This is a genomic window from Streptomyces xantholiticus (assembly GCF_014651015.1).
GTDB classification, from domain to species: Bacteria; Actinomycetota; Actinomycetes; order Streptomycetales; family Streptomycetaceae; genus Streptomyces; species Streptomyces xantholiticus.
In genome coordinates this window covers 115,107-200,376 of the sequence record NZ_BMWB01000012.1, presented here as the reverse complement: position 1 = coordinate 200,376, position 85,270 = coordinate 115,107, and the positions used below count along the sequence as shown (strand labels likewise).

Below are 85,270 nucleotides of genomic sequence, written 5' to 3'. Positions count from 1 at the left end.
CCCACTACTCGAACATCGCCAGCTCGGGCTTCCGTGAGCTCCAGGAAGGCCAGAAGGTGAACTTCGACGTCGTCCAGGGCCAGAAGGGCCCGCAGGCGGAGAACATCACCCCCGCCTGAGCCTCAGCCACCTCGGTGTGACGCCCGCCCCGGTCTGCCCGGGGCGGGCGTCGGCGTCTGGCCATTCGAGGGAAGCGGCGGATGACACCAGCTCAGCGCCATACTGGTGAAGCGCGACGCAGAAATGATCCTTCATCAGCTTCTTGCGGCAAACGCGCCCGCTCCGCCTGGAACTGAGCCACACTTGCCCCGTGCCGCAGAGAACAAGGGGGAGGCTGCAGTGACGTCCGTGGTCGAGGTTGAACAGCGGGTGGGGTCCCTGCCCATCCAGATCGAGGTTTCGGAGATTCCCTCGGAGGACGACCCCGCAGACATCTACTCCGGCAAGACCCGTGGGGCTCGCGATCAGGTCGTCCGGCTGGCCCGGCCGCTGTTCTCGGAAGCCCTCGACCTGATCAGCTCGTGCGCGGAAGAGGTCCACGGACGGTTCTCGACCATGGATGGGGGCAAGCAGCCCCAGGAACTCGAGATGCAGTTCGCCGTGAAACTGGACGCCGCGGTGGGTGCCAAGATTGTCACGGCGACCGCCGGCGCGCAGCTCCAGGTCGTTCTGCGGTGGAAACCCGCCGAAGCCGGATCGAGCGGACAACCGTCCACGGAATGACGTCCCGACACGAGGGCTTGGAGTTCCCTGTCCTGCCCTTCAGCCGTCTTGTGGGGCAGGGCGAACTCAAGAGGGTCCTGGAAATCGCCTATGTGATGCCGTCGATCGGCGGAGTCCTGGCCAGCGGTGAGCGGGGCACGGCCAAGTCGACCACCGTCCGGTCATTCGCGCAGATGATGTACGGCACGCTGCCGGTGACGCTGCCGATCAATGCCACTGATGACCGCATCCTGGGCGGCTGGCAGATCGACGCCCTGCTCCGTGGCGAGCCCAAAGAGATGAAAGGGTTGTTGGAAGAGGCGGACCAGGGCGTGCTCTATGTCGACGAGGTCAACCTCCTCGACGACCACGTGGTCAACATCATCCTGGACGTGGTGTCCACCGGTCTGCTTGTGGTGCAACGCGACGGCCTGGACCATGCGGGGACCCCCGTGTCGTTCACCCTCGTCGGCACCATGAACCCCGAAGAGGGCGGACTGCGGCCGCAATTGCTCGACCGGTTCGGCCTGATGGTGCCGGTGGAGACCGAGCTGGACACCGCTGTGCGGCGGGACATCCTGTTGACCGTCCTGCGGTTCGAGGAGGAGCGCAGGAGGGCGGAGTCCTCGTGGCTGCGCGAAGGCGCAGCCGAGGACCGTGAGCACCGCTCCCGTATCGACGCCGCTCGCAGTGCGGCCCATGACGTGCTCCTCAGCCCCAGGATGGCGGAGTTGTGCGCCCAGATCGCCATCGACTTCGAGGTGTCCGGGCACCGGGGGGAGATCGTGATGGCCCAGGCGGCGCGCGCCGTCGCCGCTCTCGACGGGCGCTTCGAGGTCAACGCGCGGGACGTGAGGGCCGCAGCGCCGTACGCCGTCATGCACCGGCGTCCCGAGGCCGCTTACGGCGATGCCATCGGGTGGGAGCTCAAGGATGACGAACTGCTGGACCAGATCGTGAACGAGGTGGCGGCGGGCGAGCGGACGTATGGACGTCCGTGAGCGCGTGGCCACAGCGCTCGCGTGTGCGGCGGTCGACCGCGGGTTGTCAGGTGTGCTGCTGTTCGACCTCGACCCGGCGCTGGCCGCTCCGCTCGGCGCCTGGCTTGCGGCCCTTCTGCCCGACTCGGCCGGGTCCACCGTGCTGTCGGCGGAGGCACTGGACGACGATCTGTGGGTGACAGTGCGTCCGGCCGCAGGCGCAGTCGGAGGCTTCCGGCCGGCACCCGGGCCGCTGTACGCAGCCGGACGCGCACCGGCGGTCCTGGTGGCACCCGACCTCTCCCGGTTGGGGCTTGCGCCCTCGAGGGCGGCGATCACCACCTTGACAGCGGACGTGGCCCATCTGGAACGCGACGGGCAGCAGGCCGTCTGGGCCCCGGCCGACCGGTGGGTGGCCGGGTGCCCCAAGCACCTGGTCTCCCGGGTATCGCGGCACCTCCTCGACCGCTTCGCTCTACGGATCGACGGAGCCGCTCTCGTGCCCACGCCCGGACAGTCCGACATCCTCGGAGACGTTCCTGTGCCCTGGCGGCAGGCTGTCCACTCGGTTCATGCAGGTGGTCCCCTTCCGCCGCTGTCGGCTGCTGCCGCCGACTGCGTCGTGACCGTGCTTCCGTCGGCCGCGGCGGGCACGCGACGGGATCTCTCCCTGGCACGTACGGCCCGGGCGCTCGCCCTGCTCGCCGGAGAAGGGGCAACGTCTCCACATCACGTCGACCGGGCCGCTTCGCTGCTGGGCCTGCGGTCCCCGTCCCGGCCCCGGCAACCGGTATCTCCCGGCGTACCGACGCCGGATTCCATCTCCGCCCCGGGCGGTGAAGCGGCACACGGCGCCTCCTGGCCGACCGCCCGCGTACCCCATCAGGTCCAGGCCGGCGACGGCGCCGCAGAACTGCCCGCGCACGACGTTCCGCAGGTACCCGAAGGCCCGTATCCGGAGGACTCGCTGGCCGACGAGCGTGAGGCCTCGCCCCTGCGTCCACCCGCCTTTCGGCCGCGAGACAAGACGCTCCGGGGCCATCCCGTCGGCACGGCGACAACTACGACGACACGCGACCTGTCGCTGACCGCCACGGCGCAAGAGGCAGCGAAGTACCAGACGCTCCGCTGCCCCGGCCACCATGCAGACGGAAGCCATCCGCTGCACCTGACGGCAGCCGACCTGCGGGTCCACCGACGAGCCACGGAGTCGTCCGGGCTCCTGGTACTCGTGCTGGACCACACCAGCCGGCGGGAGCTCGACTGGTACCCGGCGCTCTCGCCGTATCTGAGCTGGGCCTACACCTCACGGGCGCGAGTAGCCGTGGTGGAGGTGGGAGCGCTGGACGCCCCGAGCGAGCTCGCGGCGTCCGTTTTCCTCAGCCGCAGCCTTCTCGACCGGCGGGTCGTGCAGGCGCTCAACCGGCCCGCGGGGCGCGCGACTCCGCTTGCCCACGGCCTCCAGCTCGCCGGTCTGCTGCTGCGGCACGAGACGCAGCACGGAGGGGCGGTCGTCGACGAGGCCGTGCTGCTCGTCTTCACCGACGGACGGGCCAACGTGCCGCTGGAAGCGAGCAGGTCGCTGAACACACCGGCAGGGGTGGGCGACCGCGGGGTCCGGGACGCCATCGAGCAGGCGGAGCGCATCGCCCGGCTGAAGCGTGTTCGCAGTGTGGTCCTCCACCCGGGCCCCAGGGCGTACGCCCATCTCCTCACGGAGCTGGCCGAGTCGCTCGACGGGGAACTCCTGCGAGCGGATCGGGCGGCCACCGATGCCGGCTGACGACGCCCGGGCCCAGGCCCGCCGGCACAGCACCGTCCTGAAGGGGCACGGTCGAAGGGGCGTCCTGCCCAGGCGCCCCCCACGCCAACGGCGCGCCTCGGATCCCACCGAGTCCACCGGTCCCAGTCTTGAGGACGGCCTTGGGGAAGCCCGTGTCTTCGATGCGATGACCGTGGACCTCGACCGCGGCCTGCCCGAGGGCATGGCCATCCTCGTCGTCCTGCCTGTGCGTTCCCCGGGAGGCGAATGGGGCTTCCGGATGCGCGGGCACTGCTGCTGCGGGGCACAGCAGGACTTCCCCGCCTACGATCGTCCCGACATCGCGCTCGCGAAGCTCGTGGCCAAGGGTGGCAAGGCGCCCAGCGAGGTGCTGGCGACGATGCGCTCGTGGTCGAGCAGAAGGCGGGAGCTCACACGCTGGCTGGACGACCGCCGCTGCGCACATGGTGATTCCCTGGAACTGGTGATCTGGGACGAGACGGGCTACGGCATTCCATGGGAGCTCTTCTGGCTCTCCCCACAGCCGGGGTCGGGCCGTCGGGCCGGCTGGCTGGGTGGAGTCGTCACCGTCACCCGCTGGCTTTCCATCTGCACGGACTGGCCCGTCGTACGGGACTACTGGTCCGCCCACGAGTGCGCAGGGCCGGTCGCTTCCTACGTCGCCGACGACATGAGGCACGACGACAGGCTGCTCGAGCAGTTCTCCCTGGAGCCCTTGGCGGGAATCCCCGCCCTCCCGAAGGCCCTCGCGAGCGGCGGTCCCCTCGGCATGGTGTACCTCGCGTGCCACGGCACGTTCGGCTCGGACCTGAGTACATGTGAACTCGACAAGGTGAAACTGCTGCTGCTGCATCCGGAGCGGTTCGACCGCCTGATGACGGCGGCTACTTTCGTCTTTCTCAACGCCTGCCACTCCGGCCGGCTCATCGCCGAGCGGGGCGTGTTCGCAGACCCCGGCCAGAGCGGGTTCTCGGAGGTCTTCCTCCGGTCCGGCGCCGCCGGAGTGCTGGCCACGAGCGGGGAGATCGGCGACGAGGAAGCCCATCAAATGGCCGACCAGTTGCTGGCGGTACTGCGGGACCGTCCCACCACCCCGGTGGCTGTCGCCCTGCGAGAACTGCGTGCGGAGATCGCCCAAGTGACCCCCATGGACCTGCTGGGCATCGAGGGCCTCGAGGAGCAGAAGCAACTCCTGCCGCTGCTCTACCGCTTCATGTACGTCTACTACGGCAGCCCTCGCACCGTCGTCGCTCTCACCCCACGCGGAGGCCCCTGATGGGCACAGCGCGCGTGCAGCCACTCGTCACCTGGCCGCGTACCGTCATAGGCGGCAGACCGTTCGTGGTGTCCGTGGACCTGGCTCTTGTCGACGGCGGGCAGGAGGAATGGCCGTTCGAGGGTGAGGAAGCTGAGTTCACCTGCATCGTCGACGGCGCTTTTCACTTCCGCGTGGAGGCGGTCCACGACGCCAGCGTGGTCCTCCACCGCTTCGGCGGTTCCTACGGGCCGGCGACGTTCATGGTCGTGCCGCACCGGACGACCGGCCGCCATGCGCTGCGGCTGACCTCCCTCACATCGCGCGGCATCGTCATGGGCTCCGTGGAACTGCCCGTCGAGATCCGCGAAGCCGCCGGCGTGGACGACAGCACGAACCCCGATGTGGAGATGGTGGGACTTGCGGCGCGGTCACCCGTCGCACCGCCACTGCCCAGAAAGGAGGCACTGTGCATCTTGATGGGCAGGTACACGCCTGGTGAACTCCCCGACCTTCCTGACACGTACGAAGCGGGAGAGCGAGTCGTGGACGGACTGGTCCGGCTGGGCTACGACTGCAAGGTCCTGAGAGATCCCGGCAATGCCGACCTCCGCTTCGAGGCCGTCCGGTTCTTCCAGGAGACACACCCACAGACCGCGGCCCACGTGGTCTACTTCAGCGGTCACGGGGTGGTCGATCCCGCCACACGGGAGCTGCTGCTGCCCGGTAGTGACGGCAGTATGCAGGCTTTGGCCGACGCCAATCGCTTCCGGGACTGGCAGGTCTGCGCCGACGACTCACCAGGGGGACACCCCACGCTGTTCCTGCTGGACACGTGCTACTCGGGCAACGCCGTCGACCTCCAGGCCCTCGACGCACCCGACTTCGCCCGCAACCACGGGACGCACGGCCGCTACGTAGTGGCCTCCTCCGCACCCGACGAGCCGTCCTACAGCAACGTGTTCAGCCGCAGCCTGGCCGACGTCCTTGAAGAAATCGCCGAGGGGCGACTCGTCGCCGACAGCGTCGGGACATCGATTTCCCTGTACACGGTGAGCGAGCGTATCCAGCAGAGGATGCTTGAGCGAGAACCGCTTCCACAGACCCAGAGGGTGACGACCCAAGCGGTTCCGGAGCCCGCGCCGCCCTTCTTTCCCGTCCTGCCGGCGTCGGGAGGCGCCGACGGCGCGATTGAGGAGCCAAGTGCTGGGGGGGGCAGGCTACGCGTTCTCGGCCTGCACGGCTTCGGCAACGCCGCCATGTCCGCCTCAGCGATCAAGGCCGTCTGGCTGCCCGCGATCCAGGGCGGCCTGGTCCGGGCAGGGGCTCGTCGGGCCGTGCCCTCGATCGACCTCACCATGGCCTACTATGCTCACCTGCTCATGCGTCGGGTCGCACAGGGGCCGCCTCCTCCCGATGACATGGACGACCCGGGTGGAGCGGAAGAAGAACGCGTGCTCCGAGACTGGTTGGCCGCGTCCGGAGCCCCCCAGCCTCGTCGCGGGCTCAAGCCCAACACCGCTGTACGCCAGGCAGTGAACTGGCTGGCCCGGTCGCAGGGCATGGCGTCCCGTCCGCTTGCGGCCTTCTTGACCAAGTCCATTCGCGAAGTGAGAACGTACTTCGACGAGGACAACCACGCCAAGGTCTCCGCCTTCGTTCACGAGCGGATCATCGAGGACCGTCCTGACGTGGTCCTCGCCCATTCACTGGGAGCGGTCGCCGCCTACGAGGCGCTCTGGCGGGAACCGTATGCAAAGGTCGAGACATTGGTGACCTTCGGATCGGCCCTCGGCCTCGTGGCCGACCGCCTGGCGCCTCATGCCGGCAATCCGGGGCGCCCACCAGGGGTGAAGCGTTGGATCGACGTCGCCGACGCGTCGGACTTCGTCACTCTCCCCGGGCTACAGAGGCGCTTCGCGAACGTGGAGTCCCTCCGGATCGAAACCGGTGGGTTCGCCGCCCACGCGGCCAGGTCCTACCTCTCCTCACCTGCGGTGGCCGGGATCCTCGTGGATGCGCTGGCGCGCCGTTCTCACCGATGACCCTTGGGGACAGCCTCGCGACGCCACTCCGCAGCGTCGCGGACGGCGCCCCAGTGGGCGGTCCATCAGCACGCCGGACGCGGGGAGACCGGCAGGCCTGGTCCGTGCCTGTCGACGCGTGAGCACTACAAAAGGGCCAAATCTCCAGACCTCCGACCTGTCCGACGAAGTGACGGGCTCAGTAGGGGCTCTGGCTGCCCCTCTGACGGCCACGGGGACTTCCCGGGGCAGTGCGCACCGGTCAGACACCGTCGCCCCACTGATGATGGCCCGCTCGCGCATGCCCCGCACGGCACGCCTGTGATCGTCCCGGTGCCCCGGCCGTCGCAGCCCGGTGCATGGATCTGCCGGACGCCGCAAGCGTGCCGGGAGGCAAGGTGCAGCGCCGTGATCTCCTGGGCGAGCGCCTCGGTCAGCAGCCCTCCGGGCGACACGGGCCTCCCCGCCCAGGTCTCCAGCCCGTCCAGGCCCAAGCGGTTGAAGCGGTGCGACCAGCGGCAGGCGGGGCCGGAGCGGGAGGATTCGGTACTCCGGCAGGGCAGGCGGCCTTCGGGCGGATGCGCCGCGAATGCCGTCGCCGATGTCACGCCGGTGGTGCTGCTGTGGGACGCATCGCCGGTCATAGAGGCGACGAGGCCCCCGCCGTCCGATCACGGCAGGGTGGCCTCGCGCCGGCGCTCCGGCCTTTCTCAGTGCCACCTATCGGGCCGTGCCAAAGTCCTGCGTCCAATAGTTGTCCGGCTGCGCGAGGCCGACTCCGATCTCCTTGAACTCGCAGTTGAGGATGTTGCGCTTGTGGCCGGGGCTGGACATCCAGCCCGCCATGACGCTCTCGGGCGTCGCGTAACCGTAGGCGACGTTCTCGCCGTAGGTGCTCCAGCTGTAACCGGCACGGGTGATCCGGTCACCCGGGTCCGAGCCGTCGGAGCCGGTGTGGGACATGTTCTGGTGGGCTGCCATGTCCTTGCTGTGGTCCTGTGCGGCCTTCGTCAGCTTCGCGTTCAGTGTCACGGGCGAGCATCCGGCCTTGCTGCGCTCACTGTTGACGAGTGCCACGACGCGTGCGACATCGCCGGACGCCGGTGCCGCGGTGGACGGAGCAGTGGACGGCGCTGCAGGCTTGGGTGCGGCCGGCTTCGGCGCGGGCTTGGGCGCGGCAGGCTTGGGCGCGGCAGGCTTGGGCGCTGCGGGCTTGGATGCTGCCGGCTTGGATGCTGCCGGCTTGGGTGTGGCCGCCTCCCGGTCCCACTTGTCCCGGTCCCACTGCTGGTCCCACTTGCCCCCGCCCCACCGCTGGTCCGACTCGTCCCCGTGCCACTGCCGGTCGGAATGTGCACTGTTCCACTGGCTGTGAGACCGGCCGTCCTGGATCCCCTGCGGGTCGATACATGCCATGGCGACAGACGGCACGCCCACGACCGTCATGGCGACGGCAGCGATGGTTATCTTCCGGTAGTGCGTCGTTCTGCGGTGCTTGCTCATTTGCCCTCACTCATTATCGCGGAGCGCCACCGAGAGCGGTCAGCCCGGCCCGTTCTGTGTGTGACCTGCGGAGGCGCCTTTGCGGGCAGCCATTGTTAGGACCGCCGCGGGCGGAGGGCAACGAGCGACGTCTACTACCTTTGATAGTAGGCACAGTGCGTCCTTGCCAAGGGAGTACGGACGTGCTGGCGCACATCCGGAACCTCCCGATTCTTTTGACGTCCCGTCAAAAGACTCTGGATTTTCTACAGGCGGGTGGATACACGGAGAGGACCGAACGCTGCCGCGCATCGTGGGGGGTATGCCCCTATCGAAGTGGACAAATGCCTCTATATCACCAAGGCGGGCATCTACTATCGACCCCCCTGGCACCTGAAACGGCTGTGGCGGATGTCACGGAACCATCGGTTCCGCTTCATTTCTCGCAGTCGGCGCTCAGCCGCAGCACGCCGTTCGCTCGGTGATCCAGAAGTAGTTTCCGAATTTGCCCTCAGTCGTTGAGTGGACATGATTGCCCAACGTGATGAACGGGGTGAGAGTGTGAGGAACGAAACGGAACGCGGCACCGGTGTGACACGGCTCAGGAGGCGATGGGCGGCGTCGGCCGGCGCAACGGTTCTGGCTTTGATGGCGACCACCGGACCCGCCGGCGCGGCGACACAAGCCGGTGAGCAGGCCCTGGCCAAACCGTGCGGGTACTCCGAGTCCGGAGGCTTCGCCTGGTACAACCACTGCACCACAGACGGATCGCGCATCCAGATTCGGCTCGACGCTGTCGGAGGTTTCGACACGAACAGGTGCGTCGACCCCGGGGAGACCCGCCTGGGCTGGGCCTTCGAGTACCGCAACGCCTGGTACACCGGCAGGCTGTGCGGTTCCTAGAGTCGGGTGATCCTGGTCAGCAACTGATGGTTGCCGTTCTCGCCCTGCCGGGCCCGCCTTGGTGTGTTGCTTGACGCGCAACTCTGGTCGTTTCGGCATCCGAGGCCCGCGCTCACCTGTGCCCGGTTCGAACAGAGGGTGCCGGGCCGCCGCGAGGGCCCGGACCAGCTGATCCGTTGCTCGACCTGTGTGGTGCTGTATGCAGCCAGTCGGGCGGGGCTACGGTTACATCGTGACGACTTTGATCATCGGTGGTAGCGGCTTCCTGGGCGCTGAGCTGATCCGGCAGGCAGCAGCGGCCGGGCAACCGACGGCCGCGACATACGCGACCAGCCCCGGCAACACCGCCCGAGTCGCGTGGCACCACCTCGACTTACGAGACCCTGGGCGGGTGGACGCGGTCATGGCCGAGGTCGGACCCCATCTCGTCGTCAACGCATCCAGCGGCGAAGCCGACTGGGCGGTCACGGCCCAAGGCCCCGTGCGACTGGCTGTTGCGGCGGCGAAGTGCGGCAGCCGTCTTGTCCACGTCTCCAGCGACGCAGTCTTCTCCGGTTCGCGTGACCACTACGACGAGTCCTGCTTCCCCGACCCCGTCACCCCGTACGGAGCGGCGAAAGCCGCAGCGGAGACCGGGGTCCTGCTCGTGCATCCGCAATCCGTCGTCGCTCGTACCTCGCTGATCATCGGCGGCGGACGGTCCGTTCACGAGCGGACCGTGCACGAGCTCGCCGCCGGCACGCGCGAAGGTGCCCTGTTCACCGACGACATCCGCTGCCCGGTGCACGTCACCGACCTGGCCGCAGCCATCTTGGAACTGGCGGCACACGACACCCATGGCAGCCACCATCTCGCAGGAGCAGACGCCCTCAGCTGCCACGAACTCGGCACCCTCATCGCCAGACGCGACGGCCTCGACGCCTCCCGACTGCCCACGGGCCTGCGCGCCGACAGCACGCTTCCCGGCGCCATCGACGTCCGCCTCGACAGCCGCGCGACCCAGCGGAAACTGCGCACCACGCTTCGCGGCGCCCGGCGGTTCCTCACTGCAACAGCGTGACCCTCGGCCTTGACGATTCGGAGACAGGCTGCGCGAGACGCCGCGCCGACGCCGGCCACAGAAGCTGTCAGACCCGGGTCATGGCTCTGGCTCACCTTCCGCGCAGCGGTTTCGGTTCAACAACAGCTGGCTCTGGTCTCTGGACGGCTCTGCGTGTTGGATGACAACAGTGGATGCGCTTCGTACGGGAGAAGTATCGAGGGTGTTGATCGTTTTCAGATGTCGGTCGTGCGGTGCTCCTTTGTCGAATCCGCTAACGCAATGTGATTGGAAGCCGCTGCCGCGAGTGAGGGGCAGGGAGCACTACACGTACGGCCCGTCGACAGTGCGGGTGGGTTCCTTCTCCGCTGACCCGGATCCATACGGTCCTGCTGGTTCGGCTGCCACCTGGGTGATCAACCCGCTGGACGGCGTGCTGCTGCGGCCCCATGTGGACTCGTCGAGGCTCTACGGGTGTTGCAGATTGGACGGGCTCAACGGGTCGAACTTGCTGTGCGCCCGATGCAACAGCGAGGTTGGCATCGAGATCTCCGATTGCTGGACCGAGTACGACATCCGACTGTTGCGCTCAGCGGTGTCTAAGAACCCTCACCGTCGACCGAGGAGTGTCGACGTCAGCACGCCGGCAGGACACGTTTCCGCAGGAGTCGAAAGCCTGCGCGGCCGAACATCCGGCGCTTGAGCATCACCGGAGCAGAAGGGCCGGGATGTGGCGATCCGGTCGATGGGCAGCAGCGTCCCGTCCAGGATCACGAACTGCCCGCACCAGCACGTCGCCGGCGGACGTGCGGTAGTAGAGCACGGACCGTCCCGCACGGCGGCGGCCGACCAGCCCGGCGTCGAGGAGCACTTTGAGGTGGCGGCCCACCGATCCGAGACCCTGGCCTGTCGTCGCCACCAGGTAGGTGCGTGGTGCTCATCGGGCTGTCCAGGAGCACCAGCACGCCCGCCCGCCCGGCACCGAGCAGCCTGGCCAGCGCCTCCGGAGCGGCGGCCCGCTCCGGCTCCGCCAGTGTGCCCGAGCACGGGTACACCACGGCGTTCCGGTGCACCGCGCCGTGGGAGTCCGGCCGGTCCATGAAGATCCATCCCCTGCGCGGCGTGACCGGCACGAACAGCAGCTGCGATCCCATCAGTTGCCGGGGCGGGAAGGCACGGGTGTTGGTCTGCAGCCGGTTGCCGCCCAGCCACCGCATCTCCGGATGCATGTCGTCCAGAGCGGCGGCCCAGCCCGCCCGGCTCAACTGGCCTGTGCGCGCGATCACATCGGCTTCCATGACGCGCCGCCGCCGCAGCCAGTCGGGCGCCACAGTCTCCCGCCACACCCACTCCAGCAGGTCGGCCATGCGCTCCGGCAGATCGGGGCGCAGCAACGAGGCCGACAGCGGTCCGCGATGGGCGATCTCGAGGTCGGCGCGAGCGGTGTCGGCCGGCGTCTCGCGGATCCGCGCCAACTCGTCGTAGAACTCCGCACCGCCCTGTGCCTCACCCTCGTGGAACGGCACCGGCGTCAGGAAGTCGGCGATCCACCGGTGCCTGCCCAGTGCGACGGGCACCAGCTGGGCGGTGACCGGATCGGCGGCCAGCCGCTCCCGGTAGGCCGGCCCGTGACTGTCCAGCCAGCGGCGCTCGGCCGGATGGGCGGGCGAGTCCTTCTCCAGGACCATCAGGCTCGCTGTCGTCTCGCAGAGTGGCGACACGACGAACCGGCTGCTCGCGAGCGTATCCGCGTTGACTTCCCACCAGCCCAATGGTTTCGCCTCCCCGCGAAACATTAGCTCGACGCCCGAACGCCTGACGACACTCCGCACATGCGCACCTACCAAGAGCTCTTCAGAGCCACGGAGTTCACCCCGCTGCTCGCCGCCTTTGCCGCACACGTGGCTGCCCAGACGGTGAGCAGAATGGCCGTGGGGACGCTCCTCTACGACGCGACCGGCTCGCCGCTCCTCGCCGCCGTCGGCATGTTCGGCCCGTTGCTGGCCCAGATGATCGGCGCGAGTGTCCTGCTGTCGGCGGCGGACCGCCTGCCGCCGCGCGCCGCGACCGTCGGCCTGACACTCTTCTTCGCCGCGGCCACCACCGCCCTGGCCCTGCCCGGCCTGTCCGTGGGGGCGATCTTCGCGATCCTGACGGTGCAGGGCATGCTCGGCTCGGTCGGCGGCGGAGTGCGCTACGGACTGCTCACGGAGATCCTGCCCGCGGAGGGCTACCTGCTCGGCCGTTCGGTGCTCAACATGTGCGCGGGAAGTCTGCAGATCTGCGGTTACGCCGTCGGCGGCGTACTCGTCAACGTCCTGGCGCCGCGCGGGGCCCTGCTCACCGGCGCCTCCCTTTACGTCGTCGCCGCGGCCGTCGCCCTCATCGGCCTCTCGAGACGGCCGCCACGCGCCGAAGGCCGTCCGTCCGCGAGCGAGACCTGGCGGACCAACGCGCGCCTGTGGGCCGCGAAACCCCGGCGCCGCGTCTACCTCGCCCTGTGGGTGCCCAACGGACTCGTCGTCGGTTGCGAGTCCCTCTACGTCTCCTACGCACCACGCCATGCGGGGCTCCTGTTCGCCGCCGCCGCGCTGGGCATGCTGGCGGGAGACACCCTGACCGGCCGCTTCCTGCCCGGGCACTGGCGCGACAGATTCGGTGCGCCGCCACTACTGCTGTTGCTCGCCGCCCCGTACCTGATATTCGTCCTGCACCCTGCGCTGCCCGTGGCACTCGCAGCCGTGACCGTGGGGTCGATCGGCTTCTCCGCCAACCTGCTGCTCCAGGAACGCCTGATGTCCCTGACCCCGAGCGAGCTGAGGGGTCACGCCTTCGGACTGCACCACTCAGGGATGTTCACCATGCAGGGCGTAGCCGCGGCGGCCGCAGGCGGCATCGCGCAGCTCAGCTCACCCGCTACCGCCATGACCGTGATGGCCGCCGCCTCTGCCGCGGTCACCCTCGCCCTCACACCCGGTCTGCGACGTCTGGAACCGTGGGCCGGAGGCATGCCGGCCGGAGCTGACGCCGCCCGTGGACGCACCGACAAAGGCAAGGGCCTCAGGCCGACGCACAGGGCATGAGGCCCCCGGCCGCGCGGTAAGACCGTCCTACCTTGGGCAGCAGCCGAGGCTGACAAGCTTGCCTTGAGAGGCCGTGGGTACTCGCGGAACCGGCAGCAAGGCGACGAACCCCGAGGGGTAATGTCATGACCACACCCCGCACCTCTTTGGCCAGGTCACCCGTTCAGCAGGCCGCGATGCTCGTCGGCGTGGTGTTCCTTCTCGTCGGCGTTCTCGGCTTCGTCCCGGGGATCACCACCAACTACGACACGATGGAATTCGCCGAGCATCACTCGCAGGCCGAGCTGCTGGGCCTGTTCCAGGTATCGATCCTGCACAATCTCGTGCACCTGCTGTTCGGTATCGCCGGCATCGCCATGGCCGGGGCCGCCTCAACCGCCCGCACCTACCTCGTCGGCGGCGGGGTCGTCTACCTGGCCCTGTGGCTGTACGGCCTGTTCATCGACCATGACAGCGCCGCCAACTTCGTCCCCCTCAACAACGCCGACAACTGGCTCCACTTCGTCCTCGGCATCGGCATGATCGCCCTCGGCTTCCTGCTGACCCGCCGAACGAAGCCGACCCCACGCCGCTGACCCGTCCATTGCTTGCCTTGTCCTGCGGAAGACATCGCCTCAGGCATCTCGTGACCTCTGGCATTCATGAGCGGTCGTGGCCGTGGCGGGGTACTTCGTTCGGCCGGTATGGACGCGCGCCTCGACGCCGGAAGCGGCGGCTCACCACACGGGCAAAGGAGGCCCCGATGTCTCCCTCCATCACACAGCAGAGCGTCGAGGAGCTCGGCGGCGAGGCCAGCGTCCTCGTCCGGCAGCGGCGTGACCACGCCGAGCTCGACCGCCTCATGAACCTCTATACGGCGGGCAGCCAAGCGGTAGAAGGGCGGCAGCAAACGCTGGAGGACATCATCCAGCTCACCTTCAGCCACGCCTTCGCCGAGGAGACCGTGCTGTGGCCCACGCTGCGGCGGCTCGCGCAGGACGGCGAGGAACTGACCTCGCGAGTCGAACAGGAGCACCAGGAAATCAACAACCTGGTCGCCGCAATCGAACGCACCGCCCCCGCCGACCCCCGCCATGACGAGCTCGTCGAGCAGGCCTTCTCCCTCATACGGCAGGACATTCGCGAGGAGGAGGAACTGCTCCTGCCACGACTGCAGGAGGCAGTGGACCACGACCGCGCCCGCCTGCGTCATCTGGGTACGACGTGGGAAACGGTCCGACGCACCGCCCCCACACACCCCCACCCCGCCGTTGCCCGCCGACCGCCCGGCAACGCCGTGGCGGGAGTCCCGCTGAGCGCATTCGACCGGGCTCGCGACATGTTCCGGGCCGGCGCCAGAGACCCGGGCACCCGCACGATCGTGATGGGGAGCGCGGCACTCATCACCGCTTGGTTGGCCAGGCGAACACGGGCGAATCACTGACCTGCGGCGGCCGTCAAGCGGCGGCAGTCACGATCATCGAAACGCCGATGCTGTGCGGGTGCACGACCGGCGGCACGCAACCAGGTCACCACGGCTACGCCATCCACATGCACCTCCGACGGGGCGAGCGTCTCCTGCCCGGGCCCGCTCGACTCCGAGCGGCAGTTGCGGCTGCTCGGAGCATTGCAGCTGCTACGGAAGAGTGCAGGTCCGGGTCCCGGCGCCGGTGCGCCTTGTCGGTGTGCCACCCACGCCAACGAGCCCGACAGCCGAGGCCTCCTGGTCGCGCGAGCGGCCCACGCCGTACGGGCCGGGCCCCTGTACGCGACTCCCCCGCCCGGCACTGGCTTCGCCACTGCCGATCTGCGCACCGGCGCCGTCCCGATCTACTACGGCGGCCATCTTGTCGAGATCGGACTCGCCACCGTGCCGGCCACCCAGTGGTACACCAGCACGGGACGGGGCCTGTGCCTCCGCCGTCGCGCCACAGTCGCCGGGTGCTGAATGGCCGATGTCGTCACGAACGCCTCTCGCCGGCGCTAGGGTTCACGCATCGCACGGGGTATGTGGCGGAGGGGGACTCGATGCCCGAATTACTCAGGGTGCCACTGGAGAGTGGCGGTTCTGTGCTGGTCGAGGTCGATGACGGCCCGCAGGCGGTGGTCAGGGTGGCCAGGTCCGGTGGGATGGTGGCTGAGGCGTCGGAGACGTTGGAGCGGGGTCTGGAGAGTGTCCGGGAGGCAGCGCACGCGGTGCTCGGCAAGGTGGCGGACATGCCGCGGCAGCCGGACAGGATCACTCTGGAGCTCGGGCTGAAGCTGTCGGCGGAGGCGGGCGTCTTTCTCGCCAAGACCGCTGGTGAGGGGTCGCTCACCCTCACCATGGAGTGGGACAAGCAGCGGCCGGAGGCCGTGCCGGTGACCCAGGTCGTTGCCGCGCGCAACGGCGCCGTGACGGGCTGAGGGCGCGGCGGGCGTAGCGGTGCCCGGACCTGTGCCCAACCCCGGTATCGTGCGCCTGTGGTCGCGCGGCGCGTGGGCCTCACCGCAGGGCGCGGGCTTTCTGGCCGGCCCGAGGACCGTGCTTACCTGCGCCCATGTCGTGTCGGCCGTCGCCGGGGAGCGGGAGCGGAGCCCGCTCGCGACGGGGCTCACCGTCGATCTGGACTTTCCGCTCGCCGGGCGGGCGGCACGCCTGCAGACCGCCCGGCTCGTCGCGCACGTACCTGTCGCGGAGGACGGCTCGGGCGACATCGCCGTCCTCGCGCTCGACGAGGACCCGCCGGCTGGGGCCGAGCCCGTGCGGCTGCTGGACGTGGAGACAGTGCGCGGCCACCCGTTCCGGGCCTTCGGCTTCCCGGCCGGCGACGACGAGGGTGTCTGGTCGCTGGGCACGATCGTGGACGACCGCGGCCGGGGCTGGCTGCAGTTCGAGAGCACTGGCGCCTGCGGGATCCGGCAGGGCTTCAGTGGCACGCCGCTGTGGGACGAGCGGTTCAAGGGCGTGGTGGGCATGGTCGTCGCCACCGACGGGCGGTTTCTCCAGCGGGCGGCTTACGCCATCACCGCCGACGTACTGTTGGAGGTTCACCCCGAACTGCGTCGCCATGCCGCGCTGCCGTCGCCGTTCCGTGGACTGAAATCGTTCCGGGAGCAGGACGCCGTCCACTACTTCGGGCGGTCCGAGCAGATCAAGTCGCTGACCGAGGCGGTCACCAGGTCGTCGGTCGTCCCGGTCATCGGGGTGTCCGGGGTCGGCAAATCGTCGCTCGTCCACGCCGGTCTCGTCCCCGAGTTGCGCAGGCGCGGGGACTACAGCATCGCCTCGCTGGTCCCGGAGCCCGCCCTGGGGGCGGAGTTCATGCTCGCTTCCGCCCTGCTGCCGTTGCTCAACGCGACGGGCGACGTGACGGAGCCGCTCGACTGGCTCGAACGGCTCGAACGGCTCGCCGGACGGCTGCGGGAGGGAGCAGCCGCGCCGGTCGTCAGGGAGCTGCTCACTCGCTCCGGAACGACTCAGCTCCTTCTGATCGTCGATCAGTTCGAGGTGCTGTTCCGCTGTTCGCCGGACGCAGCCGACGCCTTGGTCGAGCGGCTCGTCGGCATGACCGGGTGGCGCACCGCGGACGGCGGGCCGCTGGTGCGGCTGGTCTTCGCTCTGCGGCTGGACTTCCTGAAGGCCATGCGGCGCTTCCCGGTTCTGGAGCGCGTGTGCGAGGCGTCGCCGGTGCTCGTCGACCGGCTTGCCGGGGACCAGCTCCGTGACGTCGTGCTGTCCCCGGTGGCGTCGTTCCACGGGGCCGTACGGTTCGAGGACCGGCTCGCCGAGCGACTGCTGTCGGACGCGGGACGCAGCCCCGGCGCGCTGCCCCTGCTCGAGTTCACTCTCACCCTGCTGTGGGAGCGGCAGCGCCAGGGCGTCCTCGGTCACGCCGCCTACGAGGAGATCGGCCGCGTCGCGGGAGCCCTCGCGACGCACGCGGAGCGGATCGTCGAGGAGCGGCTGGGCGACGTGCGGGCGGAGGTACGACGGCTGTTCGTCCAGCTCGTCCGCCCGGGCGATGGAGGCCTCGACAATCCGGTCGACACCGGGCGCACCGCGCGCCGCCCGGAACTGGACCCCGCCTGCTGGAAGACCGCCCAGCTACTGGCCATCCAGCGTCTGGTGCACCTCGACCGCGCGTCCGACGGCGTGGAGACGGTCTCGCTCGCCCACGAGGCGCTGTTGGAGCACTGGCCCGCACTGCGCTCCTGGGTCGACGCCGACCGGGACTTCCGGAGCTGGCAGGAGCATCTGCGTGAGCGGATCGCGCGCTGGAAGCAAAGCGCCCGCGACCGCGCCCTGCTGATGCGCGGCTCCGAACTGAAACAGGCGCAGCAGTGGCTGCGCGACCGGCCGGACGACATCCCCGAGTGCGAACGCGCCTACCTGCAGGCGAGCCTGGACTGGCGCAGGCGCCGGCGATCTCGCAAGGCCGTCGTGGCGACAGCGGTGGTGGCCGCGATGGGCACCTTGGCCGGAGTCGGTCTGTACTCGGTGCGCGGCAGCAAGGCGGCCGAGTTCTCGGCCGGCCTCGTGCAGCAGGCTCAGCGTGAGGCGGGCTCCCATCGGGAGAAGGCCGCGCTGCTGTCCGTCGCCGCCTGGCGCACCGCGCCCACCCAACAGGCACGCGACAACCTGTTCGCCCGCTATCTGGCCGAGGCCCCGTACGACGCCGTCCTGCCCGCAGGCGGGGCGGTCGCGGAGACGGCGCTGGACGACTCGGGTCGGATCGTCGCGGTACGGACCGACGCTGGTCGGCTGTCGGTATGGCGTGTCGGGGCGCCCGGCGGACCCTCGCTGATCGTCCGCATGGACGGCGTCTCGGCCGTCGCGGTCAGTCCCGACGGCACCCGCCTCGCCCTGGGCGGCGACGGCAATCGCGTCAGGGTCTGGGACCTGCGCAGGGGCAGGACCCTGCTGACCCTGCAAGCAGCGACGAGCACCGCCAGCACCGATCAGGCGGTGGATGAGCTGCGCTTCGACCGCACGGGACGCCGTCTGTTGGCGCACCCTCCGCGGGACGACACGGCCCAGGTCTGGGACCTCGACCGGCCCTCGGCCCGGCCCGTGGCCCTGGAGCCGATCGCCGAGCGCACGTCCAATGGTTTCGTCTTCGATGTGGATGGCACGCACGTTGTGGCCTCTGACCCGCTGGGTCACCGGGCATGGGATGCACGTACCGGCCGCCTGACGGCTGACGTCAGCCTGCTGGAGCCCGACCTCGTCCCAGGTCCCCGCCCCGTGACCGCGGAGTGCGCCAACGACAAGTGGCGGCTGTCCGACGTTTCCGCCGGCAGATCCGACCCCCACCTCTTCCAGGGCCTCCCGTGCAGCTCGAAAAGCGACGTGGTCGGCGAGTTGGTCGGCGTCTCGGACCACATCGTGTTGGCACGCGAGAACGGCGCGGTGACCGTGCACGACGCCGCCACCGGGCAGCGGCTGTCCGTGCTGGCTGAGGACGGCACCAAGGGCCGCTACACCCGCTACTCCCTGGCCGTCGCGAGCCGCCGCATCGCCTTCGACCGCGGAACGGAGGTACTGGTCACAACCGCCCCGGCGCCCGGCTCGCTCGCGACCGCCGAGATGTTCGTCTGGGGCGGGGCCGACACCGGCCGGCTCGACGAGGAGGCTGCGCATTTTTCGCCCTCCGGCCGGTATCTGGTCACGATCGGCGTCGGCGGCGCGGTCGCAGTGTGGGACCCGACGACCGGGCGGCGGATCGCAGCCATCGGTGCGAGCGGGTACCAGGCGTCCGCGAGACTGGCCTTCGACGCCGAGGAGAAGACTCTGGCCGTGCATGAGGCCGGGCAGTCAGTGACGCTCTACAGCCTGCCCTCACTCCAGGTGCGGCGGCGGATGCACGTCGATGCGCCCCTCGGATCGCGCCCCTGGGACGCGAAGGTGTCCGGCCTGGGATTCACCCGGAGGGGCCGCCTGGTCGCCCTTGTGGGAGGCGGCGTCTCGCAGTGGGACGTCAAGACCGGCCGCGAGGTGGGCGGGGCGCTGCTGTTCCGGGAGGACTCGGCGGTCGACCGGCGCCGGTACGCGACCACTCTGGCGGCCGACCCGGGATCCGAGCGGATCGCCGTGACGACACCGGATCTGCGCGGCGTGGAGGTCTGGGATCTGCGCGACCGGCGGCGGGCCACCGTACTCGTGCCCGGCTTCCGCGCACCGCTCGCCGATCAGGACGCCGTGCGATTCAGCAGGGACGGGCGGCGTCTGCTGCTGGTCGGCAAGGACGGGAGCGCGGAGGTGTGGGATGCCGGGAGCGGACGCCGTGAGACCGCCGTCCCCGCGGACGCCGCCCGCACCACGGCCTTTCTCTCCACTTCCGACGAGACCGTCAGCGTACGGCCGGGAATGGTCGAGAGATGGGGCCCCGGCGGCCTCTCAGCCCAAACCCGCATGCCGGCGCCCGCTCATGTACGGGCCGTCGTGCCGTCCCCCGACGGCGAGCGCCTGCTCCTCAGCGTGCCGCTGAACACCGCCCGGGGGACGAAGCCGGGCCTCCTCCAGGAAACGGGGGCGGTCTTCCAGCTCAGACAGGCGTCCGCCAGTGACTGGGCCGCTGAGCTGTGCTTACGCGTCACACGCGACATCTCGCAGGAGGATCTGGTGACTGTGCAGTACGGAATGCCGGAGCGGGTCCTGCTGGGGGTGAGGGCATGCGGCGACCAGTAGCGCCCCCGGCCGTCGCGGCAGTGCTCTGTCTGCTGCTGGTGACGGCGTGCGGGTCGTCGGACAAGTCCCGGCCGGCGACGAGCCCGTCCGTCTCCTTGTGGAGCACACCGGGCCCCTCGGCAGTGAAGCCATCCGGAGACGTGAGGGAGCCCTTCGACGTGGGCCGGGCGGTGCTCCGCATCAAGCGCCTGGGGTTCACGGCCGACACCGAGCCCGGCACCTTGAAGAAGCTCCGTGGACCCCTTCGCGCGATCCACGCTCACTGCACCGGCAGCGTCGATGGCCGCTGCGTTTCCGTGTTCTTCTTCCACGGCAACGAGTACGCGGGCTACGACGCGCCCCCGTACCACGCATCGACGATCAAGAGTCAGGACGGGGAAACGGTCACCCTCTCCTATCCCGTGTACTTGCCGACCGATCCGCAGTGCTGCCACTCCGGTGGCGAGCGCGAGTACCGGGCGCGCTGGGAAGGCGGCGAGGTGGTCTTCTCGCCTCCGCTGCCGGAAAATCCGACTTCCTCCGGCCAGTGATCTCAGCCACGCGTCCCGACTGCGGCTGGTCGATTCGATGCCGGACCCTCAACCGCAGGGGCCCGCGGGTGGTGGGCACCGTGACCGAGCGGCTGCGCACACTGCTCGCCGCCCGGAGTTGCGCCCCGTCGAGTTCCCGGTATACGGGACGGTGCTGCGTGCCCCCGGCCTGACCGGAATCGCGTCCGGTCAGGCACTTCCGCCGTACGGCTGATCGCGCCGGCCGAACGGATGCGGGTGCGGCCTGAGTTCCAGCCGGGGATGTCTACGGCCCCCGCCCGGCGGGCGGCCGGGGGCACGGAGGGGGCGGCGTACCCCGCCGCGGTGTCGGAGTACGCCGCCCTCGAGCGGGAGGAACTGCGGGAGGCGGCCCGCGCGGTCGTCCCGGCTACTTCGGATCGCGGTTGAAAACCGCCTTCGACCAGTAGTGGCCGAGCGCGGAGAGAGCCAGGCACCAGGCGATCGCGATCCACCCGTTGTTGCCGATCTCGCTGCCGAGCAGTAGCCCACGCAGGGTCTCGATGGCCGGGGTGAACGGCTGGTACGCGGCGACCGGCTGGAACCAGCCCGGCATCGCGTCGACCGGGACGAAGGCGCTCGAGATGAGCGGCAGGACGATCAGCGGCAGCGCGTTGTTGCTGGCCGCCTCGGCGTTCGGGCTGACCATGCCCATCCCGACGGCGATCCAGGTGAGCGCCAGGGCGACGAGCGCGAGCAGCCCGAACGCCGCCAGCCACTCCAGGGCCGTGGCATCCGTGGACCGGAAGCCGATGGCCACGGCGACGGCGCCGACCAGGACCACGCTCATGACCGAGTGCAGCACGCTGCCGATGACGTGCCCGATCAGCACGGACCCGCGATGGATCGCCATCGTGCGGAAGCGGGCGATGATGCCCTCGGTCATGTCGTTGGAGACGGACACCGCGGTCCCGACGACGGTGCCGCCGATGGTCATCAGCACGATGCCCGGCACGACGTAGGCGATGTACTCGGAGCGGTCGGCGGCGCCGCCGCCGATGCCCGCGCTCATCACGTCGCCGAAGACGTAGACGAAGAGCAGCAGCAGGACGATCGGCGTGAGCAGGAGGTTGAGGGTGAGGGACGGGTAGCGCCGCGCGTGCAGCAGGTTGCGGCGCAGCATCGTGGACGAGTCACGCACGGCGAGGGGGAGGGAGTTCATCGGAGAGCCTCCTTGCGCTGGTCGGTGCCGCCGGTCAGGGCGAAGAACACGTCGTCGAGGTCGGGCGTGTGCACGGTCAGCTCGTCAGCCTCGATGCCGGCGGAGTCCAGCCAGTCGAGGATGGAGCGGAGCTCGCGCTGGGTGCCGTCGCTGGGGATCTGCAGCGTGAGGGAGTCGTCGTCCCGGGTGACCTCGCGCAGCGCGAGGGCGGCGCTCTGATGGGCGGACGGGTCGGAGAAGCGGAGTTGGACATGACCGCCGGGGATCAGCCGCTTCAGCTCCTCTGCAGTGCCCTCGGCTGCGATCTTGCCGTCGTCGAGCACGGCGATACGGTCGGCGAGCTGGTCGGCCTCCTCCAGGTACTGGGTGGTGAGGAAGACCGTCACCCCGTCGGTGACCAGCTCGCGGATGATCTGCCACATGTTGTGGCGGCTGCGCGGGTCGAGGCCGGTGGTGGGCTCGTCGAGGAAGATGATCCGCGGGTTGCCGACCAGGGTCATGGCGATGTCGAGGCGGCGCTTCATGCCGCCGGAGTAGGTGGAGGCTGGCTTCTTCGCGGCCTCGGTGAGGTCGAAGCGCTCCAGCAGTTCGGCGGCGGTGCGGCGGCCCTCGCGCTTGGACAGGTGGTGCAGGTCCGCCATGAGGAGCATGTTCTCCTCGCCGGTGATCAGGCCGTCGACGGCGGAGAACTGCCCGGTGACGCCGATCGCGGTGCGCACCCTGTCGGGTGACGTGGCGACGTCGTGGCCCGCGACCTGGGCCTGCCCGCCGTCGGCAGCGATGAGCGTGGACAGGATCTGCACGGTGGTGGTCTTGCCGGCGCCGTTGGGCCCGAGCAGTGCGAACACGGACCCGGCCGGGATGCGCAGATCGATGCCGTTGAGCACGGTCTTGTCGCCGTACGACTTGCGCAGACCGATGGTCGAGACGGCGGCGGGCGACTGCGGACCGCCGCCCCGTATGGATGTGGACATGACAGATGAAGGCATGGAGCCCTCCCGTTCGAAGGCCGGAGTGACTGGGAAGTGGGCGAGTTGGCGGTGCCGGTGCTCAGGCCCGGGCGCGGCGCACGTCGATGTTGCCGTAGCGGGTCCGGGCGCGGACCTCGACGGTGTCCTCGGCCTTCTCCGGGGTCTCGGAGGCAGTGAGCGTGTTGCTCACCTGCCCGCGGCCGGAGCTGACGTCGAGCCAGGCAGCGGTGCCCTCGCGGATGCCGATCTCGATGGCGCCGTAGGAGGTCTCCAACTGGACGGTGCCACGGGCGACTTCGGCGACCCGCAGGGTGCCGTGCGCGGTGGTGGCGGCGACCGAGCCCTCGGCGCGCGCGATGTCGATGTCGCCGTTGGCGCCGCTCACCCGCAGGTCGCCCGTCGCGGCGCCGACGGTCGTGGTGCCGTGCGAGTTCTTCAGGACGGCGGCACCGTCGACGATGCCGACGCGCAGGCTGCCGGAGCTGGTGGTGATCTCGGCCACGCCCTCGATCCGGTCGACCGTGATCGAGCCGTGGGAGGCGGTCAGCCGGAGGGGCCCTGTCGTGTCGAGGCGGACGTCACCGGACGAGGTCTTCACCCGGACCTCACCGAGCCGGCCCTCGCCGAGCACCTGGGCCCAGGCACCGGTCATGTCGACGCGCGAGCCCGTGGGCAGTTCGACCGTCACGTCGACGGTGCCGGCGCGCCCGACGAGATAGCGTTGCTTGGGCGTCCTGACAGTCAGCACGCCGCTCGCGTACGTAACCTCGGTCTGCTCGGCCGACCGCACGTCCTGGTCCCGCTTCGGGTCGCGGGGCCGAACCTCGACGACCGTGTCGAGGCGGTCGCCCGCGGTGAACCGGATGGAACCGGCGTACACGTGGGCGGTGGCCGAAATCGGTTCGGGAGTGTCGAAAGAAGGCATGGCTGTACCGTCCTCATGAGTCCTTGGGTCGTCCCCACTGGTGGGACGTGGTGTGGGTGGAGTGGGGCGGGCGCGGCGCGGCTAGCGCACCCAGCCGGTGAAGCTCTGTCCGATGGTGCGGGTCCTCTCCGTCGTACGCGGCGTGCCACCGCTGTCGACCGCGGCCGACACGGCCCGGACCAGCCACGCATTGACCGACAGTCCCTCCCGGCTCGCGGCCTCCTCGGCCCGCGCCTTGAGGTGGGCCGGCAGACGCAGGTTGACGCGGGCGGTGCCGCCCTCGTCGCCCTCGGCGGGCGCCTGCGCCCTCAGCGGTTCGACGGGCGCGGCCGGCTCCGCGGGGACGCCGTCGGCGGGCGGCAGCGTCACCACGAAGTCGGGGTCGAGCCCGCGCAGCCGTACGTCGACCGAGCCGGGGGCGAGCTCGCGGGTGATCTCGTCCATCGCGGCGGAGAGCACGTTGAGCATGGTCAGACGGGTCGCCGACTCCAGCGGAGCGGTGAGCCGCTCGGCCAGCTCGCGGGCATCTTCCCCGCCGGCTTCGGCGGCCACCGCGAGTTCGCGGCGGAGGGTGTCGACATAGGGGGTGAGGTCCATGACGTCATAATGGCACCACCCTGGCACCTCCTGCAAGCCCTTTGGCGCCGCGCGCGGCGTTGACTCCGAAGTGAGTGCCCTGACCTGCGGAAACACAAGGAGGCCGAGCTGAGCCAGGGTGGCACCATGCATGCTCATGCGCCCTTTGGATCGGTAAATGGCACCGAGTGGCACAGGATGGCGCCACGCGGCGCCATGTGATGACGCACAGGGCCCCGCCTCGCGATCTGCCGCTGGCCCGAGCCCCGAGGCGGCACGATCGGGCCCGCCCCGCCTGGCCAGGGCATGTGGGACGACGTGGTCAGACGCGGCCCACCCGCCGCCTCCACCCTTCGGCTGGAACGACTCGGATTCACCTCCATGACCACTACGGTCGTCCGCGACGTCATGAACCTGGCCCAGGTCGGGCCGTCACCGTGGACCGGCCGGGCGGCCGTCGTCACATGGCGGCGCCACGACGGCTTCCCCTCCCCCGTCGGCGCCACCACCGAAAGCCGGCATTCGCCCCCGCGGCCGCCACCCCCTCGCCCTGTCCGCCACCCGGCTCACCGGTTATGTCCTCACTGCACTCGCGAACAACGAACCGCCCGAATCACCTTGCCCTCGATGGCCTCTCCTGAGACCACCGCCGGGACAAGCTCGCCCGGCCCCGCGCCAGTTGGAAGCCGGGCAGGTTCCTGCTCGCGCGGGGGCAGAGAACGCTCACACTCAGCGCGTGAAAATCCGCCCACCGCGAGCCAGGTTCTTGCAGGTCAAGGAAACCCGTCGGAGGCCCACACGAAGTCGCAGGGCGGGAGTGATGCCCGGCGATCCGGCGTTGGGCGCCTCTGCGTCAACCACGCACGAGCCCGCTGGAACCGGGAAAGGGCGCCTGAGCATGGGGATGCATGCCAGGCGCCCTTCGCAACGACTGGGCTCGCCCTATTGACCGTCTGCCGTGGTCACCGGAGCGGGATCAGAAGATTCCCTGGCCGGGGACCAGAATCCCTTGTGGGTCGTAGGTGTGCTTCGCCGAAGCCAGTCGCGGCCAGGTCGAGCCGAAGTGGGTGCGCCAGTCCGCCCGGGTGAAGGGGATGCTGCCGACCGGATACTGAGTGCCGTCTGCCGCCGCGGTGGCCTCGTAGGCCGAGCGATTGGCCGCGAGGAGGCGGTCGATGGTGGAGGTGTCGTCCGGCGGGGTGGCACGCAGCACGGAGAAGAGGTACGCCACGGCATCGCTGGGGGTCCGCAGGAGGGGCGTGGTGAGGCGCTCGCGCAGGATCGGGTAGACGAGGACGACGCCGGAGCCCAGGTCGTCCGGGGTGAGAGCGTCCAGTACCTCGCGTGTGACGGTGGCCGTGGCCCCTCCGGGGAGCAGCAGGTTGAGCCAGGGGTGGGCGTGCGACCAGAGACCGGCCTCCTTCAGGGCTGCGACGCCGGGGGCGATCCGGTCGAGGAAGTCGTAGTAGGGGCGGTCGAACTGCTGGACGCCGGACGGGTTGTGGCGCAGGCCGCGGAGCAGGACCGTGTCGTTGGGGGCGGGGCCGACCGGCGGGCCGTAGGACACGGCCTCCAGCGTATGGACGCGGAAGGCTCCGTCGGCGTCCGCCGAGACCTGGCCCTCCACGTAGTCGAAGCGGCCCTCCTCAACAAGGGTGCGCTGGTCGTCGAGGAAGGTCTCCAGGTCGTCGTAGGGCAGCAGGTAGTGGCGTACGGTCTCGGGTGCCCGCACCAGGCGGAGGGTGGCGCCTACGATGACCGCGCACTGGCCGAGGCCGGCCAGGACGGCATGGAAGAGATCCGGGTGCCGGGTAGGAGAGCAACGCACGAACTCGCCTGCGCCCGTGACGACTTGGAGTTCGGTGACGTTGTCGACCTGAGCGCCGTGACGATGGGTCTGGCCGCCCAGACCACCCACGCACAGGGTGCCGCCGACGGAGAGTTCGAGGTAGTCGGTGAAGACGGGCGGGGTGAGGCCGTGGGCGATCGTGGCCTTGGCCACCTCGCTCCATCTGGCGCCGGCCCCGACGGCGACGGTGGTGGCATCGGGCCCCAGGGGGCCGATGTCGGCGAGGGTCGCCGTCTCGATGACCAGCCCGCCTTGGACCTGCGCCTGGCCGAACGTGGCGTGTCCCTGGCCGCGCGGTGCAACCGACAGGCGGTGCTTGTTGCAGAACCGCACCATGGCGACGACGTCGCGGACCGAGCCCGGGCGCAGCACGGCGACGGGACGGCGGTGCACAATGTGGCCGTAGTCGTCGGAGGCGGCCGCAAGTGACGCCTCGTCCGTGACGATCGTCCCGTCCAGCGCGGGTATCCCTGCAAGGTCAGGGCCGGACTCGGATCCGGTCGCGGCCCAGCTTTGGGCAGCGGGATCGAAGCCGATCACCGCCGCGCCGGTCGCCGTGAGGCCGCGCAGAACAGCACGTCGTGACGGTGTGTGGGGCATGTGCACTACGACCTCGACCTCCATAGGCAATGATCAATCGCAGGTCATCCTAGGAGAGTTGAGCCCGACTTCGGAGGTGTTCGGCTCCAGCGGCGAGAGGGGCTTGCCGCGGGGCCGGTCAATGCCACACCTGTCGTCAGGGCGCGGACCGGCATCCGATGATGCCGAACCGGTGCTGGAGCGCCGGTGCTCCTCGGACAGGCGGGAATCGGCCGAGGCCCGGGAGCAAGGGGGAGACGACGCCGGCCGGTCCGGTAAGGCCTTCTTCCCCCTCCCTGCTCCGGGGTCCGTTTCTTCGGGCGCTCGTCGGTGGGGCGTGGCTTCTGCAGTGGTGTCGGGGTCGCGGGCCCGGACGTACCCCGGCGTCGGGGGCCGGTCGCGAGCTCGGGCCGCCGGTGCCTCGGCCGCGTGCGTAGGCGCGGATCGGTACGGCGTCCACGGCGTCCCCGCAGGCAGGGGCGCCGCCCGGCCCGGGGCTGGGCCAGGAGCCTGAAATCCGCGGCTTTGTAGAACCGCAAAGCCTCGGGCGACCGAGCACCGCGAAACGGGATGAATACGATCAACGCGACAGCTGGAGTGGCTCACACCCACCGGGACCCGGGTCCGGAAGTCGAGGCCCGGGGCCCTACGGAGCGGCCGCCGCGACCCACTTCGCCCCGGTGACATGCAAGGAGCACGTATGACGACGGCAACCCAGTCGGACCCGACCCCCGCCCAGGTCACCATGACCCTCGCCGCGATCGCCGCCACGGCGGCAACTCCGCGCCCGTCGGGTGAAACCCTGCAGGAGCAGGCCCTGCGCGCCATGCGCGGCGTGACCGCCCAACTGAACGACTCCACGCTCGCCACGCGCGGCACGTGGCAGCTGATGTGGCTGGCGCTCAGCCCGGACAACGCGAACCTCGCGTATGTCGCCTGGAACTCCGACGGCTCGAACCAGTTCGCCGTGGCCGTCCGCGGCACGATCGACAATCCGACCGACCTGATGGAGGACCTCGACGTCGGCACCGTGGTGCCGTTCACCGCCGGCGGATCGCGGGACGCCGCCGTCTCGGCCGGCGCCATGGCCGCGTTCACTCAGGTCGCCACCGCGCGCAGCATCACAGCGATGCCCGTTGAGCAGGTACCGAAGGGCCGGCCGGGCTCACCGGACGTCGTCATCCCGTCCGGCGCGACCCTCACACAAGCACTCGCTGCCCTCCTCGCGTCCGTACCGTCCAAGCCCCAGCCGACGGTCTACGTGACCGGCCACAGCCTCGGCGGCTGCATCGCCACCATGCTGGCCACGTACCTCCAGGCCCAGACCTGGGCAGCGAACAAGCCGCAGTTCGCACTCGTCACCTTCGCAGCCCCAACCGCCGGCCTGAAGAACTTCGCCGATTACGTCGACTCCCGGCCGTGGGGTCTGAACGAGCGCCACGTCAACGCCTACGACCTGGTTCCGCGGGCCTGGTCCGATCTGACCACGCCCAAGGGCTGGTACCCGGCCCCGGGCCCGTCGGCCACCGAAGAGGTGAAGCTCCTGCTGACGGCGATCGACCAGCTCCGGAAGGACCACGTCTACGTCCAGCCCAGCGCCAAGAACCCCAGCACGGTGAACGCGGACTACTCGGTGTACGACAAGGAACTCGTCAACAAGACCACCAGCGACTTCCTGGGCCAGGTCGCGTTCCAGCACGCCAACTCCACGTACCTGACCCTGCTGGGCGCACCCGTCGTCCCTGCCGGGCCGGTGGTGACCGCGGTGCAACCCACCGCCGGGCAGCGCGGTACGCCGGTCACCGTCACCGGCAGCGGATTCGACGCCGACAGCGTCCTCGACTTCGGCCCGATCCCGTGCGCCGACTTCACCGTCGACCCGTCCGGCAGGCAGATCACCGCGGTCGCGCCCGACGGGACGGGCATCGTCGGGGTGCGTGTCACCACCATGCTCGGCACGTCGCCCGCCGTTCCGCTGGGGCAGTTCGCCTACGACAACGGACCCGCGCCCGTGGTGGTCAGCGAGGTCGCCCCGCGCAGCGGGAAGGCCGGCACTCAGGTCACCATCACCGGCTCGGGCTTCGCCCCGGGCGCGGCCGTGCGGTTCAAGGACACCACCGCGGCTTCGGTCGCCGTCGTGTCCCCTACGGTGATCACGGCGACGGTGCCGTCCCGGCTGCTGGCCGACCCCAAGACGGTGGACGTCACCGTGACGGTCGGCGTGGCCACGTCGCCCACCGGTTCGGCCGACGAATTCACGTACGCGGGTTGAGCCCGCGGCGTGCCGGACCCGCCGGTTGAGGCAATTGGGCACGGCGGCCCAACTACCTTTCCGGCTGGCCATCTGCACAACTGCGTCGCCGAGAGCGGACCGGGACGATGCCGAACACCTCGCACAGGACGAAGGGCACTCCATGGGCCCCGGTCTCTCCTGGGCCGAGCCGACCGCCGCAGCTGACAATGGACTGCCCGGAGACAGCACGACCGATCCCCACGCCCGACTGCTGTTCCTGCTCCCCGCGTTCGGCGACGACGCGGTACCTGAGGACGCCGTCGACCGCCTGACGGCGTCGATGCGCGCCCGCACCCGTGCGTGGCGGGAGCAGGCGTCCGTTCCACCGGCACAGGCGTAGGCGGCGGGCTGGTTGCCTCTGTAAACGGCATCCGGTTCGTCGTCCCCGTGCGAGCGTGTACGCCCGGCCGAACCCGCAGGCGCCGGGGCGGCGCCCGGCCCACACCTTGGTCGTGCGGACCTCCACCCACGCGCGGCCGGGCACCCGCTGCGCTGAGGTCGGCTCTGTTACTTCAGGGCAGCAAGGCCCTTCTGCAAATCGTCGAGGTTCATGACCGGCTCGAATGTGACCTCCGCGCCCATCTCCTGGAAGAACGGGTCGGCGATGGCAGGCAACTGCGAGCTGTCCTGCATGTCGAATACGAGAATCACTGAGCGCCCACCCTCAGGGGTGAAGTAGGCGGCCTCCGGCTTCAACCGCTCGATGGTCGACTTCAGCGAGTCGGGCATCGCTCCGCCCTTCGTCACTTGATTCGACATCTGGGTGTCCATGCGAGCCTTCATCATCATCCGCATCGCACGCTCTCCTCGCGCACCGCGACCTGCGCGGTTTCGTCCGCGCTCGCTGGGATCCGGTGCATCCCGCTCAGCTTCACGCTCGTTGGTCTTGTCAGCAACATCTCCTACGCCCTACGTGACGTCAAAGGCGGGGCAGGTTGGCGGCGAGACGTACGACGAGGGCCCCAAGGCCGGCGTCGCAAGCAGACATTGCCACTTCCCGCGATGCGCATCGCTCCGCTGAGGTGGCAGCGAATGCGGCAGGCTGCTGCTCGTGATCGTTCAGGAGACAGTTGAGGGACGGACGGCCCGTGTTCACCGCCCGCACCGGGATCGAGCCGCGGAACCCACCGCTCCTTCACCCGGGTCGCGAATCATGCGGGCGTCCGCGTCATCCGACCGCACTACGCACGGCACGGCTTCGCCACTCTGCTCACTGCGGCCCCTGTCGCTCACCGGGTAGTGAGGTACGTTGCTGGGCAGGTCAGATCGCCGTCGCGATGAACGTGCACCTCGTCCAGGACATGCGGGGCGAGGCTGTCTGGTTTCGGTGCTGCCGCGGCCGGTGGCGGAGTACCACATGGTGGGCCTCATGCGTCTAGGGACGCCCCTGACAGGCGGACCAAACCTCCCGCAGAAGTGTCCGGTAGTCCTCGCCGTAGGTGGCCACTGCTGCGTACACCGCATCGAGGGCCGCCTGGAGCGGGTCGGCTTCGGCGGCACCCAGCAGCGCGGGGACTGCCATGTGCGGCTGAGACATCCGCAGGGACGGGTCCGGCGCGCCGATCGTGACCGCCAACGTGTACGGCGTCGCTCCGTCGGGCTGCTGCGTCGGCGGTCCGGGCGGGCTCGGCAACTTCAACTCGGCGGCCGCGGGGCCCACGATTTGTGGCGTCTGCTCGTGCTTGGGCATCGGCGTGTGCGCGCCGTCGCCGGAGGGCGGTTGAAAGGGAGGGCGCCCGGGCGGGATGGGCCGGCCGACGGTCCTGTCGGGGACGCGTGGGTCGGATTCCAAGGCCTGCCACACGCGGGCCGGGTCGTCGAAGGGCGGCGGCAGCGGGCTCCCCTTGGCCAGGGCGGTGAGACCGGCGGCGATCCAGTCGAGCCCTGCCAGACCGGCTGCCTCGCATGCGTGGCGCGCCGCCAGCAGGGCCACCGTACGCTGGGGGGCGGGGCCGACGGCGTCGATGGCGTGGACGAGGGCCGGATCGAAGGGGAGCAGGCCTCGCACGTTGCCACCGACGTCGCGCAGGGCCTGGCTCGGCAGTTGCCCGCCCCAGTCCCATCGTTCGTAGGCGAGCCGGCGTTCTCTTTCTGCTTGTTCCTGCGCGAGGCGGGTGCGTTCGGCGTTGGCGCGTTCGGCGGGTGTGGGAGGGGGTGGCTGCCGGCGGGCGTAGTCGTGCCAGTAGGCGGCGCTCGCCGAGGTCTGCTTCAGGACGCGATCCGGCGCGGGCCGAGCCGGCCAGAACTGCAGGAGGTACCAGTCCAGTTGGGGATCGTTGTCCAGTCGGGTGTCCTGCCGGCATGCCTCGTCCATGCCCTTGGCGCAGTAGCGCACCCGGTAGTCGGTCTCCTCCAGATCCAGCTCCCAAGAGGCCTCGCCTGCCCATTGCACAAGCGCGCTGCTGCCCGACACGGGACGGAAGGACACCTCCACGACCTCCTCCCACACCGCATCCAATGGCGGGGCCTGGTCATGCACTTCGATGGTGAAGCCGACGCTGCCCGTGTGCAGCCCTGTCGAAAGCCACAGCGCGCCGGATCTCGCCGCCCCGCACAGCCCGGCGCTCTGTCCGGCGAACGCCTCCGCGAGGCCCGGGCCGAAGCTGTCCGGGTCGCTCTCGACGTAGATCTGGCCGTAGTGAACATGAACGTCGCCCTCGACCGGCCTACGCACCATTTACCCCCATCGCATCCTGGAACGGGCCATGCCGGGCAGCCTACAGAGCCGCACCGACAGTGCCGCCGGCCAAGTGTCCGGAGAAGGACCGCTCACGGCAGACCGCTACCTGGGCGTTCTCGATCCGCCCGGCCGTGCCGTCCCCTGGCGCTGGACCCCAACGGTGTGGCGCCCTTCTTCACGTCGCCGGTCTCATCGACGACGAGCACCGATACGTCGTCGTGGACGCGCTCGACGACGTATTCGCCTCCGTCGTCGCGGACGGCATCGGCATCCCGGACGGCCCGGCACAGCAGATGCTGCATGCAATGCGTGGCCGGAGTCCCCGGGTCCACTCCGCGCTCACCAGCAGCTCCTGCGGGGCAGGTCCGAGAGCAGGCCCAGTACCAAACGCCCGGCCGGCCGGCGGGGTTCGACCCGGGCGATCGGCCCGCGAACCGGTCCATGGCCGCCTCGAACCCCTCTCGCCGATGGGCGGGATTCATGCGGAGACCTGCGGCCACCGTGTCAACGTCATTCCAGACAACTCACGATGATCAACGGTCGCCCCACTCGCCTGCCCACCGGCATCGGCGAGCACGATCACGGTCCACGGGCGTTGGTGAGCAACTACGCCAGGCAGTCGGCGAATTCGGTGGGCCAGTCCAGGCGTGCTCCGCTGCGGGCGATACGGAACCCATGGCGGCGGCCCCGGGGCGCAGCCTGCACCGCATGGAACTGGGCCCACCGCCGGACGCGTGCTGCCTCGGCGAGTACGTCCAGGACGCGATCCACCGCCTTGCCGAGGTCGTCCGCTTCGAGAACTGTCAGCGCAAGGGACTTGAGCAGCGTGCCGCCGTCGTAGGCAGGATCTCCTGCATACCCCTTCGGGTCGACAGCCGGCCACGGCTCGCGGCCGGCCCTCAGAATGTTCCGGACGTGGAGGTCACCGTGGACGAGGGTGTCCGGCTGGAGGCGACCTCGTGGCCCGAGTCTGAGATTCCCTGCCTGTTCTGGTGAGAATGAACCCCATGGACCATCTGCAGCACCTGGACCGCGCCCTCGATGAGCTGGACCCACCCCGCTGGACGCCTCCCGCCCCTGACGCGACCCACTTGGTACGCAAAGTGCATGAGTTGCGGCGTGTGCGCCTGGGCGAACTCGGTCCGGCGGATCTGCGCACCCTCATTTCACAGCAGGTGGCACTGCCCTACGTCCTTCCCCTCGCAGTGCGCTTGCTGCTCGAGGAGCCGCTGCTTGACGCCTACTTCTACGAGGGCGACCTGCTGCTCGCTGCCGTCAATGCCCCTGCTTCAGCCTGGGCCCTGCTGCCAGACCCGGGCGCGCGGCTGCGCGCCGTGATCACGACATTGCCGGAGGCAGCGGTCGCCGACCTGCCCCGCGGCGCCGCCGAGGAGCTTGCCCGCTTCGTCGCGCGACCCGAATCGCTTCGCTGACCTGATGAAGGCGTGGGTGAAGGGATCCGCAAGCGCCCCCACGATCCGAACCGGAGATTCGGTGGCAGTAACCGGCGACTTTGTCGAGAATCTCGTCGGCGGTCTTGGTCCGGACGAAGGGCCGTGGTTGTTCGTTGGAGTCGGCAGGCGCCCGGCGGGTCGAGGTGGAGAAATCCGGCGCCGTCCGAGGCCGCGCACAGAACGACACCAACTTCTACGGCGCCGTCCAGGTGACCAAGGCGGTCCTGCCCGCCCTGCGCGAGCAGGGATCGGGGCATGTCTTCCAGGTGTCCTCGCTCGGCGACCGGACCGGCGTCTTGCCGTCCCCGTCGCCGCGACCAGCAACCCCGCGCCGGGGTGGGTCTGAGATCGCAGACCGGTTGCTCGCAGAGTGCCGGCCGTGGGCAGGCCACCGGAAGCCTCCCGCCGGACGGCCGGCGCTGCGGCTGAAGGCCGCGGTTGCGATCTTTCCCGGGCCGTCTTCCACTGGAGTGCACGGCAGCTCCCATGGGCCATCCGAATCCCGGCCCGGCCAGGACCACCGGTTGCGTCCGCGGAGGAGTCATGCAGGAGGCGCAGAGCAAGCACCTGCGCAGGCACGCCTGGTGGTGGTTTCTGGCGTCCGGCGCTGTAGTGATCATCGTCTACGTCCTCGTCACCGCGCCCGTGCGTCACCTGTTCTCCCCGGTGCTGGCGGCCTGCGCCACGGTCGTGATCCTGGTCGGCGTCCGCTGGCACCGGCCGCGCCCGAGCCGGTCCTGGTATCTGTTCGCTGCCGGCATGGGGCTGTTCACGGTGGCGGACTCCGCCTTCGGTGCCTTTCAGGTCGCGGGCACACCGGTGCCGTTCCCCACACCGGCCGACGTGCTGTATCTGGCGGCCTATCCGTGCTTCGCCGCCGGGCTGATCAGCCTGATGGCGGCATGGGGCAGCGGCGTGCGGTGGGGGGCGGTGCTGGATGCGGGGATCATCACCTTGGGGATGTCCACCCTGGCATGGGCGTTCATCGTCATGCCCTATCTGCGCAGCCAGCTGTCGGCGCTGCCTCTGGCGGTCTCGTTGGCCTATCCGCTGGCTGATCTTCTGCTGCTGGGCATGGCCGCCAAGCTGGTGTTCGTCTCGGGAGTCCGTCTGCCGGCCTTCGGCCTGTTCACTGTGTGGGTGGGCGCCACACTGATCGCCGATGCCCTGTACTACTCCACACTCGCCACGACCGGCGCCCCGATCGCCGCCGACGTCTCATACGCCCTGTGGATGGCCTCCTATGTGTTCCTCGGTGCGGGCGCGCTGCACCCGTCCATGGCCGGTATGGCCCGGCTGGTGCCGCACGGTCAGGAGAGGCTGTCACCCGGCCGCATGACCGTCCTCACCCTGCCCGCCCTCCTTGGTCCCGCCTTGCTGATCGCCGACGTCGGCGGCTTGCGCGGGCAGCCCATGGACGCCGTGGCCATCGCGAGCATCGTGGCCGCTCTGACCGTGCTGCTGGTGGTGCGCATCATGCTCCTGGCACGGTTCGCCGAAGCCCAGGCCGACCGAGCCAGAGCCCGCGCCCGCACGGCCGAGGACGCCTTGCGCCAGCAGACCTCGCTGCGGCAGCAGCTCACCCACCAGGCCTTCCATGACCCACTGACCGGCCTGCCCAACCGGGCACTGCTCTTCGAGCAGTTGGAACACGCCCTCCGCCGCCCCGCGGCGGCCCGGACGACCGTCCTGCTGCTGATCGACCTCGACCGCTTCAAAGACATCAACGACAGCCTCGGCCATCCGGTCGGCGACGAGCTGCTCATCACCGTCGGCCACCGGCTCCTGGGCGCGGCGCGCCGCAACGACACCGTCGCCCGCATGGGCGGGGACGAGTTCGCCGTCCTCGCCGAAGACCTCAAGGAGACCCCCGCCGAGACCTACGCTCTGCGCTTCCTGGACCGCTTCAAGGAGCCCTTCGCCCTCTCCGGCCATCGCAGCGTCTTCATCACCGCCAGCATCGGTGTCGTCGCGATCACCGGGCCGACCACGTTCCACGACGCCCTCCGCGACGCCGACATCGCCCTGTACGCGGCCAAAGAACGCGGCCGCAACCGCGCGGAACTCTTCGAGCCCGCCATGAGCCTGGCACAACAGAGTCACGCCGGAATCGCCCAGGACCTTCGCCGGGCCCTGCCCCGCAACGAACTCACCGTCCACTACCAGCCCGTCATCCACCTGCCCACCGGACGGGTCACCGGCGTTGAGGCCCTGCTGCGCTGGGAGCGGGGCGGCCGATCCCCCACCCCGCCCGAGGTGTTCGTGCCCGTCGCAGAGGAGACAGGCCTGATTCGCCCCATCGGCGCCTGGGTATTGCGCGAAGCCTGCCGCCACGGCCGGCACTGGCACGACACCGTCCCCAAAGCCGGGGCCGTGAGCGTGGCCGTCAACGTCTCCGGCCGGCAGCTCAAGGACCACAGTTTCCCCGACACCGTACGGCAGGTCCTGCACGAGACCGGCTTCCCGCCTGACTCCCTGGTTCTGGAGATCACCGAGAGCACCCTCGTCACCGACGCCGAGACGACCTCCGCCCACATTCGCGCGCTGCGCGACCTCGGTGTGCGCATCTCCATCGACGACTTCGGCACCGGGTACTCCTCCCTGGCCTACCTGCGCGACCTCCCGGCCGACATCGTCAAGATCGACCAGAGCTTCGTCCTGCAAGGCGGCAGCGATGCCAACACCAGCCTCGTCCAGGCAATCCTGCGCATCGCACACGCTCTCGACCTGGACGTGGTCGCAGAAGGCATCGAAACCACCCACCAAGCACAGCGGCTGCACTCACTCGGCTGCCCCCATGGCCAGGGCTTCTACTACGCCCCACCCATGGCGCCCCAAGCACTGGCTGCCTACCTCACCACCCAGGCGATCCTCACACCCGCCGGCCCACACCCGTGACCACGTCTGTGGCCCCGTGCAGAAGCGGTGCCACTGCCGACCACATCCGCGAAGCGAGCACCAAGCCGAACGACCACGAAGAATCCCCCGCCAAGACGGCTGCCGCAGTGCCGGCGGCCTTGTCCTCGGGGCCGCCCGAGGTGGCCTCGGCATCGTTCGAGGGGAGGTGGAGCGCTCCCCCTGCCCGGGACACCCAGCGGCTCACGGAGTGCGCTCTCGCGGCCCCGGTCTTCCACCGCGAGCCTTCGTCGACCACTGGGCGCGCGTTCCGGTCCTGTTCCTCGATCCTGCGACGAGGGGCCCCGTCCGGGGATGGCCGCCGCCCGCGGGCAGTCTGTCCGTGACCGTTCCTCGTAGGGCTGGGGTCTCGTCGGCGGCTCGTGACGCCCAGCCGGTGCGGCTTCTCGCGCTGCCAGGGACACGGTCCTACGTCGCCTCGGACCGGACCGCGCCACCACCGGAGCGACGCGGGGCCTCGACCAGTGGTCCGGTCCCGACGATCTTTCTCCCCGGACCCACTGGAGCGGACCGACGTGCTCGATCACGCCTAGGCTGGAAACGGCAGTACGCAGCCCGGCTCAGGGAGGCTGCCTCGATGGTCGATACGTCAAGCCACCAGAAGGCACCCGAGGGACCCCGCTACCTTCCGATCTCCGAGCACGGCCTGATCGGGGACCTGGGGAGTGTGGCGCTGGTGGGGACCAACGGCACGATCGACTGGTACTGCTGCCCCGATTTCGATTCTCCCAGTGTCTTCGCCTCGATCCTGGACGCGGACCGCGGCGGATCGTTCGAACTGGCCGCATCCGTGCCCGCCAGGACCAAGCAGTTCTACTTCCCCGACACGAACGTACTGATCACCAGGTTTTTCACCGGGGACGGTGTCGGCGAAGTTCAGGACTTCATGCCGGTGAGCGGTGAACCGGCGGAGGCCGAACGACACCGGCTGATCCGGCGCGTCCTGTGTGTGCGTGGATCGGTCCCGTTCCAGGTGCGAGTGGCCCCCGGATTCGACTACGGCGCCCAGCCGCACACCCTCCAGATGCTGGGCGAAGTGGTGGTCTTCCAGTCAACGAACATCTCGCTCGCCCTGACCGCGACCGTGCCCGTCGAGGGCGACGGCCCGGACGTGCGCGCGGATTTCAAGCTGGCGGAGGGCGAGTCCGCGGTGCTCGCGCTCGACCAGGTCGGTGGCGATGTGACGCCGCGCGGATGCCCACACGTCGAGGCCGAGGAGCAGTTCGTGGCGACGGTGGCGTACTGGCGCCGTTGGCTGTCGGCCGCTAGCGGGGCCGGTGGCGGGAGATGGTGCACCGTTCCGCCCTCACGCTCAAGCTGCTCACCTACGCACCGACCGGCGCGATCGTCGCGGCCCCGACGACGAGTCTGCCCGAGCAGTACGGTGGTGAGCGCAACTGGGACTACCGGTATGTGTGGGTGCGCGACGCCGCATTCTGCGTCTACGCGCTGCTGCGGCTGAGCTTCACCGGTGAGGCCGGGGCCTTCATGACGTTCCTGACCTCCGGGCGACGGGCACCCCTCGAGTCCACTGCAGATCATGTACGGCATCGACGGGCGTACCGACCTGCCCGAGCGTGAACTCGGCCACTTGGAAGGTCATCGGGGATCCGCTCCGGTCCGCGTCGGTAACGCCGCCGCCCACCAGCTCCAGCTCGACATATACGGAGCCCTGATCGACTCGGTCTACCTCTACGACAAGTGGGCGCAGCCCATCTCCAGCGACCAGTGGGACGATGTCTGCGCACTGGTGGACTGGGTCTGCGACCACTGGAACCAGCCCGACGAAGGCGTCTGGGAGACCCGGGGCGGGCGGAAGAAGTTCCTGTACTCGCGGTTGATGTGCTGGGTGGCGATCGAGCGGGCGATCCGGATGGCCCACCGGCGGGGCCTGCCGGCCGACGTGCCGCGCTGGAGGCAGTGCCGCGACACGATCTACCGGCGGATCATGCAGCGGAGCTGGTCCACGACGCGCCGGGCGTTTGTCCAGCACGAGGACGGAGACGTGCTCGATGCGTCGGTGTTGATGATGCCGCTGGCCAAGTTCATCGCGCCCACCGACCCCAAATGGCTGTCGACGCTCGACGTGCTGACCGAGGACCTGGTGTCCGACTCGCTGGTCTACCGGTACGACCCGCAGGCCAGTCCGGACGGGCTGCGGGGTGACGAGGGGACCTTCTCGATCTGCTCCTTCTGGTATGTGGAGGCTCTGGTCCGCGCCGGACGGCTCGACGAGGCCCGGCTGGCCTTCGAGAAGATGCTGACCTACGCCAACCATGTGGGCCTGTATGCCGAGGAGATCAGCCACACCGGCGAGCAGCAGGGCAACTTCCCCCAGGCCTTCACCCACTTGGCGCTGATCAGCGCGGCATTCAACCTCGATCGTTCCCTGGGCTGACGGACGGCATCCTCCCTCGCAGAGCCGGCCGGACAACTCGTCGGAACGGTCCCGGCCGAACTCCCTCGGCACGTCGGCGCCAGTGACACACATGCGTGAATTCGCTCGGACTCCCATGGACCACCGACGCCCGGATGCTTCTCCGTGATCGGGAAACCGACTCCTGAGCGCGCGTGGCTCCCTTACGAGTCCCGAGGCCGACCGGTCGGCCCGTCGGCCCACCACCAGCACTGGGCTGCAGGTGGCAGAGAGAGGCAATCGCCCACCCGGCGGGACGATTTATCGTCATACTTCTCCCAACGCACATAATCGAGGGGGAACTTGATGTCGGTGGATCATGTGCCGGTCGGCGGGCAGCACGTGGACGAGCTGGTGGCCGGATGGGCGGAGACGAGGCCGTCGACCGAGGCGATCGTGTGCGGCGTCGAACGGATCAGCTACGGGGAACTGGGCCGTCTCGTGGAGACCGAGGCCGACCGCCTGCGATCCGTAGGCCTGCCGGACGGCGGGCTGGTCGCCGTCGCGCTGGACCAGCCGGTCGCCGCTCTGGCCGTCATGCTGGGAGTCCTCCGGGCTGGAGGCGCCTACCTGCCGCTCGACCCGGCCATGCCGAGGGAGGAGCTGCACCGCATCCTCGGGGACGCCGATCCCTACGTCGTACTCACCCGCGAGCTGTACCGGATAGCTGCCGGCGACCGGCCGAACCGGCGGGTGGTGTGCGTCGACGCCGAAGCAGGGCCGGCGGGCGAGGGCGGAACACAGCCGCACGACTCAGAGGACGCACCGTCCGCCCGTGGCGTCACCGCCTGCGTGCTTCTCACCGCCGGGACAACGGGGCCGCCCGGACTCGTCCCGGTCAGCCACCATGAGCTCGCCGTGGCCCGGAACGCCTGGCAGCAGGTCTACGGCTTCGACGCCCGCGACCGCCACGTGCACACGGCCCCGCCCGAGTCCGCGGACTTCACGGCAGGCTGGGTGCGTGCCCTCGGCTCCGGCGGCACCTTGATCCTCCCCGAGGGCAATGACCCCCACGACCCCGGCGCCCTCGGCACGGCTCTGCGGCGGCTCATCGCCGAGGAAGAGGCGACCGTGCTGGCCTGCGGTGTGCCGACCGCGCGGCTGCTGACGGCCCGGGGACTGCCCCCCAGGACGCGGCTGCGCCTGGTGACCGTCACCGGCGACGCCTGGTACCTCGACGAACAGCGCGCCCTGAAGGAGGCGCTCAGCGGCGACGTGCGCGTGGTCAACGCCTACACCGTCACCGAGGCGTTCGGCGCCGGCGCCTACTACGAACTGCCGGACCTCCGGCATCCGTCGGAGCACGGGAGCGAATCCGTCTCGCTGATCGGCGTCCCGCTGCCCGAGACCTACCTCACCGTCCGGGGGCCCGCTCCCGGCACGCGGGGCCCCATCGTCCTCAACGGCGTCCACACCGGCGACGAGGGACGCATCCGGGACGACGGGCTGCTGGAGTTCCTGGGCCGGCAGGGCTCGTACGCCTCCGCCGAGCGCGCGCTGCAGGGCCACCCCGACGTACGCGAGGGTCTGGTGGCCGAGGTGGAGACCAAGCACCCGCGAGACGTCAAGGTCGTGGCCTACGCGGTCCCCGCCGAGGGCCGCACGCTCGATGCGGTGGACGTCCACCGGCACGTGTGCCGCACCCTGCCCAGTGACGCACGGCCGCATGCGGTGGTGTCCGTCCCCTCGCTGCCCCGCACCCGGGCCGACAAGGTGGACCGCAAGAACGTTCCCCTGCCGGTCGACGTGGGCACGACCCTCCGCAACAAGGGAGGGACCGTGGGCCCTGCGTCGCCGCAGACCCCGACAGGGTGCATGGTGGGCGGCGTCCTGTTCCTCGTGACGTTCTTCGCGCTGCTGGCCTGGGTTTTCACCGACCTCCTGTGGCCGTTCTCGACGAACGTGTCCGATGTGCCCAGTCCCTACGCGGATTATTTCCGACTCCTGTACTTCTTCGAGAACGTGTCCTTCGGCGGGGGCATGGCCCTCCTGCTGGTGGGCCGGCCGGGCATGGCACGGGTCGGGCACACGGATTGGTTCACCACGGTGGCGCACCTGTCCGCGGTCTGGCTGCTGGTCGCGTGGTGGCCGCAGGACAACCTCTACCGGCTCACCGCCAAGACGGACTGGCCGGCACAGGCCGTCCTGGCCTACACCTTCAACGTGTCGCTCATGATCGCCGCAGCCGTGGTCGCCGCGTTCGCCGCCGTCACGCCCAAGTGGCGGCGGACGCTGAGCCGGTGAACATGCCGCCCAGCGCGCCGTTGCCGAACCGGACCAGCGCCTCGGCCTCGTCGAGCGCCTGACGCGACCGTGCGGCGAGGGCGACGCCGACGTACGGCACGGGGTCCAGGCTCGCCGTGGGGATGGTGGCGAGCAGGACGGCGCCCTGGGCTCTGCAGCGGCGGGCGAGGCCGTCGAGGTGCTCGAGCAGTGCGGGGGCGGGCAGCCGCGCGCCCAGGGGGAGGCAGTCCAGGGTGCGCACCAGGTGTCGGCCTCCCCGCACGCGGTCGAGGCGGGCCTGGAGGACGAAGGCGACGGCAGGGCCGGTGAGCCGCAGATTGATCTCGGTGGGCGCCGGCCGACCCGCCGTGTCGGTGACGAAGTCGACGTCGTACCAGCCCCGGTAGCCCTCCGTCGACAGGGCCTCCCCCACGGCCGTGCCGAACGCGATGGCGGTCGCCGTCAGGTCCGCGGGCAGGACGCCCGGGCCGACGGTGACCCCTTGGTAAGCCGTTCCGGTGACCTCCATCAGTCCCGTGCCGACGACGTGGACCGTCCCGTCCTCGGCGATCACTCCGTCGAACGTCGGGTTCCGGTACAGGTCGGCGCCCGCCACGTACTCCTCCACCAGCAGGCCCTCGCGGGGAAGCCGCCGCGCGGCAGCCCGCGTGCCGCCGCCGGACAGCACATCCTGGGGCGTCAGGACGAAGGTGGCCGAACCTCCGACGCCGTACTCCCCCTTGACCACGCTCGTCAGCCCGGCCGACGCCCGGGCCGCCAGCGCCCGCGCCAGCTCGCGCCGCGAGCGGACCCGCTCCTGGGCGGGCACGCGGATGCCCGGGTGAGCGGGGGCCAGCCGCCGGAAGAGCCGGTGGGAGGCGGCCTTCGACTCGTGACCGAGCCGGAGGGGCGGCCCGGAGGTCAGCTGTTCGGCCGCCTCGGTATGTCCCCAGGGCAGCACCGGCAGACCAGCGTTCCGGATCCGCTGCGTCAGCGCCGGCCGGTCCAGAATGGCCTGAGACAGGGCGCCGCCAGGGGCGTCGATACAGTGCACCTCCACCTCGCCCCATTCCAACTGCCGGGCCACGCCGCGGATCCAGGCCGCTTCGACGGTCAGCGGGAGCACCACCAGCGCGGGGTGGGGGCCGGCGAAGGCCGCCAGGCAGGCGTAGTGCAGAACGCCGTCCGCGAGCGCGGCGCCGGGGAACTGGGCGTGGAACTCCGCCACATTGCCGAGATGGACGGACCGCCCGTCCCCCGTCCACGCCCGCACCCAGGAGGGACCGGCCCCGGCCGGCCACGCCTCCATCCTGACCAGCTGCCCCACGGACGGCGAGGCGTCGGCGCACCGTGCCCCCATCGCGAGGTAGAAGGGCTCGGCGTGCGAGTCGGCGGCGATGGTCACCTGGTCGCAGCCGATCCGCCCGGCCTCCGCGAGCACGTGCCGGTAGAGCAGCCGGCCCACGCCCCGGCCGATCGACGGCGGATCGACGAAGAGCATGCCGAGTTCCGCGCGGGGCGGCTCCCCGTCCAAAGTGGCCACTCCCAGGATCCGACCGCCCGCATCGGCCACTCTCACTCGGCGGTCGGCCATGTCTCCCGGCGCCAACCGGAGTTCGTCCGCGCATGCCGCCAGGTACGCGTCGTCGTACCCCCAGTGCGCCTTGGAGCGCAGCGCGAGCGCGCTGAGTGCGGCGGCCTCCTCCGGCCGTCCCTCCCGGATGCGTACCCCGTTGGTGGTCACGGGGGGATTGTTCCAGCGTGACGGTGGGGTCGGAGCGGTATCGGTTGCTGCGCACCACACTTCGGGCAACTGGGCTGTCAGCCGGCTCAGCGGGATCGTGCCTCCGTGACGGCTTTGGGCCGCCGCCCTGCGAGACGGACCCGCGGCAGCATGAAGTGAGAGCCCGCGCGGCTTTGAAGCCCTTGCCTGCCCTCCGGAGGCCATGAGTGGTGTTTTCGCCACCCAGGACCCGTTCCTTTCCACAGCATTCCAGCCGCAAGCGCGGCCTGCACCGCACCTCAGTAACTCGAAGACGCATCCCTATCAATGGCGCTAAACCCTCTCGTCCACAAGGTCTCCACACGGCATACTCAGGCCCGACAGTCGAAGGGAATGTGTGACAACGTTTCCCACAATGCACGCCCAGTTCTGCTGTGAGCCCACGCACTGCCGTACTTCCGTTCAAGAACGCCGGGAAGGCGAGCACACCGTAAGAGGCCGTTTCCGGCGGGCTAAATTCCGCTGTCCCGTACAAGGTGACAAGACAACGATTCGCGTGGCCGTGGAACGGCCCAACACGCCCAAAGGGAAAAGACCGTTCGGGCGTGCGGGCAGCGCCGCTTCGCCATGTCACCAGTGGGCCACGGAGGCATTTCGTGCCGAGTAACAATCCCGCACGTCTTCCAGGAGGCAGGTCATGGACAAAGCGCTTCATCGCACCATTGCGCTCCTGACAATGGTGTCCGGCTTCACGCTGTGCCTCACCGGCCCGGCGGGTGCGACCCCCGATACCCAGCCGCCCGGACCCGCCGTGGCCGGCACGCTGGTGAGCAAGAACGGCACGTCGGTCACGGTCACCGCCGCTGTGGGCCTGGGCAACACCATCTCCGTGTGGCAGGCAGGCGATGCGATCCGGGTGAGGGACACCGGTGACAGCATCGTGGCTTTCGGCGGGTGCACCGCGGTCAGCGCCACAGAGGCCGTCTGCCCGGGGGCCGGAAGCCTCACCGAGGTCGTCGTCAACGCGGGTGACCAGGCCGACAACGTCACGTCCTCCCTGGCGAGTCCGGGGGTGACTCTCATCGGTGGCGCGGGCGACGACAGTCTCCAGGGCGGCAGCGCCAACGACACCCTGGAAGGCGACGAAGGCTCCGACTTCCTGTCCGGTGGAGGCGGCAACGACACGCTCACCGGCGCCAGCGGCGCGGACCGGGTCTTCGGCGGCGCCGGCAACGACTCGATAGAGGGCCGGGCCGGCTCCGATGTCATCAACGCGGGCGCCGGGAACGACGTGGTGAGCGGTGGCAACGGCGGCGACCAGGTGGTTGCGGGCATCGGCAACGACTTCGTGGAGGGAGGCGCGGGCCGGGACAGTATCAACGCCGTCGACGAGGTCAGCGGCAACGACTACGTCCAGGGGGGCACGGAGGTCGACAACTGCACGGCCGACCTGGGCGACAGCGTCACGGAGTGCCCGTGACCAGTGAGCGCGAACCACGCGCAGGCAGGCCCGCAGTGCCGGCGACACGACGAAGGAGAAGCACAACCATGACAGCTCGACGTATCTACGTGATCCTGTCGGCCGGGGCACTCCTCTGCGCTGCGCTGGCCGGCACCTCGGCCTCAGCGACTGCGCTCACCGCTGAGCCCCGGCACCTCGCGGGCGCCACGGTGGTCGAGATGGCCGACGCCACCCTGCTCGTCACGGCGGATCAGGGCGTGGCCAACGACATCACCGTCCGCCGTCAGGGCAGCGTCGTCCTCGTGTCGGACAACGCGGACGAGGTGCGCGCCGTAGCCCCCTGCGAGACACGGTCGGAGAATCTCGCGGCGTGCCCACTCCCCACGGCCGTGCAGGTCAACGGCCAGGACGCCGATGACGACATCACGGTCTCCCCGAATCTGGATGTCCCCGCCACTCTTTACGGGGGCGGCGGCAGGGACCATCTCGACGGCGGCCCCCGCGCGGATCATCTTGTCGGCGACGACCCGCTCGGGGTCTTCGGCCTCACGGCAGCGACTCCGGGCAACGACACCATCAACGGTGGGCCCGGGAACGACACCCTCTCCGGGCTGGGAGGGAACGACACCATCAACGGCAATGCCGGCAACGACACCCTCAACGGGAATGAGGGCCACGACACCCTCAACGGGAACACCGGAAACGACACCCTGGCCGGAGGCAGCGGCAACGACACACTGAGCGGCGACGAGGGCAACGACACCCTCAACGCCACCGACGGCGTCAACGCCAACGACAGCCTCGACGGCGGTCTCGCCTTCGACTCCTGCAACCGCGACACCGGCGACTCGATGGTCAACTGCCCCTGACAGCAAGTCCGGTGGGCCTGCGCCGCTGAGGGCGCGCGAAGCGGCCGGGGCGGGGCGGCCGGGGACGTCGCCCTGGTGACCGAAGCCGACGGGGGCGCGCGCACCAGCTTCACAACCCCCCGTTCAGAGCGCGGACGGTGACATGATTCCAGCCACCCGGGTGCGGGTGCGGGCGTGCCCGGCACCCGCGCCCGGGCGGCTCCCCTTCCGCAAGGTTCCGAACGCGAATGCAGCGGCATGTCCGACAACGGGGCGTTCCTGAGGGCCCGGCGAACTTCTCCGCACGGCCGCTCACCGGCCTGTTGGTGGAGGGCGTCGTCATGGACCTCGCTGACCGCCGGCCTGGTCGCGAGTGCCGCGGTGACGGGTGCGCTGACCGGCTTCGACACGGTGGGCACCGTGGCCGGTGTCACCGTGGTCCCGGCCGCCGCCCGGTATCTCTTCTCGACGAACGCGGACGCGTCCTGGGTCGCCGCGGTCGCCCTGCTTGGCGGGACGGCGAGTCGTCCTGCGCGGATCTCGGCGTTCCCGGGCGCGAGGACGAGGCATGTGCACGGTCGCTCATGAAGCGGTCCTGACAGCCGGTGCCGCCGTCCCCGCGGGGAACGTCGCACGGAGGGTGAAGGCGTACGGCGTGGGGCCGTGCTCGCGCAGGTGGAGGAGGCGCTGTTCGGCTTCCTCCACCGTCGGGCGGTGGCCGGCCGGGACCCACCACATCGTGGTCATCGCCTCGTCGACCCGTTCGAAGAACTCGTAACGGCGGGACATCATTTCGCGGTGCTGCCCTTGGTACATGAAGACGGTCAGTGCGTTCACGTCCCGCCACATCGACATGTTCACCAGCATCCAGCCGTCGTCGAAGACCCGCAGGTCCCTGGCGTCGTCGGCGTCAGCGCTCTTGAGTCGCCAGACGAATCCGTCGGCCTCGTCGGCGACCGCGTTGACGGGGTCGAGCGCGTCCACGAAGGGCTTCAATTCCACTGAGTCCAGCGGGAACTTGAGGCGAGCGATGTTCACCTGGGCGAGTTCGTGTGCAGTCATGGCAGAGCCCGGCTTTCTGGGTGGTGTGCTTACGGGTGTGAGCCTTCCAGGGCCGTCCGGCCCACGGGAGTGGCAGAAACGACCGGTACACTGAAATTCCTGCCACCGCCCTCGACCGCGAAGGGAGCATCCGATGCTCCGCGATGTCGCCGTCATCGCTCTCGAGGGCGCACACGCCTTCGAGCTGGGCGTCTTCTGCGAGGTCTTCGGTATCGACCGCAGCGGTGACGCACTGCCCCGCTACGACTTCGCCCTCGTCTCGGCCACCGGCCAGGACGTGCCCACACGGCACGGTTTCGAGGTTCGGGCCTCGCACGGCCCGGAGCGGCTTGCCACCGCGGACCTCATCTGTGTCCCGGCCTACGACCTGCGCGTACGCCAGTCCGACCGCCTCGCCGAGGAGCTGTGTGCCGCCGTCGAGCGCGGCGCCCGCGTCCTGAGCATCTGCACCGGTGCCTTCCTCCTCGGCCAGGCCGGCCTGCTGGACGGCCGGAGTTGCACCACGCACTGGCAGTACACCGGGGAACTCGCCCGCCGCCACCCGCAGGCCCGGGTCGAGTCGGACGTGCTCTATGTCGACGAGGACCCCGTCCTCACCGGGGCCGGCACCGCCGCCGGCGTCGACACCTGCCTCCACCTGGTCCGCAAGGAGCACGGCAGTGCCGTGGCCAACGCGATCGCGCGGCGCATGGTCGCACCCCCGCACCGGGAAGGCGGCCAGCGCCAGTACCGCGAACGCCCCCAGCCCCGGGAGGGCACCGCCTCGCTGAGCCCCGTCCTGACCTGGATCGAGGCCAACCTCGACCAGGATCTGACCGTCGAGGCAATGGCCCACCGCGCCCACCTGTCCCCGCGCACCTTCGCCCGGCGCTTCCAGCAGGAGACCGGAACCACTCCCCTGCAATGGCTGACCGGACAACGCATCCTGCTCGCCCAGCATCATCTGGAAACCACCGACGAGCCGATCACCGCGATCGCCAGCCGTACCGGCTTCGGCACCATCGACAACCTCCGTCACCACTTCGCTCGCCGGCTGGGAACCACCCCCCAGGGCTATCGGCGCATCTTCCGCGCCCCGCACAAGGAGTCCTGACCGCCTTCTCAAGGGGCGTGTTCGAAGGTCCAGCACCTGGCCAGGGGGACGGTTACAGGCAGTGCCGGGGATGTACTGACCGCGCTCCTGCGCACGGGGTGGCTGTACCACCACCGTCTGCCGGCCCGGCGCTGGTGGGACGACGGTCGGCCACAGCACAACAGGGCGGGCCCGGCCGGGCCCGCGAGGGTCGGGAGCGGGAGCGATGAGGTGCGTCACACCGCCTTCACGGCGCGTCCGCCGCTCTGGTAGACGTGGCGGGGTCCGGCTCGTAGCACCATCATCCGAAAGCACCCCCATGGACCAGGACTCCGCACCCGACCACCTGAATTTCACCATCGACCTCACTCTCGAGGAGGCCCGCCGGCGGGCCGAGGTCGTGGCGGCGCTGGGTCCCGACTGGGACCCCATGGCCGCACTCCGCTCGGAGGAGGAGGCCCATGCGCTCCTCTACTCCGGCCTGGACGCGGAGCAGGAGCAGGTGTATCGCAGGCTCGTGGCTGCGGGCGTGCTGCCGGGACGGGAGCCGGGCGATGCGGCTTCCCATTGATCCGCAGGCGGACCGCGCCCGGCGGGCATGGGTCGCCTGCCCCGGATGCGACGACGCGCGCGGCTGCGTGACCTGCTCGGAGCGGCGCAACTGCTCCGAGCACTGGCGCTATCTCATCTCCAACGAGGGCGCCCTGGTCCATCTGCAGTGCCCGGCCTGTGCGCACACATGGACGCTGGACACCCGTCCCGGCAGGGGCCGAGGGACCGCCTGAGCGTGATCCGCCGGCCTCGAGGCACCTGCGCCCGCGCGCCCCGGGCGACTCAGCAGATCCGCGGCAACTGTTCGCCGACGGGCAGATCGACGACCCGTGTGCCGCCGAGGCCGGTGCGGGCGACCACCATCCCGCGGTGCTCGTCGACCACCTCGCCGATCACGGCGGCCTCCGCGCCCAAGGGATGGGCGCGCATGGCTGCCAGGACCTCCTCGGCGTGCTGAGGCGGGACGAAGGCGACCAGCTTGCCCTCGTTCGCCACGTACATCGGGTCCAGTCCCAGAACGGCACACGCGTTGGCCACGGGCTGCGGCACCGGCACCGCCCGTTCCCGGACGACGATCCCCGTCCCGGACGCAGCCGCGATCTCGTTGAGCGAGGCGGCCAGTCCGCCGCGTGTCGGATCCCGCAGGGCGTGCAGGTCGGGCGTGATGGCGAGCATCGCCTCGACGAGGCCCCCGAGCGCCGCGCAGTCGCTCTCGATCTCCACCCCGAACTCGAGGCCCTCCCGCACGCTCATGATCGCCACACCATGGACACCGATGGCGCCACTGACGATCACGACATCGCCGGGCACGACCCGCTGGGGACGCAGATCGACCCCGGGCGGGATCAGACCGATGCCGGAAGTGTTGATGTAGATACCGTCGCCGTGACCTGCCTCCACCACCTTGGTGTCGCCCGTCACCACTTCGACCCCTGCGGTGCGTGCGGCCGCTCCGAGGGCCTCGGCGACGCGGCCGACGACGTCGATCCCGACGCCCTCCTCGAGAATGAAGCCGCAGGACAGGTAGGCGGCGCGGGCCCCGCTCATGGCGAGGTCATTCACCGTCCCGTTGACAGCCAGGTCGCCGATGCTGCCACCGGGGAAGAACATGGGCCGCACCACGAAGGAGTCGGTGGAGAAGGCCAGCCGCGCCCCGCCGAGTTCCAGGGCCGCGGAGTCCGTCAGGGCGGACAGCACCGGGCCGCCGAAGGCCGGGGCGAAGACCTGCTCGACGAGTTCGGCGGACATGGCCCCGCCTCCGCCGTGGCCCATCACGATCCGCGGCTGGTCGCTCAGCGGGACGGGACAGGTCCAGGAGAGCATGTCCGGCCCGCCGCGTTCGCCGCGCTCCGCCGCGGCGTGCGGGTCCGCGGGACGGGGAGCGCTGGTGGTGTCAGACAACGGCGCTGCCCTCCAGGGACGAGGCTCCCGAGGACGGGGCCTTCAGCTCGAGCCGCCGGTACAGGTAGTACGCGGCGCAGGCACCCTCGCTGGAGACCATCGTGGCTCCCAGCGGTGTGCGGGGTGTACAGGTCGTGCCGAAGGCCTCGCACTCGTGGGGCTTCAGCAACCCCTGCAGGACCTCCCCACTGCGGCACTCGGCCGGCTCCCGGGTGTTGATGCCGTCGACCGAGAAGCGGTACTCGGCGTCGTAGTCCCGATAGCGCTCGGCCAGCCGCCAACCGCTGTCGGGGATGACGCCGATGCCGCGCCACGGCCGGTCCGTGACCTCGAAGACGTCGTCCAGCATGGCCCGGGCGGCCGGATTGCCCTCGGCCCTGACGGCGCGCGGGTAGGCGTTGTCCACCGCGTGTTGGCCGCGCTCCAGTTGCAGGACGGTGCGCCGCACCCCCTCCAGGATGTCCAGTGGCTCGAATCCGGTGACGACGATGGGCACCCGGAATCGCTCGGCCAGTTCCGGATACTCCTCCGTCCCCATCACGCTGCAGACATGGCCGGCGGCGAGGAACGCCTGCACGCGGCAGTTCGGCGACTGCATGATCGCCTCGATCGCCGGAGGTACGCGCACATGCGAGACGAGCAGGCTGAAGTTTCGAATCCCGAGCCTACGCGCCTGATATACCGTCATCGCGTTGGGCGGTGCAGTGGTTTCGAAGCCGATGCCGAAGAAGACGACCTCACGGTCCGGATTCTGCTCGGCGATCCGCAGCGCGTCGAGCGGTGAGTAGACCACCCTGACGTCGCCACCGGCCCCGCGGACCTGGAAGAGGTCACGCCCGGTGCCCGGGACGCGCAGCATGTCCCCGAAGGAGCAGAAGATCACCCCGGGGCGTGAGGCGATCTCGAGGGCCTTGTCGATCACTTCGAGCGGTGTCACGCACACCGGACAGCCCGGCCCATGGATCAACTCGACCTTGTCCGGCAGGAGTTGGTCGATTCCGTGCCGGATGATGGTGTGGGTCTGGCCGCCGCAGACCTCCATCAGCGCCCATGGCCGGGTCACCGTGGCGCGGATCTCGTCGAGCAGCCGTGCCGCCAGGTCCGGGTCGTGAAATTCGTCGATGTACTTCACCGCTGTACCTCCCCGGCCACGCCGTCCTGCGTCGGCCGTTCCGCTTCTTCTTCCGGGTGGGCAGCCGCTTCCCACGGGTCGCCGAACTCCTCCTGGAGCATGCCGAGGTTCTCGAACAGCTCCAGCGTCCTGCGGGCCGATTCCTCGTCCAGCCGCTGCAGCGCGAAGCCGACATGGACGATGGCGTACTCACCGACCCGCAGGTCCGGCAGGTACTCCAGGCACACCTCCTTGACCACGCCGCCGAAGTCGACGGTGGCCATGCGGGTACCGTCCCTGTCCTCGACGCCCAGCACTCTGCCGGGTACCGCAAGGCACATGTGTGTCTCCTTAACGTTGGGCTGGTGGGCTGCCTGTGCCCGTCATCCGGCCTCGGCTGCGGCGTGGGCGGCCACGACGAGCTGACCTACCGCCAGCCCCCCGTCGTTCGGTGGGATCCGCTGATGGCGCAGGACGGTGAAGCCGTCCTGGCGCAGACCGCGGGCACAGAGGGAGGAGAGCAGAACGTTGGCGAACACCCCGCCGGTCAACGCGACGGTCTCAAGGCCGGCCTCGTCACGCGCCGCGGCGCACACTGTGCGGACGAGCCGCGCCACCGCCCGATGGAATCGCGCGGCGACGGACGGCGTCGCGATGCCGTGCCGCAGGTCTTCCACGACCGCACCGATCACGGGCGCGGGGTCGCACACCAGCGGGGCACCGGCCCGCCGGACCATCCGGAAGGTGTACCGGTCATCGTCCTCGGACTCCACGCCGACAGCGGCGGCCTCGAGCTCGATCGCGGCCTGCGCCTCGTAACCGGCTCGATGGCAGACTCCGGCCAGCGACGAGACGGCGTCGAACAGACGGCCCATGCTCGACGTGGGCACGCAGTTCAGGCTGCGCGTCAACTGCTGCTCCAGCAGGCGAAGTTCATCGCCGGGGCAGGCCGTCGCGCACAGCAGGTCACCGCTCCAGGGGATGCCCGCCGCACGCAGGTGCGCCAGGGCCATGCGGTACGGACGCCGTACGGTCGCGTCCCCGCCCGGCAGGGGTACGTACGCGAGATGCGCGAACCGGGAGTACCCCGCGTAGTCCGCGATCAGGAACTCGCCGCCCCACACCGCGCCGTCGTCTCCGTGGCCGGTGCCGTCGAAAGCGACTCCGATCACCGGGCAGCTGCCGTCCAGGCCGTGCTCGGCCATGGCGGCCGCTACATGGGCGTGGTGGTGCTGGACCCGCACGACCGGGCGCCCGTCGGCGTGCCGGCGTGCCCACTGGGCGGATCGGTACGCCGGGTGCCGGTCGGCGACCATCATGCCGGGCCGCACTCCTGTGATGGACTCCAACTGCTTCTCGGCGCGCTCGAAGGCCAGTTGCGTCGCGAGGTCGTCCATGTCCCCGATGTGGGCGGAAAGCCAGGCTTTGCGGCCCTCCCCGAGACAGAAGGTGTTCTTGAGGTCTCCGCCGACGGCAAGGGCGGGGACCACCGGCACGGGCAGGGTGAGGGGCAGCGGGGCGTGTCCGCGGGAGCGGCGCAGCATCAGCGGTTCGCCGTCGCATACGCGCACCACCGAGTCGTCGCACGGCACATGGATTGGACGGTCGTGCAGCAGCCAGGCGTCGGCCAGTTGGGCCAGCCGCCTCTGTGCTTCCGTGTCGTCGGTGACGATGGGTTCGCCGGCGATGTTGCCGCTGGTCATGACCAACAGCCTGGGCGCGTCGTGCTCCTGCGTGCCCGGTCCGAGGAGCAGGTGATGCACCGGCGTGTAGGGGAGCATGACGCCGAGGTCGGGGCTGCCGGGTGCGACCTCTTCGCAGGGAAAGGCGGTGCCCGGCAGCGGCCGTGCGCCGGGGCGGCGTCGCATCAGGACGATGGGCCGTACGCTCCCTGTGAGCAAGTCCCTTTCCAGGGGTCCCAACTGAACGAGGGGCTCGAGATCGGAGATGTCCTTGGCCATCAGGGCGAACGGCTTGTCGCCCCTGGCCTTGCGGCGGCGCAGCTCGGCCACCGCAGAGGAGTTGGTCGCGTCGCAGGCCAGGTGGTAGCCGCCGAGTCCCTTCACGGCGACGATCGCACCATCGGCCAGCAGCGTGCGCGCCTGGGCGACCGGATCCACACCTGCCGGCACGGCCGAACGCGCTCCTGCGCCGTCGCTCCCCGCGACGATCAAGCGCAACCGGGGACCGCAGGCGGGGCAGGCGACGGGCTGGGCGTGGAAGCGACGGTCGGCCGGATCGCCGTACTCGCGTGCACAGTCGGCACACATCGGAAACCCGGCCATGGTCGTGTGGTCGCGGTCGTAGGGCAAGCCGGTGACGATGGTGAATCGGGGCCCGCAGTGCGTGCATGTGATGAACGGATGGCGGTGCCGCCGGTTCGCCGGATCGGAGAACTCCGCGAGACAGTCGGCACAGGTGGCCGTGTCCGGGGACACCAAGGTGCGCACGGGGCCGCCGGCGCGGGACGGGACGATGGTGAATCCGCTTCCCCCGGTGGCGGGCACCTCTGTGGCGTCCACCGATTCGACGAGCGCGAGGGGCGGGGCTTCGGGAGCGATGCGCGCGCAGAACCGCGCGACGGCGGCCGGTTCCCCTTCGATCTCCACGACCACACCGTCGACCGTGTTGGTCACATGACCGGAAAGCCGCAGTTCCGTGGCCAGGGTGTACAGGTAGGGCCGGAACCCCACACCCTGCACCACGCCCCGCACGACCACCCTGCTGCGCTGTACGGCCGGCGCCAGGGCCGCACCGGACTGCCGCGTGATCACGCGCGGGCCTGAGCCATCACCGGAGCGTGGACGGCGCTCCCTTCGGCCGCCGACAGTGCCCGGTCGAGGAGACAGCCGGCGCCCTCTCCGCTGCGCACGGACGTGAGGACCACCTCCACACCCGGGTTGACCTGCTGCACATTGGTGCGGAAGACCGCCTCGTCGAAAGCGGCGGGCTCCGCCATGTCGGTCTTGGTGACGACCACCAGGTGCGCGAGCCCGAACGCGGTGGGGTACTTGAGCGGCTTGTCCTCCCCCTCGGTCACGGAGGCGAGGACGACCCGGAGCGACTCGCCGAGGTCATAGGAGGCGGGGCAGACCAGGTTGCCGACGTTTTCGACGAACAGCAGCCGGGTGTCCTCGGGCAGCCAGTTGTGCAGGTGCCTGGCGAGCATGTCGGCTTCCAGGTGGCACAGCCCGTCGGTGAGGATCTGCTTGACGGGGACACCGGAGCGGGCCAGGCGTTCCGCGTCGTTCTCGGTGGCCAGGTCCGCAGTGAGTGCGGCGGCGGGGACGCCGCGTTCCCGGGCCAGCAGCAGCTCGCGTTCGAGCAGGGCGGTCTTTCCGCTGCCGGGGCTGGAGAGCAGGTTGACGACCGTGGTGCCCCGGGTGGTCAGTTCGGTGCGCAGAATCTGTGCCGCCGCCTCGTTCTTCGCCAGGACGGCCTGCTGGAGGTCAACTACTCGGCACATGCTCAGCTCTCCTGGGGAATCGGTTCGCGGATGCGTACGTGCGCCGCGTCGGCCTCGGCCTCGACGTCGGCCCACCGCACCTCGGAGATCCGCAGCTCGCGGCCCGAGACGAGATCGGCGGCGGCATTGCCGCACGCGGGGCAGATCAATTGCGGCGGCATTCCGACGTCCCACACGTCCGCGCACGTCCCGCAGCGGGCGGTGCCCGGAACAGACCGGGTGAAGAGTTCGGCGCCTTCGAGGACCGTGCCGGCGCAGGCGAGTTCGAAGCAGAAGGCCAGCGCGTCGGGAACGACCCCGGCCAGCTCCCCTACATCGAGGCTGACGCTCTCGACACCGACGGCCCCACGGGAGCGTGCTGCCTGCTCGACCTGGTCGACGACCGCGAGCGCGACGGACATCTCGTGCATCGGTCTCCGTCCTGTGCCGGGGGTGCCTCCGGCGCCCATTACAGGGCGGAGCCGTGGCGCCCGGGCGTCCGGCGCGCCGGGGTCACACCGTTGCGTACGCCGTTCGGTTCACCCGGGCCGCCCCGCCGGCCCGGGCGAGCACTCCGGGCTCACATCTTGCGGATGCGCAGGTAGCGCTTGATGTCGGGCAGGACGCCCCTGACGATGGCAGCAACCGCCGTGGCGGCCGTGGCGGCGGCAGCGCCGCCGATGATGGTCTTCTTCATGGGATTCTCCGTACTTCTGCTACGACGGCTTGTCATTCGACTGCCTTTCATACGGCGGCTTCCTTCCGAACCAGGTCGGTCACCATCCGCACCGCTCCCGGCACCGCGGCCTCCACCTGCGGGCTGAGCCCGATGACTTCGTCGATGACGGCGGGTTCGCAGCCGACCACGAGCGTGCGGCGCGGGGGTGTCGCGCCGGTCCCCGCGCACAGCGTGTCCAGCAGAGCCAGCACGGCGTCGGGTGACATCCGGTGCCCGTCGAGCGGGACGTCCTCCGCGAGGGGCCGGTCGCCAGGCGCTCCCGGCTCGATCAGATACAGCGTTCCCGCTTCGCTCCCGCGCGCGGTCGCGTCGACGATCACGAGTGTGTCGTAGCCGTCGAGGAGCTGATACGCGAGGTGGACGCCGCGGATCCCGATGTCGGCCACTTCGACATCGGGCGGCAGTTCCTCCTGGGCCAGCCTTCTGGCGACCTCGACGCCGAAGCCGTCGTCGCCGAGGAAGATGTTGCCGACCCCGGCGACCAGGGTGCGGGGACCGGACGGTACGGGAGTGGTCACACGTCCTCCAGGACTTCGACCTCGTCGGGCTGGAAGTAGAGGAACCGCCCCTGCTCGCGACGGATGTCCGCGCCCGGATCGTCGTCGACGGTTACAGCGATGTGCACTCCTCCGTCGACGTCGTGCAGCACGGCTTCGACGAGTGCGCTGCGGCCGTGCAGAAACAGGTCCTGGGCGTCCGTGTGGCGCAGGCCCGGCCGCAGCACGACCCTGGTGCCCGTGCGTACCGTCCGGCCGTCGACCATGACATGGTCTCGGTCCGGATCGACGCTCGCGTCGCCGCCCGGGTCCCACCAGGGGGTTTCGGGCCGGAACACCGCCTGCTCGTCGGGCTCCTGCTGCCCGGTCACCTCCCTCAGGCTGCGCACCGCTCCGTGCAGGCGCTCCAGCACCTCCGGCGGCATGGTGTCGGCGAGATCGATCACGGCTGCCGCACGAGCGTCCGTCCCTCTGGCCTCGCGCTTCTCCTCGTCGGTCAGTGCCGCGGTGCGCAGGGCCAGGATCTCGTCGATCTCGGTGGCGTCGTACAGGGCCCCGGGGCTCTCGGGCGCGATGGCCGGGTGGTCCTCGAGGATGATCGGCGAGGAGAGCACCAGGTCGCCGCTGCCCGGTTCACCGGCGAGCACGGGCCAGGTGTGCAGATTCCGGCAGGCGGCGACCGCGCCTCGCGCCCATTCGGGCGGGTCGGTCATGGAGAGGAACGCGCCGGCGTCCAGGCGCAGCAGCACATGGCTGGCGACAAGTGAGTACGGCAGGGCCGCGTCGCGGTCGCCGCCGCTGTCGGGCATCCAGGAGCTCGTGTTCTCCACGACCACGCTCAGCCGTTCGACGCGGTACGGGCCGTCCAGCTCGGTCGTGGAGAGTCGTACGGCGCCGCTGACTTCCTCTCGGCGGCGTACGAGCCGTCCGACGATCCGGCCTGCGGCGTCGGTGACCGGTTCGGTGTCCTCTGCCGCCGGACGCGTGAAGGGAAAGACAACGCCGTCTCCCGCCAACTCCGCTACGGAAACGGTCAGTTCGACCCGTTCCTCCCGGCCCTCGTCCCAGGGCACCAGGACCCGGTCGTCCAGGTGCAGTTCGCGTACCGTCTCGAACGTCCCGTCGTGCCGGGCCTCCTGGACGACGCGCCGTTGAGTGTGCAGGAAGCGGACCTCGAGCGCGAGCGTCGCGCCCCGCTTCGGTTCCATGAGGCATTCGGTGTGCTGGAAGTCGTGTTCCTCGCCTGCGGCGCTCCAAGCCGGGGGGACGAGGACGCCGAACTGCCAGCGCAGCTTGTTCTTGGCGGCCGACGCCCGGTACGGGTAGAGCACATAGCCCTCGAAGAGCACCGCGTCGGCGACCTGCCGGGCGACGGCGAGCCGGGTCTGTGTGTCGGGGGTGAACGGGGTGGCTGTGGTCATGCCGTCCTCTCCCCCGCCTCTTCGAGGAGCGTCTCGACGGTCGCCTGCCACGAGGGCAGCGCGCGCCGGGACCGGTAGGCGAGCAGTGCGTCCATGGCGTCCCGCGGGAGCCGGATCCAGCCGCAGCCGGGGAAGTGCTGCTCGACCATCTCTTGCCAGACCTTCACGGGCATCCGGTGGGCGACCTCCTTGTCCCAGGGCACGGGCTCGACATGGAAGCCGCCGGCGCCGGTGAAGGCGGTACCGGAGAACAGCATGAGCAGCGGCACCTCCCCGTCGGTCAGGGCCCGGAAGTAGCGTGATGCCGCGATGTCCGTGTCGTAGGTGCAGGGCACGACCAGGTCCGTCTCGATCTCCCCGGTGAAGCCGGGGACCATTACGGAGACCTGAGCGAACTGCACCGGGTTGAGGCTGCTGCCCCATCGGGAGCGCTCGCCGAACAGGTCGGTCAGCGCCTCGGCCTCCGCGGTGTCGTATCCACGCCGGGCGGGTTCGATGCGGATCTGGCAGCGCAGCGCGAGGGCGTGGACCCGTACGCCCTCGGAGGCAGTGATCCGCAGCCGGAAAACGAGGGTCGGGCCCGCGGCGTACGCGTCGGCGCGCACGCCGGTACAGCTGAAGGAGAACTCGGTCATGACCGGCTCCCCTGCACCTCGCGGGCCGCGCCGCGGACATGGGCGAAGAACGCGTCGAGGTCGGCCCGGGCTTCCGCGCCGCCGTCGAAGCCCTGCCAGCGCAGTCGCATACGGCCCACCAGTTCGTAGCAGATGTCGATCGGCACCAGGTAGCACTCGGTGCGACCGCCGTGGCGGCGCAGCAGCAGGGCCTCGACGTCCGGTTCGAGCAGCGCGCCGAGGTCCGTCCCCTCGAGGACGGTCTGCCAGGACGACGGCTCGAGTTCGCTCTCGGTGGCTCCGGCCGGGCTCGGGTAGAGCGCGACGAGTCGGTCGAGGGCGGAGTTGCGCAAGAAGAAAGCGACACCGACGGGGATCCGCAGCAGCTCCCAGGCGGTGTCGTCGAGCTGGTGGCCCGGGTCGCTCAGGTAACGGCCGGGGACCGCCCGGAAGCGGCCGTTCGGCCCGCCCGAGCGGTCCAGCAGCTGAGAACAGGGGCCACAGGCGCAGACCAGTGCCCGCTTCTCGGTGTCGACGAGGTGCCGGTGGCGTTCACCGCCGAGGTGCGCCCCGCACAGCTCGCACTTCTCTTCGCGGGGCCGCCGGGCAGTGGTGAAGCGGCGCAGGCCCTGCGGGCCCGGAGGACGCCACGGCCGCCCCGGGCCGACATGGGGCGCGCTCACGACGCCGCGGCCGATGAGCGGCCACCCGATACGGCGCGCGGCGGGCCGCTGCCGATCTGGAGCAGCGCCGGCTCGCGCGAAGCGGCCGCCCCCTCCATGTCCACGCCGGTCACCTCGGGCGCGAAGCACGCGAGCGCGTCGACAGCCGCCTGCCGGACCGACTCCTGGGTGCTCGGACAGCCGCAGCCCGTCGAGGCGGTGACCCGCAGGCGCAGCACACCGGTCGCCGGGTCGAATCCCGCCTGCTCGACGGGGTGTGGAATGCCGTCCAGGGCACGCGCGATGCGGGCGGGCAGGTCTTCCGGGTGCAACCCGTGCAAATTCAGCAGGCTTGCCACGAGTTCGTCCCCGAGCAAGCCCTCGAGCGGGGTGCCGGGCGGTTGGGCGGTGGAGCGTTGGAGCAGTTCGACTGCCCGGCCGAGCGCCGCACCGTAGAACTCCATGAGCACCCGCACCAGTTCCTCTGCCGCCGCGCAGGCTTCGGCGTCCTGGGTGGCGGCCAGCCGGTCGAGGACCTCCTCGACCTGCCGGCCTGCCTCCTCCGCGGTCACCGCGCTCATCCGGCGAGGCCGCTCAGCCCGGTGGGCACGTGCATCGACTTCACCGTCCTGCCGGCGCCCACGTACATGTGGACGCCGCACGGCAGACAGGGGTCGAAGCTGCGCACGGCACGCATGATGTCGATGCCCTTGAAGTTCTCCGGCGGGTTCTCCTCGAAGATCGGTGTGTTCTGCACGGCGTCCTCGTAGGGACCGGGTGTGCCGTACGTGTCGCGTGTGGAGGCGTTCCACGGCGTCGGCGGGTACGGGTGGTAGTTGGCGATCTTGCCGTCCCTGATGACCATGTGGTGCGAGAGGACACCGCGCACCGCCTCGGTGAAGCCGACGCCGATGGACTCGTCCGGCACCTCGAACTTCTCCCAGGTCTGGGTGCGTCCGGCGCGGACCTCCTCGAGCCCCTTCTCCGCGCAGTGCAGCGCGACGGCCGCGGCGTAGGCCTGGAAGTACGTGCGGGCGCGGTTGCGCTCCAGCGCGTTGCTCCACTGGGGGATCTTCCACTCGAACGTGGTCTCCGGCTTGGTCATCGTGCGGGGCAGGTTGATGACGACACTGTGGCCGGTGGCCTTGACGTACCCGATGTCGACGAGCCCGGACAGGGCGGTGGACCACAGGCGCGCGATCGGGCCGCCGCCGGTGTCCAACGGCAGGTGCTCCTTGCCGTCGAACCAGCGCGGCGACATGACCCAGCTGTACTTGTCGCTGAAGTCCCGCTTCTGCGGGGCGGGAATGGTGTGCTGGTTCCAGGGGTGGCGCGGGTCGACCGGGTTGCCGAGCGGGTCGTGGGTGACGAACTGCTCCTGGCCCTGCCAGTCCTCGTAGTAGGAACTGCCCAGGAGGATACGGATACCGAGGTTGATCTCGGTCAGGTCGTTGGTGACGAGCTTGCCGTCCACGATGACGCCGGGTGTGACGAACATGCGCCGGCCCCAGTCGCTCATGTTGGCGTAGGTGAAGTCGCAGTACTCGGGGTCGTTGAGCGCTCCCCAGCAGCCGAGCAGCACACGCCGGCGGCCCACTTCCTCGTACCCCGGCAGAGCCTCGTAGAAGAAGTCGAAGAGGTCGTCGTGCAGGGGGACGACACGCTTCATGAACTCCACATAGCGCATGAGGCGGGAGAGGTAGTCGGTGAAGAGCTGTACGGACCCGATCGTGCCGACGCCGCCCGGGTACAGCGTGGAGGGGTGGACGTGGCGCCCCTCCATCAGGCAGAACATCTCCCGTGTGTAGCGGCTGACTTGGAGCGCTTCGCGGTAGAACTCGCCCTCGAGTGGGTTGAGGGAGCGCATGATGTCGGCGATGGTGCGGTAGCCGTGGTCGGCGGCGTGCGGCGCCTCCGTGCGTTCGGCGAGTTCGAGGACGCCCGGGTTGGTCTCGCGGACCATCTTCTCGCAGTAGTCGACCCCGACCAGGTTCTCCTGGAAGATGTTGTGGTCGAACATGTACTCGGCGGACTCGCCGAGGTTGATGATCCACTCGCCGAGGTGCGGCGGCTTCACGCCGTACGCCATGTTCTGGGTGTACACGGAGCAGGTGGCGTGGTTGTCGCCGCAGATACCGCAGATCCGGCTGGTGATGAAGTGTGCGTCGCGCGGGTCCTTGCCGCGCATGAAGACGCTGTAGCCGCGGAAGACCGACGAGGTGCTGTAGCACTCCGCGACGCGCTTCTGCTTGAAGTCGATCTTTGCGTGGATGCCGAGACTTCCCACGATCCGGGTGATCGGATCCCAGGCCATCTCCACCAGGCCGGTGCCGTCACCGGTCGTCGTCGAGGATGCCATTGTGTGTGCGGTGCCCTTCGTCAGTTCTTCGAGCGGGAGAGGGGATCGGCGGCCTGATGGGGAGCGGTCACCACGGCGGCCGGTAGCCCGTGGTGATCTTCTGGCCCGTGTGCCGCCACTTCGGCTCCCGGTCCACCGTCTTGGCCGTGATGGTCCGCAGCCTGCGGATCACGGAGCCGTACACGCCGCTGGCGGCGCTGGAGACCTTGCCGCCGGGCGGTTCGTCCATGAACGGCATGAACTTGTCCGGGAAACCGGGCATGGTGCAGGCGATGCAGATGCCTCCGACGTTCGGACAGCCGCCGATGCCGTTCATCCAGCCGCGCTTGGGGACGTTGCACTTGACGACGGGGCCCCAGCAGCCGAGCTTGACGAGGCACTTGGGAGAGTCGTAGGTCGTGGCGAACTGGCCCTGCTCGTAGTAACCGGCCCGGTCGCACCCCTCGTGGACGGTGGCGCCGAACAGCCACGTCGGCCGGAGCTTGTCGTCGAGGGGGATCATCGGCGCGGACCCCGCCGCCTGGTAGAGCAGGTAGGTCAGGGTCTCGGCGAAGTTGTCGGGCTGGATGGGGCAGCCGGGCACGCAGACGATGGGAATGCCCGCCTTGGACTTCCAGTCCCAGCCCAGGTAGTCGGGCACGCCCATCGCGCCGGTCGGATTGCCGGCCATCGCGTGGATGCCACCGTAGGTGGCACAGGTACCGATCGCGACCACCGCGAGGGCCTTGGGCGCGAGCCGGTCGATCCACTCGCTGGTGGTGATGGGCTGGCCCGTCTCCGGGTTGTCGCCGAAGCCGCACCAGTACCCCTCCTGCTTGATCGCCTCGTTGGGCACGGACCCCTCGATCACCAGCACGAACGGGTCGATTTCACCGCGCTCCCCCTTGAAGAACCACTCGATGAAGGTGTCCGCGCCGCCCACGGGACCGCACTCGAAGTCGATCAGCGGCCAGTGGACGGCGATCTTGGGCAGGCCCGGCAGACCGGCGAGCGCGATCTCCTCGATGCTGGGCTGCATGGCTGCCGTCAGCGCGACCGAGTCGCCGTCGCAGCTCAGCCCGGCATTGATCCAGAGGATGTGGATCGGCGCCTCGTCACTGCCGGGCGTACCGGATGCGCCCGGCTCTTCGACCGTGGTCGGCGTTCCTGCGTTCATGAGTACGCCTCCTGGGAGGTTCGCGGCAAAGGCCTCATACAGGCCTCCGATCTTGCTAACAGTCAGCCGGGCGCGCCGCCACCGCACCCTGGCTGCCGAAGTCGGCGGGGACCTCCTGCTTTCGCACGAACGCACGGCGAAGGGCGTGGTACGGCGCCTCCGCGTCCGAGAAGGTGCGCAGCATGTGCGCGAGTTCCTCTGCCCGATAGGCGGCGAGCGGCTTCGTGGATTCACGGCGCTCGCTTTCCGCCTTCTTGGTGACGACGCGCAGCTGCACGGTAGGGAGGGCCGCCAGCCGTGCCGCCAATCGAGTGACCTCGGCGGTGAAGTCCTGCGGAGCGCAGTCGACGACCCGGTCGACGAGCCCCATGCTGTGCGCGGTGGCTGCGGTTACCGGCCGGGCCTCCTCGGTGAGACGCTCCGCCATGGGGCCGCCCACTCGGCGGGGCAGGGTGTAGGTCCAGTACTCCGACCCGTAGAGGCCCATGCGCCGGTAGTGCGGGTTGAGCACGGAGCCCGACCGGCACCAGACCTCGTCCGCGGCCAGTGCGAACATGACGCCGCCGGCGGCGGCGTTGCCGCCGATCGCGCTGACCACGAGCCGGTCGGTGGTGGTCAGAACGGCCTCCACCAGGTCGTTCATGGCGTTGATGTTGGCCCAGGACTCCGCAGCGGGGTCGGCTGCCGCGTCGATGACGTTCAGGTGGATGCCGTTGGAGAAGAAGTCCCGGCTGCCGCCCAGCACCAGCACGGCGGTGGGGCGGGAGCACGCCGCCCGGTAGGCGTCCAGCAGCCGACGGCAGTGACCGGTGTTCATGGCCCCGCCGGGGAACGAGAAGGAGAGAAGCCCGACCGGCCCCTCCTCCCGGTAGCGGATGTCGCTCCAGGTGCCGTGGCCCTCTGCCGGGTACAGGGGCGCGGGAATCTCGGGCAGAGGCGGCAGCCGGTCGGCCAGCGCAAGGGTGGCGGGCAGTTTGCAGGCGCGAGGGAGCCCCGGACCGCGGCGGGCCCGTACCTCGGGAATCCACACCGCGCCGTCGGCCGTCGCGCGGCAGACGGCACCCGCACGGGTGGCCAGCAGCTCACCGGGCCGGCCATGCAGCGCGTCCTCCGGGTGGCCGCCGTGGAGGAACCATTCACCGCCGAGCAGCTCGTCCCGCACACCGGGCTGCGAGTCGGCGCCGCGCAGTTTGCGCAGGACCGCCTCCGTGGAGTCGTCATGCCAAGAGATCCGGCGCATCGCCTGACCGAAGTACGGCCGGGTCCGCGCCGCGACCGCCCGCGGGAGACCGCCCTGCGGCCGGGGAACGTGGTTGCCCGACGCGAAACGGTCGACGGCCAGCAGGACGGCTTCGATCGCGGCGTCGGAAACCTCGTTCCGGTACAGGTCGCTCTTGGCGACCCGGGGAACGGGAAAGCCGACGGTCGCCCAGACGTCGCCGGCGTCCATCTCCTCGTCGGCCTGAAGCACGGTGACGCCCCACGCGTCGACGCCCTCGTCGATCGCCCAGTCCAACGAGGACGGTCCGCGGTCCCCCACAGGCCCCGGATGCACGATGAGGCAGGTGCAGCCCGTCCAGACGTCCCGGGGAACCACGGCCTTCAGCAGCGGCGCCACCACGAGGTCGGGCCGGTGCCGCTGCACCGCGGCCCGCACCGCCGAACCGTGCGGCGTCACCTCCACGGCCACGGCATGCCTGCGGTCACGCAGTTCTGCGTGGACCCGCTGGGTGAGACTGTTGTACGCGCTGGCGACGAGCAAGATACGCATGGCGGCCCTCCCTCGAGTGGTGCGACCCTCTCGGCCGCTCGACACGGGCGACTGCCTGCGATGGTCGAACACATCCGCACTCAGGTGGGGGCATGAAGCTCCCACTTCACTCGTAAGCATCGCGATTCCGTCCACATGGCCGGGAGCGGCAGGCACGCATGCCGACAGCTGTCCGCATTGACCTGAATGCCGGACTCGTCCACAGGTGGGAGAATCGCAATACACCTGGCACCACAGGAGTGCCCCCACGACTTTGGACAGGCAGGTCGGCGCATGGCCAAGGAACCCAAGTCATCACAGCCCTCGCACGGCAAAGGCCCGAGCCGTCACCGGGGAACCGAGCACCACGGCTGGTCCCCGGACGTGGACGAGACCCGCCAGCAGGACAACCCCAGCGCCCGGCGTTCCTTCCATGCCGAGGAGCACGCGGGCAGCCCCGGCAAGGGCAGGAGGATTTCCGAAGAAGAGAAGGGATCTGTTCCCGGCGACAACGTGGAAAGCGAGACCGGGAGCGGCGAGGAGTACGGCGACAGCCCGGAGAAAGGCATGCGCGACACCGGCCGCAAGGGCCGCTCGCAACGCCCCAGCGGGACGAAGGACGACTCCGCGTTCACCGGCGTCGACCCTGACAAACCCGGCCAGGGCAAGCGCCGACCGGGCTAGATTCCTGGCGCGAAGGATGCGGAGCCCCGGAAAAAGGCGGGGCTCCGCATCAGGGCGGGTTCCGCTCCCTTCGATCACCGTGAGCCCGGCCTCCGAACTGTGGCGGCTGACGACGAAGCGGGCCGACGCGGCCGTCAGGCATCCGCAGTCCGAGCTCATCCGTGAGTAAGGACCTCCACGACCTGTCCGTCGGCACCCTTGGGGCTGCCGTTCGAGCTTGATCTTCAACGTGGGTGGCGGGGGACACGGGGTCGTTGTTTTCGTCGTCCGGCGCCTTGCGGGGTCGGGTTTGCCGAGTGTGCGCACATCGTGGCGTGGGGGTCGGCCGGGTGTCCTTACGACCGGGTGGCCGTCCGGGGCCGGGGCGAGAGGATGTCGGTGCTTGGCGGCGCCGCCGGCGATCCGGGGCTTCGCCGTGCCAGGGCCGGAACCGCCGTTCGACCAGCGAGTCGCGTGTGTGCGGCGTCCTTGCAGGCGGCCGTCCTCCTGCCGCTTGACGGCACGACCTCTCAGGGAGCCGTCAGCGCCTGGAGTCCGAAGGTCCGGCCGAGCCGTTCTTCGACCGCCTCGAGGCCCTTGATGCCCTTGGCGAGTTCCTTCCAGCCCCGCTCCACCTGCCTGGCCTCCTCGGCGCTCTGGCTGGTCTCGCCGGTGCCGAGTCGCGTCGCGTCGTACACGGCGCCGCCGCCCTCGCTGATGTTCTTGAGGGCGGCCGACCAGGCGGCCTGGGTCTTCGGGTCGGGGATGGGAGGGTACTCCTGGGCCTCGCGGACGTAATCGAAGAACCAGGTGAAGTCGATGACCCACATGTCCTCGTCATGGTGGGAGTAAACCTCCTCGGCCTGGCGGTGCACGGCGCTGATCTGCTCCTCACCTCCGGACTCGTACCAGAGCGCAACATTGGCGGCGGTCCGCGCGGAAGTGGTGGCGGACGGGTAGTGCGTCGGCGGAGTGCTCTCCGTCGGCGTCAGCGGGTCGGCGATCGCCGTGGTGGCGTCCGTGGCTGTCGGTCCAGTGGCCGGTGCCGCGCCGGGAGCGGTGGAACAGGCGGCCAGGGCCACGGCGGCTGTGAGAGCGGTGAACACCAGCGCGAGGTGTCGTGTCGGTTGCCTCATCGCACGGTCCTCCTCATCAGCTCGGCCAGCAGACGGGCTCGGGGGACCATCTGCGCGACCTCCACGTACTCGGTGTCCGCGTGGGCTCCACCACCCACGGCGCCCAGGCCGTCCAGGGTCGGACAGCCCGATGCTGCGATGTGGTTGCCGTCCGAGGCGCCGCCGACAGCGGCTGCGCTCAGGGGCGCCTGGCCCAGATCCGAGGCGACACGGGAAGCGAGGGCGAACAGATCGGCGCTGGACGCCGGTTGCATGGGCGGCCGCCCCGGGCCGCCCAGGACCTCCAGCCGGGCACCGGGCGTTCGGGGGGTGAGTGCTCGTACAAGCCCGTCGATCCGGTCCTGTGCCGCCGCGGTCGGTACGCGCACGTCCACCGATACCCTCGCCGTCGCGGGCACCGTGTTGCGCGCGCTGCCGGCCGACAGCAGCGTGGGCGTGACCGTCGCGGCGCCCAGGAGGGGGTGAGCTGCGCCCACGGCTGCCCCGATGCCGGCGAGGGCCAGGACCTGGTGAGCGGCCTCCACGGCGGCGTTGACGCCCTTGTGCGGTTCCTGACCCGCGTGGGCGGCCCTGCCGTGGACCACGACTTCGTAGCGTGAGGTGCCCTTGCGGGCGGTCTTGAGCGCGCCCCTCTCGTCCGCGGCCGCCTCCAGCACGAAGGCGGCGACGCACCCCCGGGCAGTTTCCTCCATCAGGTGCCGCGAGGTCGGGGAGCCGACCTCCTCGTCCCCGTTGACCAGGATGCACACTCCGTCCGGGGAGGGCAGCGAGGCCAGCGCGTGGAACATCTGCACCAGGCCCGCCTTCATGTCCAGGACCCCGGGGCCGCGGGCGATCCCGTCGGCCACCGACCAGGGACGGGACCGGAGTGAGCCGATGGGCCACACCGTGTCGTGATGTCCCACCAGCAGCACGCGCGGGGTACCGAAGGCCCACCGCAGATGGGTCACTCCGTCGATCACCATCGTCTCCGGCTCGGCTTCCAGCAGCCGCGTACCGAGGGTGCCGACCACCTCGGCACTGCGCGCCACCGCGGCGTGGTCGTCCGAGAAGGACTCGCACCGGACGAGTTCCTCCAGATCAGCGAGCATCACCGGCAACTCGAGCGCGGCTCCCCGGTTCAACGATCCCACCGGTCCCACCTCTCCTGTCCTCGCAACATCACACCTCTCCCCTCGGATCGCACATGTCGGTGGAGCGGCAGTGCGTTTTCCTCCTCCGCAGCACCGCCGCACGAACGACGCTAGGGCGCAGGAAGGGATGCCACCAGCGACTGGATTGCATGGAATCCATGCGTCGCAGGCATGGGTTGGGGGACCATGTCGAGTGGCCGAGAAAGGCCCTGGCTGTGGGAGGAACGTGTTCGAGAACGACGCGCTGCGGCTGCTCGTGGCGGTGGCCGAGACGGGGTCGTTCACCAAGGCGGCGGTCCGGCTCAACTACACGCAGTCCGCGGTGTCCCGCCGGATCGCCACGCTGGAACAACAGGCGGGCGGGCCGCTGTTCGAGCGGCTGCCGCGGGGTGTGCGGCTCAATCCCGCCGGGCGGGCGCTGCACCGGCACGCCGTGGAGGTGCTCGGCCGGCTGGCACGGGCGGAGCGGGAACTGGCCGTACTGCGGGCAGGGCGCGGCGGGCTGCTGCACGTGGGGGCGTTCGCCACTGCGAACATCTCGCTGATGCCGGCCGCCCTGCGGGCGCTTCAGGAGGCCACGCCGGATGTCGAGGTCGTCGCGGTCGAGGGCCCGACCGACACACTGATACAGCAGCTCGCGGACGGGGCACTGGACATCGCCGTGGTCAGCGACTATCCGTACGGGCTTCCGTCGGCCGACGGGGTCACGACCACCGTGCTGTGCGAGGACGAACTGTTCGTCGCCCTCCCGCGTGGGCACCGCCTGACCGGCGCCGGGGCGATCGACCTCCGCGAACTGCGTGAGGAGGCCTGGCTGCAAAGCGCGTACGGCGACCGCCCCACGATGCTCGCCGACGCCTGCGCGCGGGCGGGTTTCGCTCCCAGGAGGATCATCCGCATCGCGGAGTGGACCGGGAAGTTCGGCTATGTGGCCGCCGGACTGGGAGTGGCGCTGGTGCCGTCGCTGGCCAGGTGGGCGGTTCCCGAGGAACTCGTCCTGTGCCGTCTCACCGACCCCGCCTTGCGCCGCACCCTGCACATAGCACTGCCTGCCACCCCGATGCCGACGGCGCTGCAACTGCGGAACCTGCTGCGCGACGCCGTGAATTAGGACCATGCCCTACGTGGTGAGGCGGTCGTTGTCGCGCCGGGCCTGTCCGCGACGCAGCCCGTTCACCCGCGCCGGTCTGCTCATCACCGGACCGGCGGACCCTGCCATGCGCCTGGAAGTCATCGACACCGTGCGCCCGACTGACGGGCCGCATCCAGCCGGTGGAAGCGGCGCCGTGCTCATTGGCCGGCGCCGCCACCGGGCAGCATGCCGCCACGAGCAGCCCATCCGTGCGGAAAGCCCGTTCTGCACCGGCGAGTTCGCCTGCTGCACGAGCGCCGGGGACCTGAAGGAGCACCACCAGCGCCGTGTTGAGCATCAGCAGCGGTCCCACCAGCGCGGGCGGCGCCCGGGTGTGCTCACCGCGGCCGGTCTGACCACGCGCGCCCGCCACGGCCGCCTCGTCCTCCACCGGCGTACCCCGCTGGGAGAGGCGCTGGTGCGGGCATGAACCCCCGGGGCCCCGGGCCCGGGCGGTGCTGCGCCGGATCGCCGACCCGGGCGGCACGGCCTCGTTCGATGAATACAGCAGTACTTCGCCAACCACCCGTCGGTCCTGATCCCGGCGACGACGACAGCCACTGCAGGCGCGCACGGGCCCGGGGGAGCGACGACCTGTCGACGCGGAACGGTCGGCAGCATCTGCGCGACGCGTACGCCGCCTTCATCAGGGCGGTCTACGCGCTCACCGTGCAGAAAGGCTCACCAGGCGGCGGAGGAGCCGAGGTTCCACCGCCGCCGTCACCGCAACACACACGCTCCCTCACCGGGGACGGCGGGGTACCGGCCCCACCACCGGAAGCTCCGTTGCCGCAGGGAGGTGGGGAGGACATCACGGGTCTCCGGGTTCGCAGGGAGGCGGTCCGTGAGGGTCTTGCCGCCACGGTCGGTGGGCAGCAGCCCCCCACGTCGCATCTGCTAGGCGGAGGTCTCCTCGGCGTTCGCGAGGGTGCGCAACTCGAGCGCGGAGTACGTGGCCTGGTCCGGCCTGTCCCTCCCCAGCACCGAACCGAGCCATCCCAGGAAGAATCCCAGGGGGGCGGAGACGATGGTCGGGTACTGCAAGGGGAACAGATTGAAGTCCATGTCCGGGAACAGCGCGGTCGGGCCTCCCGAAACCGCCGGGGACAGCACGGCCAGGACCACCGAGGAAACCAGTCCGCCGTAGATGCTCCACAGCGCGCCGGTGGTGGTGAAGCCCCGCCAGTAGAGGCCGTACAGCAGCGCGGGAAGAATCGCCGAAGCCGCGACGCAGAACGCGAGCCCGGCGGCGAAGGAGACGTTGAGGCGCTCGGCGAGCAGGGACAGGCCCACCGCGGCGCAACCGATCAGCACGACTGCCCAGCGGGCGACCATCAGTTCCTTCTCCTCGGTCGCGCGTCCCCGCTTGAGCACCGCGCCGTAGAGGTCGTGCGCCACGGATGTCGCTGCCGCGAGGGCGATGCCCGCAACAACGGCCAGGATCGTGGCGAACGCCACGCAGGCCATGACGGTGAGCATCCACGAGCCGCCGAGGGAGTGGGCGAGCAGCAGGGTGGCCGTGTTCCCCGAGGGGCTCCCGGCGACGATGGTCTCCGGGCCGAGAACCGCCGCGGCACCGAATCCCAAAATCCCCGCGGTCGCGCAGAACACGCACGTCAGAACCGCGGTCCACTGCACTGAACGCCGCGCAGCGCGCGCGGAGCGCACCACGGACATGCGCATCAGTATGTGTGGGAGTCCGGCGGCGCCGATCAGGGCTCCGAGTTGGAGGCTCACTCTGTCCAGCGCCTCGGTGCCGGTCCCCTGGGCGCGGGCGCCGGGGGCGAGGAAGTCCTCGCCGACGCCGCTGCGGCGGGCCGCGGTTCCCAGCAGGTCACTGGGGTTCCAATTGAACTTCGCCAGCACGAGCGCTGCCAGGAAGATGCTCGCGGCCAGCAGGACGGCCGCCTTGAGCAACTGTACGAGCGTAGCGCCGTGCATACCGCTGATGGCCACGTAGATGATCATCAGGACGCCGAGGAAGACCATCAGGTAGTTCTGGGCCGCCTCGCCGGATATGCCCAGCAGAGGTGCCGCGAGCGCACCGGCCCCCACGAGTTGGGCGGTGAGGTAGAACAGCGAGATCACCAACGTGGCGAGGCCCATGGCCAGATGGACGGGCCGCGGCCGCAGCCGGCGCGCCAGCGCGTCGCCCACCGTATAGCTGCCGGTGTTGTGGAACGGCTCGGCGATCACCAGCAGAATGACGGCCCAGACCACGACGGGCCCCACCAGGTACGGGATGCCGTCGAAGCCGGCCAGTGCAATCAGTCCGGGAGTGCCAAGAAGCGTCGCTGCGGAGATGAAGTCGCCGAACAGGGCGATCCCGTTGCGCGCCGAGGGCAGTTCGCGGCCGCTGACGAAGAAGCGGCGGGGTGTGTCGCTGTCCGCCGCACCCCACAAGGCGATGAGAATGACGCAGACGACGAATACGGCGAAGACGATCAGGGTTGTTCCGTTGTGAGCGATCTGGGCGGAAAGCTGCGAGGCGCTCACCGAAGTCTCCCTCTTGGTTCGAGCCCGGCCCGCACGCTCTCGGCCAGCGGATCCAGGGTGGTGCGGGCGTAACGCGCGTACCAACGGCACACGAGGAGCGTGGTGGCGCCCTGCAGCAGCGCCAGAGCGAGCCCGAGGTTCAGGTGGCCGACCAGCCTCACGGCCATCAACCCGCCGGCGACATTGGCCAGAAGGGCGTTGAGCAGATAGAAGCCGACCACGGCGGCGGCAACGGGAAGGACCCTGGAGCGGCGCTCCGCACGCAACCGTTCGACCTCCGTCGGGGGGTCCGGCTCGCCGTAAGGCGGGGGCGCGTAGGGGCTGCCGACGTACGATCGCGGTCGTTCGAACGGCTCAAAGGGACTGGTCAAGACGACATCAACTCCTCTTGGCTTTGCAGGCCGCGTCGAGGGCGAGGCGTCACCGCGGGGGCGGTCGACCGGGTCGGTCTCCGCCAGGGCACGCCTCGGTGTCCGAGCCGTGTCGCAGTGACGTGCTCAGCCCTTGGGGGTCCTGATCTCCTCGATCAGCGAGGGAAGTCGACCAGATCCTCCGGTTCACGGGCGGCCGCCGTCGAACCAGGGCAAGCGAAAGTTGCGCCGCGCGGCACCGGAACAATGCCGAACAGCGTTCGGTTGGGGAGCCTAGAGGTGCCCACGGTGCAGGGCAAGACGTCGTCGGCGAGTCGCACTCCGCGCCGATCCGGGGTCCGTTGCGACCCTGCGGGGCGATCAGGGCCCGGCGGGCTCCGGAGGCGCAGCGACACGGGCGTGCAGTGCGGTGAGGCCGTCGAGGAACATTTCCAGGGCGAGTTCGAAGCTGTCCCGGTCGATCACGCCTGCGCGGCCGCGCAGGCGGTGCGCCCCCGCCAGGTGTGGATAGCGCTCGACGTAGACCTGGACGTCGTCGTCGAACCCCCCGGCGAACGAACTCATCGCGGATCCGATGACCAGGTACTTGGTGGAGGCACCGATCAATGTGGCATAGCGCGGCGGCCAGCCGGCGCCCACGAGGCCGCCGTGAACGGCGTCGGCGCGCCGCAGGGAGGCCTCACGGCGGGCAGGGCCATAGGCCAGGAACGGGACGATCTGAGGATGCGCAGCCAGCGCGGCGCGGTAGGAACGGGCCCAGGAGGCCACGCCGTGCCGCCAGTCGCCGGTCTCGAAGCCGGAAACCTCCACGTCCTCCATGATGGTGTTGGCGACTTCGTTGAGGACGTCGTCCTTGGTCTTGACGTGCTCGTAGAGCGAGGAGACCTGAACCCCGAGTTCCCGTGCGAGCCTGCGCATCGAGAGTTCGGCAAGCCCGTCCTGGTCCACGATCGCCAGCGCCGCGGCGCAGATGCGCCCGCGGCTGAGAATCGGCTTGGTCGGTCGGCCCACCGATGCACCCCCACCCCTTGAGGCGCCAAGGTCAGCAGCGCCCCGCTTCAGGCTTCATCCTACCTACCCTGGGTGACCGAACATCGTTCGGAAGCCGTTGCACCGCACGAGCGGATGCCCCTGGTGGCGCGCCGGTCACCCGGGGGGCTTCGACAGGTGCGCCAGGATGCCGCAGACTTCCTCGATGATCTCCTGGGCTTCTGCCATGTCCGCGCAGTCGCTCAGCTCTTCGGCGACACCCCTGATCACCCTGGTCAGCACGACACCCCGGAGCCGGCAGGCCCGCCGGGTCTCATCCACCTTGAGCAGCTTGGCGTTGCGCCGTACCCACGAGCGGTCCCACTGCCGCCGCAGTGCGCCGAAACCGACCGGACCGTCCTCCTGCTGCAGCAACCTGCCCATGCGCCGGCGCACCCAGGCGCCCTCGAGATACGCCCTCGCCCCCGCGAGGAACAGTGCCATCGGGTCGGTCACGCCGTGCTGCCGCGCTGCCGCCACCACCGCCGCGGTCCGCTGCTCCTGCTCTTCCTGGAACTCCTCCCACAACGCCAGGTACAGGCCCCTCTTGCCGCCGTAGTGGTGGAAAAGGCTGCCGACGGCGATGCCCGAACGCGCCGCGATCTCCGTCACGCTCGCATTGCCGTAGCCGCGCTCGGTGAACACATCGAGCGCCGCGTCCAGCAATGCGCGCCGCACCGAGACTTCCGCGGCGGCCGCGGCCTCTGCGGGAGTCTGCACCGTCGCACCAGCCGCGGCCTCCACCCCCTCCGCCACGGTCTTCGCCGACGCCTGCGGTGAACCGGCCGTCGGCTCCGGACGAGTTTGGCTCACTGCACGTCCTCCGTTTCCCAGGGCGCGTCGCGGATGGCGAGAGCGACCAGCAGTTCCAGCAGATCGGCGATCCGGCGCGGGTTACGGCCGGTGCGCTCCTCGATGCGGCGCAAGCGGTAGTGCGCCGTGTTGTGGTGCACCTGCAGCCGCTCCGCCGCCAGCCTCAGGTTCAGATCCGCATCGGCGAACGCCCGTATTGTGGCCGCGAGCGAACCCCCACGCCGGACGTCCTCGTCGAGCAGGGCGCTGATCCGCGGGTCGACCAGCTGGCGGGCGATGGCGTCCGCGCGCAGGGCGAGGTACTGGAACGGAGACAGCCGCGGTAGCGCCGCCACCCCTCCCCCGCTGGGTACGAACTCCAGGGCGGCTCTGGCCTCCTGGTAGGCCCGCGGCAGTTCGGCCGTTCCCCCGGCCACCGTGCTGATGCCCATCGCCAGGACCGTTCCGTCCCGGGCCAGGTGACGCTGCGCCTCCTCGAAGCGCGCGCATATCTCGTCCGGCTCCGTGCCCGTGCGCAGCACCGGCACGGCCACGACCTCGCCGTGCCGCACGACCACCAGGACTCTGGCGGCCCGCACGCCGGCGGCGGATATCGCCGCGCTGGTGATGTACCCGCTCTCGGCCGCCGTGTCCGCTCCCCCGTGCCGGGCGCCGTCGACGCCGACCGCCACGACCACCATCATCGGCAGGTGCGCACCGATGCCGTAGGCCTGTGCCGCGGCCAGGAGGGGCCCCCGGGTCGGCATGTGGCCGGCGAGCAGTTGCTCGAGCAGGTCCCTGCGCTCGCGGTCCGCGTCGGCCACGACGTGCTGCTGGAACTCCAGGTAGGCCTGCGCTGCCTGGGTGCTGGCGAAGTCCATGTAACGCATCAACGGGCCGACCAGGGTGAGCACGGCCTCCTGCCCGGCTGCCGACGGGCTCGCGCACTCGCGCAGGGCCTCCCAGAAGACGTGCCGGCCGACCCGGAACGCGCTGATGTAGTCCTCCAGCGCGAACCCCTCGCGGGCCCTGCGCATCGCCGCCGCGCGACTGAAGGCCAGCTCCTCGGAGGCGAAGCCCCGCTCGCCCGCCAGCAGCGCCAGTTGGACCCGGTAGTGCGACAGCACCTGGTGACGCACGTCCTCGAAGAAGTGCTCGTCCTGCACCGCGTAGGCGGGTATCTCGGCTCGCATCATCGCAAGCGCGGCCTCCGTCACCTGCTCCACGCGCTCCTTCACGGCCCACAGGATCCGCAGCCGCTCGCGGCGCAGCGGCTCGGTCAGGGGAGGCACACTCGGAACGATCGCGGGATGCATGGCGCGATCGTCGTCGCCGAATCGTGACCAGTCAACAGGGTGGGGACCGGTTCTTCACGTCGGATTGTGCGCGGTGAACAGGGCGACGGCCGTGAAGTTGAGTGGTCACACCCAATGCCCGCGCAGACGGGGCCCTCCTACTGTGGCGCTCGCCCACCCCCCAGGGACCTTGTCGAAAGGGCGGAGCACATGCTCACGGTCGACGGCATCACCATGCGTTTCGGCGGAATCACCGCTCTGGACGGCGTCGGATTCGCCGTCGAGCAGGGCACCGCCGTGGGCCTCATCGGGCCCAACGGAGCGGGCAAGACCACGCTCTTCAACTGCCTGACCCGGCGTTGCACGCCCGACGAGGGCACGGTGTGCTACGAAGGCGAGGACCTGCTGTCCCTGCCACCGCACGCCGTGGCCGGGCACGGCATCGCCCGCACCTTCCAGAACCTGGGCCTGTTCCAGCACCTCACGGTCCGGGAGAATGTGATGGTCGGCGCTCACCACCGGGGCCGCACAGGGTATCTCACCGCCGCGCTGCGGCTGCCGCGGGTGCGGCGTGAGGAAGCGCGGCTGCGCTCGCTTGCGGAGGAGCTGCTGCGGCGGCTGGACCTTGCCGACGTCGCGGACCATCCCGCCTCCGGCCTGCCCTTCGGCACGCTCAAACGGGTCGAGTTGGCCAGGGCGCTGGCTGTGGAGCCCCGGCTGCTGCTGCTCGACGAGCCGGTCAACGGCCTCAGCCACGGCGAGGTCGAGGTCTTCGCCGACCTGATCCGGGCGGTGCGCGAGGACTTCGACCTCACCCTGGTCGTGGTCGAGCACCACATGGGCTTCGTGATGGGACTGTGCGATCGCGTGGTGTGCCTGGACTTCGGACGCACGATCGCCGACGGGCCGCCGGAACAGGTACAGCGTGACCCGGCCGTCATCGAGGCCTACCTGGGAGCAGCGGCGTGAGCGGGCAGGTGAAGGACTCTCCCGCCGGCGAACCCATGACTGAGGCCTTCCTCGAGGTGTCGGACCTGCACGCCGGCTACGGGCAGGCCCGTGTCCTGCACGGCATCGGCTTCTCTGTCGGCCGCGGCGAGATCTGCGCGATCCTCGGGCCCAACGGCGCGGGTAAGACCACGACCCTGCGGGCGCTGAGCGGCATGGTCAAGGGACGCGGATCGGTGACGCTGGACGGCACCCAGCTGCTGGGTCGCCTTCCCGAACAGACCGCCCGACTCGGTGTGGCACACGTACCCGAGGGCCGGGGCACGTTCAACGACCTCACCGTGGAGGAGAACCTGCGCGTCGGCGCGTATCTGCGCCACCGGCGAGGGCGCCGGGCCAGGAGCGAGCGGGTGGCGGTGGCAGCGGACCTGGAGCGGGTCTACGGCTATTTCCCCAAACTGCGCGAACGTTCCCGCCAGGCGGCCGGCAGCCTCAGTGGCGGCGAGCAGCAGATGCTCGCGATCGGCAGGGCACTGATGCTTCGTCCTGCGCTGCTGCTCCTCGACGAGCCCTCGCTTGGCCTGGCGCCCCTCGTCACCCGTGAGCTGTTCCGGATCGTCCGTACCGTCAACGAGGAGGAGCGCACGACCGTGGTCGTCGTCGAGCAGAACGCCCAGCTCGCGCTGGACATCGCGCATCAGGCGCACGTATTGGAGTCGGGCCGCCTGGTGCTGTCGGGCCCGGCCGATCAGATCCGTCAGGACGGCCAGGTCGCCGAGGTGTACCTCGGCATCTCCGTCCAGGCCCGGAAAGGCGGGTGAGGGTCGTGAGTGAATTCCTCCAGCAGGTCGTGGAAGGAGTGGGCGCCGGCTCGATCTACGCGAGCCTGGCACTGGCCCTGGTGTTGATCCACCGGTTCACCGGCATCGTCAACTTCGCCCAGGGCGAGCTCGCCATGATCTCCACCTATGTGGCGTGGCAGCTCGTCGCCTCGGGGATGCCGTTCTGGCTGGCCCTGCCGGTCACCCTCGCGATCTCCTTCGCGGGCGGCATGCTCATCGAGCGCCTGCTCATCCGGCCGGTCGAGGGAGCGCCCGAGCTGACCATCGTCATCGTCACCGTCGGCCTGTTCATCTTCGTCAACGCTGCTGCGGGCCTGATCTGGTCGTTCACCGTGAAGGACTTCCCTCAGCCGTTCCCGGAAGGCAGCGTCGCCCTGGCCGGGGTCGACATCGGCTGGTCGACGCTGGGCGTCATCGGCGTCGTGGCGGTGGTGATGGGACTGCTGTACCTGCTGTTCCAGCACACCAGGACCGGCCTGGTGATGCGGGCGGTCGCGGCCAATCCCGCCTCGGCCAGGCTCTCCGGCATCCGGATGGGCCGGGTGCTGATGCTCGGCTGGGGGCTGGCCGCGACGGTCGGCGCACTGTCGGGCGTCCTGGTCGCCCCGCTGCTGTTCCTGGAACCCAACATGATGGGCGGCGCCCTCATCTACGCCTTCGCCGCAGCCACGCTCGGCGGCTTCGACAGCCCGGTGGGCGCGGTGGCGGGCGGGCTGGTCGTGGGCGTGGCCGAGACGCTGGCCGGGGCCTACGTCGGATTCGTCGGCGCCGACCTGAAGATCGGCGTACCACTGCTGATCATCCTCGTGGTGCTGCTGGTGCGGCCCCAGGGGCTGTTCGGCCGGGCGGCGGTGGAGCGGGCATGAGCACGGGAGAACTCACGATGCACGCTTCGCGCACCGCGCGCTGGGCACGTCCGCTCGCGGCGCTGGTCATCACGGCCGCCCTGATCGCGACGCCGTACTACTTCGCCCCGTTCCGGGTCTTCCAGCTGACGATGGTGCTGCTGTACGCCGTCGTGCTGGCCGGCCTCAACCTGCTCGTCGGTTACGGCGGACAGATCTCGCTCGGCCACGGCGCGTTCTTCGCCGTGGGCGCCTACACGGCGGCCGTCATGCTCGACCGCTTCACCACCGGCCATCTGGCCACGCTCCCGGTCGCGGCCGCAGGGTGCTTCCTCCTCGGTCTGGGTTTCGGCGTACCCGCGCTACGGCTCCGCGGCCTCTACCTGGCCCTGGTCACCTTGGCGTTCGCCGTGTTCCTGCCGCCGCTGCTGAAGCGGTTCGAGCACGTGACGGGCGGCTCCATGGGCCTGACCGTCCCCAAACCGCAGCCGCCTTCCTGGACCGGCCTGGCCGAGGACCAGTGGCTGTACTTCCTTACCCTCACCGTCGCCGCGGTCACGCTGCTGGTCGTCCGCAACCTGCTGCGCTCACGTGTCGGCCGGGCGCTGCTCGCCATCCGGGAGAACGAGAGCGCGGCGGAGGTGATGGGGGTGAGGCTTTCCTTCCACAAGGCGCTCGCCTTCGCCTGGAGCGCGATGTTCGCAGGTGTCGCCGGGTGCTTGTACACCTGGGTGATCGGTTTCGTGTCTCCTGACTCCTTCAGCCTCAACCTGTCCATCACCCTGCTGGCCGGCCTCGTCGTGGGTGGCCTCGCATCGGTGTACGGGCCACTGCTGGGCGCGGCTTTCGTGATGTACGTGCCGAACCTGGCACAGGACATCAGCCCCGCCGCGCCAGGAGTGGTCTTCGGCCTTCTGATCATCGCCGTCATGTATCTGGCCCCGACGGGACTGGCCGGCCTGGCTGCCCGCGCCCGACAGGGGGTCCGGCGGTGTGTGGAACACCTCCGCCACACCCGCCGCCGACCGGAGCCCGCCTCCCCCGCGGAACAGACCGGTCCCCCACAGCCCGAACCCCAGCCCCTCACCGCTCCGCCCACCATTGGAAAGGGATGATCCGGATGCGCCACACCACCGCCCTGCGGGCAGCCGCCGCGGGCATCGCCGCCCTGCTCACCGCCACCGCCTGCTCAAGTCAACGGGGACAGGACGATTCCGCCGCCTCTGCCGACGGCGCCTGCAAGGGCCAGCAGACCACCGGTATCACCGACAAGAGCATCAAGCTCGGAGGCATCTACCCGATGTCCGGACCGGCCTCCGCCTACGGCACCATCAGCAACGGCGTCAGCACCTACTTCAAGTACGTCAACGCGGAGAAGGGCGGTATCGGCGGCCGCAAGGTCGAGTTCGTCGTCCGTGACGACGGCTACCAGCCGCCGAAGGCCGTGGAGGAAGCCCGAAGACTGGTGGAACGGGAGAAGGTCTTCGCCGTTTTCCAGACACTGGGAACGCCCTCCACCTCAGCCGTGTGGGACTACCTCAACCAGCAGAAGGTGCCGCAGCCGTTCGTGGCCACCGGCGCCTCCAAGTGGGGTACGGACACCGAGCACCCGTGGACCATGGGCTGGCAGCCCAACTACGTGGCCGAGTCCCGTATGTATGCCGACTACCTCAAGAAGGAGAAGCCGAAGGCCAAGGTGGCCGTGCTCTTCCAGAACGACGACTTCGGCAAGGACCTGCTGGGCGGCTTCAAACAGGCCGTCAAGGGCAGCGACATCACGGTCGTCGCCGAGGAGAGCTACGAGGTCACCGACCCTTCCGTCTCGGCCCAGATGACCAGCCTCGCTCGCTCCGAGGCGGATGTGCTGCTGAACATCACCACTCCCAAGTTCGGCAGCCAGGCTCTGGCCGCGGACGCGAAGAACCCCAGGTGGAACCCGCTGCACATCGTCAACAGCGTCTCGGCGTCGACCAGCGTGCTCAAGCCCGTCGGCTTCAAGAACGTGCAGGGCGTCGTCTCCGCCACCTACTTCAAGGATCCTGCCGACCCCCAGTGGGCTGACGACGCGGAGATGAAGACCTACCGGGCGGCGATGAAGAAGTACGCCCCGGACGCCGACCCCTCCATCCAGTTCAACGCCTACGGCTGGGCCGTGGCCTCCAGCCTGCACAAGGCCCTCGACGCCATGGAATGCCCGACGCGAGAAGGGCTGAGGGACGCCGTCCAAAAGCTCAAGGACGTCAAGGTGGACATGCTGCTCCCCGGCGTCGCTCTGAACACGGGCGCCAACGACCGGTTCCCCATCGAGACCATGCAACTCGTGCGCTTCCAAGGGGAACGCTGGGTCCTCTTCGGAGAACCCCTCGACACCCGGCAGAAGTTCGGCCCCGTGACCGGCTGACGTCCAGCTGACCGGGAGGGGCGGCTTGCGCACACCGGCCGGCCCTCCCGGCCCCCAAGGACCTGCCATGCCCCGACACACCCAAGCCCACGCAACCGCCGGACCACGCACCCACCCCTGGTTCACGTGGGCACTTCACCTGGAGACTCCATGCCGGAGCGAGATCCTGTGCGCAACGCCCTCCCACGACTCGTGCCCCTGCCCGAGGACGACTGGGATACGCGGACCCACCACCTGCTGGCCGCCGTCCCGCGGGACGCGGGGGGCCGGGTTCCGAACATCTTCACCACTCTCGTGCGTCATCCCGAGCTCTACGAACAGTTCATGCCCTTCGGAGGTCAGCTGCTCCGTCGCGGCCGGCTCTCCGGAAGGTTCCGTGAACTGCTGATCCTGCGCACCTCGCACAACACCGGAGCCCCGTACGAGTGGGGACGCCATGTGCCCCTGGCCAAGGCCGCGGGCTTCACCGATACGGAGATCGACCGCCTGGCCCAGGGCCCGGAGGCCGACGGGTGGACCGCCCTCGAAAGGAGCCTCATCCGGGCCGCGGACGAGCTGAACCGCGATGCGCGGCTCTGCGACGCCACGTGGGAAGTCCTGACCGAGCACTTCGACGAGGCGGAAATGATCGAGATCACCATGCTGGTCGGGCAGTACCACATGGTGGCGTTCTTCTTGAACTCCGTCGGCGTGGAGTTGGACCCGGGCTTCGACGGCGCAGGCCCTGCCGGAAGGGAACGGGATTGATGAGTGAGGTGGAACGGGACCGCGCCGCCCGAATGCTCGCGGGCCGCAAAGTGCTGGTCGTCGGCGCGGGTACGCGTCCCGACGACTCCCCGCAGGCGCCCGTCGGCAACGGCCGGGCCATCGCCGTTCTCGCCGCCCGCGAAGGCGCGGACGTGGCCTGCGCCGACGTCCTTGGCCCGGCAGCCGCCGTGACCGCCGGCCTGGTCACCGCCGAAGGTGCCCTGGGTGTTCCCGTGGTCGCTGATGCCACGGACGCGGAGCAGTCGGCCGCCATGGTCGCCGAAGCGGTCCGCGGGCTGGGCGGGCTGGACGCACTGGTGGTCAATGTAGGGGTGGGCCTCGGCTCCGGGCTGGCGGGCTCGTCGCCCGAGCAATGGGACGAGGTCCTCGGCCTGAATCTGCGTGCGCCTTTTCTCGCCGCCAAACACGGCCTTCCGTCGATGGCCGATGAAGGCGCCGTCGTCTTCATCGGGTCGGTCGCCGGACTGCGAGCCGCGACCGGCTCGCCGGCCTACGACAGCTCCAAGGCCGGTCTCTTCGGGCTGACCCGCCATGTGGCGAGGGAGGGAGCGGCACGAGGCATCCGCGCCAATATGGTCGTCCCCGGCCTGATCGACACGCCGATGGGCCGCCAGGCATCGGCGAACCGGAGTTCCCGGGCGGCCTCCTTCGCCCGCATTCCGCTCGGCCGTCAGGGCACCGCTTGGGAAGTGGCGGAGGCCGTCACCTTCCTGCTCTCCGATCGTGCCTCCTACATCACCGGCCAGAACCTGGTGGTGGACGGTGGTCTCACCGCGGTGTGACAGCGCGGTCAGCGCGACGACGTCCCCCTGGCGCTCCTGTTGGTCAAAGGACGTCGTCGCTCCATTGGTCGAGGAGGGTCTCGTCGGAGAGCCCGACGGATTCCGGCGTGCCGTGGAGGGATTGTTCGGTCCAGATGACTTTGCCGGCCGGGGTGTAGCGGGTTCCCCAGCGTTCGGAGTACTGAGCGACGAGGAACAGGCCGCGGCCGCCCTCGTCGGTGGTCTCGGCGCGGCGTGGATGGGGTGAGGTGCTGCTGGCGTCGGAGACCTCGCAGATCAGTGTCCGGTCGTGCAGCAGCCGGACGGTGATGGGCTCGGCGCCGTAGCGGATGGCGTTGGTGATCAGTTCGCTGAGGACGAGCTCGGTGGCGAAACCGATCTCCTCCAGACCCCAGTCCGCCAGGCGGCGGGCGCAGGCGGCGCGGATCGGGGCTACCGCTGAGGGGTCGCGGGGCACCTCCCAGTGGGCGACTTTCGCGGGGTCGAGCCGACGGGTGCGAGCCACCAGCAGCGCGATGTCGTCGCCGGGCCTTTCGGGCACCAGGGCCTCGATCACCGCGGCACAGGTGTCCTCCGGAGTGCGGCCGGTCCCGGCCAGGGCGTCTCGCAGGATTTCCAGGCCGGTGTCCAGGTCCCTGCCGCGGTCCTCGACCAGCCCGTCGGTGTAGAGGACCAGGCGGGAGCCCTCGGGCAGGACCAGTTCAGTACTTTCGAACGGGAAACTGGCGCTCAGGCCCAAGGGAGGCGAGACCGGTAGCTGGGGGAAGTCGACGGTTCCGTCGGAGTGGACCACCGCCGGACCAAGGTGGCCGGCGGTGGCGGCGGCCACCCGCCCGGAGACGGGGTCATAGATTGCGTACAAGCAGGTGGCCCCGGTGATCCCGTCCCGGTCGTGCATGTCGTCGGCGCTCTCGTTGGCGTCGATGTGGGCGACCAGCTCGTCGAGGTGACTCAGAAGTTCGTCCGGAGGCAGGTCCAGGGCGGAGAAGTTGTGCACGGCGGTGCGCAGTCGGCCCATGGTGGCCGCGGCGTGCAGACCGTGGCCGACGACGTCGCCGACCACCAGCGCCACTCGGGCGCCGGACAGGGGGATGACGTCGAACCAGTCGCCGCCCACGCCGGCCTGGGCCGGCAGATAACGGTAGGCGACGTCCAGCGCGTTCTGCTCGGGCACGCCCCGGGGCAGGAGGCTGCGCTGCAGGGTGACGGCCATGGTGTGTTCACGGGTGTAGCGGCGGGCGTTGTCGATCGCGACCGCTGCCCGGGCGGCCAGTTCCTCGGCGAATTCCTTGTCCTGCTCTTCAAATGGTGCGGACGCGCCTGCCCGCCGGAAGTCCGCCACTCCCAAGAGGACCCCCCGCGCCCGCATCGGCACCACAAGAAGGGAGTGGAATCCCTGGTCCAGGACTTGGTGCGCATGCTCGGGGTCCTGGGCCCGCCAGCCGTCGGCGGTGCTCAGATCGGCCTGCAGTACGGCTCGGCCGCTGATCACCGCGGCCGTGACGGGATGCGTGGGAGCGAACCGGACCAGTTCACCGACCGGGTGGAGGGAGTGGTCCCCTTCCACGCCCACGGAGGCGGTGCGGCGCATCTCGGTGCTCGCCTCTGGTGGCTCCTCGCCACGCAGGACCGGCTCCAGCAGCTCGACGGTGACGGCATCGGCGAACTGCGGAACGGACACTTCCGCCAGTTCTTCTGCGGTACGGGTCACATCCAACGTGGTACCCATCCGCGCCCCCGCGTCGTACAGCAGCTTCAGCCGCTCCCGCGCCGACTGTGCCCGCCCGGTGACCGCCGCAAGCTCCGTGGTGTCCCGCAGCGTCACCACGCTGCCCGCCTGTCCCCCGTAGGGCGCCGTGGGCCGCTTGTTCACCGCGAGCAGCCGGTCCCCGACCAGACGCACCGCATCCGTGACCGGCTCGCCCGATGCCAGCAGCGCCGCCGTCTCCGAGTCCAGCCCCAGGTCCGCCACGCGCCGCCACTCCACGTCCGCCGGAAGGTCCAGCAGCCGACACGCCTCGTCGTTGGCCAGCAGCACCCGCCCCTCCGCGTCGATGATCAGCACGCCCTCACGCACCGCATGCAGAACCGCGTCGTGGTGCTCGTACATCCGCGTCATCTCCGCCGGGCCCAGGCCATGCGTCTGCCGCCGCAGCCGCCTGGACACCAGCGCGGTGCCGGCGGTGGACAGGACGAGCGCGGCCACGCCGGTGCCCAAGATGATCGGCAGTTGCCGTTCGACCAGGTCTCCCACGTTCTCCACCGTGATCCCGGCGGACACCAGACCGACGACCGAACCGTCGGCCCCGAACACCGGGACCACTGCCTGAACAGCAGTTCCCACACCGGCGGGCAGCGGCGGGCCGCCTGCGCGCTCGACGACGGTGCGGCCTTCCAGCGCCGGTTCGATGGTGCCGACGAACTTCTTCCCGATCTGCGCCGGGTCGGGGTAGGTGAGGCGAATCCCATCCGTGTTCATGACGAGAACGAAGTCCACGCCCGCCCTCTTCCAGGCCGCTTCGGCGCGCGGCTGCAGCACGGCTGTCGGATTCGGGCTCTTCAACGCCTCAGCTGTGCCCGGGGCGTTGGCGAACATCTCGGCCGCCGCCAGCGACAGGCGCTCGGCCTCGCGTTCACTGCCACGATTGGCCTGCACAACCAAGGCCGTCACCGCGGCCGCCGCCAGCAGCAACACGATCACGACCTGCAGAGCGAACACCTGCCCGGCGGCGCTGCGCAGGCTCAGCAGGGAACGCAGCCCCGGCTTCCACCCACGACGCGCGGCCGCCGGGCCGTCTCGATCGGGCCAGGGACGTGCAGATGCTCGCCGCATTGGATCTTTTGGGCCGAAAAGACCCTCTTCCTTCATGGTCAATTTCTAGCACCGCTTGCCGCCCCGGGGTGAAACACCTGGTGCGTCCCTTTCTGCGGGCAGGCATACGTGCCTCCTGCGCGGGTGACGACGCGCCGGCCGTACTCGTGAACCATGCCGAGGGTGTCGACGCGACACGCGTCCGGCGCCTGGTGGCGGACGGCCGCGGTCCGGCGCCCGCGCGATACGCGTGCGGAAGGTGCCCGAGCTTCCCCGGCTCGCCCCGGGCATGCCCGACCGTCAGGCGTTTGCGGTGCGGTCGGAAACGCCGCCCCGGTCACACGGCCCGCCGGGGACCCCGCGCCCCTGGCGCCGGACGGTCGGCGAGGGCGCTGTCATGGTCGAGCGATGACGGTCGGCCGCGATCCTCCGGCTTGAACCACGCCGACTCCGTTGAGTGACGAACAAGTGCTAAGCGTAATCGGTTTGGCGCAAACCCGCCTTGAGTCGGACGGGGAGTGGCAAAAGACTGCTCGTGTGCCGAAGCGGACATCCGCCCCGAGGAGTCCGCCCGCACGCCCGTCACGTATGCCATTGTCAGGAGACCATCGCATGCCCGACGCCGGCCGAGACACCGCGCACCCGATCATGTTGAACGACGGCACCGCCACCCGCACCCGCGAAGTGACACCCGCCGACCTCGAACCGATCCAGGCACTGCACCGCCGCTGCTCACCGGGCAGCCGAGCCCTGCGCTACCACGCAGGGAAACCCCAACTCTCTCCCGCCGGATGGCGACTGCTGTCCGACCCGGGACGCGGCACCACGTTGGTGACCACCCCGGCCCAGCGCATGGACCACATCATCGCCATGACCAACGTGATGCGCACCGACCAGCAAGGGGTGGGCGAGCTCGCCGTGCTGGTCGAGGACGCCTGGCAGTCCAAGGGGCTGGGCACCGCCCTGGCCGCACACGCGGCCGAAGTGGCACGCCGGGCGGGCCACCACACCTTGACCGCGGCGGTCGCTGCGCAGAACGTACCGATGCTCCACGTCCTGGAGAGTCTGGACGCACCGCCCCCTCGCGCCATGGGACCCGTCCTCGACATCCACGTCCCGCTGTAGCGCGTTGGGCGACACTCCAACCGTGCGGTCCCCGCACCCGGCTCGCTGCCGTGGCCGGCGACAAGGCCCACTCCTTTGCGATACACGGGGGCGGGAGGGAGTCCCGCAGTGTCGCGGCGAACCGGGCGGCGTCCAGGAGGATCTCCCGCCCGGGCGTCGACATCTCGTCGTACGTCATGGAGTTGACCCACCTCGACGAACAGGTCGTGGACGGCGGCCGGAATCGACACCGGGACCCGGGCGGGCACTCTCGCCGCCAACGCTGCAAGAGCACGTTGACGGCGAAGGTGGACTCGAACCCGTCGGGTCCCTCGGTGAGCGCGTTGGTGTACTGCATGCCCGCGTTGCCCACGAAGCCGCGCAGCGGCGGGAGTTCACCGCGGTCGAGCCGGTCGCGGATCTCGATGGCGGCCGAGCGGACGCTCACCAGCGAGCCGAGGTCCGCCGAGACGTGCGAGACCGCGTGCCCACCCACGCCGAGCTCCGCGGCCAACCGTGCGCCGGAGGATCCGCGGGCGACGACGAAGAGGTGCACGTCCGGCGACCGGCGCAGGATGTGCTCCGCGGCAACGCGACCGATCCCGCGGCTCGCGCCCGTCATCACGATGGTGTGCTGCATGGGGGACTCCTCAACCGGTCAGCCGATGGCGCCCGACTTGGGCGCAACCACACCTTCGCTGCCCGTGCCAACGCCAACCAGTGCCGTCCCCGTCACCAGGACTGGCAGTACCCAGGCTCATCCGGCGCCGCTCGGGAGAATGAACCCATGGCTTCCCCCCGCTACGGCTTCGCCGCACTCCTGCGCGTCTGGCGCGACCGCCTGTCCCCGACCGACGCCGGCTTCACCGTGACGGACGGCCGTCGTGCCCCAGGACTGCGCCGCGAAGAGCTCGCACAGCTGGCCGGGCTCTCCGTCGACTACGTCCTGCGCCTGGAGCAGGGACGCGCGAAGAACCCCTCGGCCCAGGTCGTCGGCGCCCTCGCCCGAGCCCTTCACCTCTCCCGCGCCGAGCGCGACCAGCTCTATCGAAGCGCCGGACTCCTGCCGCCCCAGGACGGGACGGTCAGCACGCATGTGCCCCCTGGGATCCAACGGCTCGCCGCCCGCCTGGGCAACGTCCCGATAGGGGTGTTCACCGCCGACTGGACCCTGGTGTGGTGGAACACCACGTGGAGCGCCCTGCACGGCGACCCCTCCGCCCTTCCCGCCGCCGAACGGAACCTCGCCCGTGCACTCTTCGGCAACGGGGCAGCTCGTGCCTCGATGCCTCCCATCCGGTCCGAGCGCGGCGAGGACGCGTTCGCGGCGTCGATCGTCGCCGACCTCAAGGACGCGGCGTCCCGCTATCCCAAGGACGCCCGGCTCGATCGTCTCGTGCAGGAACTACGGGGAGTATCCGACACCTTCGCTCATCAATGGGCGACGGAGACGGCCGCCGCCCAGCACACGACTGACCGCAAGACGATCCGGCATCCGCAGATCGGCGACATCCGGCTCGACTGCGACGTCCTCATCGTCCCCGGCGCAGACCTGCGCATGGTCACCTACACGGCAGCGACCGGAAGCAGCGACGCGGGGAAACTGGACCTTCTTCGACTCACAGCCGGCCGTACCGCGCCCGCGCTCCCCTGACCGCGCGGCTGCTGGGCAGTTTCGCCGAGCCGGCAGGGCAAACCTCGCCGCGCGACTGCAGCCGGAAAGGCGACGGCGTCCACCACTCCATGATCTCCCTGGAGGACGGCGAGAGCTCTGCCGCCGACCGGGACGAGAACGCTGCCACCGTCGCCTCCTCGCTCTGTTGATCCGTCCGGCGTCCCGCCGCGACACCCCGCCGGACTCCTCGCGATCGGTGACCGCCTCACCGCCCACGGCCTGGCCCTGGAGATGCAGCCGTCCACATCGAGCGCACAGCGGGTGCTCAGCCCATGGTCAGCCGCAGTGGGGCGTTGCTCACCTTCTCCTGAGACGGTGGTGGCGGGGGCGGCCGGTCGGCAAGGATTCGACGGATGAGTCCGAGTCGAAGGTGCGAGGAGTGCGGGAAAGAACTGCCCGGCAAGGACAGGCGTAAGGGAAGTGAGCCGGGGCGGGGCGGCCGGCCGGCCCGCTACTGTTCCGCCGCCTGCCGACAGCGGGCCTTCCGCCGCCGCTCGGCACAGGACGGCACGGGCCGCCCGCAGCCGCCCGCCGCTGCCGGGGCCCCGACACCGGCTACGTACGTGGGCGGCCGGGAACTGCCGCGTGCACTCGACTCCTTCGTCGGCCGCCGCCGCGAACTGTCCCGGCTGCGCACCCTGATGAAGTCGGGGCGGCTGCTGACTCTCACCGGGCCCGGC

Annotated in this window: 71 protein-coding genes and 5 pseudogenes (1 of these 76 running past the window's edge); 39 read left to right on the top strand and 37 right to left on the bottom strand. The window is 70.1% G+C overall.

The features are described from left to right. The 6 genes from IE198_RS19610 to IE198_RS19585 all read left to right on the top strand — a co-directional run. A partial coding sequence (locus tag IE198_RS19610; RefSeq protein ID WP_189888319.1) for a cold-shock protein occupies nt 1–119 on the top strand: 119 nt, incomplete at its 5' end. Nucleotides 120–348: 229 nt separating this feature from the next. After that, nucleotides 349–723: a CU044_2847 family protein gene (locus IE198_RS19605; protein WP_189888317.1), complete on the top strand. Its 375-nt coding sequence runs from the start codon at nt 349–351 to the stop codon at nt 721–723. Further along, nucleotides 720–1,703 (top strand): AAA family ATPase, encoded by a 984-nt coding sequence (locus tag IE198_RS19600; protein WP_189888315.1) that lies wholly within the window; start codon nt 720–722, stop codon nt 1,701–1,703. Before IE198_RS19605 ends, IE198_RS19600 begins: the two co-directional genes overlap by 4 nt. A 4-nt stretch (nt 1,704–1,707) precedes the next feature. Further along, nucleotides 1,708–3,465, top strand: coding sequence for a hypothetical protein (locus IE198_RS19595; protein WP_189888313.1), 1,758 nt, complete (start codon nt 1,708–1,710; stop codon nt 3,463–3,465). Between the two features lie 166 nt (nt 3,466–3,631). After that, nucleotides 3,632–4,741, top strand: coding sequence for a CHAT domain-containing protein (locus tag IE198_RS19590; RefSeq protein ID WP_189888312.1), 1,110 nt, complete (start codon nt 3,632–3,634; stop codon nt 4,739–4,741). Then, complete coding sequence (locus tag IE198_RS19585; protein WP_189888310.1) at nt 4,741–6,765, top strand: caspase family protein; 2,025 nt, start codon at nt 4,741–4,743, stop codon at nt 6,763–6,765. Before IE198_RS19590 ends, IE198_RS19585 begins: the two co-directional genes overlap by 1 nt. Nucleotides 6,766–7,464: 699 nt before the next feature. On the opposite strand, the gene IE198_RS19580 is transcribed toward IE198_RS19585, so the two are convergent. Next, on the bottom strand, nt 7,465–8,247 hold the full coding sequence (locus tag IE198_RS19580; protein WP_189888308.1) for a CAP domain-containing protein: 783 nt from the start codon (nt 8,245–8,247) through the stop codon (nt 7,465–7,467). A 627-nt stretch (nt 8,248–8,874) separates the two neighbouring features. Between IE198_RS19580 and IE198_RS19575 the strand changes: the two genes are divergently transcribed. Further along, nucleotides 8,875–9,129, top strand: a complete 255-nt coding sequence (locus tag IE198_RS19575; protein ID WP_189888306.1) for a DUF6355 family natural product biosynthesis protein — start codon at nt 8,875–8,877, stop codon at nt 9,127–9,129. Between the two features lie 232 nt (nt 9,130–9,361). Further along, nucleotides 9,362–10,189: an SDR family oxidoreductase gene (locus IE198_RS19570; protein WP_189888303.1), complete on the top strand. Its 828-nt coding sequence runs from the start codon at nt 9,362–9,364 to the stop codon at nt 10,187–10,189. A 685-nt stretch (nt 10,190–10,874) separates the two neighbouring features. Here IE198_RS19570 and IE198_RS19565 read toward each other — a convergent pair. Then, nucleotides 10,875–11,940: pseudogene (locus tag IE198_RS19565) on the bottom strand (ArsR/SmtB family transcription factor). 60 nt (nt 11,941–12,000) lie between these two features. Here IE198_RS19565 and IE198_RS19560 point away from each other — a divergent pair. The 6 genes from IE198_RS19560 to IE198_RS19535 all read left to right on the top strand — a co-directional run bounded on the left by IE198_RS19560 (nt 12,001) and on the right by IE198_RS19535 (nt 20,430). Then, entirely contained in the window at nt 12,001–13,251 is a 1,251-nt protein-coding gene (locus tag IE198_RS19560; RefSeq protein WP_189888301.1) for an MFS transporter, read from the top strand. Nucleotides 13,252–13,376: 125 nt separating this feature from the next. Then, complete coding sequence (locus tag IE198_RS19555; protein WP_189888299.1) at nt 13,377–13,826, top strand: DUF4383 domain-containing protein; 450 nt, start codon at nt 13,377–13,379, stop codon at nt 13,824–13,826. A gap of 167 nt (nt 13,827–13,993) precedes the next feature. Continuing rightward, a complete protein-coding gene (locus tag IE198_RS19550; protein ID WP_189888297.1) occupies nt 13,994–14,674 on the top strand; it encodes a hemerythrin domain-containing protein in 681 nt (226 codons plus the stop codon). 584 nt (nt 14,675–15,258) lie between these two features. Next, the gene (locus tag IE198_RS19545) at nt 15,259–15,636 is read left to right on the top strand and encodes a CU044_2847 family protein (RefSeq protein ID WP_189888295.1); all 378 of its coding nucleotides are present in this window, start codon (nt 15,259–15,261) and stop codon (nt 15,634–15,636) included. Between the two features lie 31 nt (nt 15,637–15,667). Next, the gene (locus IE198_RS19540; protein ID WP_189888294.1) at nt 15,668–19,900 is read left to right on the top strand and encodes an nSTAND1 domain-containing NTPase; all 4,233 of its coding nucleotides are present in this window, start codon (nt 15,668–15,670) and stop codon (nt 19,898–19,900) included. 158 nt (nt 19,901–20,058) lie between these two features. Beyond that, complete coding sequence (locus tag IE198_RS19535) at nt 20,059–20,430, top strand: LppP/LprE family lipoprotein (protein ID WP_229834116.1); 372 nt, start codon at nt 20,059–20,061, stop codon at nt 20,428–20,430. A 388-nt stretch (nt 20,431–20,818) separates the two neighbouring features. Here IE198_RS19535 and IE198_RS19530 read toward each other — a convergent pair whose 3' ends face one another. From IE198_RS19530 to IE198_RS19510, 5 genes are all read right to left on the bottom strand, one after another. Next, a complete protein-coding gene (locus IE198_RS19530; RefSeq protein ID WP_189888290.1) occupies nt 20,819–21,610 on the bottom strand; it encodes an ABC transporter permease in 792 nt (263 codons plus the stop codon). Continuing rightward, a complete protein-coding gene (locus IE198_RS19525; RefSeq protein WP_229834115.1) occupies nt 21,607–22,584 on the bottom strand; it encodes an ATP-binding cassette domain-containing protein in 978 nt (325 codons plus the stop codon). Before IE198_RS19525 ends, IE198_RS19530 begins: the two co-directional genes overlap by 4 nt. A 76-nt stretch (nt 22,585–22,660) precedes the next feature. Further along, nucleotides 22,661–23,506 (bottom strand): DUF4097 family beta strand repeat-containing protein, encoded by an 846-nt coding sequence (locus IE198_RS19520; RefSeq protein WP_189888287.1) that lies wholly within the window; start codon nt 23,504–23,506, stop codon nt 22,661–22,663. A gap of 81 nt (nt 23,507–23,587) precedes the next feature. Beyond that, nucleotides 23,588–24,103 (bottom strand): toxin-antitoxin system HicB family antitoxin, encoded by a 516-nt coding sequence (locus IE198_RS19515; RefSeq protein ID WP_189888285.1) that lies wholly within the window; start codon nt 24,101–24,103, stop codon nt 23,588–23,590. Nucleotides 24,104–25,058: 955 nt separating this feature from the next. Then, complete coding sequence (locus IE198_RS19510) at nt 25,059–26,531, bottom strand: FAD-binding protein (RefSeq protein ID WP_189888283.1); 1,473 nt, start codon at nt 26,529–26,531, stop codon at nt 25,059–25,061. Between the two features lie 679 nt (nt 26,532–27,210). Between IE198_RS19510 and IE198_RS19505 the strand changes: the two genes are divergently transcribed. Both IE198_RS19505 and IE198_RS19500 read left to right on the top strand, forming a co-directional pair. Beyond that, the gene (locus IE198_RS19505; protein ID WP_189888281.1) at nt 27,211–28,782 is read left to right on the top strand and encodes a lipase family protein; all 1,572 of its coding nucleotides are present in this window, start codon (nt 27,211–27,213) and stop codon (nt 28,780–28,782) included. 142 nt (nt 28,783–28,924) lie between these two features. Then, nucleotides 28,925–29,143, top strand: a complete 219-nt coding sequence (locus IE198_RS19500) for a hypothetical protein (protein WP_229834113.1) — start codon at nt 28,925–28,927, stop codon at nt 29,141–29,143. A gap of 167 nt (nt 29,144–29,310) precedes the next feature. Here IE198_RS19500 and IE198_RS19495 read toward each other — a convergent pair whose 3' ends face one another. From IE198_RS19495 to IE198_RS19480, 4 genes and pseudogenes are all read right to left on the bottom strand, one after another. Beyond that, entirely contained in the window at nt 29,311–29,598 is a 288-nt protein-coding gene (locus IE198_RS19495) for a DUF3303 family protein (RefSeq protein ID WP_189888279.1), read from the bottom strand. A 580-nt stretch (nt 29,599–30,178) separates the two neighbouring features. Further along, nucleotides 30,179–31,480 (bottom strand): hypothetical protein, encoded by a 1,302-nt coding sequence (locus IE198_RS19490; protein WP_189888277.1) that lies wholly within the window; start codon nt 31,478–31,480, stop codon nt 30,179–30,181. Between the two features lie 100 nt (nt 31,481–31,580). After that, nucleotides 31,581–31,906, bottom strand: a pseudogene (locus tag IE198_RS35330) (transposase); the annotation flags it as partial. Between the two features lie 183 nt (nt 31,907–32,089). Next, nucleotides 32,090–32,440: pseudogene (locus tag IE198_RS19480) on the bottom strand (aminoglycoside phosphotransferase family protein); the annotation flags it as partial. Nucleotides 32,441–32,490: 50 nt separating this feature from the next. On the opposite strand from IE198_RS19480, the gene IE198_RS19475 reads away from it, so the two are divergent. The 4 genes and pseudogenes from IE198_RS19475 (at nt 32,491) to IE198_RS19460 (ending at nt 40,513) form a co-directional block, all read left to right on the top strand. Further along, a complete protein-coding gene (locus IE198_RS19475; RefSeq protein WP_189888273.1) occupies nt 32,491–32,916 on the top strand; it encodes a contact-dependent growth inhibition system immunity protein in 426 nt (141 codons plus the stop codon). A 564-nt stretch (nt 32,917–33,480) separates the two neighbouring features. Then, entirely contained in the window at nt 33,481–35,835 is a 2,355-nt protein-coding gene (locus IE198_RS19470; RefSeq protein WP_189888272.1) for an EAL domain-containing protein, read from the top strand. 595 nt (nt 35,836–36,430) lie between these two features. After that, nucleotides 36,431–38,251 (top strand): annotated as a pseudogene (locus IE198_RS19465) (glycoside hydrolase family 15 protein). A gap of 324 nt (nt 38,252–38,575) precedes the next feature. Continuing rightward, on the top strand, nt 38,576–40,513 hold the full coding sequence (locus IE198_RS19460) for a class I adenylate-forming enzyme family protein (protein ID WP_189888269.1): 1,938 nt from the start codon (nt 38,576–38,578) through the stop codon (nt 40,511–40,513). Here the strand turns inward: IE198_RS19460 and IE198_RS35325 are convergent. After that, complete coding sequence (locus tag IE198_RS35325) at nt 40,479–42,236, bottom strand: GNAT family N-acetyltransferase (RefSeq protein ID WP_229834111.1); 1,758 nt, start codon at nt 42,234–42,236, stop codon at nt 40,479–40,481. The two genes, IE198_RS19460 and IE198_RS35325, sit on opposite strands and share 35 nt — an antisense overlap. A gap of 676 nt (nt 42,237–42,912) precedes the next feature. Between IE198_RS35325 and IE198_RS19450 the strand changes: the two genes are divergently transcribed. The 3 genes from IE198_RS19450 (at nt 42,913) to IE198_RS19440 (ending at nt 45,113) form a co-directional block, all read left to right on the top strand. Further along, nucleotides 42,913–43,695, top strand: coding sequence for a calcium-binding protein (locus IE198_RS19450; RefSeq protein WP_189888267.1), 783 nt, complete (start codon nt 42,913–42,915; stop codon nt 43,693–43,695). Nucleotides 43,696–43,763: 68 nt separating this feature from the next. Then, nucleotides 43,764–44,546, top strand: coding sequence for a calcium-binding protein (locus tag IE198_RS19445; RefSeq protein ID WP_189888265.1), 783 nt, complete (start codon nt 43,764–43,766; stop codon nt 44,544–44,546). 237 nt (nt 44,547–44,783) lie between these two features. Beyond that, entirely contained in the window at nt 44,784–45,113 is a 330-nt protein-coding gene (locus IE198_RS19440) for a hypothetical protein (protein ID WP_189888263.1), read from the top strand. On the opposite strand, the gene IE198_RS19435 is transcribed toward IE198_RS19440, so the two are convergent. Beyond that, a complete protein-coding gene (locus tag IE198_RS19435) occupies nt 45,108–45,587 on the bottom strand; it encodes a DUF3291 domain-containing protein (protein WP_189888261.1) in 480 nt (159 codons plus the stop codon). The two genes, IE198_RS19440 and IE198_RS19435, sit on opposite strands and share 6 nt — an antisense overlap. 133 nt (nt 45,588–45,720) lie before the next feature. Here IE198_RS19435 and IE198_RS19430 point away from each other — a divergent pair, with 133 nt between their 5' ends. The 3 genes from IE198_RS19430 to IE198_RS19420 all read left to right on the top strand — a co-directional run bounded on the left by IE198_RS19430 (nt 45,721) and on the right by IE198_RS19420 (nt 47,444). Next, nucleotides 45,721–46,680, top strand: a complete 960-nt coding sequence (locus IE198_RS19430; protein ID WP_189888259.1) for a GlxA family transcriptional regulator — start codon at nt 45,721–45,723, stop codon at nt 46,678–46,680. A gap of 298 nt (nt 46,681–46,978) precedes the next feature. After that, a complete protein-coding gene (locus tag IE198_RS19425; RefSeq protein WP_189888257.1) occupies nt 46,979–47,230 on the top strand; it encodes a DUF6400 family protein in 252 nt (83 codons plus the stop codon). Beyond that, nucleotides 47,214–47,444 (top strand): hypothetical protein, encoded by a 231-nt coding sequence (locus IE198_RS19420; RefSeq protein ID WP_189888255.1) that lies wholly within the window; start codon nt 47,214–47,216, stop codon nt 47,442–47,444. The genes IE198_RS19425 and IE198_RS19420 overlap by 17 nt, the downstream gene beginning before the upstream one ends. Nucleotides 47,445–47,493: 49 nt before the next feature. Here the strand turns inward: IE198_RS19420 and hypE are convergent, their stop codons facing one another. From hypE to IE198_RS19355, 15 genes are all read right to left on the bottom strand, one after another. Beyond that, nucleotides 47,494–48,612, bottom strand: coding sequence for a hydrogenase expression/formation protein HypE (hypE, locus tag IE198_RS19415; protein ID WP_373299897.1), 1,119 nt, complete (start codon nt 48,610–48,612; stop codon nt 47,494–47,496). Further along, the gene (hypD, locus tag IE198_RS19410; protein WP_189888254.1) at nt 48,605–49,744 is read right to left on the bottom strand and encodes a hydrogenase formation protein HypD; all 1,140 of its coding nucleotides are present in this window, start codon (nt 49,742–49,744) and stop codon (nt 48,605–48,607) included. Before hypD ends, hypE begins: the two co-directional genes overlap by 8 nt. Then, the gene (locus tag IE198_RS19405) at nt 49,741–50,064 is read right to left on the bottom strand and encodes a HypC/HybG/HupF family hydrogenase formation chaperone (protein ID WP_189888252.1); all 324 of its coding nucleotides are present in this window, start codon (nt 50,062–50,064) and stop codon (nt 49,741–49,743) included. The genes hypD and IE198_RS19405 overlap by 4 nt, the downstream gene beginning before the upstream one ends. A 42-nt stretch (nt 50,065–50,106) precedes the next feature. Next, on the bottom strand, nt 50,107–52,497 hold the full coding sequence (gene hypF, locus IE198_RS19400) for a carbamoyltransferase HypF (RefSeq protein WP_229834109.1): 2,391 nt from the start codon (nt 52,495–52,497) through the stop codon (nt 50,107–50,109). Further along, a complete protein-coding gene (gene hypB, locus IE198_RS19395) occupies nt 52,494–53,189 on the bottom strand; it encodes a hydrogenase nickel incorporation protein HypB (protein ID WP_189888250.1) in 696 nt (231 codons plus the stop codon). Before hypB ends, hypF begins: the two co-directional genes overlap by 4 nt. A 2-nt stretch (nt 53,190–53,191) precedes the next feature. Beyond that, a complete protein-coding gene (gene hypA, locus IE198_RS19390; protein WP_189888248.1) occupies nt 53,192–53,599 on the bottom strand; it encodes a hydrogenase maturation nickel metallochaperone HypA in 408 nt (135 codons plus the stop codon). A 149-nt stretch (nt 53,600–53,748) separates the two neighbouring features. Then, on the bottom strand, nt 53,749–53,865 hold the full coding sequence (locus tag IE198_RS36620) for a DUF6893 family small protein (protein ID WP_373299896.1): 117 nt from the start codon (nt 53,863–53,865) through the stop codon (nt 53,749–53,751). A 47-nt stretch (nt 53,866–53,912) separates the two neighbouring features. Next, the gene (locus tag IE198_RS35320; RefSeq protein ID WP_229834108.1) at nt 53,913–54,425 is read right to left on the bottom strand and encodes a hydrogenase maturation protease; all 513 of its coding nucleotides are present in this window, start codon (nt 54,423–54,425) and stop codon (nt 53,913–53,915) included. Beyond that, complete coding sequence (locus IE198_RS35315) at nt 54,422–55,825, bottom strand: hypothetical protein (RefSeq protein WP_229834107.1); 1,404 nt, start codon at nt 55,823–55,825, stop codon at nt 54,422–54,424. The genes IE198_RS35320 and IE198_RS35315 overlap by 4 nt, the downstream gene beginning before the upstream one ends. Further along, nucleotides 55,822–56,460 carry a DUF6084 family protein gene (locus IE198_RS19380; RefSeq protein WP_189888246.1) on the bottom strand — a complete coding sequence of 213 codons (639 nt, stop codon included), beginning with the start codon at nt 56,458–56,460 and terminating at the stop codon, nt 55,822–55,824. Before IE198_RS19380 ends, IE198_RS35315 begins: the two co-directional genes overlap by 4 nt. After that, nucleotides 56,457–57,122, bottom strand: coding sequence for a DUF5947 family protein (locus tag IE198_RS19375; RefSeq protein ID WP_189888244.1), 666 nt, complete (start codon nt 57,120–57,122; stop codon nt 56,457–56,459). Before IE198_RS19375 ends, IE198_RS19380 begins: the two co-directional genes overlap by 4 nt. Next, nucleotides 57,119–57,682 carry a NifU-related iron-sulfur-binding protein gene (locus IE198_RS19370; RefSeq protein ID WP_189888242.1) on the bottom strand — a complete coding sequence of 188 codons (564 nt, stop codon included), beginning with the start codon at nt 57,680–57,682 and terminating at the stop codon, nt 57,119–57,121. Before IE198_RS19370 ends, IE198_RS19375 begins: the two co-directional genes overlap by 4 nt. Continuing rightward, complete coding sequence (locus tag IE198_RS19365; protein WP_189888240.1) at nt 57,679–59,460, bottom strand: nickel-dependent hydrogenase large subunit; 1,782 nt, start codon at nt 59,458–59,460, stop codon at nt 57,679–57,681. Before IE198_RS19365 ends, IE198_RS19370 begins: the two co-directional genes overlap by 4 nt. Nucleotides 59,461–59,527: 67 nt before the next feature. Next, complete coding sequence (locus tag IE198_RS19360) at nt 59,528–60,616, bottom strand: NADH-quinone oxidoreductase subunit B family protein (RefSeq protein ID WP_189888238.1); 1,089 nt, start codon at nt 60,614–60,616, stop codon at nt 59,528–59,530. A 55-nt stretch (nt 60,617–60,671) separates the two neighbouring features. Further along, the gene (locus IE198_RS19355; RefSeq protein WP_189888236.1) at nt 60,672–62,387 is read right to left on the bottom strand and encodes an enoyl-CoA hydratase-related protein; all 1,716 of its coding nucleotides are present in this window, start codon (nt 62,385–62,387) and stop codon (nt 60,672–60,674) included. 273 nt (nt 62,388–62,660) lie between these two features. Between IE198_RS19355 and IE198_RS19350 the strand changes: the two genes are divergently transcribed. Beyond that, a complete protein-coding gene (locus tag IE198_RS19350) occupies nt 62,661–63,050 on the top strand; it encodes a hypothetical protein (RefSeq protein WP_189888234.1) in 390 nt (129 codons plus the stop codon). A 509-nt stretch (nt 63,051–63,559) separates the two neighbouring features. Here IE198_RS19350 and IE198_RS19345 read toward each other — a convergent pair. Together IE198_RS19345 and IE198_RS19340 are read right to left on the bottom strand one after the other, a co-directional pair. Further along, nucleotides 63,560–64,165, bottom strand: a complete 606-nt coding sequence (locus tag IE198_RS19345; protein WP_189888232.1) for a hypothetical protein — start codon at nt 64,163–64,165, stop codon at nt 63,560–63,562. Continuing rightward, a complete protein-coding gene (locus tag IE198_RS19340) occupies nt 64,162–65,256 on the bottom strand; it encodes a M20 family metallopeptidase (RefSeq protein WP_189888349.1) in 1,095 nt (364 codons plus the stop codon). Before IE198_RS19340 ends, IE198_RS19345 begins: the two co-directional genes overlap by 4 nt. 268 nt (nt 65,257–65,524) lie before the next feature. Between IE198_RS19340 and IE198_RS19335 the strand changes: the two genes are divergently transcribed. Next, nucleotides 65,525–66,409 carry a LysR family transcriptional regulator gene (locus IE198_RS19335; RefSeq protein WP_189888230.1) on the top strand — a complete coding sequence of 295 codons (885 nt, stop codon included), beginning with the start codon at nt 65,525–65,527 and terminating at the stop codon, nt 66,407–66,409. A gap of 175 nt (nt 66,410–66,584) precedes the next feature. After that, on the top strand, nt 66,585–66,860 hold the full coding sequence (locus IE198_RS19330; RefSeq protein ID WP_189888357.1) for a hypothetical protein: 276 nt from the start codon (nt 66,585–66,587) through the stop codon (nt 66,858–66,860). Between the two features lie 467 nt (nt 66,861–67,327). Here IE198_RS19330 and IE198_RS19325 read toward each other — a convergent pair whose 3' ends face one another. From IE198_RS19325 to IE198_RS19305, 5 genes are all read right to left on the bottom strand, one after another. Continuing rightward, nucleotides 67,328–68,926: a solute symporter family protein gene (locus tag IE198_RS19325; RefSeq protein ID WP_189888228.1), complete on the bottom strand. Its 1,599-nt coding sequence runs from the start codon at nt 68,924–68,926 to the stop codon at nt 67,328–67,330. Continuing rightward, nucleotides 68,923–69,297: a DUF485 domain-containing protein gene (locus tag IE198_RS19320; protein WP_189888226.1), complete on the bottom strand. Its 375-nt coding sequence runs from the start codon at nt 69,295–69,297 to the stop codon at nt 68,923–68,925. Before IE198_RS19320 ends, IE198_RS19325 begins: the two co-directional genes overlap by 4 nt. Nucleotides 69,298–69,657: 360 nt before the next feature. Then, nucleotides 69,658–70,308: a TetR/AcrR family transcriptional regulator gene (locus IE198_RS19315; RefSeq protein WP_189888224.1), complete on the bottom strand. Its 651-nt coding sequence runs from the start codon at nt 70,306–70,308 to the stop codon at nt 69,658–69,660. Nucleotides 70,309–70,443: 135 nt separating this feature from the next. Then, a complete protein-coding gene (locus tag IE198_RS19310; protein ID WP_229834106.1) occupies nt 70,444–71,139 on the bottom strand; it encodes a TetR/AcrR family transcriptional regulator in 696 nt (231 codons plus the stop codon). Next, nucleotides 71,136–72,434 (bottom strand): PucR family transcriptional regulator, encoded by a 1,299-nt coding sequence (locus tag IE198_RS19305; RefSeq protein ID WP_189888222.1) that lies wholly within the window; start codon nt 72,432–72,434, stop codon nt 71,136–71,138. Before IE198_RS19305 ends, IE198_RS19310 begins: the two co-directional genes overlap by 4 nt. Before the next feature lie 189 nt (nt 72,435–72,623). On the opposite strand from IE198_RS19305, the gene IE198_RS19300 reads away from it, so the two are divergent. The 7 genes from IE198_RS19300 to IE198_RS19270 all read left to right on the top strand — a co-directional run bounded on the left by IE198_RS19300 (nt 72,624) and on the right by IE198_RS19270 (nt 78,999). Next, complete coding sequence (locus IE198_RS19300) at nt 72,624–73,382, top strand: ABC transporter ATP-binding protein (RefSeq protein WP_229834105.1); 759 nt, start codon at nt 72,624–72,626, stop codon at nt 73,380–73,382. 35 nt (nt 73,383–73,417) lie between these two features. Next, nucleotides 73,418–74,182: an ABC transporter ATP-binding protein gene (locus IE198_RS19295; protein WP_189888345.1), complete on the top strand. Its 765-nt coding sequence runs from the start codon at nt 73,418–73,420 to the stop codon at nt 74,180–74,182. Nucleotides 74,183–74,187: 5 nt separating this feature from the next. Beyond that, nucleotides 74,188–75,069, top strand: a complete 882-nt coding sequence (locus IE198_RS19290) for a branched-chain amino acid ABC transporter permease (RefSeq protein ID WP_100111593.1) — start codon at nt 74,188–74,190, stop codon at nt 75,067–75,069. Next, a complete protein-coding gene (locus tag IE198_RS19285; protein WP_189888217.1) occupies nt 75,066–76,163 on the top strand; it encodes a branched-chain amino acid ABC transporter permease in 1,098 nt (365 codons plus the stop codon). Before IE198_RS19290 ends, IE198_RS19285 begins: the two co-directional genes overlap by 4 nt. A 5-nt stretch (nt 76,164–76,168) precedes the next feature. Next, nucleotides 76,169–77,449, top strand: coding sequence for an ABC transporter substrate-binding protein (locus IE198_RS19280; protein ID WP_229834104.1), 1,281 nt, complete (start codon nt 76,169–76,171; stop codon nt 77,447–77,449). Between the two features lie 150 nt (nt 77,450–77,599). After that, nucleotides 77,600–78,196 carry a carboxymuconolactone decarboxylase family protein gene (locus IE198_RS19275; RefSeq protein WP_189888213.1) on the top strand — a complete coding sequence of 199 codons (597 nt, stop codon included), beginning with the start codon at nt 77,600–77,602 and terminating at the stop codon, nt 78,194–78,196. Continuing rightward, complete coding sequence (locus tag IE198_RS19270) at nt 78,196–78,999, top strand: SDR family NAD(P)-dependent oxidoreductase (protein WP_189888211.1); 804 nt, start codon at nt 78,196–78,198, stop codon at nt 78,997–78,999. Before IE198_RS19275 ends, IE198_RS19270 begins: the two co-directional genes overlap by 1 nt. A gap of 43 nt (nt 79,000–79,042) precedes the next feature. Here IE198_RS19270 and IE198_RS19265 read toward each other — a convergent pair whose 3' ends face one another. Then, the gene (locus tag IE198_RS19265; RefSeq protein ID WP_189888209.1) at nt 79,043–81,832 is read right to left on the bottom strand and encodes a SpoIIE family protein phosphatase; all 2,790 of its coding nucleotides are present in this window, start codon (nt 81,830–81,832) and stop codon (nt 79,043–79,045) included. A 591-nt stretch (nt 81,833–82,423) separates the two neighbouring features. On the opposite strand from IE198_RS19265, the gene IE198_RS19260 reads away from it, so the two are divergent. Next, nucleotides 82,424–82,936, top strand: a complete 513-nt coding sequence (locus IE198_RS19260; protein WP_189888207.1) for a GNAT family N-acetyltransferase — start codon at nt 82,424–82,426, stop codon at nt 82,934–82,936. Nucleotides 82,937–83,219: 283 nt separating this feature from the next. Here the strand turns inward: IE198_RS19260 and IE198_RS19255 are convergent. Beyond that, a pseudogene (locus IE198_RS19255) lies at nt 83,220–83,537 on the bottom strand (SDR family NAD(P)-dependent oxidoreductase); the annotation flags it as partial. 165 nt (nt 83,538–83,702) lie between these two features. On the opposite strand from IE198_RS19255, the gene IE198_RS19250 reads away from it, so the two are divergent. Continuing rightward, on the top strand, nt 83,703–84,569 hold the full coding sequence (locus tag IE198_RS19250; RefSeq protein WP_189888205.1) for a helix-turn-helix transcriptional regulator: 867 nt from the start codon (nt 83,703–83,705) through the stop codon (nt 84,567–84,569). A 374-nt stretch (nt 84,570–84,943) separates the two neighbouring features. Next, a protein-coding gene (locus IE198_RS19245; RefSeq protein WP_189888203.1) for an ATP-binding protein crosses the window boundary here: on the top strand, nt 84,944–85,270 show its beginning. It continues 2,205 nt past the right edge of the window; only the first 327 of its 2,532 coding nucleotides appear in the window; the start codon lies at nt 84,944–84,946; its stop codon lies beyond the right edge, outside the window.

What these genes read in the sequence shown, in the direction of transcription:
- IE198_RS19600 (WP_189888315.1), top strand. Translation starts at nt 720, where the DNA reads ATGACGTCCCGACACGAGGGCTTGGAGTTCCCTGTCCTGCCCTTCAGC.
- IE198_RS19590 (WP_189888312.1), top strand. Translation starts at nt 3,632, where the DNA reads ATGACCGTGGACCTCGACCGCGGCCTGCCCGAGGGCATGGCCATCCTC.
- IE198_RS19585 (WP_189888310.1), top strand. Translation starts at nt 4,741, where the DNA reads ATGGGCACAGCGCGCGTGCAGCCACTCGTCACCTGGCCGCGTACCGTC.
- IE198_RS19580 (WP_189888308.1), bottom strand. Translation starts at nt 8,247, where the DNA reads ATGAGCAAGCACCGCAGAACGACGCACTACCGGAAGATAACCATCGCT.
- IE198_RS19575 (WP_189888306.1), top strand. Translation starts at nt 8,875, where the DNA reads ATGGCGACCACCGGACCCGCCGGCGCGGCGACACAAGCCGGTGAGCAG.
- IE198_RS19560 (WP_189888301.1), top strand. Translation starts at nt 12,001, where the DNA reads ATGCGCACCTACCAAGAGCTCTTCAGAGCCACGGAGTTCACCCCGCTG.
- IE198_RS19555 (WP_189888299.1), top strand. Translation starts at nt 13,377, where the DNA reads ATGACCACACCCCGCACCTCTTTGGCCAGGTCACCCGTTCAGCAGGCC.
- IE198_RS19550 (WP_189888297.1), top strand. Translation starts at nt 13,994, where the DNA reads ATGTCTCCCTCCATCACACAGCAGAGCGTCGAGGAGCTCGGCGGCGAG.
- IE198_RS19545 (WP_189888295.1), top strand. Translation starts at nt 15,259, where the DNA reads ATGCCCGAATTACTCAGGGTGCCACTGGAGAGTGGCGGTTCTGTGCTG.
- IE198_RS19530 (WP_189888290.1), bottom strand. Translation starts at nt 21,610, where the DNA reads ATGAACTCCCTCCCCCTCGCCGTGCGTGACTCGTCCACGATGCTGCGC.
- IE198_RS19525 (WP_229834115.1), bottom strand. Translation starts at nt 22,584, where the DNA reads ATGTCCACATCCATACGGGGCGGCGGTCCGCAGTCGCCCGCCGCCGTC.
- IE198_RS19520 (WP_189888287.1), bottom strand. Translation starts at nt 23,506, where the DNA reads ATGCCTTCTTTCGACACTCCCGAACCGATTTCGGCCACCGCCCACGTG.
- IE198_RS19515 (WP_189888285.1), bottom strand. Translation starts at nt 24,103, where the DNA reads ATGGACCTCACCCCCTATGTCGACACCCTCCGCCGCGAACTCGCGGTG.
- IE198_RS19510 (WP_189888283.1), bottom strand. Translation starts at nt 26,531, where the DNA reads ATGCCCCACACACCGTCACGACGTGCTGTTCTGCGCGGCCTCACGGCG.
- IE198_RS19505 (WP_189888281.1), top strand. Translation starts at nt 27,211, where the DNA reads ATGACGACGGCAACCCAGTCGGACCCGACCCCCGCCCAGGTCACCATG.
- IE198_RS19500 (WP_229834113.1), top strand. Translation starts at nt 28,925, where the DNA reads ATGGGCCCCGGTCTCTCCTGGGCCGAGCCGACCGCCGCAGCTGACAAT.
- IE198_RS19495 (WP_189888279.1), bottom strand. Translation starts at nt 29,598, where the DNA reads ATGCGGATGATGATGAAGGCTCGCATGGACACCCAGATGTCGAATCAA.
- IE198_RS19490 (WP_189888277.1), bottom strand. Translation starts at nt 31,480, where the DNA reads ATGGTGCGTAGGCCGGTCGAGGGCGACGTTCATGTTCACTACGGCCAG.
- IE198_RS19475 (WP_189888273.1), top strand. Translation starts at nt 32,491, where the DNA reads ATGGACCATCTGCAGCACCTGGACCGCGCCCTCGATGAGCTGGACCCA.
- IE198_RS19470 (WP_189888272.1), top strand. Translation starts at nt 33,481, where the DNA reads ATGCAGGAGGCGCAGAGCAAGCACCTGCGCAGGCACGCCTGGTGGTGG.
- IE198_RS19460 (WP_189888269.1), top strand. Translation starts at nt 38,576, where the DNA reads ATGTCGGTGGATCATGTGCCGGTCGGCGGGCAGCACGTGGACGAGCTG.
- IE198_RS19450 (WP_189888267.1), top strand. Translation starts at nt 42,913, where the DNA reads ATGGACAAAGCGCTTCATCGCACCATTGCGCTCCTGACAATGGTGTCC.
- IE198_RS19445 (WP_189888265.1), top strand. Translation starts at nt 43,764, where the DNA reads ATGACAGCTCGACGTATCTACGTGATCCTGTCGGCCGGGGCACTCCTC.
- IE198_RS19440 (WP_189888263.1), top strand. Translation starts at nt 44,784, where the DNA reads ATGTCCGACAACGGGGCGTTCCTGAGGGCCCGGCGAACTTCTCCGCAC.
- IE198_RS19435 (WP_189888261.1), bottom strand. Translation starts at nt 45,587, where the DNA reads ATGACTGCACACGAACTCGCCCAGGTGAACATCGCTCGCCTCAAGTTC.
- IE198_RS19430 (WP_189888259.1), top strand. Translation starts at nt 45,721, where the DNA reads ATGCTCCGCGATGTCGCCGTCATCGCTCTCGAGGGCGCACACGCCTTC.
- IE198_RS19425 (WP_189888257.1), top strand. Translation starts at nt 46,979, where the DNA reads ATGGACCAGGACTCCGCACCCGACCACCTGAATTTCACCATCGACCTC.
- IE198_RS19420 (WP_189888255.1), top strand. Translation starts at nt 47,214, where the DNA reads ATGCGGCTTCCCATTGATCCGCAGGCGGACCGCGCCCGGCGGGCATGG.
- IE198_RS19405 (WP_189888252.1), bottom strand. Translation starts at nt 50,064, where the DNA reads ATGTGCCTTGCGGTACCCGGCAGAGTGCTGGGCGTCGAGGACAGGGAC.
- hypB (WP_189888250.1), bottom strand. Translation starts at nt 53,189, where the DNA reads ATGTGCCGAGTAGTTGACCTCCAGCAGGCCGTCCTGGCGAAGAACGAG.
- hypA (WP_189888248.1), bottom strand. Translation starts at nt 53,599, where the DNA reads ATGCACGAGATGTCCGTCGCGCTCGCGGTCGTCGACCAGGTCGAGCAG.
- IE198_RS36620 (WP_373299896.1), bottom strand. Translation starts at nt 53,865, where the DNA reads ATGAAGAAGACCATCATCGGCGGCGCTGCCGCCGCCACGGCCGCCACG.
- IE198_RS35315 (WP_229834107.1), bottom strand. Translation starts at nt 55,825, where the DNA reads ATGACCACAGCCACCCCGTTCACCCCCGACACACAGACCCGGCTCGCC.
- IE198_RS19380 (WP_189888246.1), bottom strand. Translation starts at nt 56,460, where the DNA reads ATGACCGAGTTCTCCTTCAGCTGTACCGGCGTGCGCGCCGACGCGTAC.
- IE198_RS19370 (WP_189888242.1), bottom strand. Translation starts at nt 57,682, where the DNA reads ATGAGCGCGGTGACCGCGGAGGAGGCAGGCCGGCAGGTCGAGGAGGTC.
- IE198_RS19365 (WP_189888240.1), bottom strand. Translation starts at nt 59,460, where the DNA reads ATGGCATCCTCGACGACGACCGGTGACGGCACCGGCCTGGTGGAGATG.
- IE198_RS19360 (WP_189888238.1), bottom strand. Translation starts at nt 60,616, where the DNA reads ATGAACGCAGGAACGCCGACCACGGTCGAAGAGCCGGGCGCATCCGGT.
- IE198_RS19355 (WP_189888236.1), bottom strand. Translation starts at nt 62,387, where the DNA reads ATGCGTATCTTGCTCGTCGCCAGCGCGTACAACAGTCTCACCCAGCGG.
- IE198_RS19350 (WP_189888234.1), top strand. Translation starts at nt 62,661, where the DNA reads ATGGCCAAGGAACCCAAGTCATCACAGCCCTCGCACGGCAAAGGCCCG.
- IE198_RS19345 (WP_189888232.1), bottom strand. Translation starts at nt 64,165, where the DNA reads ATGAGGCAACCGACACGACACCTCGCGCTGGTGTTCACCGCTCTCACA.
- IE198_RS19340 (WP_189888349.1), bottom strand. Translation starts at nt 65,256, where the DNA reads ATGCTCGCTGATCTGGAGGAACTCGTCCGGTGCGAGTCCTTCTCGGAC.
- IE198_RS19305 (WP_189888222.1), bottom strand. Translation starts at nt 72,434, where the DNA reads ATGCATCCCGCGATCGTTCCGAGTGTGCCTCCCCTGACCGAGCCGCTG.
- IE198_RS19300 (WP_229834105.1), top strand. Translation starts at nt 72,624, where the DNA reads ATGCTCACGGTCGACGGCATCACCATGCGTTTCGGCGGAATCACCGCT.
- IE198_RS19295 (WP_189888345.1), top strand. Translation starts at nt 73,418, where the DNA reads ATGACTGAGGCCTTCCTCGAGGTGTCGGACCTGCACGCCGGCTACGGG.
- IE198_RS19285 (WP_189888217.1), top strand. Translation starts at nt 75,066, where the DNA reads ATGAGCACGGGAGAACTCACGATGCACGCTTCGCGCACCGCGCGCTGG.
- IE198_RS19280 (WP_229834104.1), top strand. Translation starts at nt 76,169, where the DNA reads ATGCGCCACACCACCGCCCTGCGGGCAGCCGCCGCGGGCATCGCCGCC.
- IE198_RS19275 (WP_189888213.1), top strand. Translation starts at nt 77,600, where the DNA reads ATGCCGGAGCGAGATCCTGTGCGCAACGCCCTCCCACGACTCGTGCCC.
- IE198_RS19270 (WP_189888211.1), top strand. Translation starts at nt 78,196, where the DNA reads ATGAGTGAGGTGGAACGGGACCGCGCCGCCCGAATGCTCGCGGGCCGC.
- IE198_RS19265 (WP_189888209.1), bottom strand. Translation starts at nt 81,832, where the DNA reads ATGCGGCGAGCATCTGCACGTCCCTGGCCCGATCGAGACGGCCCGGCG.
- IE198_RS19260 (WP_189888207.1), top strand. Translation starts at nt 82,424, where the DNA reads ATGCCCGACGCCGGCCGAGACACCGCGCACCCGATCATGTTGAACGAC.
- IE198_RS19250 (WP_189888205.1), top strand. Translation starts at nt 83,703, where the DNA reads ATGGCTTCCCCCCGCTACGGCTTCGCCGCACTCCTGCGCGTCTGGCGC.